Source organism: Ruegeria sp. AF8, assembly GCF_056541825.1.
Window position 1 is genome coordinate 1 of sequence record NZ_JBQFYW010000008.1, and the last position, 114094, is coordinate 114094.

Sequence of the window (114094 nt, forward strand, 5' to 3'; positions counted from 1 at the left end):
AATAAACCAAACCTATACACCAAACAGAGAAAAACAAATGGGATACAGCCAACTCAAAGCATTCCACAACGTCGCCAACCTCAAAAGCTTTGTGTGCGGAGTTGTTGACCGGGCAAACCGGATCGACCATTCTTGATGTCAGTTGTCTGCTCCGGCCGGTTCCGGCCGGCCAAACTATTGCGTTTAAGTCTGGTCTTTCTTGATGCTCTCTGGATCGCGAAAGCGATATCTCGTCGACACTCATCGCCTGCGCGATCCGGCGCAAACGCTGGCCCGGGTCCGCCCCTTTCTTGCTGAAATGGGCATTACCCGCATCGCAAATCTGACCGGACTTGATCGTATCGGCCTTCCGACGGTGATGGTGACCCGCCCAAATTCTCGCTCGGTCGCGGTGGCGTTGGGCAAGGGGTTGTCACTGATTGCCGCCGAAGTGTCAGGTGTGATGGAGGCTATTGAGACATGGCATGCCGAAAGGGTCGACCGGCCCGTTCGTTACGCAAGCTATGCCGATATGGCGGCGACAGTGCCGGTAGCAGATGCGGAGCGCTTGCCGAAAGTGATCGGATGCGAATTCGACCCGCAACGCAAAATTCTGTGGATCGAGGGCACCGATCTGATCGGAGGTGCGCCCTGTTGGCTGCCTGCGGAAATGGTCGATACGGACTATACCGAGTTGCCCAACGGTGGCCACGGAATGTTTCCGCGCACCACCAACGGATTGGCTTCGGGCAATGACCTCGGCGAGGCCACATGCCATGCGATTTGCGAGGTGATCGAAAGAGATGCCACGACGCTTTGGCATTTCCGAGAGTGTCCGGACAGGATCGACCCGGCGACAATCGACGATCCACGCTGTACCGACGCTTTGGGACGGTTTGAAGATGCCGGACTGGATGTGGGGATATGGCAAACCACGTCCGATATCGGTGTCGCCAGTTTTCGATGCGCCATTTGCGAGGCAGGCGAGGCTCCTGGTCACATCGGCCTTGGTGACGGTTGCCACCCGGATCGCAACATTGCGCTGCTCAGGGCGGTGACCGAGGCGGCGCAGACCCGCCTGACCTACATCTCGGGCGCACGCGACGATCTGGAGCCAACGGAATTTACCTCATCCGCCCTTGCGGCCAAGGCTCGATACGTGCGCGACCTGATTGCGGGATCAAACCCTATGGCCCGTTTTCAGGATTGCCCTACACATGTCACGGCCACTTTCGACGAAGACCTGTCCTGGCTGCTTGAACGCCTGGCCGGCGCCGGAGTCGAGCAGGTTGCAACCGTCGACCTGTCGCGTCCCGAGTTTGGAATCGCGGTCGTACGCGTGGTAATTCCGGGTCTAGAAGCCCCGCATGACGATCCCGATTTCATTCCGGGCCCGCGCGTGCGGCGCGTCAAGGCAGCAGTCTGATGCGTGCGGCGATCTTTGTCGGCCCGACCCTGACGGCGGATGAAGTGTGCAACATTCTGGACGCCGAAATACTGCCACCGGTTGGACAAGGCGACGTTTACCGGGTCGCCCGTGGGCGACCCCGGGCCATCGGCATCATAGACGGATATTTCGAAGGCGTCCCATCGGTCTGGCATAAGGAAATTCTTTGGGCATTGGAACAGGGCATCCCGGTCTATGGCAGCGCCAGCATGGGCGCGTTGCGTGCCGCCGAACTGGACGGGTACGGAATGATCGGCGTGGGCCGGATATTCGAGGCTTATCGATCCGGTGTCATCCGGGACGATGACGAGGTGGCGGTGCTGCATGGTCCGGGCGAACTTGGATACGCGCCGCTGAGCGAGCCCATGGTGTCGATCCGGGCGACCGCCGAGCAGGCGCGAACAGAAGGTATTATTACACCGAAGGCAGCGGAGGCTCTAGTCGCGGCGGCAAAGGCGCTGAATTATCGGGACCGGAACTGGCCGGGTATCCTTGACCGGGTGAACGGGGCACTGGTGACTGGATTTGCCGAATGGCTGCCTCATGGGCGTAAAGATGCAAAAGCCGAAGATGCCCGTGAAATGCTGAATGCAATGGCGCTTCATATGACCGAAGATCATGCCCCTCCGAAATCCAAGCCTAAACTGGAGCGTACGCTTGTCTGGCAAAGTCTGACACGCCGGATCGACGCGGAACTTTCGGAGCCGGACACACCGACAGAGCGGCTACTTGATGAACTGCGCCTCGATCCCTTCCGCTTTGCGCTTGTCCGTGACCGTGCCATGCTGAGGATGCTTGCGCAGGAACCTGTGGGCGCAAAACCATCAATCGATCGGCGATGGCTTGTTGACGTGATGTCCCAGCATCGGACCCGCTTGGGGTTGTCGCACAAGGCGCACATGCTTGGCTGGCTGAATGAAAACGATCTGGATGAGGCCGGGTACGAGGCCATGCTGACCGAAACCGTTTTGGTTCGGGCCCTCACCGATGCTGACCCGATGCGGTTGGAACGCTATATTTTGAACGAGTTGCGTTGGTCCGGAGAATATTCCGAGCTGAAAGAGCGCGCCCGTGCGAAGGCTCAAATCGTTCAGCCGAGTGGATCTTTCACCTCGCCCGATCGTACGCGCCTGATGATATGGTATTTCGAAACTCTGCTGGACCAGACGGTTCCCGAAAATCTCGACACCTACATCAAAACAATTGGTGTCGCTGATAGGGCCGCGTTTCATGATATAGTCGAACGGGAGTTTCAGTACCGGGCCAGATGCAATGACCGGGCCGAGGGCGGAGAACAAACCCGGGATTAGACGCAAAGTCATTTGACGCAATGCGGAGGGATTCATGGACAGGCCATTCAATTCGACAGAAGAAGCGCCCGGAACCCGGTTCCTCCTGTATCCTCAATCCCCATTTCTTGACAGCAAAGCCGAGCTTGAGCTGGTCGAAATTTCCGCCCCTCCCGGCACAATTGGTCCAGGGCCGTCCGGGCCTCGAATGTACGCCGTCAACCCGGTGGGAAAGACCACACCATATGGGGCTATCGTTCCCGGCCCGAATGGGCCTGGCATGTATCTGCCGCCCTGGGATGGGTTCATCCAGCCGCCACCGATACCGGACGAGTTCGGGAACTTTATCCATATCACCCCGTCAAACCCGGCGTTCGAGGCGACGCATCTGTTCGGTTCCGCACATTTCACGATGGACGTGTGGGAAGGATATTTCGGGCATCCCATCCCGTGGCATTTCGGACAGGATTTTGACCGGCTCGAACTTTCACTCCTGCCCAGTCTCGACAATGCCCATATCGGCTGGGGTTTCCTGGAAACCGGCGGGACGTTCGAACACGGCGACGAATACCGGCCCTACAGCCTGAATTTCGATGTCGTGGCGCACGAGATCGGACATGCCATTATCTACAGCGTGGTCGGCTTGCCCACTGACGAACATGCGCCCGGCGAATACTATGGGTTCCACGAATCCGCCGCCGACCTCATTGCCCTTTTGGCCTCATTGCATTTTGGTTCGGTGGTCGACGCGCTACTCAAGAACACACATGGCAACCTTTATACGTTCAACCGCCTGAACAGGTTCGCCGAACTGTCCGAAAACGCCCAGATCCGGATGGCGGCGAACGGCTCGGTGCTTTCCGAATTCGCGGATGGATGGTCCAGCGAACACGCCCTGTCGCAACCACTGACAGGAGCCATGTTCGACATTCTGGTTGATATCTTCCACGAGCGGCTGCTGCTCCACGGCCTGATTTCGCCCGAAATCGAGGATCTGTCGGACCGGTTGGAAGGATCACCCGACTACGTGGATGTCATGCAATCCATCTTTGACGAGCGCTACGCCATGAATCCCGAAGGGTTCCGCATTTCATTGCTTGAGGCGCGCGATTTCCTGGGGTCTTACCTTGCCGACGCCTGGAGCATGCTGGACGCCGACATGCTGAGCTATTTCGGGGTCGAAAAAGCGCTGCTCATCGTCGATCAGGAAATCACCGGCGGCGCGTTCCGGCAGATCATCGAGGGCAACTTCCGCATGCGCGATATCGGCCTGGTGAAAGCCGGGCCACGCCTTGCCAACCCCGATGACACCAGCCACGCTGTTTCGGTTCGCACGCGGATCCCGGGTTAAGAAGTGGCAAATGGCTTTGTTTTTCAGTCAATTTATGGCATTTTGGAAACAATCAATTTGTTCAAAATTTTCGACTTGCGCACTCGCATGTCAACACGTGGAGAAGTCGGCGAATCCTTCGTCGCCTCCGGAACAGCCACAGGGGGAAATTGTTGTGACCGAGTCATTGTTAAGTTTTTCGGAAGTGTTGTTGTTTGGGCGTGCTGTCGACGACCTGCAGATTCCAAAGAAGGGAATTGATGAAACGGTTCGCCTCGCCACCACTGAAAAAGTTGTTAATTTCAATGATGTAGACCTAAGTATCGATGGTATTGCCATTGCAGATGATGATTTCGTTCTGGTGCGATGCAACAATGCAAATCAGAATGGGATCTACAAGGTAGCCGACGCCGGTGGGGGAAAGAAAAAACTGGAGAACCGGCAAACCGTGTTAAAGGATGCTAAGGTTGCGGTTCTTGAAGGCGATGAGTTCGGCGATACTTTCTGGACACAAAAGCAAACGCCCCCGAAGCAGATTTTCAAGGAAGGCGCATTGCGTGCGCGGGGCCGCGGTCGGAACAACTTGCTCGACAGCCAGTTCGATCTGGACGCGCAATTTGCACGAATTTATGGTTTCGCTTACGAAGGCACCTATTATGAACTTCCCGAGCCGACTGTTTTTCTAGTGCATGGCGACGGAGTAGCCGTGAATGAGGTAGGGGCAGAGAAAAACGCTCCAGGAAGTCTGGCTTCACGGGCTCCCCAAAATCCTTCGATAAGTGGCGTGGCGTCAGCTGACTACCAAATCTCAAATGACATACGTGTTTGGAACTACGACAAAGCCGATTACACCATCCGCATGGATGTCATGACCGGCATGTTCGAACAGGTTTTGCTTGATATCTATTTCGGCTTCGACAGCCCAGCCATTAGCGGGGCCAAGGTCAGCGGTGCAAAAGTCAGTGGGGCCAAGGTAAGTGGGGCCAAAGTCAGTGGCGCAAAGGTCAGCGGGGCCAAGGTCAGCGGCGCTAAGGCGCGCGGATCGGGTGACTGAGCGACGGTTAATCCACCTTATGCATTGGCAGAACTCTCAGAATCCGGCCTTCTTCAGACCGTCGACGAAATGCTCGGTATCATCGGTCAACTTGTCGGGCTGAACCTTCGCCCAATGACCCAGTGAGAAATTTGGATGCGCCTCTTTGTGCTTCTGGGCGATGGACCGTGCCAGATCCATTTGCCCCAGTTGCGCATAGCTGGCCGCCAACATTCTTTGCCCTTCTGTGGGGTTGTTCATCCGCGTCACTGAATCAATGACCTTGTCATATTGCTTAAGGTTGAAATACGCCCCACCCAAATGCCAAAGGTATTGATCTGGGAAATATGGATTCAGCCGCATCGCGCGTTGCAAATTCTCGATCGCGGCTTCGTTTTCCCCCGAATGGGCCAGCGTGTCAGCGAAATCCGACAATAGATCCGCGTCATTAGGATTCAGCGTCAATGCCCGACGATATGCCCCAATCGCGGCATCATGCTCTTTCCGATAGAGATGAACGAAACCCAGTTCACCAAAGCCGCGCGCATCCGTCGGGTCAAGTTCAACCGCCCTTTGCGCAAATGACAGTGCCGTATCAAGGGCATGGTCCTCGTCTAGGCTCCATGAATAACGCCAATCGATATTGAGGGTTCGCGAAAGCGCGGCCGAAGCCCGGGCATATTTGCTATCCCGCTCCAACGCGCGTTCGTACAGCACCTGAGCTTCGTGATTGTCCCAACGGGTATACTTGAAAATGTGCTGTTGCCCGCGCAGGACAAAGCCATAAGCAGCAAGGTCGGACGGGACGGATTGCACCATTCGCTGCCTCTCTTGCGCCTCGATTAGAACGGCCGTAGCCGCGACGATGGATTCAGTAACCTCATCCTGGATCGCGAATACATCCTCGATCTCCCGGTCATAGCGTTCACCCCAGATCGTCTGGTCGCTGTCCGCGTCGATCAATTCGACTGTAATCCGCAGCCGGCTCCCTGCCCTTCTTACATTGCCGCGCGCAACGTAGCGAACGCCTAGTTCGCGGGCGGCCATCTGAGGCGACATTGCCTGGGCCTTGAAAAAGAAGGTCGAGTTCCGGGCGATGACAAACAGGTTCTTGAATTTTGAAAGGTTCAGGATGATGTCATCGGTCAGCCCCTCCGCGAACCAGCTGTCGGTCTGATCTCCGCCCAAACTGACAAAGGGCAGAACAGCGACGGACGGAATGTTGGGGCGTTCACGATCTGCTTTCTTGATTTTCGGCCGCACCGTGGCGGCAAGGGTGACTCCTTCGACTTCGCTGCGCACGCAATAGGTCTGCACAGGGTCCATGATGTTCTTGAGAGTCTTCGCCCCAAGAAATTCATAGCCGTACCGCAACCGGTTGCGAATTTGCTCGTACACGGCCGAACTGATAAAGACGCGTCCCGGCTCGGCGACCTCCTGCAAACGTGCCGCTATATTGACGTTGTCGCCGTGAATTCCACGATCATCCAATAATATTTCGCCCATGTGAATTCCTGCACGGAACCGGATTTTCCGGTCTTCAAGGGCAGACGAATTCGCGCGTTCTGCGATGCGGTGTAGTTCAATTCCGAACCGAACTGCATTGGTTGCAGTGTCGAACATGGCCAGAATTCCATCGCCACGCACCTCAACCACACGGCCATCATATCTGTTGCATGCGGTTTCAAGCTGTTCCAGCAACGTTCGCAAAGCGCTGTAAGTGTCAATCTCGTTCTTGCCCATCAGCCGGGTATAGCCAACAACATCGGCAAACAGGACAGCACCGAGTTTATGCTGGAAAGTTGGATTATCTTTATGAATAGTCAAACTTTTCTACTCCACTCGCCCCACGGGAAACACTGGCAATCAGGCTATCATCCGGAAAGTATCAACTGGATCGCTTGCATTTTGTTCCCCTATCGCGCTTCACAGTCTTTTGGAGGCCAGCGCCAATTGGACGAATTCGTTCTTCCGAAGGCGACGGTCGTTTCCGGGTCCAGCACCCGGGCCAGTTCTTGACGGCGTGACTCCCAGTCCGTCTTCAAAAGCCCAACAACAATCATATCCGAATATTGCCCGTCGTTGAACCATGCCTGGCGCATCTTGCCTTCAATCTCAAAGCCGGCCCGTGTGATCAATGCCTGGCTTCGCTGGTTGTCGGCGCGATAAAATGATGTGACACGATTTAGTCCAAGCTGGCGAAATGCAAGATCCAGAACCAGTGCCACAGACCGCAATCCGACACCCTTTCTGCGTACCGACCGGTCGATAAACAAAGCGATGACCCCGTCCCGGTTTATCGAAGACACTCCCTCCAGGCCGACGATACCCACGACTTCGGAGTCTTCAGCTTCGACGGCGAACCAACATCTGCCATTTTCGGTCATCGACCCAATGGCCGTCTCCCATTCTTTCTCGGTCGCCGCAACGTTGAGCGGAACTCGACCGGTCCGGTCGAATGCGGCAAGATCTTCGACATCCTGATACCACCTCGCCACAACTGTCAGGTCGCTTTTCTCAATAGGGCGAAGCGAAAACTGAATTGAATGGGAATCTGACATAAACAGGTTCCTTTATTTGTTGTCAGGTTCGGAAAAACACTGTCTCGATTACAGCATGGATGAAAAAATGTGCTTGGACTGTATCATATTTCACAGAGTTGTATCGTTAAAATCAGTGTCGTACATTTTTCCATGGCCACAGTTCCTTCTTCGCCGAAGCTGATTGAACGGCGGCATGTCCGGAGCAGAGTGCTGTTTGACTTTTGCAGCGATCTGGAACCGGGCCACCGAATTCCCTGACAAACAGTTTCGATGGCATAGGCGGCGGGATGCCCACCATCCGTTTCGCCCAGTGCAGGCTATATGAGGAAACATCAACAAATTTACTTTAAGCATGAAAGTTTCATGCTAGAATGAATTGAAACCCATATTGGAAGTGGCTCTACCCGGGTGCACTAAATCGGAGGGGGAAACTGCGATGAAAATCACAATCGTTGGCGGCGGGCCTGGCGGGCTCTACACCGCGCTGTTGACCAAAAAAGCCCGGCCTGATTGGGAAATCGAAGTATTTGAACGCAATCAAGCCGCAGACACATTCGGCTTTGGGGTGGTGTTCTCGGACGAAACGCTGGACGAATTCCTTAGCCGGGACAAGGTGGTTTTCGAGCGTATTCGTGATGAATTCGCCTATTGGGACGATGTGGCAATTCATTTCAAAGGAAATGAAATGCGATGTGGCGGGAACGGATTTTGCGGTACCTCCCGGCACACACTACTGCGCATCCTTCAGGAACGATGCTCTGAACTGGGTGTCGAAATTACCTATGGCGCTGAAATCGACCCGGCCGAATTGAAAGCTCGATTTCCCGACTCTGATGTGATCGTTGCCAGTGACGGCATCAACTCGGCGCTACGTGAACATTACAAAGACAGCTTCGAACCGACGACAACGTGGAAATCCAATCGCTTTTGCTGGATGGGTTCGACCCGGCCAATGGACGAGTTCAACTACTTTTTTCGTGAAACCGAGCACGGACACATGGTTGCTCATTGTTATCAGTATGAAAAAAACCATTCGACCTGGGTGTTCGAAATGGATGAGGCGACATGGCAGGGGCACGGGTTCGAGGAGTTCGACGAGGAAGGTTCCAAAGCCAAATTGGAACGGACCTTCGCCAATGAACTGCAGGGCCACCCTCTGTTGTTGAATCGATCGAATTGGCGCAATTTTCCCCGAATTTTCTGCGAAAACTGGTTTGTAGACAACATCGTCATCCTGGGCGACGCCAAGGCCAGTGCGCATTTCTCGATCGGTTCAGGAACCAAACTGGCGATGGAGTGCGCAATTGCGCTTTCGGATGCGCTGATCGAACATGCCGAAACGGATGTGCAAACGGCATTTAAGGCATATGACGACGCGCGACGCACGCCCTGCCAGATTATCCAACACAACGCCGATGTCTCGCTCGCCTGGTTCGAACACATGGGTCGATCGTGGGATATGGACCCATATCAGTTTGCGATGGTGGTCATGTGCCGTGCCAAATCGATCACCTATGACAATCTGATCGTCCGGGATGCGGAATTCGTTCGCAAGGCTGACGATGAATGGTATGCACGCCATCTGCGCGAAAGCGGAGAAGATCTGAGTAAATCCCGCCCTACCCCCATGTTTTCCAAATTCAAACTTCGCGGCATGGAACTGACAAATCGTGTCGTGATGTCCCCGATGGCTCAGTACTCGGCAGATATGGATGGCAATCCGACGGAATGGCACAAGGTGCACTATTGCAGCCATGCGATGGGGGGAATGGGCCTGCTCTTCACCGAAATGACCTGCCCTTCAGCCGATGCGCGTATCTCCCAGGGGTGTCCGGGTATGTGGACGGACGAACACGAAGCGAACTGGAAAGGTATCGTAGATTTCATCCATGCAAACTCAGCTGCGAAAGTGGCAATGCAGCTTGGTCATGCAGGGCGCAAGGGTTCAACGCAACTGGGCTGGCAAAAGGCGGATCATCCGATTTCGGACCAAGACGCAAATTGGCCATTGGTTTCCGCCTCTCCCCTGCCGTGGTTCGAAGGTGAAAGTCAGATTCCAGCAGAATTGGGCCGTCCACTCATGGACCGGATCAAGGCGGATTTCGTACAGGCCACGGAGCGCGCAGCGCGTGCCGGGTTCGACATGCTGGAACTGCATTGTGCGCACGGCTATCTTTTGGCTTCGTTCCTTTCACCACTGACCAACAGGCGCAATGATGAATATGGTGGATCTCTCGAGAACCGGTTGCGCTATCCGTTGGAGATATTCACTGCGATGAGGGCCGCATGGCCAGGCGACAGGCCGATGTCGGTGCGGGTGTCCGGCAGCGATTGGAAGGACGGAGGACTGACCGAAGCCGATCTTATCGCAATCGCCGAGGCATTCCGCAACGCGGGCTGTGATCTGATCGACGTTTCGGCAGGTCAGACCGTTCCCGACCAACAGCCGGTGTATGGCCGCATGTTCCAGACCCATCTGGCCGAAGCTGTGCGCAACGTGCCTAAGATCGCGACAATGGCAGTCGGAGCCATAACAGAAGCCGCGCAAGTCAATACGATCCTGCACACACGCCGCGCCGATTTGGTCGCTCTGGGTCGGCCTCACCTGTGGAACCCGTACTTCGCACATCAGGCCGCAGCCTGGTACGGGGCGCGGAATGATCACACCTGGTCAAATCAATATCTGAGCGGCGGCGCGCAAGCCTTTCGCGAAGCAGAAAAAAGCCGCGACAAAATGCTGGAATTGCAGCGGAAAGCGGCGCCGGGCCGCCACATTCGCTAGACTTGAAAAGGGTATCCATTCGATCCTTTTTGAGTTGGTAGGAGTTTTCCGACTCCAGCATTGTTCGCGAGGTCGCACGGGTGCTGGGTTTGGGCAACGGTACTCTAAGGGTTGTGCGCAAGCTCTGATCGAATGGAAATCATCGTTGAAAGCTGCCGGGCGGTTCGCGTTACATCAGGGCTGCCGGAATGGCGGGGTATTGAAAACCCGACGCCAATTCGATCGCGCGTTGCAGAATTTTCGCGCCATAGGCGGCGTTCTTGTGCGTATTATCATTGCGCTCGATATGATTGTCCGAAGCGTATTCGGGCAAGGTCAGGCACCCTTCTGTCACTGTGTCATCGGGCTGTGGAAGCAAACAGATATCATCCAGCGCCATGTTTTGCGCCCACAAGTCCCAAATTGCATTCCGCTCCTCGGCTGTGACCGTGTAGGCGCCGGAGAATTCGGCATGATAGGCGGTCTCCATACCAGCCGTATCGAATGAAGTTGGCGCAAAAATAACTCTTGCATGCCCCAAAGCCGCGTATTGACGCGCAAACAGATAAGTCGGTTCACGAAACAGATGATGCCGCACCACCTCCAGCCGCAGTTGGGATGACATGAACTGGTCCGGTTGACGCAACTCATGCAGGAGCTGTGCAAAATGAAACGAAGTCGTCAAACGACATCCTACAAAAAAAAGAACGTCAAAGTCCTTCGACTCCAGACAGGTCCGATTGTTTTCATTGAATTTCGCAAAGCGCCGGGCCGTGTATTCATCGGCGGGTTCGATCCGGTCGTTTTGCCATTTCAGATTTCTGAACCGCCCACCTGTGTGCCCCCAGAATTCCACATCGAATCCGGTCAGATCGACCATGCTCTCGTTGCAAGCCTGACGAACAGCCGCATAATGGCTATCTCCGAAAACGCACAGCCGGATTGGCCCGTCACTTGACGAAGGCATTCAGGATTTCCTCTTCGCATCTCAGTTCTTCCGCAGCTTGGAATGCAACACGCTTCCTGGTTGTCCTGGTCGCGCCATATGCGGAGTGTTGCGCATCAAAGAACTGTTTCATTACGAAATCAACGCCATACGGTTCGACGCTGCGCTGGTCCGGGCCATAAAACATGCCGCGGAAAAATGGATGAGCAATTACTTCATACGAGGGAAAATAGTCGATGCGATCGTCCGAATGGCTGACTTCGCCGGCGACCGTGCGCAATACGGATTTCGAAAGCATGGTTGCGGTCAGAACGTGTTCGCCACCGGCCGTGGCCACCAGCGGGACAGGCGAAACAGTGATCAGGAACTTTAGTTCTGGATTCAGACCGCGCATGAGACATATTGCGGCCTCAAGATCGGCTTTGATGTCGGCGCTGGATGCGTTCACAAACTGATGCTGATCCGTATCGAACTGTCCTGCGACAGTGCCCGGGCAGATTGCAAATTCGACGCCGCTTTCTTTGTGCCGCCAGGCTTCGGTCAGACCCATCGTGAAAACAAAAACATCCGCGTTCGCAAGCGCCCGCCGGATGGCGGCGAGGGTGGCGGCGCGAGAATGATCGACCTCTGTCGTATCTGCAAATCCATTGGGTTCGATACCTGGTCGAAACGGGTCGTAAACCCGCCCGTCTTTTGTCCAGTAGAGTCTCGGAATTGTGCTGGCTTCGGTGGCCCATTCCATCCATTGCCACAACATCCGGCACGTGTAGATGTTGCCGGTTCTGAAGCTGAAGGTCCCAAAGTGATAGTCAGCATGCCGGTTTTCAGGCAGCCCGCCGGGGGCAGGTTCTTCGTTGATCCAGTTATAGTCACGCCGGATCAGCGCTCTGCTAAAGTGCTGCGCAAAACAGGAGCCTGCCGTTGCAATACCGGTAACGGATGAAATCTCGAACTTGGGTGCCCAGAGATCCTTGATCGAAAAGGGCGAATGCTCTGTCACTGCGGTCCGCCAATGGGCCTTGCTCTCAAGGTTCACATAGGGGTGGTTCATGTCGGAACTGCCTCGCCTGCAACAATTCTGCCGGTTGTTCGATACACCATCTCGACGAGGTTCTCCAGTTGGCAGTTCGCACTCGAGATCGGGGAATTTGCCGAGGCGGGACAAGGATGGCAAACAGGCGCCTTCAGAGGGCCGCTGCAGGAACGCCCTTGATCGCATTTCGCCGGATTCAGTGATGCCCGAAATAGGCTTCCAGCAATCTCGGATCGTTTCGTAATTCGTCCGCTGTGCCGGATATTTGCATGCGTCCGGATTCGAGGATGTAGATTCGACTTGCCAGCGATAACGCGAAATTTGCGTTTTGCTCGGTTATGACGACCGTCAACCCGAATTCCCGGTTTAGTCTGCGCAGAACTTCCGCAATTTCGTGACAGATTTTCGGGGCGAGCCCTATTGTCGGCTCGTCAACGAGCAAAAGCTCGGGGCTGGTCATCAGGGCACGACCGAACGACACCATCTGCCGCTCACCGCCTGATTGTGTAGAGGTCTCCTGCCCCTCTCGTTCTTCGAGGCGCGGAAAAAGTTTGTGCACCAATTCGAGGTTGCGTTCCACATCTTCGCGTGCGGTGTAGGCGCCAACCATCAGGTTGTCTCGAACGGACATATAGGGAAACAAATTGAACCGCTCGGGCGCATACCCAACGCCCCGGCGCACAATTTCCGACGAAGACCGCCCAATCAGCGTTTCGCCTTTGAGCCGTATGTCCCCATCGGTCTTGACCAACCCCATGATGCTGTCAAGCAGGGTTGACTTGCCCGCACCGTTCGGCCCGATCACAGCGACAATTTCTCCCGGCTCTACGGCAATCGAAATATCGGTCAGCGCTTGCGCTTTACCGTAGAATGCGGACAGGGCATCGATTTCGAGAAACGACATCAAGCGCCCCCAATATATGAGGCTTGGACCGCCTTGTCGTTCATTACATCCGAAAACGACCCTTCGGCGATCATCGTGCCACGATCGATTGCAATGGCGCGGTCGATCAGCGGCTCCAGCGCGGGCAGGTCATGACTGACTATCAAAAAAGTCATCCCGTCCTTACGCATGGATTGAATAAGGTCCGATATCTGTGCAATCTCGCCAACGGTCAATCCGGCAAAAACCTCGTCCAACAGCATGACTTTCGGGGCAGTTGCCATTGTTCGAGCCATTTCCAGTTTGCGCAGATCACCCATCGCCAGTTCAGATGGCGTTCGCGCTAGGTCATCTTCCGAAAATCCCACACTCAGCGCAATTTCACGTTCGCGCGCCTTATCCGGCGGCGAAAAAATCATGTGCCAGATATCGTCCGGCATCAGACCGACGCGAATGTTCTCGGCCACATTCATTTCACCGAAGGGGCGTGGGATCTGATAGGTGCGGCTGACCCCAGCCCGGATACGGCGCGAAGTCGGAAGGGCGGATATTTCCTGACCGAACAATTTGATTGTACCGCTGTTTTGTCGAAGTTCTCCCATGATCTGGCTGAATACGGTGGTCTTTCCCGCGCCATTCGGTCCGATCAGACCCAGCGACTCTCCCGGCTGCACCGCAAAAGAAAGATCGTTGGTTGCCTTGAGGCCGCCAAAGGTCTTGACCAGACCGGCGATTTCCAAAGCCACGGTCACGGCGCGCTCCTGTTTCTCAGGCCGGAAACAGCGCGCTGGAAGAGCGCCACCAATCCTTTTGGCTGATACATGTAGAGAACCAGCGCGATAGCACCGTAGACAAAATACCGTTCCGCTCCCGGCAGAACAGGTCGCAGATATTCCAGCAGGAATGTCATGAAAAAGGCTCCGATCATGGGACCTATGATCGTCGAGGTTCCGCCAAGCAGGGCAGCAACGATAATTGTGAAGAGGAAGTTGATATCGAACAATGCGCGCGGGGCCAGAGACCCGAGGTAGTGGACGTAAAAGGCCCCGCCCAATCCGGCGACAAATGCGCTGGTAAGAAACGCGAACGCCTTGAGCCTTGTCGTGCTCAGGCCTGACCCCCGCACGCTTTCTTCGTTCATGCCGATCGCGGCCAAGGCAGTTCCCAAACGGGTCTTCATCAACAGCCACATGCTGATCGCAACGGAAAGCATAAGCCCGCTCGATAAAAAATACCCGTTGGCGGCGCCCCGTGTCAGTGTTCTTATTCCCGACATGCCACGTGTGCCGCCGGTGAGATCGGGCCGGATCACCTGTACAAGCTGATACAGCAATTCCATGAACGCCAGCGTCACCAGCGCAAAATAGCTTCCGCGTATCCGCAGCGCCGGGAGCAGAACGATCAGCCCGGCCGCCATCGTTACCAGGACCGCGACCGGGATGGAAATCTCGACCGCCACATCGAAGCGCTTGGTCAGGATTGCCGTTGTATAGGCTCCGATGCCGATCAGGAAAGGATGACCAAAGCTCACATAGCCGGTTCGCCCTGACAGAACGTCCCAGCTGATCGCGAATATCGCCAGATAGTTAGCAAAAATCATAGTTCTGAGGGTGCCGTTGCCGACAACTTGCGGCAGCAACGCCATACCGGCAATCAGGGCCGCCCAAAGCGCAAAGTGATGCCAGCGCAGATCCATCTCAGATCTCCTCGCGCCCGAAAAGCCCCTGTGGCCGCATCACAAGAACTCCGATGATCAGCAACATGGTGAATACGCCTCGCAATTCGGGTGCCAGGGTGGCCACCACGATGACCTCCAGGAAGCCGACGATATGAGCAACGATAAGCGTCCCGATGATCGAGCCGATGCCCCCAACGATGACCACGGCGACCGAAATGATCAGCGGCGCCACCCACATTGACGGTGACAGCTGCGTATAGCTGGCAAAGAATACGCCTCCGATGGCGCCCAATCCGCCCGAAATGCCCCAGGTAATCAGGTTGATACGGTCAGGGTCGATTCCCGAGATAGCGGCGCCCTTGGCATCCATCGACACCGCCTGCATCGCGCGACCTGTATGAGTGAGCCGCACGAACAGATAAAGGCCGATCAGGATCGCCCAACTGATAACAGTGGCCGCCAGAATGTTGTAAGTAACTGACGCCCCGGCAGTTTTGATCACGCCTGGAATGATGGGCAGCAGGATCTTACTGCTGTCGCCAAAGATCAGGACAATCCCGGCCTGTATGACAACGGCGAGGATGAGAGTAGAGATTTCAATCGCCACGTGATTGCCCTTGAGTGTTTTGACGATCAGCCGGAATTTCAGAACACCCATCAAGACGCCCAGTGCAGCCGCCATAAATACGCCGACGATCTTTGGCATTCCCAGGGTTTGGGATATCCAGAAATAGACGTAGCCACCGACCATCAGGTACGCGCCGTAAGCCAGGTTCAGTACGCGGCCGATGCTGAAGATCAGCGTGAACCCCATTGCGATAAGCGCGTAAAGGCCGCTGAGCAAAAGCCCCTGGATCAGTATCTGCAGCATCAAGAAACCTTTGGCTGCCGGCGCGCTTCAAGCAAGCACGCCGGGTTATCCCTGCGGGCCTATTTTATCCAGCTGGGAAGAGTAAACTCGCCCGTCGCATACTTGTCGGGGTAGACAACGGCCGCGGTTCCGTCTTCGTACCACTGCACAACCACCATCGATGGCTGCGCGTCATCGAACGGCTCCGACAGGTCAAAACGCGCGTTGTGCGGATAGGTGCGCTGTGTAACCGGTTCGACTTCGTCATCGCCCCAAAACGCGTAACGCAGCCAAAGCTGACCGTCCATATCGAGCACCAGATCCTGTTTTTTCATCGCTGCGGCCCAGGCGTCGACATCTTCGAAACCTCCGGCTTCTGTCGCGGCGGCCATCGCCTGCTTCAACCCGTGATAGGCATTGAATCCATTGAAATGCGGCAAAAGTGGGCGGCTGTCATATTTCGCTTGGTATTCGTCCACAAATTTCTGACTTACCGGGTCCAGTCTGAAGCCCACAGAGGGTACTGGCGACAGGGTCGAGATACCGCCGCCCGCTCCTCCGGTGTCGTCCCAGTATTCCATGCCAAGTGCCGCCACGTTTACACCGGTCATAGCCATCGGCACCTGCAGTTTCACATATTGCGACGAGATCACCTGAGCATTCACGGACGAGACCTGATAGATGAAGTCAGCGCCCGTATCCTGCGCCCTGCTGAAGATCGGGGCGAAGTCAACGGTAGCAACGTCATAGGTGATGATGTCCTTGACTTCGATGCCGGCAACCGGGGCCAGTGCTTCGGTCACGAGCCCGGTGATGGCCTCGCCAAAAGCGGTGTCTTCGGCCAGAATGACGACCGAGTTCCAGCCCATCTTTTCCTTCAGGACGTCCGCGCCAAAATTGATGTACAATGTCGCCAGCGCCTCGTCCGAGGCAATATTCATGAAATAGGGCGCCATGCCCTCGGGGTCTTCGACCACCATATCAATAATACCGATATACGACGTCCAGGTATCCAGTGTCGGGATGCGATATTCCTGCATTCGGGGCAGCCACCCCAGCGACACGTCATCGATCGAACCCGATATGATGAAATCAACCTCTTCGGTTTCCGCCAGATATTCATAGGCCCGAACTCCCTCGGTCGGGTCTTGGCCGGTATCCGCCGAGACAAGCGTGATCTGTTCCCCGTTGACACCACCATTCGCGTTTAGTTCCTCGATCGCCATCTCTGCGCCACGCAGCGTCGAAAGCCCGGTATCCGAGGAAAGGGACCCGATATATCCCACTTTGATCTCGGCCACGGCTGCCGAAGCCATGAGCGCGATGCATGCCCCGCCAATGAGCGCTGATTTTGTCATCTGAAAAGCTCCCTGTGTCTCTGATTGCCGAGTTTGTATTCTGTATACAGTACACAGAACTTTAGTCCGATCAAATCCTTTCTTGGAAAGTCATCTTCAGAAACCTGCGACTTTCCCGTTTTTGTCGTGAATGAGCGCATCCACATCGATTTCGACCATCAGACCCGGCTGTGTCAGCCCGGCCTCGACGGCGGTCAGAACGGGGTCGATTCCCTTAAAGACTTCTCCGTGTGCGCGCGCGAATTCTCCGGCATTGTTCATATCGGTCAAATAGGCGCGCACCCGCCCTACATGCCGCAATTCGGCCCCGACCTGCTTCAACGCGTCTTCTATCCGGGACAGAATATACAGGGTCTGCGCGCCGACATCTCCTGGCGCGTGAATGCGTCCGGTCGGCTCGATCGCCGTTGTTCCCGCAATCCAGACAAATGGCCCGACCCGTTTGGCCCGGGAATATGACCCGATCTCCTCGAATCTACCGCCGGATTTCCAGATGCGAACCGTCACAATCTCAACCGCTTTCGAATGGCATCGGCTGCGGCGTGAAGAGAGGCATACTCGGATTCCGTCAAACGCATTTCATCGACCGCAACAAGTCCGCAGGCACCGAGATGTGCAGGAACACCAAGTACGACGCCGTCAATTCCGTATTCGCCCCTCAGCATCACCGACACAGGTACCGGCCCGGTTCGCGCACCGCGAATATGGTCGATGAGTTCAAGTGAGGCATGCGCCGGAGCAATCGTCGCTGAACCCGACTTTTTCAATGCCACGACCTGCCCGCCGCCGGTTATGGCATCTCTCACGCACGTGTCGATCTGATCGGGCGTCAGAAAAACATCAAGCGGGCGACCCTTGATCCGGGCCAGGCTGGGAACGGGCGCCATTTCGTCACCATGACTGCCCAGCGTGATTGCGTGAACGTCGGCCGGTGATACGCCAGCAGCAATCGACAGGGCATGGCGGAACCGGCTGCTGTCCAGCGTGCCTGCCATGCCCAGAACCCGCTCGCGCGGGAAACCCGTGGCCCACAGCATATGCACGGTCATTTCGTCCAACGGGTTGGTCACCACAATCACAATGGTCTCGGGTGCGGCAGATCGGATTGCTTCGGCGGCCTGTCGGATGACACGCGCGTTGATGTCAACCAGATCAGACCGGCTCATACCCGGACGGCGCGCACGACCGGCGGTGACCACGACCACATCTGCATCCGCGACCAGTTCGAGCGTTTCTCCACCAGCACACCGCGCCCGAACGCCGGTGATACCGGATGTATGGTTCAGATCCAGTGCCGTCGACGCTGCCAGACCCGGTGTTATGTCGACAAGTACAATCTCGTCCGCGATATCGTTCAACGCTGCCAAATGGGCGACATTGCCGCCAACACCGCCTGCGCCTATCAGCGCCAGTTTCCTCAACCGTCGCGCTTTTCGCGGCGCTCGGGATGGGGCGACCCATTTGGGCGACCTGCGATACAGCACGCGACGCATGGAAACTTTGCCGTCGGTTCGTGGTGGGGCCGGTTTCTCGACCGGACCTTCAACCAGGTCAATGCCCAGACGTTCCGCCGTTTCCCGCGCCAGCGCGGTCACGATGTCGCCCGGCAGGATCTCGAACACGATCCGCCCGCGCCGCCGCGCCTCTTCGACGGCTTCGGTTCCTATGACCCGCGCGCGTGCCATTAGCCGGAAAGCCCATCCACGGCCTCAATGGCCTGTGTGGCCGCCTCGACTGCCGTTTTGACCGAGTTTTCCGAGCCGGAAATAAACAACCTGCCAAACCGTCCCACGGCCCGCACTTCGACAATGTCGATCTCAGCCGCCTTTTCCGCTTCATTGGCGGCAATCGAGATATAGGCGGCTGGTGCGCATTCCACGATCCCCAACGTCTGTCCGGGAACGATCAGGGACCCCTTGCGCCATTTATTCAGCAATTGCGCCTGATAGGGCTCGACACTGGTGATGATCTGGGTAGAGCTGATCGAAGGTTTAAGCCGATCCGACATCGACGCGCCAAGTTCGGCCAGCATGGCGTCGCGCGCCGCCGACACTTCGGCATTGGAGGGCGAACGAAGAATGAAAAAACCAAACTCACGTTCAACCAGTTGCGTCGTCGCCTCGACCGACGACGCCTTGAGCGCCCGGTCGATCAGTGAAAACACCCCATTGCCCGGAGCGAACTCACCAATCAGAACCGTGTCGCCGGACAAGGGCACTGATCCCTGTACGGTTGCCCCGTTGTAAGCAGCGAATTTGGGTTGCAGATTGTCAATCTGCATCAGCGCCCGAATGGTAATATCGGTCATGCGCCATACTCCTCGTAAATGTCGCGCCAGGGCCGACTTTCATATGCAACCCGCTTGATGTTGATGAGATGCAAGGCCGTCACGTTGTCCGAGGTGATCGATCCCGACCATGTTCCGGTTCCAAGCATGAAGGACGGTTCCAGATCGGTGGAATACCCCATTCCGCCCATGATACCGGGTGTGTTGACCAACACCCGTCCGGTCGGAACAGTTGCGAACCTGGCGACGATTTCCGGATCATCTGAATGGATAATCGCCGAATGTCCCCAGCCTTCGAACCTTGCAACGGACTGCGCCAGTTCAATACCGTGATCGGTCGATTTGGCCTCGTAGAATGCCAATATCGGATTGAGCTTTTCCGCCGACAACGGACGTTGCCATCCAACTTCGGTTTCTTCCGAGACCAGACAGCGCGTATGTGGCGGAATCGAAAATCCGGCAGCATCCGCAAGCGCCTGCGGGCTTTGCCCCACACGTTCGGAATCCATTGCCTGCGGTCCCCTGAAGACCACCTTGGCCAGCCGGTCCGCCTCAGCCGGTGTGCAGAAATAGGCACCCTTCAGTTTCAGTTCGTGGCGCAGATCGCGGGCAATCTCGGGATCGGCCACGACAGCTTGCTCGCTGACACAGGCGGTTCCATAGTCGAAGCATTTGGACGTGACGATCATCTCGGCCACTTCAGCCAGATCGCCCTTTTTGGATTTGTGCACGTAGCACGGCACGTTTCCGGCCCCGACCGCAAGCGTCGGCTTGCCGCTGGAATAGGCGGCCTTGACCATCGCCGGGCCGCCGGTCGCCATGACTACCGATGTCCTCCGGTGCCGCATCAACTCTGCCGTGCCCTGGATCGTGACGGCATTAAGACACTGGATCAGCCCTTTGGGAGCGCCCATCTGCTCGGCGACGCGAGCCATGACCTTGACTGTTTCCAACCCGCTACGCACACCGCGGGGATGTGGGGCACAGACGATAGCATTGCCGGCTTTGACGGCCGAAAGCACCTTGTAAATGATGGTCGAAGTCGGATTTGTCACGGGAATAAGCGCTGCGACCACACCCATTGGTTCGCCAAAAGCCGCAACTTTTGTCGCGTCATCGCGCCACAAAAGGCCAAGGGTCGTCACGTCCCGCAGATAATCCGCGACCGACAATGCGTTGAACAGGTTCTTGACCCGCTTGTCCGCGACATTGCCGTATCCTGTTTCCTCGACGGCCAGTTGCCCCAACCGCTCTGCCTCGGGCTCGATGGCCCGGGCCATCGCATCGACGATGGCATCCACATGCACCGGGTCGGTCCCCAAAAAGGTGCGATATGCGTCAAAGGCCGTTTCAGCCGCTCGCCGCGCGGCGGCGATCGATTTCAGATCGGCATCCATCACGTTGCTCCGGTGGCAATGGTATCAAAAATGCGCCGTGCCTGATCGACGTCGTCCGTGGAAATCCCGATGGTTTCCAGTTTGCGGCCTGCGGCGGCCACATCCGCTCCAAGCATCTGATCCGTCAACGCAATCATACTTTCTGTAAGGGGGGTCAGAATGCCTGCAAGCATTGCCGCAGACCTGAGAGGCACAAAAGACCCAAGAACCCCGTCGCGCATCAGATGGCGCGCCGCTTGCCGGTCCGGCACAGGACGCGAGTATTCGCCCCTTTCCGTCCCTGCAAAGCGTGCAACCCAATCATCGGTTTCCGGCAGATCCCTGACCCCGAAGGCGGCGGCAACCCGGCGCCGTTCTTCGGCGAGCCCCGTGATCATCGCTTGCTGATCGTCACCTATCAGCGCTGCAAACGTGGCGTTTTCAGCCAGCGGTTCACCACCCATTGGCACCTTCGGCCCGCCTGTTTCCAGTGCGACACCACCTAGCACTAATGCCGGGATTTCGACAGCCGCGGAAAGATCTCCGAAACTGGAGACAAGGACGGAATCCACGGGGTGCAAATTGGGCAGGAACCGGCGCAGGCTGTTCAGCGCGAAAATCCGCCCGCGCGGCAAAGTTGCCGCAGCCATCGGAGCCGCCATGGACAATGTCAACGCGGCACCTTCCGTGACGAACCAATATGGCAGTCCCTGCACCTCGATCAAGGTCACATCGGCCTTGCAGCCTCCGACACGGAGCATCCACACCGCTTCGACCGCGCCCAGGGACCGACCCGGTGCAAGCACGAGGATTTGCCCGTCACTCAGGTGATCCGCAAGAACCATTGCATAGGTACGTTGCTTGTGAACCGGGCCGGTAAGAAATATCACATCTGCCCCGCGGACGGCTGCGTCAAGTTCGGCCGTGGTGCGGACAGAAGGGCCATCCCGATTTACATGATAGGACCCAACCGGCCCAACGCCGCGCAGCGCGATGCCCGAAGATTTCTCCAACAGGTCCAGTTCACTGCCATAGGCCGAAAAGAGAGTGACTTCAGCCTCTTCCGCCAAACACAAGGCGGCCAACAAGCGCGCATCCGGCCCGCCGCCCAACACGGCGACGCGGTTGAGTTGCCGGGGTGACGCGGCATTCCGGGTTGCACCACGTGTCACGGCGCGGGTGAAATCCTCGAATCCGGCGGACATGATCGCTCCTTAGTCAGCAGTCGCGCAGGGTCAGGCGGTTGTGCCCGCACCAAGCCCGTCGATAATTGCTTCCAACTCGTCGTGGGGGCGCGCGATCACGTGAACCGAAACAACCTCACCCACTTTGTTGGCCGCCGTCGCGCCCGCATCGGCGGCGGCCTTGACGGCACCCACCTCTCCACGGACGAGCGTTGTCACCAGGCCTCCTCCGGCTTTTGTTTGTCCGACAATGGTGACGCTGGCCGCCTTGACCATAGCATCCGCCGCCTCGATCGCTCCGACCAGGCCACGAGTTTCGATCATGCCCAGGGCCATCTGCCCCGCAACTGGTTTCGCCATTTTCGTTCCTCCAAAATAATGCGTCGATACATGTTGATTTCAGCCGACGGTGACGTGATCCACGACGGCAACAATGGCCAGATCCACCGGTACCGTGGACAGATCGGCCGCCATCCGGGCTCCGGAACCGCTGACCACAAGCACGGTATCCCCGGCTCCCGCGCCAGCGGTGTCCACAGCAACACAGGCGGGTTGAAGCACCTTGCCCCGGCTGTCGACAATGTCGGTGATAAGAAGCTTTTGCCCTACCAACCGAGCGTCCTTGGCCGTAGCAGTGACAGTTCCGGTGACTTTGCCAATCTGCATCAGAACGTCCTCAGATACCGGTCCAATTCGACTTGCGTGACCTGCTCGGTGAAAAAGCCCAACTCGCGCTCGGCCTGCTGGAGCACAAGTTCCCACTGCAATTCGCCCAGAACACCCTTTAGCCATTCCGAGTCGCGCGCCAGCCCGATGGCGGTCGGAAGGTCCGTCGGAATTGGATCTCCGATCCCCTCTTCATACGCGTTGCCCATCGTAGGTTCGCTTGGCGTCAACCCTTGCTCGATGCCGTCCAGTCCGGCCGCGATTTCAGCAGCCAGCAGCAGATATGGATTTGCGTCGGCGCCTGCATCCCGCTTTTCGACACGGACGGAACTGTCCGAGCCTTCGATAACTCGGATGCCCACCGTCCGGTTGTCATAGCCCCAGCTCGCGTTGATCGGGCAGAAAGTATAAGGCGCGCGGCGTCGATAACCGTTCACCGTTCCACTGCCGCAGATCGCGGTTTCACACATGCGCGTTTGCAGACCCGCAATGAACGCTTTGGCGGTGTCGTTTATCTTGCCATTTTCCGCAAAGGCATTCTTTCCGTCCTTCCACAGAGAATAATGCGTATGGAAGCCGTTGCCTGATTGTTCAAAAAATGGCTTCGGCATGAACGTCGCCAGATAATCATGGGCAATTCCCAGCTGCCGGATCAGTGACTTGAACAAAACCACCCGATCCGCCGCGGTCAGAGCTTCGCCGTATCGGATGTTCACCTCGATCTGACCGGCGGCATATTCCGGGTTGGATTGCTCGATCGGAATGCCGCATTCATTGATCTGCTGCCGGATCGGGCCAACGATATGTTCCATCCGGGCCGCGCGCCCCAAGCCATAGACTTGAATGCCGCTGTCGCGCGGTTTTTCTGTTTCGGGGTCAAGCAGGTAAAACTCCAGTTCGGTTCCGACATTGACCTCGAACCCCAAATCCCGGGCACGCTCAACCTGGCGCACAAGTGCCTGACGCGGATCGATGGGCACCGGTTCGTGATCCATCCCCTCGGCTCGGCCAAAGCAAACAGCCACGCCCGGCTCCCAGGGCACCGCCACGGGTTTGGTCATCGGGAAAACGTGCATATCGGGATAACCATTGCCGAAATTGACATATGGCGTGTCCCAGACATCGCAGGTCATGTCGATGGCGAAGAGCGCAATCGAAAGCGCATTGCCGCCCCTGCAAATCTGTTCCCAATGGCTCGCCGGAATGCGCTTGCCACGCATAATTCCGTTCAAGTCCCCTACGCCGAGGATGACGGTATGGGTCCCCTCAGGCAGCTCGAAATCCGAACTCATGGGTGCGCTCTCCCTGTCGCCTTTTTTGACTTTGTTCAAACTTGTATTCTGTATACAGTATTCACGAATGCGATCGGGAAACAAGGAAAATCTTCGCCATGCCCAGAAGCTCTGTAATTGTGGTCGGCGGCGGCATCGTCGGGGTCATGACGGCCCTGACCCTGCAACGCCGCGGAGAGCGCGTGACATTGATCGACAGGTGGGAACCCGGACATTCCCGTGCATCATCAACGGATTACAATCGGGTTATCCGCGCGATTTCAGGCCGGGACGAATTCTATACCAAATGGGCGCGAGAAAGCCGCACGCGCTGGCTCGAATTGCAGGCCGAGACCGGGCAAAATCTCATGTACGAGTGCGGCGCCCTGATTCTTGCGACGCGCGGGCATTGCGATTGGGAAGATGCGACGGGTGAAACCTTCGATCGGTTGGGCGTTCCATATTACAAATTCGACCGATCCGATATCGAAGCCCGGTTTCCGCAATTTCGCGTACCCGACATCGAATATGCCCTATTCGAATCCGAGGCGGGAATGCTGATGGCGCACCGTTGCGTGATCACCGCGCTGGATCTATTCCGCCGTGCTGGCGGCGAGGTCAAACGCGCGCGGATCACGACGGATGAGTCCGAACGCCCGATGCTGGAGGGTCAGCCATTGGAGGCCGACCTGATTGTCGTCGCAACCGGCGCCTGGATGGCCGACATGTTTCCGAAAACCGTCAAGCCAATCACGACAGTCGTCGGCGTCAACGTTCTTTATACTTCCACGCCCGATGGGTCCGAGGATTTTGACATGAGCAGAATGCCTTGCTGGATCGACCACGGGCAGGGGTCGTTCGGGCTGCCTTCTTCTGAGGGTTCAGGCGTCAAGGCTGCGGTCGTAATCCCGGACAAGATCGATCTGGACAATGACGAACGGCTGATCCGCCAGGCGACACTGGGCAGAACCCGCAGCTATATCCGCCATCGCTTTCCCGGCCTTGAAGGCCAACGGGTTGTGGATTCGAAATTCAACCAGATTATCCTGACGCCTGACACCCATTTCATTGCTGATTGGCATCCTGCGCATGAGAACATTTTGCTCGCTGGCGGGTGCTCGGGTCATTTGTTCAAGCATGCACCGGTTTTTGCGGAATTCGTGGCTGGCGTCGGGCTGAAAGACTTTGGCACCGCAGAGCGATTCAGGCTTTCCGGAAGACGCAAATTAAGCCCAAAAGAAAGCCCCAGCGGCCGCTAACCGCCGGACAAGGCGCGATAGAGATTGGCGTTCGGGCACTTGTCTTCGGGCAAGTGCTCTCCTTTTCGGATCGCATTCACGCAGGTCCTGGCCTGTTCGCAATGTCCGCATTTTTCGGCGAGTTCCAGGCCAAGTTCCGGATGTGAATCGAGGGCCTTTTCGCTTAATCCAAACTGACTGGCCATCGCAACAATTCTTTCCCGGGCTCCGGGCAGCCCCGAACGCAGCACCTGAAGGTCGGCCCGGCTCAGGCCCAGGTCTGCCAGTTCCCGATCGCTAAGATGCTCGGAACGCCCCAGGCTAGTAATCCGAGAGATTGCCTGAAAGAAATCTTCGAAACCGGGCATTCAATTCACTCCATTGACCTTGTATTCAGTATACAGTTGTGTCGGCGACTGGGATTGATCGAAGTCAACTTGCAGCGTTCTCGCGTTTGGCCGATGCTGATTGAAAAAGTTTTGTCGCCTCGTTGACCGCCAGATCACGCGGTACCACCACATCCTGAATCGACGCGAGTGCCAGGTCTGCCTCGGCAGCAGTGACAAAAATTTCTCTGCCACGCGCGAGTATCTCACGCAGATGATCGGCCGTGTATTCCGGGTGAAATTGAACCGAACTTGCAGGAAAATCATAGGACAGCGCGCCCACCGGGCAATGTGCTGCAGTTCCGGTAACTGTTGCGGCTTCCGGAACATGCGTCACCTGATCCTGATGCCACACGTATGCGGGGAGAACTTCTGAGCCACAATCAAAGTGCCGCGCGCCGATCACATTCCCCGCTGCAGCTTTTCCTGCCTTGCCGCCAAAGGTATCCGCCATGATCTGATGACCAAAGCAGATTCCGAAAATCGGCTTGCCCGCTTTTCTTGTTTGCAGCAGGAATTTCCTGAGCGGTTGCATCCACGGCGTATCGTCATAGACACCAAATTCGGACCCGCCCACAATAACCCCGTCGAACGTGCCCATCCCGGGCAAGTCCTCACCATCCACGACGTTTGCGACTGAAAACTCTGCTCCGGGCATATGCGGCGCCAGCCAGTTTCTGATCTGGCGCGCTGTTCTGGGCAAGCCCTCCAACAGCGGAAGAGGATGCCCGGTCAGTTCGAGGATAGAGATTTTCACCAGTCGAAAGCCCTGTCTATTCCCGCCATTTTGACACCGGTAAAAGCGGAGGCTTCGAAGCTCAATGCGCGCAGGTCTTCAGTTTCGAGGTTGTGGACCGACGATTTTCCGCAAGCCTTGGCAAGTGCGGTGATTTCCATCGTCATGGCCGTCAGATATCGTGCAACCCTTTCTGCTCCCGCTTTGGGATTCATTCGAACCTCCAGTTCCGGGTCCTGTGTTGCAATACCGACTGGACAACGCCCGGTATGGCAGTGATGGCAGGCTCCGGGTGATGTACCCAATGCCTTGAAATCTTCGACATAGCGAGGAGTGTTGCACCCCAGGGCCACCATGGCGGCATTGCCGACCATCACGGCGTCCGCTCCCAGCGCCAGGCATTTCGCGGCATCGACACCGGATCGAATTCCGCCCGCCGCCACCAGCGAGACCTTTCCCGTCATGCCGCATTCATCCAGTGCCTCGCGTGCGGCACGGATTGCGCTCATGGTCGGAATGCCCGTGTGGTTCAACAGCAATTCCGGCGACGCGCCCGTGCCGCCTTCGGCACCGTCTACCACAACGACATCGGCACCGGCTTTGGCCGCAATCGCCACATCGAAACGTGGTCGCGTCGCACCCATCTTGATGAAGATCGGGACCTGGTAGTTCGTTGCAATCCGCAACTCCTCGATTTTGACCGCCAGATCGTCAGCGCCCAGAAAATCCGGATGGCGGATCGTCGACCGCTGATCGACACCTTCGGGCAACGTCCGCATCTGGCTGACACGAGGGCTGACTTTCATGCCCAGCAACAACCCTCCGGTTCCCGGCTTGGCCCCCTGCCCCACGACAAGTTCCAACGCGTCCGCGCGGCGCAGGTGATCTAGGTCGACCCCATAACGGGCCGGTGACATCTGATAGAGAAGAATGCGCGAGGCTTCGCGTTCCTCTTCCAGCATTCCGCCTTCGCCCGTACAGGTCATCGTGCCGACCTTGGAAGCCCCGTAACCCAAGGATGCCTTGGCCGAAGCGGAAAGGGCGCCAAAGGACATCGACGCGATGTAGATCGGAATTTTCAGTTCGACCGGGCGCTCGACAAGCCCCCGGCCGCCGCCCAAAACCGTCGTCGTGTCGCAATTCTCGCGATACCCCTCCAACGGCAGGCGCGTCATTGTCGCGGGCACAAAGGTTAGATCATCGAATGTCGGCAATCGCTTGTTGAAGGTGTTATAGCCGCGTACCTGGTAACGCCCAAGCTGCGCCAGCGCGTGAACTTCCGAAATTGCCTCGGGCGTCCACCGCGTTGACCCGCCTTCATCATAGGATGAGGGAACGCCGGCGGGCCTGCCGTCCACGGCGCCGGCATCGCGGAAACGGATTTCTTCCTCCGACGCCGTCTCAAAAGGATATTCATAGGGTTTACTCAGATCATGAGCCATGCGTTTGCGTCCCTGCTTTCAAAATACCAAAGGCGCTGACCGGAAACCATTTTCCGCCAGTTGCGGGAGCTGTCGGTCAAACCAAGGGGCGCCAGAATAGTCTCTACTTCGGCCACTTCCTCGGCTGTGGGATCGACTATGTTTACATCGACACCAACGCTTTCGATCTCACCCGCGACCCAGACCTCGCCTTCCCAAAGCGCGTCTGCACAAGAAGCGCCTGCGCCGCCCAGCGCGATAATCTTGCCGGCATGCGCCATAAAGCCCGACTGATAGCCGATCTTCCCTTCGACCACGATGTTTCCGCCTTTCATTGCAACACCGACGCGCGGCCCCGCATCTCCTTTCACGTGAATCGTGCCTCCGATCATGGCCGCACCACAGGACATGCCTGCATAGCCGCCTACTGTGATCAGCCCCTTGGCCATACCTTCACCCACGGCCCAGCCACAGTTTCGTTCGATGGCGATATTGGCACCGGTATTCAGACCGCCGCAGTAATAACCCACAGACCCTTCAAAGGTGATGTCGACATTGTCCGGCAGACCCACTCCGAGGTTATGCCGCGACAACGTGTTGACCACACGTATCGACTGCCCGGTTTCGCAGGCGGCCATGATCTCCTGGTTGATCTCGCGGATTGGGCGTTGCCCCACTTCAATGACGATTTCTCCGACTTTTCTTGCCGCGTCACTCATGCCGCAATACTCCGGTTTCCGACACCCCAGATCCCGGTCAATGAGGGGCCGTCATAGTTGATGACCTCGCATTCCTCGGTCACAACCCGGCGTACGGCCTGTTCTTCGGTTGCGGCGGCCAGTTCGCCGTTTTGGTTCACGACCACGAGCGGTTTCATGGCGAACCGGTCCTTTGCAAAACCGATGCCGCTCTGCGTGGCGATCATATAGGTGAAAACGCCGTCGATCGACGTGATCGACCTTTTCAGCGCCTGCTCCATTGTCAAACCGGCTTTCATCTGGTCACTGACCCAAACGGCAATCAGTTCGCTGTCATTTTCTGTCAGAAAACGGTAACCGCTGCGACTCAGGCGATCCCTCCACGTAAAATAGTCGGTGATCTGTCCGTTATGGACGATGGCGACATCCGAAAACGGCCGAGCCCAGAATGGATGAGACGCATTGGGCAACACCGAGCTTTCCGTCGCAAGTCGTGCATGCCCCAATCCGTGCGTTCCGACCATGTCGCGCACACCGTGTTTTTCCGCAACCGCTTCGGCGCCGCCGATATCCTTGACAATTTCAAGACTTCGCCCACAGGACTGAATTTCGATCCGGTCGGTCAACAGATCCGCATCCGAGACCCAAGCCTGGAAATTTGCCGGATCGGAAATCTCCATGCGAAAGCAATAGTGCCGGTTTTCGTCCGTCACGATTTTCGGGTCCGACAGAAATCCAGACCCGTGCGCTTTCAATGCCGCTTCGAACTCGTCCAGATCTGCCCCCTGTCGCGACTTGTCGAACCCCATGCCTCTAAGCACGTATCCGGTGTCTCTCGGCGCCCCATAGACGGCAAATCCTGTGCTGTCGGCACCACGATGTTCTTGCGCATCCATCAAGTCGACAAGATCGGCACCAGCCTTGCCCGGAGCGGCAAGGATTCTGCCAGCGATTCCACACATGAAAGAGCTCCCTGTTCATTCGCGTTTGTATACTGTATACAGTACACGAACAATAGCAACCCCATTCGACTTGGCATTGCCTGCTTTTGTGAATACAGGATTCAAGACCAAAGAAAGTGAGGCTTTGAGTGGCACTGAAGCAAATAAAAACCCAGCGCAGGCGGCTGGCGGATGAAGTTTACGACCAGTTGGTAGAAGCGATCATGAGTCGCGAAATAACCGCCGATGACCGGCTTGTTCAGGAAAAGCTGGCCGCCGAACTGAACATCAGCCGAACTCCGGTGCGCGAGGCGCTGATGCGGCTGGAAACGGAGGGTGTTCTGGAAGTCGCGGCAAGCGGCGGATTTCGCCTGGCACAAATGAATCACGACGAAGTCAAACAGCTTTATCAGGCCCGGGCCGCCATCGAAGGACAGGCTGCGCGCATCCTGGCGGTCAATGCATCCACCGAAACACTGGACAGACTGCGTGCGCTTATCCGCAACGAAGAGGATCTCGACGAGCCTTCCACAAGGGACTACTTCATCGCGAACCGCCGTATCCATCGCGCGTTCATGGTAGAGGCGAACAACAAGTTTCTGCTCGATATGTTCGACATGATCTGGGGCAAAGCGATGGCGTTCCACCTGTTTTCAGCCATCGAGAACGTGGATATCTCCAAGTCTCTCGGCGATCACCTGACTCTTGTGGACACCATCGAGTCCGGCAACCCCACCGAAGCGCTGGAAGCCTTTACCGCGCATATTCAGGCCGGGTTCGAATTGCAGATAGAAGGACTTTCAGAATCGCAATCTGGTTCTTGATGGCATTCAGGCGGCTCCACGGCATAGCTTCGTGATCACCTGCGCGGATCACCTGGGAAATAGGTCACCGAGAAAGGCGTGCAGTGTCGGTCGTATCCGGTTCCCATTGCCTGGCCCTAGGAGCCCCAATTCCAAGGTGATCGATCGCCCGTGCCGCGATCTGATCAACGATTTCTCCAACAGAATCCGGCCGCAGATAGAAAGCCGGGACCGGCGGGAAGATCGTGGCGCCGAGTTCGACCGCAGTGGTCATGTTGCGCAAATGGGTCAGGATCAATGGCGCCTCGCGCGTCAAAAGAACCAGACGCCGCTTTTCCTTGAGCTGCACACTGGCAGAGCGCGTCAGCAGGTTGTCATCCAGTCCATTGGCAATCGCCGACAGAGTACGCATGGAGCACGGGGCAACGATCATGCCAGCCACCGGAACCGAGCCGGAAGCGATACTTGCGCCAATATCTGCGATGTCATGGACCCGTGTCGCGGCATCACAGGCCTCATTCAGAGCTGCCGGGCCACATTCCAGCGTGATCGTCCGTTCAGCGGCGGGGCTGATCACCAGATCGATTTCTGCCCCAAGCTCCGCCAGTTGCCGGGCCACCGACAGCCCCAATGCGGCGCCGGACGCTCCAGAGATACCCAGAACGACACGAGCAGGCATCATGACGTCAACTCCGGCATCATGCGTGTCATCAGGTCGGCGGCAAAGGCCGCATCTTCCGGGTCGGTTTTCATGACCTCTCCCCAATCACGTGTGGTCTCGCTTCCGATTTTCGTCGTGGCGTCGATTCCCATTTTCCCGGCCAGCCCGGGTTCGGGCGAGGCAAAGTCGAGATAGTCCATAGGCGTTTCACTGATCGTCATCACGTCCCTTCCCGGATCCATACGTGTGGCCAGCGCCCACGCGATGTCGTCCCAGTTTGACGGATCGATATCAGCGTCCACGACGACAATGATTTTGGTATAGCTGAACTGTGGCAGCATCCCCCACAGCGCCATCATCACCCGCCGCGCCTGACCCGGATATCGTTTGTCGATACTCACCACCGCCATGCGATAGGAACAGGCCGCTGGCGGAAGCCACAAATCCCGGATCTCAGGGATCTGAGTTCTGATCGTCGGCAAAGCGAGTTTGTTGAAAACCTCACCGATAATTGCCGGCTCATCCGGCGGCCTGCCGGTATAGGTCGACAGATACAACGGCTCTTTTCGGCTGGTCAGCCCAGTGACCTGCATCACCGGGAACGGCTCAGCGGCGTTGTAATATCCGGTGTGATCCCCGAAAGGTCCTTCGGGTGCTGTCTGCGCAGGCGAAATCCAACCCTCCAGAACGATTTCGGCTTCTGCCGGCACCATCAGGGGAACGGTTTTCGCAGCAACCAATCGGGGGCGAACTCCGCCAAGCGCACCTGAAAAACCGATTTCTGATACTGTCTCGGGAAGTGGCAGCGCCGCCGAAAGCAGCAGAGCGGGATCAGCCCCAAGCGCAATGGCAACCGGCATCGGTTCATTTTCCTGCGCCCAGGTCCGGTGATGTGCGGCGCCGCCCCTATGCGGCAGCCAACGCATGATCAGCCGATCCTTTTCCAGAACCTGAACCCGGTAGATACCCGCATTATAGCTGGCTACATCCTCGGTTCTTGTACCAAATGGGCGGGTCAGCACCACCGGCCAGGTAATCAGAGGACCGGCATCGCCCGGCCAATGGGTTTGAACCGGCACCGTCGCCAGATCAACGCTGGCTCCCTCCCGCACGATATCCTGAACGGGGGCAGACTTACAGACTTTGGGGCGGGCCGATAGTGCGGCCTTCAACATCGGCCACCGTGACAGCGCATCTCGTGCACCCGTCGGCGGTGTCGGGGATCGCAATGCCGCCAGAAACGCGCCCAGATTGGGCAGGTTTTCGGGCACCATACCCAAACCTGCGGCGACCCGCGACGTCGTACCAAACAGGTTGGTCACGACCGGCATCCCGGCTTGTGCACCGTTGGCGCACACCGGGTGATCGAATTGCAGTACAGGGCCACCCCGCTCCAGAACTGCCCGGTGAACCGCCGTCATTCGGCGCTGGATCGGAACCGGCTCGGGCACAGGCTGAAACTGACCAGTCTCGGCGCACCAGCCAAGAAATCTTCGCAGGCTCGGGAATGGGGGCAAATCGCGGATGGTCGGACTCCTTCACGAATTATCGCGAGCTATCAGAGGAATTCGAACGATGATTTGACATCCGTCAAATCACACACAGCACAAGCAAACTAGGACGGGGACAACGACGGCAGGAAAGGACCGCTCATTGTCTCAACCCTCCCCGACAATCCCACGGTTTCCGCCAGTATTGAGCCGAGCTCTCGGGATCATGCCATTGGCTCCGTTGTCCCAGTCCCTGACCGCCTATTCCCGGACGATGGCCAGGCGGCATCCCGGTATGTTCCGCCGACTGGGAGAGCACGCGACAGCGCGGTTCATCCTCGATCCAACCGACCTGCCGGTGTGCATTCTTCTGGAGCCACAAGGCGGCAGACCTCGCGTTCGCGTCGTACGCGGCAAGCCGCAGGGGGACGCCAGGATCGCGGGTCCGCTGGCGGCGCTGCTTGGACTTGTTCACGGTGCCTATGACGGCGACGCGCTTTTCTTTTCGCGCGACCTAACGATCGAAGGCGATACGGCCGCGGCTCTGGCCCTGCGCAATGCCGTGGATGAGGAAGAGTTGGATCTGGCGCAGGAATGCGCACGTCTTTCCGGGCCATTCTCGGCGCCGCTGTTACGCCTGATCGCGCTGGCCGAGCGCCGCACCGGCGTTTTTCTTTCACGCCCTGAGGAGACTATACATTGGTGATGGAAATCGTTTGCCCCGCCGGCACACCGGCCGCATTACGCGCTGCTGTCAAGGCCGGTGCGCATACCATCTATTGCGGCTTTGCCGACGAAACCAATGCCCGGAATTTCCCCGGCCTGAATTTCAGCCGCGAAGAAATGCGCGAGGGTGTGTCTTTTGCCCAGGCTCACGGCGCGAAAGTTCTGGTTGCGATCAACACCTATCCCCGCGCCGGATCCGAGACCCTCTGGCACCGCGCCGTGGCCGACGCCGAAACAGCAGGTGCCGATGCCGTGATCCTGGCCGATCCCGGTCTGTTGGACCATGCCGCCGCCAATCATCCCCGATTGCGCCGGCACCTTTCGGTTCAGGCCGCCGCCGCCAACGCCGATATCATCAATTTCTATGCCAGCGAATTCGGAGTGAAACGGGTCGTTCTGCCCCGTGTCCTTTCGGTTCCCGAGATTGCAGCGATAAACGCCGAGATCAACGTCGAAACCGAAGTGTTCGTCTTTGGCGGCCTCTGCGTGATGGCTGAGGGACGATGCTCTCTTTCCTCCTATGTCACCGGCAAGTCCCCCAACATGAACGGGGTGTGTTCGCCGGCCAGCCATGTTGAATACGTCGAGGAAAATGGCGTGTTGAACGCGCGCCTCGGCGGGCACACCATCCACCGGGCAGGAAAGGGTGAACCAGCCCCCTACCCGACGCTGTGCAAGGGATGTTTCAGCGCGGGCGAAAAGCAGGGCCACCTGTTTGAAGATCCGGTCAGCCTGAACGCAGAACAGTTGATCCCGCAACTGCAAAAGGCAGGCGTCACGGCGCTCAAGATCGAAGGGCGGCAACGGTCGCGCTCGTATGTTGCGCAGGTCGTCCGAAATTTCCGCGCCGCGGTCGACGCGCTGGACCAGGGCCGTGCGCTCCCAGCGGGTATGCTGGCCAGCCTTTCGGAAGGTCAGGCCATGACCACCGGTGCCTACAAGAAAACCTGGAGATGACGCCATGGAATTGACAGTTGGTCCAAACCAGTTTTTCTGGTCCGCCGACAGCTGGTCCGGTCTTTACGAAGACCTCGCGGCTACGCCGGTGGATCGGCTTGTCCTGGGAGAGCTTGTGTGTTCCAAGCGCCTTCCCTTTTATCAAGAGCGCATCCCGACGGCGATTGCCACTCTGGTTGAGGCGGGAAAGCAAGTGTCGCTCACCAGTCTGGCGCTGGTAACGCTCAAGCGCGAACGCAAGTTGACGACTGAACTGACCGAAATGGGTGTGGCGGTTGAGGTCAATGACCTGACCGCATTGGCCCATATTCCCCAAAATACTGCCTTCCATGTCGGCCCACTGGTCAATGTCTATAACGAAGGCACGCTCTCGTGGCTTGCCAGACGGGGTGCGACCCGCATCTGCCTGCCACCGGAATTGCCGCTGGATTCTGTGCGCCGATTGACCGACAAGGCACGAGAGCTTGGTGTTGCTATTGAAATCTGGGGACATGGACGTATCCCACTGGCCATCTCCGGGCGGTGCTATCACGCGCGCCTGCACGGGCGGATAAAGGACAATTGCCAATATGCCTGCGAAGATGATCCCGACGGCCTGAAGGTTCGGACGCTGGAAGATCAACCCTTTCTCGCAATGAACGGAGTGCAAACCCTTTCAGAAACATATGCCAGCGCTGCGCATCAGGTTGAATTGCTGACCGACTGCGGCGTGTCCGCTCTGCGCCTGTCTCCGCAATCCAAGGGTTTTGCCGATCTGTGCACCGGCTATCGCCGCTTGTTGGACGCAGAGGTATCGGCCTCCGATTTCGTCCGGGCGTTGATGGCCCGAGACACCGACATGCGGCTGAGCGACGGTTTCCTGACCGGCGAGAGCGGCTTGAGTTGGTCCGGTGCTGCCGCCCACACAGGATGACGCGGCGCCGTGGCGGTTCGAGTGCTTACCTGGCCCAGTTCTGGGCCGCGCCCTATCGCCCGCTTTTTCTTGCGGCGATCCTTTGTGCGCTGGCAACGGTTCTGTGGTGGCCACTTGGCGTCATAGCCGGGTTGCCCGAACCGGCATTCCCGTTCGTTTCTCTATGGCACGCACATGAGATGTTCTTTGGCTTTGCGGGCGCCGCAATGGGTGGCTATCTGCTGACCGCTCTGCCTTCGTGGACCGGGACTGACCCGCTGCACGGATGGCCCCTCAAATTACTGGTTGCTCTTTGGGTATTGGCGCGTGTCACCTCGGCCAGTGCCAGCCAGTTCCCCATTCCCGCCGTTGTCCTTGCTAATTCAGCATATTTCCTTGTGTTGGCTGGCATCCTCTGTCACGGCATGCTTGTCGCCAAAACCTATCGGAAGCTGCTTTTCTGTTTTGCGGTTGCCGCCATGGCATGTCTGGACGGCACCTTTCTGATCGGCTGCCTGTCCGGCCATGTCGAATACAGCTATGCTGTCCTGCATACGATGTTTCTGTTGTTTTCGCTGATGATCCTGACAATCGGCGGCACAGCCATCCCCGCGTTCACACGAAACTGGCTCCTGTCTCAACCCGGCAGGATCGTTGATGTGGTCGAGGATATCCACGGCAGGCACGCTGCGGCGGTATTTCTGATCGCTGCCTTCTTTTGCCACCTGACCAGTCGGCCGCAAGCCGAAGGGATTGCCCTTCTCGCCGCGTCACTCGCCCTCTTGATATCCATGCGCCGCTGGCAGAGTTTTTATGCCTTGGCAAATCCTCTCCTGGCCGCTCTGCACATATCGTACCTTCTATTGCCGATTGGATTGGCGGTGATCGGCTGGACTCAGGCCTTTGGGTTGCCTGCAACCCGCACCGACGCCCTGCACATTGTGACGGTGGGTGCGATGGCAGGACTTGTCATGGCCATCGCCGGCAGAGCAGCATCGCATCGTGGCGCCGACAACCTTCAGGCCGGTCGCCTGTTCATTATCGGGATTTCCCTGATATGGCTTGCCACCTTCCTGCGGGTGTCGGCATTCGCCTTTCCGTCATCCGACGTTCCCACCGCCGGCGCCGCAACCGCGTGGGGCTTGGGCTGGCTTCTGTTCCTTTGCGATTTCCGACGCGCTTTACAAGGTGCTCCACCCCGCCCGGTTCTGAGCAGCAAGCGTCATGACAACCGGACCTAGAAGCCCATCCTCAAATCTGCCGTTCAAAAGGGGATGCGTCGGCTTGACCAGGGACCTCATCGGCAGATTTCCATCAAGGCCAGTGGAAAAGCACACCGCTCAAAGCGGCCTAACTTATGAAAGCAACAGACCGGCGCCACATGACGAATTCAACCCTTGCCAAAGGGAGCGTGCACATGTGTTTCATAAATTCAGGACGGGGGCAAATGATTCAGGTTTTCGGCAGAGCGCCTTAAAGGATGCTACGCCCTGTCAGAACGAGCCGAGGTATTTCTCGGTTTCAATGATCGCAAAGAATAGGACACCAATCCCGATAATCAGCGCTCCATCAATCGATGGCACGGTATGGGTTCCAAGGATGGGTTGTACCACCGGAACGTAAGTCACGGTGAACTGGGCAACCCTGATAACAATGATGCTGATCCAAACCGGTCGTATGCCTTTGAAGGCCGTCCAGTTGACCGAGGCGCCAAAGATATTGCGAATGTAAAACAAGTGGAAGATCTCAAGCACGACCAGCATGTTCATCGACATGGTCTGTGCGAGTGGCAAAGGGTAGGCATTGTCGAGTGCATAGGCATAAAGACCGAACATGATCGCCAGGAAAAGCGCCGTTACGAAGATCACATGCCAGACCAATCCTCCGGTCAAATTCCCTGCACTTAGTGGCCGCCGCGGGCGGAGCATGGTTTCAGCTTCCGGCGCTTCATTGGCCAGCGCCAGTCCGAGAATGACGGCCGTGATTATGTTGACCCAGAGTATCTGAACCGGTGAAACAGGCAGCACGAATCCCAATATGAGAGCTGCCGCAATGATCCCGGCTTCGCCGGCGCTGGTGGCAAAACCCAACTGACGACTTTCCGGATATTCTCCCAGACCGTCCGCCTTTCGCGCGCCGCCGCAACCTATGAGAAATTGTCGTGTGCAAGCACCAGTTCGGCCGCTTCCTTGGCAGCCTCCGACCCGGTGATCCCCATGGTATCGCCCACATCCGCGCGCATCAACGCCGGTGCATCGTTGACACTGTCGCCAGTCATGGCGACGACAAGATCGTGCACCTGAAAAGGGGTCACCAGCCGCAGCTTGTGTTCGGGCAAGAATGTTCGTGCCTGCAACCTGGACGGCAAGAATGCTGTCATCGATCCGATCAGTTTCCGCCCCTGTCAGGACGACATTGGCTTTTTTCAATCCGATCTGTTGTCCTATCGCAGCGGCAGTTCCCGCATGATCGCCGCTAATTTTTTAGTCTATCCCGGCATTGTGACATTCGGGAACGGCAGCAATCGCTTCCGGTCTTGGCGGGTCTATCAGACCAACCAGCCCCACAAAACTGAGATGCCCTTCGAGATGTGCATCCAACGTATCCGGTTGAACATTTGACTGGCGCGCAAAGGCGATAACACGTTGACCTTGTGCCGCGATACGCTCCGCTTCGATCCGCCAGAATTTGCTGAAAATTGAACAAGTTTCTCTGAATATTCTGCGCTAAGGTTCTTGCATGTATCGAGAAGGCAGAGCTCATCTTCGTGTGACAAAAAGACGTTCTCTGGTTAGAAAACTTGTAGGCGGTTATTTCTGGAATTTCTGATGTCAGGCACACACGACGATTTATGGACCTACGAACGATTTGAAGCGGGCGTGGAACTTGGGCGGGTCGAAGTACCGCTGGATGAAAACCGTATCGCATTGTGGTCGAAGGTTTTCGGGAGGACAATTCCGTCGGATGGCCCCCTTCCTCAGAGTATGCTTGTGGCGGCTATGATGGAAGGTTCGCTGAAGGCTTTCGCGCCGCGCCCCAAGGGAAATATCCATGCCATGCAGCGCCTGAACTTCGGCGAGTATGAACCTAAAAAGGGTGATGTAGCCCTGGTGCGGATTTCCGTTTTGCGCAAGGAAATGAAACGCGAAAGACGATGGGTTACACTGGAAGCACTGATCAGCGTTCAAGACCAGGTCGCCATGACCGGTGAAATTATCCTTATCTGGGCAGCATGAATATGAATACGACACGTTTCCCCGAGACTTTGCCCGAAGTGGTACTAAGCATCGATGCCGTGTCGGTGCGTGTCTATGCCGATCTGACGGCGGACCACAACCCGCTTCATCTGGATCCGGAATTTGCCGCGCAAACCCCGTTTGGCAAGCCGATCTCCCATGGCACGCTGGCGCTGAACCTGCTAGTGGATGCCGGTCTGTCGGCGGCCCCGCAATTGAGGGTGAAAACCGTTGATATTCGCTTTGTCGCGCCATGTCCGGTTGGTGAAACCGTGACAACTGGGTTTAATCTTGTCGACGGTCAGACGGGCCTGTACGAAGCCTGGTTGCAACGCTCTGATGGCAAGCGGATTATCGAGGGCACCGTAGAATTTGCCGAACCAAGCTGATGCTGGCATCAATCGGCCTGTAGCATTCCTTGAACCCAACGGTTCACCGGTCCGCGACATTGGCCGACCGATGGCACTTCTGTTTTCAACTGTCAGTAAATTTCGGCGCTCGTTTTTCCTTGAAGGCCAGACGGCCGTCGTGCGCGTCGTTGGACTTCAGCAAGCCAGGTTGTAGCGAACGTTCATAATCCAGTGCCGGATCGGTTTGTGCGCAATAATACGCCTTGATGTATCTAGGCGCCTGAGGGGCAATTGAATCAAGGCTTTCTGCGAGTTGCAAGGCAGTTTGAACGGCTTCTCCGGAACCGCACAATTTATCGACAAGACCGATGTCATGACATTTGCTTGCGCCAACCGGATTGGCGTACATCATGGTCTGACGCGCCCGGTCGAGCCCGACCCGGCAGGCTTTCCAACATTCCGTATTCCGGGATCAGGCCCACCTTTGGGAAACTGGCAACAAATTTTGCGTCTTCTGCCGCGATGATTGTGTCCGATAGCAGGGCCAGAGCAAAACCGGCTCCTGACTCCCAGCCTTCGACAGCAGCAAGACCGGGACCGAAGCACCGGTAATTTGATTGATCAGCCCCTTCTGAAAGTTGAACTGCGCGCGCTTGTCCTCAATAGGTACGTCCATTTCCGACAAATCGCCACCCGCCGAAAAATTGCCCCCTGCTGCAGTCAGAATGATCGCGCGCGCAGTCGGATCTTTTTCCGCTGAATCCAAGGCAGCGGACAGCGCTTTGCGGACGACACCGGAAATCGGATTGCGGCGCTTTGGAAATTCACGCACGATCACCGCATCGTGCTTCAGGAAAAGGCGGCCCCCAATGACGTCGTAAGGATCGAAGTTGCTGCGAACTCCCGACTTCAGGCATTTGTCGGAGCGGTTGGAAGGTGCTACGCGGCGGCATCCGGGCTGCCCGATCAGGAACTGGAAAAAAATACAATGAACTGGTCGAATGAACCTGGCTTTGAAGCCTATCTTTAGGGCGTAAATGCCGCGCGCAAAAATGGCTATTCCGTCGAGCATGGCAATCTCTTTGCCAGCGTCGATCTCGCGGCGTCGACCATCAACAGCCGCGAGCGGAAAGCGCTGTTGGGGCTCAGCGCAATTGCTCTGGGCGGTCACTTCTCGAAACGGGAAATGCAGGGTATTGGAAAGGCTCTTCACGATCGGTGCCGTTATATCGAGAAGATCCTGTTTCCCTGATGCAGGCAGGCACCCCCCACTGTTGTCGGCAGGCGGCACCAGTCAATTGACCGGTTCGCGCGCTGCTGGCTGGTGGCTGCAAGGGCATCCGCCTCTTCGCGGGGAATCTGGTGCTTCCGGGCCAGGTTTTCCGCAGTTTCGATCAGGCCCGAGATATAGCCGAAGCGCTCGCCCGGCTGCGATCTTTCCCGTCCCGACCCAGCCGGTCATAGAGTTTGGCGAGCCGGACCTTGTCCCTCAGCGAACACCGGTCGTGTAGTGTTCGAAATTGCTCATGCTTTCGACACTGCCCGCAACGACGACATCGCAAGCCCTGGCCGCCACCATCATCGCGGCGGTCGCAATCGATTGCAGCCCGGCCCCGCACCGCCTGTCAAGCTGCATGCCGGGTACAGATACGGGCAGACCTGCCTGCAACGCGATCCAGCGGCCAACGCACGGCGTTTCCGAGTTTGCGCAGGACAGGGCAAAGGCAACGTCCTCGACAAGTGCCGGATCACTTCCGGTGCGTTCCAGTGCCTTGTTGACGACCAATGCACCCAGCTTTTCGACCGGCACATCCTTCAGGGCCCCGCCGAAACGCGCGACAGGCGTACGGACCGGGCTGACAATTGCGACGCGTTTCATGCTGAGCATCCTCTCCACTCTGTTACGCAGTGTTTTCGTGGATCAGCGAAATATTTCTCTATACCGAATTTTATTTTGGCTCAGAAGAACAAGAGCGCATTGGCAACGGGCGGGCTACATCGTTCTATTCCAGACGATACAGCCCGAAAAATGGGGAAGTCCGCTTGACGGAACGTTGCGCGGCTGAATCTTTCATCTAGCGAATGTTATTCTCCATAGAGAATTGTGCAATGTGCGAATCAATTGGACGAAATGCTGAAAGATCGCGTCGTTCTCGCCACCTGGGCGGGGCTCCGTATTGGCAAGGCAATCGCAATGGCGGCCGCTGAGGCGGGTGCGGCGGTTGTCGTGAACGACATCGGTGCCAGCCTGACAGGTGCCGGGGCGATACCTCGGTCGCGCTGGCTGTCGTCGACGAAATCGTCGCAGCCGGTGGATCGGCTGCCGCCAGCACAGGCAGTGCAACCGAACCCGACAGCGCTCGCGAGGCGGTCCAGACCGCAGTCTCCGAATTCGGTCGCCTTGACGCTGTGGTCAACAACGCGGGCATTCCGCGGGACGGCTTCTTTCACAAGATGACGATCGAGGATTTCGACGCGGTTCTCAAGGTGCACCAGTACGGCAGCTTCAATATCAGCCGGGCCGCGGCAGACGTATTCAAGGCCCAGGAAACCGGATCGACGATCCACATGACTTCGACCTCGGGGTTGATCGGCAACCTCGCCCAGGCCAACTATTCCGCTACATAGATGGGGCTGGTGGCGTTGTCGAAATCTATCGCCCTCGACATGCAGCGTTGGAACGTGCGCTCCAACTGCATCGCGCCATTTGCCTGAAGGCGGATGATCTCTTCGATCAAGGCGGAAACCCCCGAGCAACAAGCGCGCGTCGCCAAGCTCAAGGAAATGAAGCCTTCCAAGGTTGCACCGCTTAGTGTATCTGGCCAGCGACCGGGCAAAAGACGTGACCGGGCGGTTGTTCAAGGTGCGCAACAACGAAATCTTCCTGATGAATCAGATACGTCCCGTTCGCTCGGTCCGCAATGGAACGGGGTGGTCGCCGGAAGATACCGAAGAGCATGCCATCATGGCCCTCAGGGACAATTCCCACCCGCTGGAAGTGGCTGCGGACGTCTTTGCATGGGACCCCATCTAAGTGAGAAACAACGAAATCCGGGTTTGCGCTTTCGGCAGCGTGAACCCGGAAAAATCGGCCTCGCGCCGGTCCTGAGGGTGGCCAACGCTTCAAAGCGGTTCGTCTGTTATCAACGTAAATAAGACACGCGCGGCCAGTCAGGAATCGTCGCCACCAAGCCCGGCGACTTGCAGTTCCTCTATGAGTGCAAGCGCCGAGCGGGGCAAGGCGCTTCGATCACGGACCAGAATGCTTCGTGTTCTGACAGCCCAGTCGTCGGACATTTCCACCACGCTGATACCGGAGCTTTGTATGTGCCGGCGCACAGCCGAAAACGGCACAATGCCGATTCCGATGCCGGACCCGATCAGGCGACACATGGCCTCAAAACTGGGCACTTGCACACGCAATGCCCGCCGGTGCCCGCTCTTGTCCATCAGATCGCGCAGGAAGGCGAACAGAGTGCTGTCCTCGTGAAGGCCCACATGGTCGAATTGCAGCGTGTCACGGAACCAGACCTGTGGTTGCTTGCTCAGCGGATGGTTCTGCGCGGTTGCCAGAACCAGACGGTCCGTGGAAAACGGCACAACCTCGAGATTTTCGGCATCGACCGGCCCCGATACAATGCCCAGATCCGCCGTCCCCGCCAGAACGGCGCGGATGATTTCGTGCGTCTGCTTTTCCTGCAGATCGACCGACAATCCGGGGCGGTCCGACAGGAAGCGGACAAGAATTTCGGGCATGAACTCGGTAACGGCGGTGGTATTGGCAAAGACCCGGACCTGACCGCCGATACTGCCCTGTTCCGAAAAGTCTTCGCGCAGGTATTCCAGTTGCCGCAATATCACCTGCGCGTGTTGCAAAAACCGTTCACCCGGCGGGGTCAGCGTTACCCCCTTGTTTCCACGATTGAGGAGCCGCGCGTGCAGTTCCTGCTCCAGCGATTTGATCCGCGCACTGGCGGCGGGCGCAGTCAGGAACACCCGGTTTGCCCCACGGGTCAGGTTTCCGGCCTCGGCAATGGCGGCGAACAGGCGCAGATCGGTCAGGTCAATATGCATGGCAAGTATTTTGCGTTCACCCCGGCTGAATGCAAGGTTACAAAATCAAGAATTTTCAAAAGGCAGGTCAATCGGTATCTGTTTTCCGACCAGCAAGGAGAGTTGCAAGATGGACAATCCGGATCTTTCGGCCTGGGTGGGTCAAACGGAAACCCTGCAGGAACGGATCGCCCCGTTTCCGGCCAATGCGCTCGCCGCCACTCTGGATCGGGACGACCCGGAATATGGCGACGGCTCGGCGCTGCCGCCTCTGTGGCACTGGCTGCATTTCCTGCCGATCTTCGGGATGAAGGATACCGGCTATGACGGCCATGCGGCGCTTGGCGGATTTCTGCCTCCGGTGCCGTTGCCGCGCCGGATGTGGGCCGGAAGCCGCCTGAAATTTGCCGCGCCGGTCCGCATCGGACGCGAACAGCGCAAGGTTTCAACCATGCGCTCGGTGACACCCAAGGAAGGCAGGTCGGGCAAGCTGGTTTTTGTCACGGTGGAGCATCAGATTCTAGACGGCGACACGATCTGCATCAGCGAAGAACAGGACATCGTCTATCGCGAGGAACCCTCGCCGGACGCACCGGCACCGGTACCGCCAATGGCACCGGAAACGTCAGCATTCTCTCGTACCATCCACCCCGATCCTGTTTTTCTGTTCCGCTATTCCGCGCTGACCTTCAACGGACACCGCATCCATTACGACCAGCCCTTCTGTACCGGAACCGAAGGCTATAAGGGCCTCGTGGTCCACGGACCGTTGTTGGCCACACTTCTGCTCGACCTGCTGCGGCGCGAGCGGCCGGGCGCCACGGTGCGCAGCTTTGAATTTCGCGCCATCTCTACCGTGTTCGATACCGATGATTTTTCGGTTCATGGCGCGCCAGAAGAAAATGGCAATACCTATCGCCTGTGGGCCCGCCGCCATGATGGCGCGCTGGCCATGCAGGCCACGGCAATCATCGAATGAGGATCGATATGGAAGACCAGTATCAGGATATCCGCGACGGCGTGCGTGCACTCTGCGAACAGTTTCCCGACGAATACCACCGCAAGGTCGACGAAGAGAAAGCGTACCCCGAAGAATTCGTTGACGCTCTGTCGCGCGAGGGCTGGATGGCGGCGCTGATCCCCGAGGAATATGGCGGTTCGGGCCTGGGCCTGACCGAGGCCAGCGTGATCATGGAAGAGATCAACCGCGCAGGTGGCAACTCGGGCGCCTGCCACGGCCAGATGTACAACATGAACACGCTGGTTCGGCACGGTTCGGAAGAACAGCGTCAGAAATATCTGCCGTTGATTGCCGAATGCAAATTGCGCATTCAGTCGATGGGCGTCACCGAGCCCACGACCGGCACCGACACGACCAAGATCAAAACCACTGCCATCAAGAAAGACGGTCGCTATGTCATCAACGGTCAAAAGGTGTGGATCAGCCGCGTTCAGCACTCGGACTACATGATCCTGCTGGCCCGTACCACGCCTCTGGCCGAGGTCAAGAACAAGTCCGAAGGCCTGTCAATCTTTCTGGTCGACATCAAGGAAGCGATGAAGACCGGCATGGAAGTCAAACCCATCGCCAACATGGTCAACCACGAGACCAACGAGCTGTTCTTTGACGATCTGGAGATTCCCGAGGAAAACCTGATCGGCGAAGAAGGCAACGGCTTCAAATACATCCTGACCGGGCTCAACGCGGAGCGGACGCTGATCGCCGCGGAATGCATCGGTGACGGTTACTGGTTCACCGACCGGGTGACCGCCTATGTCAGCGAACGCAAGGTCTTTGGCCGCCCGATCGGGCAGAACCAGGGCGTTCAGTTCCCGATTGCCGAGGCCTTCATCGAAGTCGAGGCGGCCAACCTGATGCGCTATAAGGCGTGCGAGCTTTATGATGCGGGTGCACCCTGTGGAGCCGAAGCAAACATGGCCAAGTACCTGGCCGCCAAGGCCAGCTGGGAGGCGGCGAATGCATGCCTGCAATTCCATGGCGGCTTTGGCTTCGCAAACGAGTATGACGTTGAACGCAAATTCCGCGAAACCCGCCTCTATCAGGTCGCACCGATCTCGACCAACCTGATCCTGTCCTTTGTCGCCGAGCACGTGCTGGGCATGCCGAGGTCTTTCTGATCATGTTGCCTCTGAAAGACATCACCGTCGTCTCCCTGGAACATGCCATTGCCGCACCTTTTGCGACGCGGCAACTGGCTGACCTTGGAGCGCGTGTCATCAAGGTCGAACGCCCCGGAACCGGAGATTTTGCCCGCGGGTACGACACCCGCGTTCAGGGAATGGCCTCGCATTTCGTCTGGACCAACCGGTCCAAGGAAAGCCTGACGCTGGACCTCAAGTCAAAGGCCGGGGCCGAGATCCTGCATAAGCTGGTCGACAAGGCCGACGTGCTGGTGCAGAACCTCGCCCCCGGTGCGGCGGACCGGATGGGATTGGGCTTTGACGATCTGCATGCCGCCAATCCCGGTCTGATCGTCTGTAACATCTCTGGCTACGGCCCGGACGGGCCGGACCGCGACCGAAAGGCCTATGACCTGCTCATTCAGGCCGAGGCCGGGTTCCTTTCGATCACCGGCACGCCGGATGCGCCTTCCAAGGCCGGGGTATCGATCGCGGATATAGCCGCCGGTATGTATGCCTATACAAACATCCTTGCCGCGCTGATGCAGCGCCAGCAAACCGGCATTGGGGTCAGGATCGATGTGTCCATGCTTGAGGCGATGGGCGAATGGATGGGCTATCCGCTGTATTATGCCTTTAATGGCAGTCCGCCGCCTGCACGCGCCGCCGCCTTTCATGCCACGATCTTTCCTTACGGCCCGTTTCCGGCCGGGGACGGGCGCTCGGTCATGCTGGGGTTGCAGAACGACCGCGAATGGCGGGTCTTTTGCGACAAGGTGCTGGGTCATGCGGAACTGGCAGATGATCCGCATTTCAACACCAACCATGCTCGGGCGGCGAACAAGGAGGTTCTGACCGAACTGATCGTCGAGGCCTTTGCAACTCAAACCGCAGATGAGGTCGTGGTGCTGCTGAATTCCGCCGGGATCGCCAATGCGCGGATGAACGAGATGGCCGACCTCTGGTCGCACCCGCAGCTTGAAGCCCGTGATCGCTGGCGCAAGGTGGATACGCCCGGTGGGCCCGTTCCCTCTCTGCTGCCGCCCGGCGGGCTGGGCAATACCGCCCCCCGGATGGACCCGGTTCCGGCGCTGGGGCAGCACAGCCGGGGCATTCTGGCGGAAATGGGCCTAACGGCCAATGAAATTAATAAACTGGCCGAAACCGGTGTAATCTGATGACAGTTTCTTTTCGCGGTGCACTTCTATTCGTGCCAGCCACACGACCGAACCGGATCGAAAAGGCACAGGCCAGCGGTGCGGACGGAGTGATCGTCGATCTGGAAGATGCCGTTGCGGACTCCGACAAGATCGCGGCCCGGGAGGGTCTTTTGACATGGCTCGACGCCCATTCGGGCGCGCCGGTGCTGCTGCGCGTCAATGCCGCTGATACAGATTGGTATGAGAACGATCTGAAAGCCGTGCGGCACCCGAATGTCGGCGCCGTGGTTTTGCCCATGGCGGATACTGCCAGCGTGTCCGACCTGTCGGGTCAGTTGGGCAAGCCAATTTTGCCGCTTGTCGAAACGGCGAAGGGTGTGGATCAGGCAGTGGCCATCGCGGCGCTGCCGTCAGTGGCACAACTACTGATTGGAACCATCGATCTGGCGCTGGATCTTGGTCTGGACGCCGACCACGAAGGCGGGGCGGCAATGTTGGACATGGCACGGTTTAGGGTGGTGATTGCCTCGGCGCGATCGGGTCTGGCGGGACCGTTGGATGGGGTAATCCCGGATTTCCGTGACCTCGAAGGGCTGACACAAAAGGCCGTGGCCAGTAAGGCCAAGGGGATGGCCGGGATGATGTGCATCCACCCGACGCAGGTCGCCCCGGTCACCGGTGCATTTGTTCAATCCGACGCAGAAAAAAGCTGGGCGACACGGGTTCTGGCCGCAGCCAAGGGGCAGCCCGGTGCCTTTTCCTTTGAGGGAGAAATGGTCGACGCACCGATCTTGAAGCGGGCCGAGCGTATTCTGGCAATGGGCTGAGGCGCAACGGCCACCAGTAGTTCTTCTGGTGGCCGTCCGATGCAAATGTTTGGCGAAATGCTCAGGTCGGTCGCTTGCGGATCAGATACCGGTGGGTGCCCTCGAAAACCAGCTTGTCGTGCTGATTGTGAATGCTCGCGCGCATGGTGATGATGCCGGTCGAATTCTGGGGGGTCAGTTCGACGAACTCCAGTTCCGGGTACAGAGTGTCTTTCTGGCACGAGAGGCCTGTACCAATGCCGAAGAAAAGAAACCGCAAAAAGCAAACTGCTCTTTCACCAAAACAGGTGGAATGTGGTACTGAGTTTTGCAGCAAGGTCGAATTCCCTGACGGTTGAATCAGGTCTGAATTTTTTGGATCACAAAACTCGCGACAGAACCCGTTCTTCCGTTCTAAGCCCAGCAGTCCGGGCTTTCAGGGCTCAGTGATCGTTCCGTCAGCGCCGGCTTTCTCGGTGCACTCGGCGGCAAATCAGCCGGATTTGCCGCCGCGGCACTTGCGCTGCACTATTCGAAGGCGCCAAACAATCGATTTCTGTCGCGTCGCGTTGCTGCGCGTTCAACAACGGTGTTGTTGTTGGCGTCTTTCATTTCATACCGTCCGTTCTCGATTTCCTCTTTCCATCCGTCCACATAATTGACCTCTATATTTTGTCCGTGGATCTCGAAACTCGCGACCGTACCTCCGCCTCTTGCGCGACCGGAGTTTCCTCTTGGTGCCGTCGCCTGCGTGCTGCGGGCATTCGCCAGGGTCTCAAAGTCTCGGGGCGTTGCAGGACGTTCTTCCACCGTGCGGCCTGCCGCATTCTTGCGTTCGAACCTGCCATTCTCAATTTCTATCTTCGAGCCGTCCGCAAAAGTCACCTCATGTTCATGATGGTTTGGCTCATCATCCGAACCCCTGCCTTTCCGTCCGCGACGCCCGTCATCGTTGCTTTTATCTGAGCGCGCGCTGTCCCGGTCATCATCACCGCCACCCGGACCGCTGTTGTCACCATCGTTGTCATCACCACCACCGCCTCGCCCGCTGTTACCTCCGTCGCTGTCATCACCATCACCGCCTCGCCCGCTGTTGCCTCCGTCGCTGTCATCACCACCGCCGCCCGGCCCGCTGTTGCCTCCGTCGCTGTCATCACCACCACCGCCCGGCCCGCTGTTGCCTCCGTCGCTGTCGTCGCCACCACCGCCCGGCCCGCTATTGCCTCCGTCGCTGTCGTCGCCGCCGCCGCCTGACCCGCTATTGCCTCCATCGCCGTCGTCGCCACCGCCACCTGGCCCGCTGTTACCGCCGCTTTCACCGTCCTTGGCCCATGCTGTTGGCACTGAAAGGGTCACAAACCCGTGATCGACCGTGGTTATAGTCAGCGGAAATGCCGTCATTGTCAGAGCCAACGCTGTGGTCAGACCAAACTTTGATACCTGTGTCATCAGTCATCCTCCCTTGCCGATGTTCAGATCGACGGACGTTTCCGTCTCGACAACTATCTGAACACAAATGAAATCCCGAAAATTCAGACTTTTGTCCCACGTTTTGAAGGAATTGGTCTGTTTCGGACCTTTACCTTTCCAGTCACCGACCCAAGTCCGGATGGCCGAAGAATCTTTTCAGACCTTGGTCGGTATGGCGGCGAGCCGGATTAGCGCAGGCTCAATTCGATCGGCCCAATGCGGCAGGCCATGGACCCCGGCTCGTATGAGCCCTCCCTCCGACGCCCTGCCCCGGCCCGGTTGCCGAAGTTGCTGTAGCATTTTCTCAAATCGGACTAGGTTTCTAACAATCAAACGACCTGAAAGGCGGAAGACCCATGAAAAGGATATTTTCAGCAATCGTACTTACGGGCATTCTCAGCGCAGGAATTGCCGAAGCTCAAGACTATTCAGCAGCGATCAAAGCGCGACAAGGCCAGATGCGAATGCAAGCTCTGAACATCAGCATTCTCGGAGCGATGGCCAAGGGTGATTTGGAATATGATGCAGATCTCGCCCAGGCGGCCGCAGACAACCTTGTTACAATTGCAAGTTTGAACCAAATGACCAATTGGCCCGAAGGGTCGGAAGCCGGAGCCAACGAAGGGACGACTGCAAAGCCTGAGATTTGGACCAATTTTGCTGGGTTCCAGGACAAGTGGGCCGCATTCGCGCCCGCCGCGGCACAAATGCAAACCGCTGCAGGTCAGGGCGCTGCCGAAATTGGCGGAGCCATCGGAGCCGTCGGAGGCGCATGCAAAGCGTGTCACGACGATTTCCGGGTCCCGCAGAACTGACGCTGAATGCGCCGGACTGTCGTCGTATTGGCCTTGGCGGTCCTGTTGGCCGCCACGGCCTTTTTTTGGCTCACGTCTCCGTCGCGTGTGCACTCTGATGCTTTTGTCACAGCCGGAGGCGACGCAGTGGCAGGGGAAATGGTGTTCCTTGCCGCAGGTTGTTCTTCCTGCCATTTGGCTCCGGGGTCGGAGGACCCTCTGACGCTTGCCGGAGGCCAGCGTTTTCCTTCCGATTTCGGGACTTTTGTGGCACCCAATATCTCGCCCCATCCAACCGCCGGGATCGGCGATTGGACCCTGGAGGATTTCGCCAACGCATTGCGTTACGGAACATCCCCGGATGGCCGGCATTACTATCCGGCTTTTCCCTATACGTCCTATACACGCATGACCGACCAGCAGATTACCGACCTTTGGGCCTATATGCGAACGCTCCCCGAGGCGGACACGCCGAACCAACCGCATGAAATCGCATTCCCATTCTCGGTCCGTAGGGGATTGGGCCTGTGGAAATGGCTCAATTTTTCTGGCGACTGGGTTGTTCCCGAGGCGGCGACGGCCGAGATTGAACGTGGCCGTGTTCTGGTCGAGGCGCTGGGTCATTGCGGCGAATGTCACACACCACGCGACGCTTTGGGCGGCCTCGACAAAAGCGCGTGGCTGGCAGGCGCGCCGAACCCGACCGGTGAAGGGCGCATCCCTGCCCTGACGCCGGACAAGCTGACCTGGAGCGGAGGCGACATCGCCTATTATCTCGAAACCGGGTTTACGCCCGATTTCGACAGCGCGGGCGGACACATGGTGGCGGTGATCAAAAACACCTCGCAACTGACCGCCGAAGATCGCGCCGCCATCGCGGCATATCTCAAATCGCTTGAGTGAAGTTCCATGGCCAGGTTGAGGCCCACGCGATGGCTTTGTACTTTTTTCGGTGCCGTGCAATACGGTCCCTTTCCCTCTGCAACCGCTCTGGCTAAAAAGTTCTTCCAACTCAGTTTCAGGAGACCGCCTTGGACCGGATCGCCCGCACCATTGCCACCGAAATCAGCGCCCGCCCCGAACAGGTGAACGCCGCGGTCAAGTTGCTGGACGAAGGGGCCACAGTGCCGTTTGTCGCCCGCTATCGCAAAGAGGTGACGGGCGGGCTGGACGATTCCCAGTTGCGGGTTCTTTCCGACCGGTTGTCCTATCTGCGGGAACTGGAGGCGCGACGCGAAACGATCCTCAATTCGATCAGGGATCAGGGAAAGCTGACTGACGATCTGTTGAAATCCATCACGCTGGCCGACACCAAGGCGCAGCTTGAAGATATCTATCTGCCCTACAAACCCAAACGTCGCACCAAGGCCATGATTGCAAAGGAAAACGGTCTGGAGCCATTGGCCGATGCGATCCTGTCCGACCGGCAAAACGATCCGGAAAAGCTGGCTGAAACCTATTTGACCGAGGCCGTCCCGACCACCAAAGATGCGCTGAACGGCGCGCGCGATATCATTGCCGAACGGCTGACGGAAAACGCCGCTCTTTTGGGCGAATTGCGCGGCTTCATGCAGAAAGACGCAATTCTGACCGCCAAAGTGATCGAAGGTAAGGAACGGGAAGGTGTGAAGTTCTCCGACTATTTCGACCATTCCGAGCTGTGGGCGAATGTGCCGTCTCACCGGGCGCTGGCGATGCTGCGGGCGTCGAAAGAAGGGGTCGTGACCTTGGATATCGCGCCCGATCCGGAAACCGGCGGGGCACGGGCCGAGGCGATTGTCGCAGCACATCTGGAAACGCGTGGCGACGGTCCCGGCGATCAATGGTTGGGCAAGGTCGCTGGCTGGACCTGGCGGGTCAAACTGTCATTGTCGATGATGGTTGACCTCATGGCCGATCTGCGGACCCGGGCGCAGGAAGAAGCCATTCAGGTTTTTGCCCGTAACCTCAAGGATCTGCTGTTCGCCGCCCCGGCGGGCGCACGCCCCACACTAGGGCTTGACCCGGGTATACGGACCGGCGTCAAGGCCGCTGTCGTTGACGCGACCGGCAAGCTTGTGGGCACTGAGACACTCTATCCGTTTCAGCCCAAGAACGATCTGCGCGGGGCACAAGCCGCAATCTTCAAACTGATTGCCGAGCACAAGATCGAACTTATCGCCATCGGCAACGGAACAGCCAGCCGCGAGACGGAACGGTTGGTGGCTGACACACTGAAACTGCTTCCGAAATCGGTGAAAGCGCCAACCAAGGTCGTGGTGTCCGAAGCCGGAGCGTCGGTCTATTCCGCTTCCGAACTTGCAGCCCGCGAGTTTCCGGACCTAGATGTCAGCCTGCGTGGCGCGGTTTCGATTGCGCGGCGTCTGCAGGACCCGCTGGCCGAACTCGTCAAGATCGAACCGAAATCCATCGGTGTCGGGCAATACCAGCACGACGTGGATCAACACCGCCTGGGTCTATCGCTGGAGGCGGTGATCGAAGATGTCGTGAACGCCGTGGGCGTCGACCTGAACATGGCCTCGGCCCCATTGCTGTCACATGTGTCCGGTCTTGGCCCCGGGCTGGCCGAGGCCATCGTTGCGCATCGCGATATCAACGGGGCGTTCAAGACCCGCAAGGACTTGCTGAAAGTGGCCCGCCTTGGCCCACGCGCATTTGAACAATGCGCCGGTTTCCTGCGCATCCGGGACGGAGACGAACCGCTCGACGCCTCTGCCGTACATCCCGAAGCGTATGATGTTGCCCGCCGTATCGTGCAGGCCTGTGGCCGCGATATCCGGCAGATCATGGGCAGTGGCGACGCTCTCGCGGCTTTGCGGGCAGAACAGTTTGTCGACGGGACTTTCGGCCTGCCCACCGTGCAAGACATCTTTTCCGAGCTGGAAAAACCCGGACGCGACCCGCGCCCGAGTTTTGTCACCGCCTCATTTGCGGATGGTGTCGAGGAAATAACCGACCTCAAACCCGGCATGGTGCTTGAAGGCACTGTGACGAACGTCGCCGCTTTCGGAGCCTTCGTCGATATCGGCGTCCACCAGGACGGTCTGGTTCATGTCAGCCAGTTGGCCGACCGCTTCGTCAAAGACCCTCACGAGGTGGTCAAGACAGGCCAGGTGGTCAGGGTACGGGTGGTCGAAGTGGATGTAGCCCGAAAGCGTATCGGTCTGTCCATGCGCAAGGATGGCGTTTCTGCTCGGGACACCAAGCCCGAGCGTGCTCCGGCACCGAACAAGGGGCGGCGTGCCCCGAACAATCCGCGCAAAACCGCGCCCAGACAAAAAGACTACACCGGCGCACTCGGCGCAGCCCTGATGGACGCTTTCAAGAAAAAGTGATGGATTGCGGCGCTCGTGTTTTACATGAACATGCGCCGCTAACCACCCCGAACTCGGGCCAAAGCGGAAGACCCGGGTGATCGTCAGGCGACCGTCAATTCGAGTTGTCCTTGAATGACTTCGCCTTTCTTCCCCTGTATTTGACGGTCAGGTGCAGCGGAGCTTCGTTCTCGTCATATATCCCGACGACCACCCCGCGCCCACGGCTTTTCGTTCTCATTGCAACCAGTTGCTCGTGCGATCTTGTGGTGCGCTGCGAGGGGCGGCGTGTCCATTCGAACAAATGGTCGTACATCTCGCGGATGATATCTGCGTGCGTTTCGGAATTGCCCAGATCCTCAAGTTCGTCGGGATCGTTTTCGAGGTCAAAAAGGATCGGCCTGTAATCGCCTTCACAGTGGATCAGTTTCCACTTTTTTGTGGCGACCATGAACATCACGGCATCCCGGACATCTGCCTCCAGGATGTCTGCCACCGGCGACGCAGAGTAATCGTATTCGCAGATTACATAGTTTCGCTTTGTACCGCCTCTTTTTCCATGAAGGATCGGCATTAGGCTTTCTCCTTCAAGAATGTGTTCCGCAACTATTCCACCGGCGGTTTCAACGAAGGTCGGGACAAGGTCGATGGATTCCACCAGCGCATCGCAAACAGACCCCCGCGTTGCGTCCGCCGCCTCGGACGGGTCGAACACGATCAGAGGAACTTTGGTCGACGCATCGTGGAAAAAGGTCTTTTCGCCCAGCCAGTGGTCACCTAGAAAATCGCCATGATCCGAAGTCAGCACGATCATCGTGTCTTTCATGCGACCGGTTGCTTCCATCCAGTCGAACAGGCGGCCCATCTGATCGTCGGCCTGCTTGATCAGGCCCATATACGCCGGAATGACGGCGTCACGCACCTCTTGGCGCGAAAACGCCTGTCCCACCTTGGTATCCATGAATGCCTTGAGCACCGGGTGCGCGTTTTGCCGCTCAGTCTTTGACCGGTTCACCGGCAGCACATGCTCCGACCCATACATCGAAGCATAGGGTTCGGGCACGATATAAGGCCAATGCGGTTTGATATAGCTGAGATGACAGCACCACGGCCCTTCCTGGGCTTGCATGAAATCCATGCCGCGTGTCGTCAAATAGGGTGTCTCGCTGTGCTTCTCTTCAATATTGGCCGGCTTGCGGGAATGCTTCAGAAACCACCCCGACAGGACGTTGCCATCCTTGTCCAGGCCCGAATTGGCAAAGTCGTGCCAAGGGTTGTCGCTTTCGTACCCCAAAGCACGCAGGTATTCGTTGTAATTTTTGGCCCCATCCGGGTCGTAATACCCGTCCGGTCCTTCGGGCAACATGCCGTCGTCACGCTCAAAAACATCAAATCCGCATTCGGCCACCCGCGCACCGATCAGGCTGTCGGGTTCCAACCCAAACCGGGCCATCCCTTCGGCATCCGCGCGCATATGTGTCTTGCCGACCAGCCAACATCCCATTCCGGCATCGCGCAGATGATCGCCCATTGTCATTTCGCCGACTTTCAGCGGAATGCCGTTCCAGGATGCTCCATGGGAATGTACATAGCGCCCGGTATATGTGGACATGCGCGAACTGCCGCAGATCGGCGACTGAATATAAGCCCGTGTAAACCGAACCCCCATCGAGGCAAGGCGATCAATATTCGGTGTCTGCAAATGCGGGTGGCCATAGCAGCTCAGATAATCCCAGCGCAGTTGGTCGAACATGATGAACAGAATGTTCTTCGGCTTGGCCATGATCATCACCCGATTTATTTCACTTGCTAAGTTAAATGAAAATCAACGATTTGAGAATGATCCCGCCAGCCTGACGGGCATTGGCGACGGCACCGGCTGTATCAAAAAGCGACGCAGATGTGTCAGACCGACGCTCTGCTCTCCGCTTCTTCCAGCTTCTTTCGCGCACGCGGGCATTGCAGCTTGTCCCTCAACGGACTGTCCGGATCGATATCCTTTTGACAAACCACGCATTTATCGGCCCCGGATATCGCGTTCAGTCCGCCGCAACTGCCCTTGATTGTCTTGCCCATCAACATGACGCCCAACGACATGCCCACCACAATGATCAAAAGCAGGGCAAAGGCCAGTATGAATGTGCTCATTTCAGTTTCTGTCCCGATCAGTTTCGTCCCAGCACATCCTTGAATGCACTGCTTTGCACCGTGATATAGGCTTCGTCGTCCGATGTCACATCACGCGCGATGAAAAATACGGCCAGATCGTTTTTTTCGGCCACTTTCATGCCCTCATCCAGACCCAGCGCGAGCATCGCTGTGGCCCAGGCATCCGCCGTCATTGCGTTCCCGGCCAAAACCGTCACCGAGGTGGTGTGATGGGTGATTGGGCGTCCGGTGGTCGGATCGATGATATGCGAATAGCGAACACCATCCTGCTCAAAAAAGTTTCTGTAATCACCCGATGTCGCCAAGCCCAGATCGCTGACCTGCACGACCAATTGCACGGCCCGCGCGCCGGGTTCCGGTTTTTCTATGCCGATTTGCCACGGCTGCCCCTTGTCGTTCTCGCCTCGCGTGACAAGATCGCCGCCGATTTCGACCATGTAGTCATCAACACCAGCGTCCTGCAGCGTCGCTGCAACGGCATCTATACCATATCCCTTGGCAATGGCCGACAGATTGATGCCCACACCACTATTTGCCTTGGACAAGGTCAATTCTGTCTGATCGAGGCGAAGAAGGGCGCCCTGCCCCACGCGCTCAAGCGCCGTGGCGATATCCGCATCCTCCGGAACCGGGTCTTCGGGTTTGCGCGGACCGAACCCCCAGAGTTCGATCAATGGCCCAAGGGTCACATCAAACTTGCCGTCACTTTTTTCATGCACCTCGTTTGCCGCCGCCATGACCCGAGCAAAGTCGGCGGATACAGTGACAGGCTCGGTGCTTTCGGAAGCAGAAAAGGTCGAGACTTCCGAAGCCGGGTCCCAGTTCGACATTTTCGCGTTGACCGCCGCCAGAGTGTCTTCGACCGACTGCGACAGTGTCCCTGTGTCCAAACCCTCACCAATCGCGATGACATTGTAAGTCGTCCCCATCGTCTCTCCGGACAGACGAACCACCTGGGGTTCTTTGTCGAACAGACAACCGGCGGTCACACAGAGAAGGACCAGAGCGGACCAAAGGCGCATGAGGCAAACTCCAGATACAAACGCATCCGGCGTATGCCAGCGCGCATTTGCAGAGTCAAACGGCGCTTAATGTTTGAAAGGGAGGAACCCCAGCGCAATCAGACCCAGGGCGGCCGGTATTCCGAAAATCCAGGCGCGGCGCTGCCATCCCGGCAATTGCTCCTTCCACGCCAGTCGAAACCGATGACCGCAGACAACCACAAGAAATACAATCAGCACGCCGGTCAGCGGGGTCAGATGGATGGTTTGCAGCATACGGATTTTCCTTGTTTTGCAGCACACTGACACTCTGTGACGCATTTGCACACTATACAGATCGCACACCTGCGGTAAGGTGGTATCAAAACCTCAATCCTGCACAGGAGGCGACCAGCCAATGGCCCCAAGCTCTTACCAGGCCCCCAAACGCGGCGACAAGACCGAGACTGCCACCTACAGCCAAACTGTCGAGTCGAACTTGTCGCATTCTCAATCCACGGTGGCAAAACTTTTGGCAGGCAAAGGCGAAGATGTGTATTCGGTACGCCCCGGAGAGACCATTCACGAAGTGGTCAAACTGCTCAAGGAAAAGCGCATCGGCGCCCTCGTGGTCACGGATCAGAACGGCGCTTTGCAAGGTATCCTTTCCGAACGCGACATCGTGCGGCGCATGGCCGAAACGCCCGGTCAAACGTTGCCGCAATCGGTTTCCGACCTGATGACCACAAACGTTCACAGCTGTTCTCCGGATGATTTTCTGATGGACGTACTGAAACGGATGACCGAAGGGCGTTTCAGACATATGCCGGTTCTGAAGGACGGGAACTTGTGCGGTGTAGTCACAATCGGAGATGTGGTTCAATTCCGCCTCAAGGAACTGGAATATGAAGCGTTGAGAATGAAGCAGATGATCGTCGGGTGAACACCCTGCCTTTCGGTCCGGGGCCGACGCCTGATTTTCGTTTTGCAGAATCGATTTTCTGCCCGGTTTGAAACCGGCAACAAGTTGCTTGAATTTGAAACCGGCGGCGGTTTTCCGCGAAACGGGGAGTTGTGGGGTGTTGAAGAGTCAAATTGAAGATGTATTTAGCTCCCTCATAAACTGTTCCCGAACCTCACGCAGGAATACTGGGATCAGAAAAGCCGGATTCGGAAACGGACGGCCTTTGACAAACCGAAATATCAAACGCGAACTGAAACTGTTAAGCAGCTGAAAATTCAGTTAATGTTTGAAAGAAACGAAACCCGGGATCCACATGCCACAAATGCGCGTCGTGTGCCTGTAAATTCGGACCTTGACCAATGAGACGTCCAAGCCAAATGCCTCAGCCGCGTCACGAGCTTCAGGCGGTACGAAATCATGGGCTTCGCCATCTTGGCGTAGCGTTTCTGTTCAGCATTTTTGTGAATCTTTTGATGCTGACAGGCCCCTTGTTCATGCTTCAGGTTTACGACCGCGTTTTGGGATCGAGATCCGAGGAAACACTGACCGCGCTATTCTTGCTGGTCGCCCTGCTTTATGGGCTGATGGCCCTTCTGGACTACGCCCGGGGCCGGATCGTCGCCCGTTTTGGGGCGCAGTTGCAGTCCGAATTGGATGAAAGGGTGTTTGAAGCGACGCTCAGACAGGCGGTTCACCCGCATGCCCGATCCGCACCGGCAACCGCATTGCGTGACCTCGAGTCATTGCAGACATTGTGCAGTTCGCCCGTTCTTTTGGCCGTTATGGACATCCCCTGGACACCGGTTTTTCTTGCGGCGATTTTCATATTCCATCCATGGCTGGGCTGGCTTGCGGTACTCGGCGGGGTTACGCTGATCGTTATCGCACTCCTGAACCAGATATTGACGCGCAAACGTGTGGCAACAGCTCAAAGCGCCTCGGGTCTGGCGAATGCCTTTTCGGAAAGCGCCCGGCAGGCTTCGGAAGTTGTGCGTTCTCAAGGCATGCAAAATGACGTGACCGCGCGCTGGATGCGGCAACGGTCCGATGCTCTGCGGCAAACAATTGCCGCCAGCGATTGGACCGGAAGCTTTACGTCGTTGACCAAATCCATGCGGTTGTTCCTGCAATCGGCCATGCTGGCGCTTGGCGCCTACCTGGTTTTGCAGAATGAAATGACCGCAGGCGCAATGATTGCCGGCTCGATCCTGTTGGGCCGCGCCCTTGCACCAATCGAACAGTCGATCGGCCAATGGGGGCTCATTGAACGCGCCAGAACTTCGTGGGCATCGCTGAGCAAGTTTCTCGATGCAATCCCGCCCGAGGAAAAGCGGACAAAGTTGCCGGTTCCGAAAGCGCGATTGTCGGTTCAGTCCGTCACCGTCATCCCTCCGGGGGCTTCCGCACCCACTTTGCGCAATGTCAGTATGACCGTCGAACCCGGCGAGGCAATCGGCATCATCGGCAAAAGCGGATCTGGAAAAACGACATTGGCCAAAGCATTGTTGGGTCTTTGGCCTGCAGCGGCCGGTGAGATCCGGTTGGGCGGGGCCACACTGGATCAATACGATGTCAGCGATCTGGGCAAGCATATCGGCTACCTGCCGCAACAGGTCACGCTGTTCAACGGAACGGTCGCCGAAAATATCGCGCGCATGTCGCTGAACCCAGATCCCGAGGCCGTCATTGCCGCCGCCAAGAAAGCCAAGGCGCATGAAATGATCCTGAGCCTGCAAAAGGGGTATGACACGTTCCTCGAAGGCAATGACAGCCAGCTGTCGGGTGGTCAAAAACAGCGGATCGCAATGGCGCGCGCCTTGTACGGTAATCCCGTGCTACTGATACTCGACGAACCGAATTCCGCGTTGGATGCGGAAGGGACAGAGGCTCTCAATGCCGCAGTTCGCGAGTTCAAGTCGGTCGGCAAAACCATAATGATCATGACGCACCGCCCACAGGCCATTTCGGAATGCGACCGTTTGGCAGTGGTCGAAAAGGGCCAGATTGTACGGATTGGCAACCGGGATGAGGTGCTGAGCGCGATGGTGCAGAACGCCGGAGTGATCAAGAGGCAATTCGGAAAGGCGGGCGAATAATGGCTGATATCTCTGCTTCGTCCAGAAAACCGACCTGGCACATCGCCTTTCCCGCAACCGTTGGGTTTGTCGCGCTGGCCATATTAGTTGGTGGCATAGGCATCTGGAGCACACAAACCAAATTGGCCGGTGCAATCGTGTCGCCCGGGATTGTCGAGGTTCAGACGAACCGCCAGGTGGTTCAGCACCCGGATGGCGGGGTCGTCGGGGAAATCTTTGTGCGCGATGGCGACAAGGTTAAAGCGGGTGACCTGCTGATCCGGTTCGACGACACATTTTTGTCCTCTGAACTGGCCATCGTTCAGGGCCAGTTGTTCGAGCTTCTGGCCCGCAAAGCGCGTCTTGAGACGGAACGCGATGCCGATGGCGCCAATGCCCTGAACGCAAAGCTGCAGCAGTTGATCATTCAGGAACAGGCCACTCCGGATCTTGTCGACGGCCAGCACCGCCTGTTCGTTGCCCGCGCAGAAACTCTGGAGAAGCAGACCGAGCAATTGCGGGAGCAGAAAACGCAGATCGAAAGCGAGATCGAAGGCACGAAGGCGCAACTGTCCGCCCTGAAAGAGCAGGTCGCCCTGATCGAGGACGAGTTGGAAGATCAGGAAAGTCTGCTGACGCGGGGACTGACGCAAAACAGCCGCGTTCTGGCTCTGAAACGCGAGAACGCTAATCTCAATGGTGAAATCGGACAGCTCGAAGCGACGATCGCCCGTCTGAAAGGGCAGATCGCTTCCACCGAGATCGAGATCGTCCGCCTGAACGCAACCCGACGGGAAGAGGCCATCACGACCCTGCGCGACCTGCAATTCCGCGAGATCGAATTGGTCGAGCGGCGCCTTTCACTGAAAGAACAACTGTCGCGAATGGACATTCGCGCGCCCGTCTCGGGCGTCGTCTATGGAAGCACGATATTTGCACTGCAGTCTGTCGTTCAACCCGCCGAACCGATGATGTATGTGGTTCCGCAGGACACGCCGCTCAAGGTAACGGCACGTGTGGATGCCATTCACGTCGACCAGCTTCATGTCGGGCAATCGGCGACGCTGAGGTTCACGGCGTTCAACCAGCGGCAAACGCCGGAAATCGATGGCCAGGTCGCGACGGTTTCGGCGGATGTATTCACGGATGAAAAGACCGGGTTCAGCTTCTACCGGGCAGAGCTTTATCTGAGCGAAGGTCAGCTGAGCCGTCTCGATGGTCAGGTTCTGCTTCCGGGTATGCCGGTTGAAACACTGATCAAAACAGATGAGCGGACACCGCTTTCCTATCTGACAAAACCGCTTACGGACTATTTCGTGAAGGCGTTCCGAGAGTGACTTGAATATGGCAGGTCATTGGCCTGCCGTTGTTCATATCAAGCCCTGCCGGGTTTACTGGGATATTTCCAGATCACTGCTCGCATTTTTTTTTGACAGTTGCCGTGATGGTGCTTTGCGCACGCGAACCAACGCCGGGTTCAGTCTTGTCAGCGGATCGTGTTGCTTTTTCAGATCTGCAGCTGTTCCAGATCATTCAGCAAGTCCAGAAGCTGGTCGAGCCGTTCGGTTCCATATTCCGATTCCACAGCGCGGTGGATCGCATTCGCCGCGGCCAAATTGTCCATCAGCAATTGCCGCCCCGCAACCGAGATTGCGACGCGTGTACAGCGCCTGTCATCCGGATCCGGACGGCGGGCAATTTGACCCGCCTCTTCCATCGCGCGCAAAATTCGCGTCAGGCTAGGCAAAAGCAGGCATGTTTCGCGCGCGATCGTCGATTGCTCGACTTCACCCAATTCGTCCAGCGTGCGCAGGATGCGCCATTTCTGCTCGGTCAATCCCGATTGCAAAAGCATCTCGCGGATCGGCAACATGATGCGTTCGCGCGCCCGCAACAAGGCGATGGGAAGCGTGCGCGCGGTATCCCGATAGTCTGGGTTCTCTTCAGAATTCTGCATTTCGGCTTTATCACCCTAAACATTTGAAAAAACAACGACCGGTCTGCACTTCTGACCGTCGCACCCCAGCGTTGACTCGTTGCGGTGCATTTGCCTTCGATGATCTGCCACAGGTGCCTGCGAAACAGGCAACCGGACGGAATTGCACCGACTGGGGCAAAATGCGCGTCTCGGGCCGATTGATCCCGGGCTCATAGCGATGTAAGGGGAGCCTGTCAAAACAGAGTCGCTGCAGGATCGGGTTGCACAACCCGCCCCGCTTTCGACGCCACGCAGGTGGCTTCATACTCTTGGATCCCACGCCCAGAAAGGCAAAAAAGGTAAAGAAATATGGTAGATAAATCAAACTTCGACATATTGTATACCATTGTAGACGAAGCGCCGGAACTGGCGAGCGCCTCATTTCTGCCAATCATTCGCAAGTTTGCTTCGGCCGCTGGCGTGAGTGTCGGCACCAAGGATATTTCGTTGGCTGGCCGGATCATTGCCACCTTCCCCGAGAACCTGACCGAAACACAACGCCAAACAGACGATCTGGCCGCATTGGGCGAATTGGTAAAAACTCCGGACGCGAATGTGATCAAGCTGCCCAATATCTCGGCTTCTGTACCGCAGTTGGTAGCGGCGATCGCCGAACTTCAGGTACAGGGCTACGATATTCCGAATTATCCCGAAGATCCGCAAACCGACGAAGAAAAGGTGGTTCGTGCCCGCTACGACGCCATCAAGGGATCGGCGGTAAACCCGGTTCTGCGCGAAGGCAACAGCGACCGCCGTGCCGCCAAGGCGGTCAAGAACTACGCTCAGAACAACCCGCATTCGATGGGTGAATGGGCTTCGGACAGCAAAACCAAAGTCTCGTCCATGTCCGGCAATGATTTTTACGCGAACGAGAAATCGGCCACTGTCACCGCTGCTCAGGCCGGTAACGCCAAGATCGAATTCGTCGGCAATGACGGCAGCGTGACCGTTCTGAAAGACGGCTGGCCGCTGGCGGCTGGCACCGTGGCCGACGCGACCTTCATGTCGGTTAAGGCGCTGTCCGCGTTCCTGGCCGAGGCTATCGAGGACACCAAAAAAGACGGCACCATGTTCTCGCTGCACATGAAAGCCACGATGATGAAGGTCAGCGACCCGATCATCTTTGGTTATGCGGTCAAGGCATGGCTGGCCCCGGTATTCGAAAAATTCGGCGCGGAACTGGACGCGCTGGGTGTGAACCCGAACTCGGGCCTGGGCGACCTGCTGGAGCGTGTTCAGGGCAATACCGACATCATGGCCGCCATCGACGCGATCAAGGGCGACCGCCCCTCCATGTATATGGTCGACAGCGACAAGGGCATCACCAACCTGCACGTTCCGTCGGACGTGATCATCGACGCCTCGATGCCGGCAGTGATCCGCGCAGGCGGCAAGGGCTGGGACGAAACCGGCGCCAAGGGTGACACCAACTGTGTGATCCCCGACCGTTGCTATGCGGGTGTCTATGACGAGACCATCAATTTCTTCAAGGCCAATGGCGCACTGAACCCGGCCACCGCCGGTGCGGTCGCCAACGTGGGCCTGATGGCGCAAAAGGCCGAGGAATACGGCTCGCACCCGACCACGTTCCAGGCCCCCGCCGACGGCACCATCCGCGTCGTTCTGGCCAATGGTGAGACGCTACTTTCGCATGAGGTTGAACAGGGCGACATCTGGAGGTCCTGCACGGTCAAGCAAGCGCCGATCGAGAACTGGATTCAACTCGCGATAGACCGTCAGCGGCTGACAGGGTCCGAGGCGATCTTCTGGCTGGACACCAACCGCGCTCATGATGCCGAGCTGATCAAATACGTCACCCCGGCGCTCGAAGCCGCGGGCGTGGCCGACAAGTTCCAGATCATGGCCCCGCGTGAGGCGACGCGTCAGTCGCTGGAGACGATAACAGCGGGCAACGACAGCATCGCCATCACCGGCAACGTGCTGCGCGACTATCTGACCGACCTGTTCCCGATCCTCGAGCTGGGCACTTCGGCCAAGATGCTGTCCATCGTCAAGCTGATGAATGGCGGCGGTCTGTTCGAAACCGGTGCGGGCGGTTCGGCCCCGAAACACGTCCAGCAGCTGGTCGAGGAAAACCACCTGCGCTGGGACTCGATGGGTGAGTTCTGCGCCCTGGGGGAATCGCTGAATTTCCTGGCGGATGTGAAGGACAATGCCAAGGCAGGTGTTCTGGGGCGCGCAGCCGAAGACGCAACCCAGGGTATTCTCGACAACAACAAGTCACCCAGCCGCAAGGTCGGTCAGCCGGACAACCGCGACAGCCACTATTGGTTCGCCCGTTACTGGGCCGAAGCTTTGGCGGCGCAGACCAGCGATGCCGAGCTGGCGGCCGAGTTTGCTCCGGTTGCCAAGGAGCTGGCCGACAAAGAAGAGCAGATCCTTGGCGAGTTGGCCGCTGCTCAAGGCGCGCCTGCAGATTTGGGCGGCTACTATCACACCGACGCGGCGAAAACCGCGGCGGTCATGCGCCCTTCCGCTACACTGAACGCCATTATTGGCTGACAATACCGAACCCCCGGAGTTTCTCCGGGGGTTTATTTTGCCTGCGGCCCGATGAGTCCACCGAATTTTTGGGTGATTTCCGCAGCAGCCTCGGCGACCGCCTTGCCGAAGGCATCGACTGAATCGACCGAAAATCGGCTACTGGGGCCTGAAATCGAAATCCCGGCGCAAGGTTGCCCCGTCTCATCAAAAATGGCGCTCCCGATGCAGGATATGCTGTCATAACGCTCTTCCGCGTCAAATGACCAACCGCGCCGTCGTGTTTCGGCCAGGTCCTCAAACAGATCTTCGGGATCCGCGCGAGTGTGCTCGGCGAACGCGGTCTGGCCCGCCCCCTTCAGCAGGTTTTGACTTCGCGGTCTTCAAGCATTGCCAGGATGGCCTTGCCCGTGCCCAACGCATGCATCGCCGTGCGCGGTCCCGGCGGGAAAAATGCCCGCACCGAATTGCGCGTCTCGACCTGATCGATGAAAATCACTTGCGCCCCGTCGGGACTGCCAGGTTGGCCGTTCCCCCGGTCTTTTCCATCAACGCCCGCATGTCCGGTTGCCCGATCTCGGTCATACTCGTGCGATGCAGATAGGCCGATCCTGTGCGGCAAGCTTCAAATCCAATCATCCACTCCTGCATAATCTCGTCGAAGGAAACGAAGTCTTTCTTTTGCAGCGTGGCCAGAATCCGATGAATGGTGGCTGGTGGAATGTCCAGACGAAGCGACAGGTAGGTCAATGTTGCCCGCCCCACGTTTGCTACGGCAACCAGCAACCCAAGCGCGCGGTCCAGGGATGCAACGTGGCTGAACTGCTGTCCGAAAAAGATAACTTTGGCCGCCCGCGTGGGCGTTTCTGAGTCGCCACAAGCAATAGAAGATACCTCCCCTGTCCGACCAGAACCCTGTCTATATTTCCGGCCCGACCAACATCCCGGATCGGCTGCGTCTTGCAATGCAGGCCCAGACCCACGACCACCGCGCGCCGGATTTCGTGGAAACCTTTGCGCCGGTTCTGGAGGATACCAAAAAGGTCTTTGCCACCACCAAAGACCAGGTCATCACATTTCCCGCCAGTGGCACCGGCGGTTGGGCGGCGGTGGTTTCCAACACGCTCAGCCCCGGCGACAAGATTTTGGTCGCACGCTACGGCATGTTCAGCCACCGCTGGATCGACCTGTGCCAGCGGCACGGGCTGGACGTCCAGATCAACGAATGCCCTGGGGCAGCGGCGCGCCCGCCGACAAAGGCCACAAGATCAAGACCGTTCTGACCACCCATAGCGAAACGGCCACCGATCCGCTTTCCAGTTGCGCGCGGCCGCCGAACAGCGCGAATTCGACAAGGTCGTCGCTTGGGATCCTCATCCTGAAATGCTGCTCCGCCTCGGCGTCTTGGCCGAAGACCTGGGCCTCGCGTTCGGGCCCGTCATGCAAGAGGCACTGGGCGCACAGGCCGATGTCATAATCACCATCACCTCGGCCTTCGAACCGTTGCTGATGAAGGACTGAATATAACCGGCACCCATACCGCCTGCGTGGGCACCGACACCAAAGGCAAGCAAGAGGTCGACGCTGCTCTCGACGCCGCGGCCTCTGTCTTCACCGACGAGATCGCCCAATCCATCACCGTAGGCGAGGCGCAGCACGCGACGGCATAAGGGTTGATTGCCGGCAACGACATCACGTCGATCGGCGATCTAATCAACGCCGACAAACCGGGGCGCACCAGTGACAGCCAGATCACACTATTCCACGGAACGGGCGTCGGATTGCAGGATCTCGCCGTAGCATCAGTGGCGGCGCGGCTGGCACAGGAACGCGGCTTGGCGGGAACGGCTGTCTTGTGAACACTCCAAACAGGTCCCATCCAATGGAACGTTCGACAAGATGGCCCGTTCCGAACCCGCGCTTCGGTCCACGGCATTGCGACCGGGACCGAAACCGCTGATGCCCTTTTCAAAGATGCCGGGCAGGATGTTCAAACCCCGGCGGTCAATCGACGGGACGAACCATTGGGCCGGACGTCTAGTGCGACATGAACACCGGCACGTCGGCACCGGCGATCACGTCGGTGGTCGCCCCGCCAAAGAACTCGTGAGAGAACTTGCTGTGCTCGTAAGCGCCCATGACAATCAGCTGCGCTCCGACCTCGTTCGTTGCCCGCAGAATTGTCTGGCCGACAGATCGCTCTCTGGATCGTACTATCAGTTCGGCCCTGATACCATGTCTTTCAAGGTTCCTCAGCAGCAGGTCGGTGCCGTCAGGGGCGGCCTTGGCCACGCAAAGCACGGTGACCTTGGCCTTTTCTTCAAGGATCGGCATGGCATCGCCAAGGGCGCGAGCGGCGGAGCGTTTGCCATCCCATGCAACAATCGCATGATCCGCCAAGCCCTCTTTTTCATATTTGTCGGGAACGATCAGTATCGGGCGCCCGCTTTGCAAGGCTATCATGTCAGGGTTGGCCGCAAGATGGGTTGCGGTCACATCACTCTCTGGGACACCCGTGACAACAAGGTCAAAACTGCGTGCATATTTACTCAGAGCAACGCTTTCCTCATCTTCGATCTCGACAAATTCCGCCCGTTCAGAAAATCCGGCGGCGGCGGTTTCGCGCGCGAACCTCTCTGCAACTCCACGAATTCGGGCCGCATCGTTTTCATGCACGGTCTTGATGATCTCAAGCGGTATCTGCCCGCCGAAACGCGTCTGCAACAGCGGGCGTCCGTGTCGTATGATGCCCGTCAGCCATCCATCATGATGCTTGGCGATCTTGATGGCATAGCGCAGACTGCTGATAGCGGTGTCCTTGCCGTTATAGGTGCAAAGGATGTTTCGGGTGGTCATCGTTTCAATCTCTAGCCGGTGAAAGTTGCAATATCTCCCGTGCCTGCCGCCAGGTAGCCACTGGGCGCTCATGCCGGTCACACAGTTCGACCGTACGCCGAACCAGCGCCGCATTGGAAGGTGCCAGTGTGTCTCGGTCAAGCCGAACGTTGTCTTCTAGACCGGTGCGGGTGTGGCCACCGGCGGCGATGGCCCATTCGTTGACAATAATCTGGTTTGGGCCAATGCCTGCGGCGCACCATTCGGCATCGGGCGCACGGTCTTGCATGGTTTTCACGTAAAAGTCGAACACGTCGCGGTCGGCGGGCATGGCATTCTTTACGCCCATAACGAACTGCACGTACAGCTTCCGGGGCAGAACACCCTCGCCGTGCATTCGAATGGCCTGCAGAATATGGCTGAGGTCAAAAGCTTCCACTTCCGGAGTTACATTGTATTGCCGCATTTCACCCGCCAGCCAGGTCACAAGATCCGGAGGATTTTCGTAAACCCGCGTGGGAAAATTGTTCGAGCCGACCGACAATGAGGCCATGTCAGGTGCAAGCGGCAGCATTCCGCCCCGTGCTCTGCCCGCGCCCGACCGGCCGCCGGTTGAGAACTGAATGATCATCCCGGGGCAATGCGTTTCCACCCCTTCCTTGAGGCGCGCGAATTTCTCGGGGTCCGAGCTTGGTGTCTGGTCGTCATTGCGCACATGAGCGTGGACGATCGACGCCCCGGCCTCAAAAGCTTCATGGGTGCTTTCGATCTGTTCCGTCACGCTGATCGGCACTGCCGGATTGTTGGCCTTGGTCGGCAGTGATCCGGTGATGGCAACGCAGATGATGCAAGGTTTGGTCATTCGCCGGCTCTTGTTGACATGTGCGTCAACCGGGCCATTCCGGATGACGGATCATTTGGCTCAGATATCGAAGAAAACGGTTTCGTCCTCGCCCTGAAGCTTGATGTCAAAACGATAGATCGCCTGCCCGTCCCGTTCGGTGCGTTTCGCAATCAGGGTCGTGCGGCGACGTTCCCACTCGATCAGGTTCAGCACCGGGTCAGCGGCGTTGGCTTGCGCTTCGTCTTCGAAATACAGGCGCGTGTTCAGACCGACATTAATGCCGCGGGCCACAATCCACAGATTGATATGCGGGGCCTGAATGCCGACGTTGCGCCCTTGGGTCGGTCCGGGTTTGATCGTGTCGAACCCCCATTCTCCGGTTTCGAAATCGGTGATGACGCGGCCCCAGCCGCGGAACCCGTCTTCGACCTCGCCTTCGTCTTCCGGGTGCGCATAGTGACCATCGGCATTTGCCTGCCATGCCTCCAGCAGCACGTCCTTGATCGGGCTGCCGGTGCCGTCGATGACAACGCCCTCGACGCGAATGCGCACTCCGCTTGCGTTCGGGCCTGCGATGTCGTGCCCAAGTTCCTGTTTGTAGATGTCAAATCCGGCGGCCCCTGGCGCCAGGCCGATATGAACGTATGGCCCGGCCGTCTGTGACGGAGTTTCCTTGAGATAGTTCAGGTCCTGCGGCATGGTCAGTTCCCTTCCAGACGATTTTCGAAAAGGGTCGAACGGCGCCCTCTGAGCACGATGTCGAATTTATAGGCGATTGAATCGAGCGGGATGGTCGAGTTCAGGTCCAAAGGCGCGATCAGGCGCTCAATCGCGTCCGGGTCGGGTATGGTGTTGATGATCGCGCATTTCGGGATCAGCGGATCGCCTTCGAAATAGCATTGGGTAATCAGGCGTTGCGCGAAAGCGGTGCCGAAAACCGACAGATGGATATGCGCGGGCCGCCAGCTGTTGACCCAGTTGCGCCAGGGATAGGCGCCGGGTTTGACCGTTCGGAAAAAATAATACCCGTTCTCGTCGGTCAAGGTCCGGCCACAACCGCCGAAATTCGGGTCAATAGGGGCGAGATAAGTGTCCTTCTTGTGCCGGTAGCGCCCACCGGCATTTGCCTGCCAGATTTCGACCAGGGTATTGGGAACAGGACGGCCATTTTCATCCAGTACCCGGCCGTGCAGGATGATACGCTCGCCAATGGCGCTTTCGCCGGGTTGGGCGTAGTTATAGATCAGATCATTGTCCTGCGGATCGATGTCATTGTGACCAAAGACCGGGCCGGTGATCTCGCCAATCGAGTTTTGCAGTGAGATCAGTGAGTATTGCGGTGAACGGGATACGCTGGTCTTATAGTTCCGGGTAAGGGCCGGGGGATGCCATTCGCGGTCCCGTTGATAGAACTCGCCTGGTTTCAACATGATCGGGCTCCTCCTCCTTGCATGTCCAGGATTGCGCGCGCGTTTCCGGTCATTTCTCTTCCATCTCGTCATAGGTCTGTTTCGCCAGCTTCAGCGCATGGTTGGCGCGTGGCACTCCGGCATAGATTGCCACATGCTGAAACGATTCCAGCACATCCTGCTTGCTGGCCCCTGTCCGGGCCGTGGCCCGGATGTGCATCGGGATTTCCTCGAAGTTCCCCAGCGCCGCAAGCAGGGCCAGTGTCAGCATCGAGCGTTCTCGGTCGCTGATCCCGTCCGACGCCCAAACTGTGCCCCACGCCCCTTCGGTGATCAGTGTCTGGAACGCTTCGTCCAGTTCCGATTTTGCCGCCTCGGCGCGGCTGACATGTGCATCGCCCAGAATCCTTCTGCGTACGTCCATTCCGTTCCGGTATCGGTCGTTCATCCGGGCATCTCCTTTGGAACTTCGGTCGGATGACCGTCACATTCGGCGGGCCAATGCAACCGAACCCGGTTCTGGCTTTCCATCCGCATCAGTATGGCAACCCCACATAGTTCTGCGCAAAGACCGACTGCGCCTCACGGTTTTCCCGCAAAAAATCTATATCCGCCTGCTGCATCTTGAGGTCGAACTCATTCTGGTACGGGAACCGGTGCAAAAGGTTGGTGGTGGACCAGCTGAAACGTTCGGCTTTCCAGATACGGGCCAATGCCTTCTCCGAATAGCGGTCGATACCTTCAGTGTCCCCCTCCTCGTAGAACTGGATCAATCCATGGTAGAGATAGTGGATATCACTTGCCGCGGTGTTTAACCCCTTGGCGCCGGTCGGGGGTACGATATGGGCGGCATCCCCGCACAGGAACAATCGCCCCCAACGCATCGGTTCGGCAACGAAGGACCTGAGCGGCGCAATGGATTTTTCGATCGACGGGCCGGTCACCAGTTTATTGGCATATTCTTCCGGAATGCGCCGCTTGAGCTCGGCCCAGAATGCCGCGTCAGTCCAGTCGTCGGGGCTGTCGGACAGGGGACACTGGATGTAGTACCGGCTGAGGTTTTCATTGCGCATCGAACACAGGGCAAAACCACGATCCGACCCGGCATAGATCAGTTCGTCATTGACCGGAGGGGTTTCGGATAAAACCCCGAGCCACCCGAAAGGATAGAGTTTTTCGTATTCGCGCCGCACCGTCAGCGGAATGTTCTGACGACTGACCCCATGGAATCCATCGCAGCCGGCGACATAGTCGCAGTCGATGCGATGCTCGGTGCCATCTTCTGTGTAGCTCACACAGGGCGTTTCGGTATCCGCCCCGTGAATTGTAACATTTTCAGCGTTGAAAACGACTTTGCCATCCATTGCCGCGCGGGCATCATAAAGATCACGGGTCAATTCGGTCTGGCCATAGACGACAACGTGACTGCCGGTCAGCTCCTTGAAATTGATGCTGAATTCCGTTCCGCCATAGGAAATCACGGCGCCGTCATGCACAAAGCATTCCCTGTCCATTCGCTCCGACACGCCGGCCTCGCGCATCAGTTCGACAAAGCCGACCTCCAGAATACCGGCGCGAATGCGGCTCAGCACGTAGTCTTTGGTCTTCCGTTCCAGAACGATCGTATCAATACCTTTTCGGTGGAGAAGCTGGGCCAATAACAGCCCCGACGGGCCACCGCCAATGATGGTGACTTGCGTGCGCATTGCAATCCTCCCCAAATCGCTGGACCAGATAATGCTTGCCCCGAACACCAATGTAAAATGATCTTATTATTCCTCCCGAATCCCGCTGTTAGTCAGGCTCTGCCGCTGGTGGCAACAGATCCATTTCGGCGCCGGTCATTTGCGCGATCAGGTTTTCCAGCCTCAGGTCGCCGGGATTGGCCTGACGGGCCGCCGCGATCAGGGACCGCACCCGGTCCTCCTGCCCTGAAATGGCAGCGATCCGGATGCGCATGATCCATGCATCGACAAGCCTGGAATCCAGCTGAACCGCTTTGGAAAAGGCAAGCTCAGCTGCGGGCAGGTTCCGTGTTACCAGGGCAAACCCACCCAATTGCATGTGGGTTTCAGGGAAATCCATCCGTGCACCCATGGCGCTTTGCCATTCTCCGATTGCACTACGAAGCGATGCGACAACTTTGCCGGGCAACTGAGCAATCGGTGCATCGAACAGGTTCCGCGCGGCCGCAATCCTGACGTTGCGCATCGGATCATCCAGTGCCGGCGAAACCTTTTGCACACGCTGATACCCTGAAATCGCGCGCATCGCTTCGACGGTGGCGGCGCGAATGACAGGGTCCGGGGCGTCTATCAATTCCGCGATACCGTTGAATTTTTCGGCATCTCCGGTCTGTCCGATCAGCCAGATCGCCGTGGCCCGCACGAGTGCCGAGGTCTGGTCGCTGCGGGCCAGTTCCATCAGGTCATCCGACGCCAGGACCGGGTTAATTTCCGCACGCGCCAGAACTTGCCCGAAATGCGGTCCGCGCTTGTCGCTATCCGGAAACCATTCGCTTATTCGCGCGGCGGCCCACGCGGGGCTCTGATCGGAATGACAATTGGTGCAAGCGTCCGGCGCCCCTGTTTCCGCCGTCAGGTCCGGGCGCGGAATTCGGAACGAATGATCGGCACGCCAGTCGTTGCCCATATAGACCTGCTGGGTCATATGGCAGACCCGGCAATCGGCGCCGGGGCTGCCCATAGGGTGACGGTGGTGGACGGGGCTGTCGAATTCCGCCAGCGGCAGGCTGGAAAAACGCGGATTTCCATCGGGATTGTGGCATTGGGTGCAAACGGCGTTGCCCGGGGCGATCAGTTCGGCCGTGTGCGCATCGTGGCAGTCGGAACAGGTGACGCCCATTTCGTACATTCTGGACTGCAGGAAGGAGCCATAGACATAAACCTCATCCCGGATTTGCCCGTCTGGATAATACAGCCCGGGCCGCAGAAGCGACAAGTTGTAGGCATCGTGATAGGCCGTGCCGGGTTCGGGACTGGACGCCAAAAAGGCTTCGCGTCGCGAATGGCAACCGGCGCATTGCTGGATCAGGCCTTCGGGTGTGGAAAGATCTGCCGAAAATCCGAAATTGGCGGGGCGTTCCGGTCGCTGGTCGCGTTCAGCCCATTCCGCGTGGCGGGCACCAGGCCCATGACATGCCTCGCATCCCACTCCGATCTCAGCTTGCGTTGTCCGGTAGGTCCCGGTTCCAAGATCAAAGCCCGCGTCATACCCCGTCGAGTGGCAAACGCCGCAGCGCGCGTTCCAGTTTTTGTAAGGTCCCGTCCAATGCAGACCATCTGATGGCGGGACATTCTGATCCGGGTAGAGATGGAACCATTCGGATTTTTCCGTGTCCCACACGACGTCAAAACTCTGCAGCCGACCTGGCCGTGTCTCGAGCAAGTATTGCTGAAGAGGTTCGACGCCGACAACCGAATGCACCGGATAGTCGGTCGTCCGCCCGTCACGCTCCGTCACGGTGATACGGTGGGTGCCATCCTCGTCCACATCAAACCGCGCCAGCATATCTCCCAATCTGAACTCGGTGCCATCGAAATCGGCCAGAATATTGTCCGGCGTTGCCTCGGTCCAGGCCTTGGCGTGATGTGAGTTTTTCCACAGTTCCGCTTCGGCCTTGTGACAGTCGGTGCATTTGTCCGATCCGACGTATCCATCCACTTGGGCATGCGTTGTGGTGGCCATGCCCAGGAGTGCAAATGTGGCGATAGTGATCAGGCGCATCGCGGTCCTTTTGGTGGTAAAATTTCTCTGAAAGGCTTCAGCGAAAAAAGTAACGTGTGTTGAACGGGATGGTGCCACTATGGCGCGCATCCGGCAAAGCTTTTTCTATAGGATTTATATATTTGGGTCCCGGGCTTCGCGTTGTGCGCAAACCCGCCGATCGTCCCCCGCGAAAACGGTCTGCGCCGCATCAGGTGATCAACGGCATCAAAATCGCCAATGAAGCGGGAATACTTACCGCGGCAATCAGTGTCTGAAGCGTCACGATAGCCGCCATCAAAGGCGCGTCGCCGCCCAAATGTTTGGCCAACGTGTACGAGGCAGCACCGGTTGGCACCACCGCATAAACCACCGCAATTTGCAGCACGTTCTGCGGCAGTCCGATCATCAGACCGACAATCAGCACCGTAGCCGGAAAGACTACCATTTTCCCCGCAAATGCCAGGATCAGAGGCAACGCGCTGGCCGCCATCGCGCGCACCCGCAAATTCGCACCCACCGCCAGAAGCGTGATCGGCAAGGCCCCTGCACCCAAAATATCCGTCGCATCATGGACCACGGGAATTCGGTCGCCTATCAGTTGATTGGCACAGATCGCCAGAACAATCGAGATGACATAAGGGTTTCGCGCCAGTTCACTCAGGATCGCAACGGGCAGGCTGGTGGATTTGTTGTTTTTCAATGCGGCGACCAGAATCACTACCATCACGATATTTGTGACGGGCACCAAAATGGCCGTCGCCAAAATGGCAATGTCCAATCCCGCGGGTCCAAACAGATTTGCCGCCAACGCAAGGCCGATGAACGAGTTGTGGCGGGCGCTGCCCTGAAGGATCGACGTGGCCTGAGGCGCGGCAAACCCCATCAGACGCGCGCTGACAACCGCAAAGATCAGCGCACCCACAAACCCGCTCAGAATGGTGATTGAATACAGACCCAGCGCAGATTTATCCAAGGGTGACAACGAAATCTTGGTGAACAGCAGGCAGGGCATCAGCACCCAATAGACCAGCTTGTCGTTCAGGTTCCAGAACTCTGTGCTGGGAATGCCACCCTTTCGCAGCGCCAGCCCCAGAGCGATGATCAGAAAGATCGGCAGGATAGAAGTCAACGTGGTCAGCATGTCAATCCAGCGGCGATTTCGGTCAAACACAACGGGAAACGGTCACCGGATGAAGTACATTGCATTTCATCCCCGGTCTCGCGGCCAGACCCTTAAAGCGACCCCTCAGTGTCGTTGTCAATGACGCCCATTGCATCAATCTCGACCAGCAGGGACGGGTCGGCCAACCCTTGTACGACCACACCGGTGGAACAATGATGCACCCCTTCGAACCATCGGTTGATCGCCGCGTATACGGCAGGCCGATACGAGATATCGGTGACATAGACCGTGAGTTTGCAGATATCCATCAGGCTTCCGCCGGCCTCTTCCATCCAGCGTTTTATGTTGCGGCAGGCCTGATCCGCCTGTGCACCCGGATCGCCTTCGCCAATCAGGGTTCCATCCAGCAAGGTCCCGACCTGGCCTTGCATGAAGACGAAATCCCCACGGGCCCGGATCGCCTTGGAATAGGTCGCCTGCGCGTGATAACGGGTCTGGTATTTGTGGATATGCGTCCGGGCCATTGACACTCTTTTTCTCAGGCGGTGGCGCGGGCCAGATAGTCTGCGACCATATCACCAAAACTCTGTTCGACGGCAAATTCGAATCCGCCCTCGCATCGCATCACCAGCGCCTTGAGACCGAATAATTCGGAAAACGTGACCGCATCCTCGCCAAACACAGTGTCATGCAGATCCAGCGGACAGGCAATGGACATTACCTCGCCTGCCTGTGGTCCGGTTACGCGAAAAAAGGTCAGCGTGTCAGAAACCCGTACCATACTGATGTCAGCAGGGCAGTCGGCGGGCCTGAGCTTTGCCTCCAGATCCTTTTCCAAATTCAGCGAGGATCGAGCAATCCAGTGTTGGCGTCCGATGTGATACAACTCGACGGCATCGCTTTCTGTTCGCGTGTTGGGCTGTTCCGGCAACTTGGGCAGGGCCTCACCGGCCCAACTTTCAATCGCTTCGGGTGTCCCTTTGAGGTCGAACAGCGCGATCAGGCCCTGCCTTGCGATCTGTACGTCATAACTCATTTCAGGACCTCAATAATTTGCCGTCCGGGTCGTGGAAGACCGGTTTGGTAACAGTGACCGGGATCGACCCGTCCTTCAGTCGCACATGCGCGGTTTCTCCATGCCGTGCATGGCCATTTTCCAAAAGCGCCAGACCGACCCAGCGGTCGCAGACAATGCTCCAGACGCAAGCGGTGACCAACCCTTCGGTCGCCTGCTTCCGCCCGCCCGGGGTCAGCGGCGCGCCCTCCGGGATCTGCCGGTTCGGATCCTGCGGCAGAATGCCCACCAATTCACGCCGGATGCCGCCCCGAGCCCGCCGCAGAGCAACGGCGCGCTTGCCCAAATAATCGGATTTCCGCCTGGACAACACCCATCCCATTCCAAGATCATGGGCATCGGCCGTTCCGTCCACCTCGTGGCCCAGCGACAGGAACCCCTTTTCGACCCGCAGCACGTGGTTGGCCTCGGAGCCAACAGGCTCGATGCCAAACGGCGCACCGGCCTCAATAACCTTGTCCCACAATTCGCGCATGTGCCGGGGTGCTACGTTGACCTCAAAGGACAACTCACCCGTGAAACTGACCCGCATCACCCTGGCGGGCATGCCCGCCACGGTGCCTTCGCGGAAACTCATGAACGGAAAGACGTCGGGCGACAGGTCGATATCGGTTCCCATGGCCTGCAGGACCTCGCGCGCATATGGTCCGCAGATCGTGGCGTTGTTCCATTGGCTGGTCACCGTGGTGATCATCACCTTCCAGTCGGGGAATTCCGTTTGCAGCAACTTTTCCATATGCTGGTTCATCGCGTCCGCGTGTCCGGTCGAGGTTGATAGCACCCAGCGATGTTCGTCCAACCGAAAGGTCACCCCATCGTCCAGGATCAGTCCGTCGTCCGACAGCATCAGCCCATAGCGCCCCTGTCCCGGTTTCAGGCTGGACATTACGTTAGTGTAGATGAAATCGAGAAACTTGCCGACATCCTTTCCCTTGAGCTCGAACGTGCCTAGCGGAGAACCGTCATAAACTCCGACCCGTTCGCGCACCGCACGGCATTCGCGGTTCACCGTCTGCTGAAAGCTCTCGTGTCCGCGCGGGAAATAGCCGGGCCGACGCCAACGCGCGCCCGCCTCGTACATGAACGCTCCCTGTTTCAGGTTCCACGCGGTCACCGGCGTATGGCGATAGGGAAACAAAACGCTTCCCTCGCGAACGCCACCGATCGCGCCGAAGGATACCGGCGTATAGGGCGAGCGAAAGGTGGTGGTGCCGACTTCCTGCAGCGGGCGGCCTTGTTGCATCGCAACCGTGCCGATGATGTTGATGTTGCCTGTCTTGCCCTGGTCGATCCCCATGCCGCCCGTGGTATAGCGTTTTACGTGCTCGATATTGTCGTAGCCTTCGCGCAATGCCAGATGCACATCGTCCACCGACACGTCGTTCTGCAAATCCAGAAACGCCTTGCCGCGCTGCCCATCCACATCCACCCGCCAGAGGGGCTCGACCGCGTAATCCAGTTCTGCGCCGCCATCGACTATCCGGTCCAGCGTCATCTCTGCGGCAGCGGCGCCCACGACCCGGCAGACCTGAACGGCCTGATCGGGGGCAAATCCGGCGATGGTATCGTCGAACCGCAACGAACTGCGTGATTGCGACCACAGATGCACGTTCGGGCTCCAGCCTCCGGACAGCGCCAGGATGTCGCAGTCAATCCAACGATCCGCACCGCCGTTCAGCGGTTTCGCCAGGACGGCCCTGACCTGTTTGCGCCCACGCACACCCGCCGCGACAGTGCCGCTATGGACCGGCAAACCCCGTACGGCATCCAGCGCGGCTTGCGGGACGCTCTGGCGGCTGTCGAGAATGGCGGCCACTGTGACGCCCCTGGACACCAGATCAGCGGCGACGCCGTAGGCGCTGTTATTGTTGGTGAAAACTGTCACGCGCCGCCCCGGACGCACCCCGTAACGGTTGACATAGGCCTGCACCGCAGAGGCCAGCATCACGCCAGGACGGTCATTGTCTCCGAATACCAGCAGACGTTCGGTGGCACCGGTGGCGATCACGACCTCACCTGCCCGAACCCGCCAATTGCGTTCGATGACCGAGGGATTCTCGGGCGTGCGTTCGTTCACTATCAGCAGATTGTGCTCGCGATAGCCCCAGACAGTTGCGTTTTGCAGATGGGTGACATTCTCCATCGCGTGCAATTGGGCCACCGCATCCCTCACCCATTCCATCGCCGGCGCGCCATTGATAGTCAGGTCGCGGTTCAGCAGGCTGCCGCCGGCCTCGCCGCCTTCATCCGCCAGAAAGACACGTTTGCCTGCCCGGGCGGCCTCCAGCGCTGCACGCAGGCCCGCTGGTCCGGCCCCGACGACCAGTGTGTCGGCATGGGCATGCCGGGCTTCGAAATGGCCCGATGCGGGCGGGGCGCCGGGTGCCGCGGCAAGCCCTGCAGATTTACGGATCGCAGGTTCGAAAAGATGCCAGTTCGGCCATTTGAAGGTCTTGTAATAGAACCCCGCCGGGATGAACCGCGAGATCAGTTGATTGACACCGCCCAGATCGAAATCAGGCGAGGGCCAGCAATTGACTGAACGGGCACTCAGTCCTTCGCGCAACGGCACCGTTGTGATCGGGTTGTTGCCCGAGGCATCAGCACCGTCGAGTTCCACCAGCGAGGCCGGCTCTTCCGGCCCATGCCCGACGATACCGCGAGGGCGGTGGTATTTGAAACTTCGCGCGGTGATCCGCACACCGTTGGCCAACAGCGCCGAGGCCAGAGTGTCGCCCTCGTACCCTTGATAGGACTTGCCGTTGAAACGGAAACTGACAGGCCTCTGGCGATTGATCCGGCCACCCGAGGGAAAACGGTTCTCATTTCCCATCCGATTCCTCCACGATGTCATGGGTTGCGGTATCGCGCCAGATCTCGAACCAGGTGCCGCAGCCGCGCGCGTGCCACCAGCGTTCTCTTACCGGCCCCAGCGGGTTCGGCACGACAGTCAGGTATTCGACCCATTCGGCATCGCTGGCGGTCTTGGGATCGGGCCGACTAGCGCCGACGGGCCCGCCATGGATAAACTCGCTTTCATTTCGGTGCCCGCAGAAGGGGCAAGGAATTTTCATCATGTTCCTGTCTTTCGCTCAGCGGGCCGTGGTGGTGCCGGATTCCATCACGAAATCCAGGTGCCGGAACCGGTTCAGCGTAAAATTCGCCATCAGCGGGTGCGGCTGGTTTCTGGCGATCAGATGCGCCAGCGTCAGGCCGCCGGCAGGGATGGCCTTGTACCCGCCCCACCAGCCAGCCGTGACAAACAGCCCCTCGATATCCGTCGCGGACATGATCGGCGAGGCATCATGCGCAATGTCCAGGTGCCCGCCCCATTGCCGCATCAGCTTGAGTTTCTTGAAACTGGGGAACAGTGACAGCATTGCTGTCACCGTATCCTCGAAGACGTGCTGCTTGATGTCCCGGCGAAAGCTCTGCCCCATGTCGGGCGCGCCGCCGATGACCATCTCGCCCTTGTCGGACTGGCTGAAATAGAACCCGCTATCGGGGCAGTTGACGATCACGTCGACCAGCGGCTTGACCGGTTCCGAGACAAAGGCCGTCAGGTTCATGGTGCGCAGCGGCAATTTCAGCCCGGCGGTTTCGGTGATTGTCGTCGTGTGTCCCGAGACGGCCACCGCCACTTTGGGCGCGCGCACGGTTCCCCGATTGGTCTCGACCCCTTCGATGCGGCCATCCGCACCACGGATCAGGGACAGAACCGAAGTCTGCTGGTGTATTTCGACCCCCAACGCATCTGCCCCCCGGGCATAACCCCAGGCCACCGCGTCGTGCCGGTTAACGGCGGCATCCGTGTGCACCATCCCGCCAATCACCGGCAGCCGGGCATCGGGACCACCCCCGGTCAAGGCCGGGATGCGGCGGCGCAGCTCCTTGGTTGAAATCTGCTCATAGGTCGATCCGTAGATGTCCATGGTCAGTTGCCGGCGACGCAGTTCGCGCAGTTTGGGATAGGTCTGCACAACATCCACCATGGTGCGCTTGGAGTGCATCATGTTGAAATTCAGCTCTTTTGTAAGCCCGTCATACATCGCCACCGACTTGACGTAGAACGGGATCGATTCGTCCCGCATATAGTTCGACCGGATCGTGACAGTGTTGCGGGCGATGTTGCCGCCCCCCAGCCAGCCCCGCTCCAGTACAGCCACGTTTGTGACGCCGAACTCCTTGGCCAGATAGTAAGCGGTGGCCAGACCGTGGCCACCGGCGCCTATGATGATGATATCATAGTCAGATTTCAGGGCTGGACTCCGCCAGGCACGAGGCCAGTTCCGATGTCCGGTCAGCGCGTTCCTTGCGAGAGAAAAGATGGAGTAGTTTTGCATGATGGTTATATTATTTACTCTTGATAACTTCTCGTCAATATTTTTTAGCGGCTCGGGTACGTTTTCGATCTGGACGACCGGATGATCCGTTGAAGGTTCGGATGTGATCGTTCATTCCAGCGGCCTTGCTTCGAGACAGTTGTGCAATGAAGTGTCCGTTTTGTACGTATTCGACGCGCCCTGTTGTCCAAATTGTGCTATCTCTTGCGAGGAAATCTTTTTCTTGGTAAGAAAATATTTGACCGGCAGTTAATCACCGCACGTCGTGGCGAAACCCAGAATACCCAGCCCCGGAGGTCCTTATGCAAAACGATCTGATTGGCAGTGAAAGTTTCATTCGCAATTGCTGGTATGTCGCCGGGCGCAGCGCGGATTTCGGGCGCGAGTTGACGGCAGCCAAGTTGCTGGGCGAAAGGGTTGTGATTTTTCGCGGCGAACAGGGCGAGCCGATCGCACTGGAGGACGCCTGCCCGCACCGGAAGCTGCCGCTGTCACGCGGACGGATTGAGGGCAGCACCGTGGTCTGCGGCTATCATGGACTGACTTTCGATTGCAGTGGCGCCTGCGTCGCTGCACCAACCCAGGAGGGCGCCATCCCCAAACGCGCCACGGTTCGGTCTTATCCGGTCGTGGACCGCTGGGGGTTTTTGTGGATCTGGATGGGCGACGAAGACAAGGCCGACCCCGCCACCATCATCGACATCCCAAATTTCGACAATCCGCAATGGGGACGCACCCCGCTGGGCGCGATGTCGATGGCCTGCAACTATCTCTATATCACCGACAACCTGCTCGACCCCAGCCATGTGGCCTGGGTGCATGTAACCTCATTTGCCGGGGCGGGAACAGACAACCGCCCGCTTGAGATGGAAGAGGGCGACGACCATGTCACGATTTTCCGCTGGATATCGAATGAGCCGCCGGCTCCCTATTACGCGCCACTGCTGAGCTTTGGCCCCAATTGCGACCGCAAGCAGCACTATGAATGCCGGGTTCCCTCGATCGCGATCAACAAATCGATCTATGCCCCCGCCGGGACCGGAGGTCAGGACAAGGCCCTGCCGCCCGAAACCTTCATGAATATCTCTTACAATTTCATCACGCCGGTAGACGCGGGGAATTCGCTGTATTTCTGGTTCCAGCACCGCAATCAGCATGCCGGGGACGAAAGCATCGACACACATATGTTCGAAGGGGCCGTCATGGCCTTTACCGAGGACAAGGAGGTGCTGGAGGAGGTCCAGACCGGCATGGCCGGGCGGACGACGCCTTATCTCAACCTCGGGCTCGACGCGGGCGCCATGCGGTTTCGCCAAAAGGTCGCCCGCCGCGCCGAAGCGGAGCAGACGGCACTGGCCGCTGCGGTCTGATGCCGCAACATCACCCGGGCGGTGGTCACCGGGCATTCTTGATCCCCGGGATAGGGCGGCCATAATATGCACGCGTTGAATCGTGGGCAAAGGGCACAGGCAGCAACCATGGCGGCAGGATCGGGCATAGACGCGGAAATCGGGCGCACGCTGAACCGACTGCGAAGCGAAAGATCACTGACGGTCACCCAGCTTGCCGCCAAGGCGGGGTTGTCCACCGCGATGATCTCGCGGATCGAAAACGGCCATGTCTCACCATCACTGTCCACCTTGCAGGCGCTGGCAGATGCCCTTTCGGTGTCGCTGATGGCGCTGTTCTCGCACAGCGACAGTGCTGCGGATGTGCATTACGTGAAGACAGGCCAGGGTCTGCCGTCGCGTCGCCTGACCCCCGACCACGCGCATGATTACCTGACGCTGGGCAAACACAGCGGGCCCAGCGGCAATTTTCAGGCCTCGCGCATCCGGATATTGCGGGAAAACTCGGGCACATTGCCCAGCTATCAGCACGAAGGTTACGTCTTTATCTACATGATCGAAGGCAAGGCGACCTATGACTGCGGCGGGGAGTTGTTCGAAATGTCGCCCGGAGACACATTGAGCTTTGACGCCAAACTGCCGCACGGGTTCAAGGAAATCCTTTCGCCAGCAGTCGAATTCATCACCACGTCCACCCGGCCGGCGTAACCGGCATATCGTTCTTTGTTCTTGAGCTTGCCGGTGAGGCACGGCACCCTGATTTGCAGCAAGTAGCTGATGACAATTGCGGGGACGCCATGCGAACGGTGGATGAACAGTACTGGCACGACTATTACCGGGTTCACAACGAGGCGCGCTTTGTCGAACTGGTGGATACCTTCTATGACCCGAACGCGATCTTCGAGAACCCGCACAGATCGTTTCAGGGACGCGACGCGCTGATCGATTATTTTCAGACGGCGGGCGCGGTCGTGAAGCTGACACTCAGCCCGTTGGAGATCTGGATCAAACCCGAAGCGACCGCGACAGAACTGCAATTTTCGGCGGAGGCGCGGCAGGACGTTCCCGATTTTGTCACCGGACCTCTGCGCGCGGGCGAGGTGGCAAAGATACACATGGCGGCGACCTATCGCATGCGGGACGATCTGATCGTTCATGCCTCGGTCTATTGGGGGCGAGAATGGGGATAAGGCATTTGGAGCGACGGACGTCTGCCTGGTACGCCAGGCAGCCGTAGCCGATTGTGGCCAGACCCCAACAGTACTTCGCAAGTTGCTTTAATGACCCAGGAGCTGGCTGAGGAACAGTTGCGCCCTGTCGCTTTGAGGGTTGCTGAAGAAAGCTTCGGGTTCAGCCACTTCGATGATCTCGCCCTCGTCCATGAACACCACCCGGTCCGCCACCTTGCGGGCAAAGCCCATTTCATGGGTCACCACCACCATGGTCATACCCTCTTCGGCCAGCTCAATCATCACGTCGAGCACCCCGGCGATCATCTCGGGGTCCAGTGCCGAGGTCGGCTCATCGAACAGCATCACCTTGGGTTTCATGCATAACGACCGGGCGATGGCCACCCGCTGTTGCTGGCCGCCCGACAGTTGCGACGGATATTTTTCCGCCTGTGCCGCGATATGGACCCGGTCGAGATAGTGCATCGCCAGTTCGGTCGCCTCTTTCCGGGACACGCCACGATTGCGGATCGGGCCCAGGATCAAGTTGTCGAGAATGGTCATATGCGGGAACAGGTTGAAGCTCTGGAACACCATGCCAACCTCGCGGCGGATCTGTTCGATGTTCTTCATGTCCGGCGACACTTCGACACCGTCGACCACGATCGTTCCCTTCTGGTGCGCCTCAAGCTGGTTGATGCAGCGGATCATGGTGGATTTGCCCGACCCCGAGGGGCCGCAGACCACAACCTTTTCGCCTTCGTGCACGGTCAGGTTGATGTCGTACAGCGCACTGAATTCGCCATACCATTTACACATGCCGGTGATTTCAACCAGCGGCTTGCCGGATGTCGTGTGCAACATCGGTGTCTCCTATCGGCGGCTGCGGGCTGCGCGGCGTTCAAGCCAGGCGAACAACACCGCAAAACTGTAACACAGGACGAAATACATGCCGCCGACCAGAATCCAGGTTTCAAACACCTTGGTGGTCGTGGCGGCGACTTCGGTGGCGAGGAAGGTCAGTTCCTGGATCGAGATGAGCGACACGATGGCGCTGTCCTTGATCAGGGTGATGAACTGTCCGGCCAGTGGCGGCAGGATCTTGCGGATCGCCTGCGGCAGGATCACGTCGCGCAGCACACTGGTGCGGGACAGGCCGATGGCGCGCGCGGCCTCCCACTGGCCCTTGGGCACCGACTGGATGCCAGCGCGGACAATCTCGGTGACATAGGCGCCCTCGAACATTGCCAGGCACAGCAGACCGGCAAGGAAGTTGGACAGCAGGCGCGGGTCACCGAACAGGAAACGGAAGACTGGGTTGTCCACGAGACCGCTCTGGGGATTGATATCTTCCAGCCCAAGCGCGGGGAACAGCTGGCTGGAGATGAAGAAGAAGAAGATGAAGATGAACACCACCGGTGGGATGTTCCGGATCAGCTCGACATAGCAGCGGCTGATGATCCGGAGGGTGAGGTTCTCGCTGGTGCGCCAATAGCCCATGACGACCCCGATCACCGTGGCCAGCAGGGTGGCCCAGACCGCCAGCCGCAACGTGGTGAACAGGCCCGTCATCAACAGGTTGGCAACCCAATGGCCCGTTTCCGGGTCATAGCGGACCAGAAATCCCAGAACCCGCGACCAGTCCCAGTTGTAGACCAAGACGTCGTTCACCCGATAACCCGCATAGGCCACCAGCCCGATCACCAGCGCAAAGAGCGCGTAGTCGACCGGCGTCAGGCGTTTGCGCGGCAGAGCCGGAGGCGGCGTGTTTCGATCCATCTTCCTGTCCTGACTGGCCGGAGGCGCGCGGGGCGCCTCCGGGGAGTGGCGTTACTGGCTTTCGGCGACCATGTCCTTCCAGGCCGACTGATCCTTGAACCAATAATCATGGGTTTCCTGCAGCCAGCCGTTCGAGGTGTTCACCACGATCCAGTTCGAGAAGAAGTTCAGCGCATCGGCATCACCTTTGCGCAGGGCAAAAGCCTCGTCACCTTTGCTCAGGTTCTCGCCGTCATTGGCGACGAATACTTTGTCGGAATGCGCCTCGGACCAGAAGCGCGGTTTGGGCGCCGACGAGATCATCGCGTGCGCGTTGCCATTCACGACCTCCTGGAACGCCTGGGCGTCGTCGTCGAAACGGCGCAGGTTGGCTTTTGGAAACTGCTTTTGCGCCAGATTGCAGGGAGTGGCGCCACGGCGGCAGGCAATGGTCACGGAAGCGTCGTTGTAGTCCTCAAGCGTGGTGAATCCGCCCGCCAGCTCCTGGTTGGCGGCCATCTGCTGACCCGAATGCGCGTAGGGCGTGGTGAAGTTCACCGTCAGGTTCCGCTGCGGCGTGATCGACATACCGCCGATAATGATGTCGAATTTCTTGGCGATCAGCGCGGGGATGATGCCGCTCCATGCCGTAGGAACAAACTCGACTTCGACGCCCATGTCCTCGGCCACCTTCTTGGCGACGTCGATTTCAAAGCCCATCAGGTTGCCTTCCTTGTCCCGCATTGCCCACGGCACGAAGGTCGCCATACCAACCTTGAGTTTGCCGCGTTTCTGAATTTCGATCAGAACGCTTTCCTGATCCTGCGCCGCCGCCGAATTGGCCGAGACGCCAAGGCTGGTCGCGGCGATCGCGGCCGCGGCGAGCAGGCTTTTGACTGGTTTCATGAATTTCATTGGGTTTTCCTCCGATGTTGCGGTTGATGTCCTGTTTTCAGGACTTATCGTTTGCTCTTGTTCAGGGATCGCTCAAACAGGCTAACGCCGATCGACAGAGTCAGGGTCACGGCCAGATAGATGCCGGCGACCAGGAACCAGACCTCGAACGCCATGAACGTGTCGGCGATCAGGTTCAGACCCGCCGTGGTCAGTTCGGAAACCGCGATGACGCTTACGATAGCCGAATGCTTGATCAATGAAATGATCAGGCCCGTGAGTGGCGGCAGGATCAGCGGCAGCGATTGCGGTATGATGACAAATCGGTATTTGTCAACGATGTTCAGCCCGATGGCGTCGGCGCCCTCGTACTGGCCCTTGTCGACCCCCAGGATACCGCCGCGAATGATTTCCGCGGCAAAAGAGCCTTCGAAAAAAGCCAGGCACAGGACGCCGGCCCAGAACCGGTCGATACCAAAGATCGGCGCCAGCACGAAATAGAACAGAAACAGCTGAACCAGCAGCGGCGTATTGCGGATCGCCTCGAGATAGGTTGTGGCGATGACCCGGCCGGAAGTCGAGTCGGACAGGCGCGCAAAGGCGGTGACAAAACCGATCAGAACCGCGAACACTCCGGCAATAGAAGCCAGTTTGAGGGTCTGGATCAGACCGCGAACCAGCGGCCCCCAGATGATTTCGCCGTCAATGACACGATAGAAGAATGGCTGAATCCGATACCATTGCCAGTTGTAGTCCATGGCCTGGGCGCCCCGCCAGATCAGGAAGCCAACGACCGCGAACACCAGAACCGCCTGCCCGATCTGCCACAGCGTGCGGGAGAGTTCGGCCAGGTTCAATTCGGTCTTTTCGCGTCGCCGTCTCTCGCGGGGCGTTGCAGCCCATACACGTCCCGCCATACCCACTCCTTGCCTCGCAGCGTTAAAACATGTCTCGCAAGTATCAATTTCAAATTATAGCTTTGTCAACATATTTTGGGAGTTTATTTGCAAAAATACTATGGATAGACTTATTGATTGTACCTGCGCCGGATATTGGAGAAATTGAGACCCTATGAAAATAACGTTCAGACAGGTTGACGCCTTCCGCACCGTCGTTTCGACCGGCACTGTGACCGAGGCGGCATCGATGCTGCGAATATCGCAGCCGGCGGTCAGCCGGCTGATTTCGGATCTGGAGGCCGAAGTGGGCTTTTCGCTGTTCCAGCGATCGGGCCGGGTTTTGGTTCCGACCGAAGAGGCCCGGCTGCTGGTCGAGGAGGTGCGCCAGGCCGTCAGCGGAATGGAGCATATAAAAGAGGCCGCAACCGCCATTGGCAAATTTGGCCACGCGCGGCTGAGCCTGGCGGTGACGCCCGGTGTGTCGTCCCAGCTTGCCCCCGAATTGATCGGGAAATTCGCTGCGGCGCGTCCCGAAGCCATGGCCCGGATGGAAATCGCGTCAAGCGACGACGCGGTCGAATGGATGGTGTCGCAGAACTATGATTTCGGAATCACCACGATGGAGCCCGCCAACCCTTCATTTGAAAGCATGGTGATCAAGGACAACGACGTCTATTGTGTACTGCCCTCCGGTCACCGGCTGGCGGGAAAAACCATCGTGCATGCCCGCGACCTGGCTGGTGAAAGCTTTATATCCTACATGCCGTCCTCGCGGTTCCGGTTCGAGATCGACCGGTTTTTCGAAGCCAAGGGAGTTGAGCGCCGGATGCAGTACGAGACCCGAACGACCGATGTGATCTGCCGTTTGGTCGCCCGGGGGATGGGCGTTTCCGTGGTCGGGTCCGACAGCGAATACCTGAAGAGCTTTACAGATTGTGTGGCGCTGCCCTTTGCGGCGCCGCTCAATTTCCGTGCGGTCCTTTTCTGGTCGAAGAACAAGCCGGTTTCCGCCGTTGGCGAATCTTTTCTGGAGATCGCCCGCGCCGGTCTCAGCGACGACGGTTGAGCGCCTGACGGAAGGTTTCGCGCGCGCCGGCGCTGTGAATATAGGCATAATCGCGCGGATAGGGCTCACCCGCCACGAGATCCAGGGCCACGAATTGCGGGCCGGGCTGGCGCAGGATGTCGGGCAGCGCCCGTTCCAGATGGTCCAGCGAGGCGATGCGGCACGATCCGGCATAGCCTGCGGCCAGCGCCATTGCGTGGAAATCGACCTTGTCGGCCCCGGGCAGCGGATGGGCGCCGTTGACTTCATAGACCCGGTTCACCGACAGGAAGTGATAGAGGTTGCCGACCCCGGCATTGGCGATGGTGACCAGCGATCCGAGGTTCATCAGCAGGCTGCCATCGCCGTCAAGCACGATCACCCGGCGGTCGGGATTGGCCAGCGCCAGCCCCAGCCCGTGCGAGGACGCCTGCCCCATCGCGCCCACCGCCACATAATTCAGGTCGCGCGGATTGAGCGCCAGCCAGTCGAAACAGGTCTGATAGACGGCGACCACGATGTCCTCGTCTCGGACATGCGGGATCAGGGCTTTCAATGCTGTGTCACGTTGTAGGGTCATGATGCTTCCGGGGGGCGGCCAATCAGGAAGATGTGCGGGCGCGACGCGGAATAGGCGGCATCGATCGCCTGCGGTATATGAGCGATGTCCCCGGGCTCCTCGATCAGGGAATGCGACATCTCCATCGCATCCAGCACCGGGCGGATGATCCGGACCCCGTAAGAGCCGGAACGGTCGGGCCGCAGGTGCGGTTCTTTCCCCTGCAGGCCCACCATCATCACGACGGGCAACTGGTAATCGACCCCGATGGCCCGGATCGCGTTCAGCGAATCCATCAGCCCGGTCTGCTGCATCATCAACAGGGCGCGGGTGCCGTTGTAGGACATGGCGCCGCAGATGCTGACCCCCTCGTCTTCCTTGCAAATCCGGGTCAGGCGGAAATCGGGATCACGCGAGATCGGCCACAGCAGACCGTCGCTGGTCACGATATCGGGAAGGGCCACGATCTCGCGCACATCCGACGCCTTGATCGCGGCGATGATCTGCGCGCCCGAAGGATGAGCGACCTTCGGGACGTCCTGAGTGATGGCGGCGCCGGAACCCATCAGCTGTCTCCTTTCAGAAACTGGGCGATTGCATCCCGCACCGCCGCGATTTCATGGGCATGGCCGATGCCGATGCGGATGTGGTCGCGATAGGCGGGCGATGCAAAGCGGCGAACCGCGATGCCCCGCTGCCGCAGGAACCGGTCGCAGGCCTCGGCGGACCGGCCGGCGTCGGGAAACTGCGTCAGAATGAAATTGGCCTGGCTTGGAACCACCGTCAGGCCCAGGCCGGTCAGTTCCGTCGTCAGCCACTCACGCCCGTGCCGGTTGGCGGCGCGGACGAATTCCGTGTGCGCCCGATCCTCCAGCGCGGCCACCGCCGCCGCCGCCGAGGGCGAAGCGACCGGAAATGTCAGCGCGATCCGGCGCACCGTGTCGATCACGTCGTCGGGGGCATAAATCCAACCGACACGCGCGCCTGCCAGCCCGAAAATCTTGGAAAAGGTCCGGCACATGACCACGTTGCCCGCCTCTTCAACCAGCTTGTGCGCGGGTTCGTAGTCGGCGGCGTCGACATATTCTTCGTAAGCGCAGTCGATCACCAGCAGACAGGTTTCAGGCACCGCCGCATGCAACCGCCGCACCTCTGCCCCGTTCAGATAGGTGCCAGCGGGGTTTTCCGGATTGGCGAGATAGACGATACGGGTCCGGTCGGTGATCGCTTCGATCATCGCGTCGACCGAGGGTTTGAAACCCTCATCCGGCACCGAGATCACCTCGGCGTCGTTGGCGTGGGCGTAATTGGGCACCTTAAGGTAACCGTTGGCGCTGCGGATCAGTTCGGTTCCGGGACCGAGATAGGCCCGCGCCAGCCGGGCCAGCAGGTCATCCGAGCCTTGCCCAGTGGTGATTCGGGTCTCGTCCAGCCCAAAATGCGCGGCAATCGCGGGGGCCAGAACCTGGTCCGGACTTTCCAGATAACGCTCGATCCCCGTTACCGCGGCACGCGCCGCCGCCAGCGCGTCGGGGCTTGGGCCGAACGCGCTTTCGTTCGAATTGAGAAGTATCGAGGCCGGCGGCACCGCTTCGGATTGAACGCCGATCATATGCGGCTTGATCCTTTCGATTCCGGCTTTGGCGAGAACAGCGGTCATCAGTTTCTCCGTTCGAATTTTTTCTTTCATCACACGATTACATCATTTTTGCAATTCGCTTGCAAAAAAATTATGATAGAAGGGTGCAAAAGACCGCTATCGGAAGGAGAGGGAATGCGTTTGCCCGATCTGAACAGCAGACTGAAATCGACCATCGACCTGGATGCGCCGGGTTTGCAAACGGGTGATCTGATGCTGCGCTGGTCGGACAATACCAACCCGCTGGGGTATCACCCGATCCCGATTATCAGCCTCAAGGGAAGCCCCGGACCGACCGTCCTGATCCTGAGCGGCACGCATGGCGACGAATTCGAGGGTCCGGCCGCGATCCTGCGCCTGGCAGCATCGCTGAATGTGACACGGCTGACCGGTCAGGTGCTGCTGCTTCCGGCGCTGAATGCCCCGGCGCTGGCAGTTTCGGCGCGGGTGTCGCCGCTGGATGGCGGCAATCTGAACCGCGCCTTTCCCGGCGACCGGGACGGCGGTCCCACCGGCATGATCGCAGATTTTGTCGAGCGTGTCCTGATGCCCCGTTGCGATGCCGTGATCGACCTGCACTCGGGAGGCAAGGCTTCTGTCTTTGCGGCCTGTGCACTGGCGGGACCCTATGACGACCCGGCCCTGACCGCGCGCAGCCGGGCGCTGGCGCAGTGCTTTGGCCTGCCCCTGATCTGGGTACTGGGACGGCATAATGACGACCGTTCAGTCAACGCCGCGGCGGCCCGCGCCGGTGTGCCGATGATCGCGGCAGAGCTGGGCGGCGGCGGCGGTGTCGATCCGTATGTCACCGATCAGGCGGAAACCGGTTTGCGAAACTGCCTGATCCATCTGGGGCTGCTACCAGGCCGGGTACCCGATTTGCCGTTGCCTCGGCTTGTTCAGGTGGCCTCGCCGCTGCATTCGGTCTTTGCCCCGTCGGACGGTCTTTTCGACCGCCGGGTCAGCGCGGGCGATACCGTCCAGGCCGGTCAGGTGGCGGGAACCCTGCGCTTTCCACTGGAGCCGGCACGGGCCGCCGTGACGTTGACTTGTCCCGAATCCGGCTTCGTTCTGGCCCACGGTAATCGAGGAATAGTGCGGCGGGGCGAGTTGCTGGCGCTGGTGACACGGGACTTGCCCTCCGACCCGCCCGCCGGAGCGGGCTGAACACGTATCCACCTCGCCGCTTTTGCCGAGCGGATCCGTATGCGTCATGAACGCAGACGAATGCCGCTTGCGTTTTGGCATTTCGGATCTCGGCCCGCCGGAAGCCGGAAGAGATCGTTTCATCAAGCATCAATTTGATACAACGCAATGTGCGCCGCCATGGTTGAACTTAAACTCCGGAGGCATCGTCAACAGCCGGGCACCCGTCCATGAAAATGACGACCAACTCAATTCTGCTGATTGCCGCTCTCCTGATTGCGGGCGCGGCGGTGTATGTATTCGTCGTCGAAAACGGCGAGGCGCTGCCGCCCGGCTTCGTTCACGGCAACGGGCGGGTCGAGGCCGAACAGGTCGAAATCGCACCGACCATCGCCGGGCGCGTCGCGCGGGTCTTGGCGGCCGAGGGCGACCTTGTCGCGCCCGGCGATGTTCTGGTCGAGATGGATACGGATGAGCTTTCGGCCGCGCTTGACCGGGCCCGGGCCGAAGTTGCCCTGGCGCGTCAGGCCAAAGCCGAAGCCGAGGCGGTGGTTGTGCAGCGCCAGAGCGAGCAGCGCAGGGCGAAGCAGGAATTTGATCGCGCCACAGCGTTGCTGGCCGGCCAGACCATCTCTGAAACCGTCTTTGAGGCGCGCGAAACCGCCAAGGAGGTCGCCGAAGCGGTGCTGGGGGCCGCCAAAGCCCGTGTTGCGACCGCCGAAAGCCAGATCGTGGCGGCCGAGGCCGAGGTTCGGCGGATCGCCGCGCAGATCGACGACAGTTCCCTGTTCGCGCCCACGCCCGGTCGCGTTCTCTATCGGCTGGCGGAACCCGGTGAGGTCGTGGGCGCGGGCGAGCCGATTCTGGTGCTCCTCAGTCTTGAAAACGTCTATATGGAAGTGTTCCTTCCGGCCCGCGAAGCGGGGCTTTTGGCCATCGGAGCCGAGGCCCGCATCGTGCTTGACGCCCTGCCGGACTATGCCATTCCGGCCACCGTCACATTTGTCTCTCCGGAGGCGCAGTTCACGCCGAAGCAGGTCGAGACGATGAGCGAACGCGAGCAGCTGGTCTTTCGCGTCCGCGTTCGCATTCCGCAGGATCTGGTCGCCAGCCGGATCGAACATGTGAAAACCGGTCTGCGGGGGATCGCGGTTATCCGCCTCGCCTCGGGCGGCGCTTGGCCGGAGGCGTTGGAGCGGCGCATTCCACCTGAGTTGTTCGAATGAATGCCCGGGCCGCCGCGATCCGTGTCGAAGGCGTCACGCACCGGTATCGCAAGGTTACCGCGCTGGACGGGCTTTCGCTGGAATTGCCCGCCGGGCGGCTCATAGGGCTCATCGGGCCGGATGGGGTCGGCAAATCGACCCTGTTGGGGCTGATCACCGGCGCGAAAAAGCTGCAGGCGGGATCGATCGACGTTCTCGGGGGGGCCATCGGCGATCCCGCGCATCGCCGCCGCGTGTGTCCCGCAATCGCCTTCATGCCGCAGGGACTGGGCCGCAACCTTTATGCCGAGTTGTCGGTGCGGGAGAACCTGGAGTTCTTTTCGGGCGTCTTCGGACAGAGCCGGGAGGAGCGCGATATTCGGATCGCGGCGCTGTTGTCGGCGACCGGGCTTTCACCCTTTGCCGACCGGTTGATGGGCAAGCTCTCGGGCGGCATGAAACAGAAGCTGGGGTTGTGCTGCGCGCTGATCCATGATCCGAAACTTCTGGTGCTGGATGAACCGACAACCGGCGTCGATCCGTTGTCGCGCCGTCAGTTCTGGACGCTGATCGATGCGATCCGGGCGGACAGCCCCGATCTCTCGATACTGGTTTCGACCGCGTATATGGACGAGGCCCGGCACTTTGACCAGATCGTCGCCATGGATGCGGGGCGCGCGCTTTTTCGGGGCGACCCGGCCGGGATGCAGGGCGACGCCGAGGACCTCGAGACCGCCTACAGGCGGCTCAGGGCGCGGCAGGGGCCACGGCCCGCCAAGGATGAACGGCCCCGCCATCTCGCCGACGGCGAGCCGGTGATCACAGCGCGGGGCCTGACCCGCCGGTTCGGCGATTTCACCGCTGTCGATGGCGTCGATTTCTCGATCCATCGGGGAGAAATCTTTGGCTTTCTCGGATCGAATGGCTGCGGCAAGTCGACGACCATGAAGATGCTGACGGGCCTGTTGCCCGCAAGCGCCGGTGAGGCGCTGCTGTTCGGCAGACCGGTTGACGCGCGGGATCTCGGTTTGCGCCATGAGATCGGCTATATGAGTCAGGCGTTTTCGCTCTATGGCGAACTGACCGTTCGTCAGAACCTGCAACTCCACGCCCGCATTTTCGCCATTGACGACCGGGAAGACCGGATCGGGGAACTATCGGAACGCTTCGGTCTCGACGCGTATGGCGACATGCTGGCGGCGGCGCTGCCTTTGGGCATCAAGCAGCGTCTGTCCCTGGCGGTTGCGGTGATTCATCGACCGCGCATTCTTATTCTGGACGAACCGACATCGGGCGTGGACCCGGAGGCGCGCGACTCGTTCTGGGCGCTGCTGGTCGAGCTTTCACGTCAGGAGGACGTGACCATCTTCGTCTCGACCCACTTCATGGCAGAGGCGGAAAGATGCGACCGGGTTTCGTTCATGCACGCGGGTCGGGTTCTTGTCGAGGGCACACCGAATGACCTGATCGCGGCGCAGGGCGCCGACAGTCTGGACAGCGCGTTTGTCGCCGTGCTGGAGGCCGCCGACCCGCCGGCGCCGGTATCAGTTCCGGAAGTTCCGGCCAAGGCTGCGCGGGCCGCGCGCGGGGGCGGGTTCGGCCGCATGCTGGCCTATGCCCGGCGTGAAACGGTCGAGGTGTTGCGCGACCGCGTGCGCCTCGCCTTTGCGTTCCTGGGATCGGCCCTGCTGATGCTGGTTTTCGGATTCGGGATCACGCTGGATATCGAAGAATTGGATTTCGCGGTTTTTGACCTGTCGCAGAGCCCGGAAAGCCGGGCCTATATCGCCGAATTCGAGGGGTCACGGTATTTCCGGCCCACGCCCCCGCTGACCTCTGCCGAGGAAGGCCGCCGTCGGCTAATTGCGGGCGATGTCTCGCTGGTCGTGGAACTGCCGCCAGATTTCGGACGCAAGCTGCGGGCGGGCGAACCGACCCAGGTGATGGCAATTGTGGACGGGGCAATCCCTTTCAAGGGCGAGACCGTGGAGGGTTATGTCTCGGGGCTGCATCAGACCTTTCTCGACGGCCCGGCCATCGGCAGCGGTGCCCGCGAAGCTGGAATTGCCCGGATCGAGCCGCGTTTTCGCTACAATCCGAGCTTCGAGAGCATCGCCGCGATGGCCCCCGCCATGCCCGCGATCCTGCTTATCATGTTGCCTGCCGTGCTGATGGCGGTCAGCGTGGCGCGGGAACGGGAACTGGGCTCGGTCATCAATTTCTATGTGACCCCGACCACGCGGCTTGAGTTTCTGGTCGGCAAGCAGATCCCCTATATCGCAATTGCTTTCGCGAACTTTCTGCTGCTGACCGGAATGACGATCCTGATTTTCGGGGTGCCCCTGAAAGGTAATCCCGCGCCGCTGGTGATCGGCGCATTCCTGTATGTCTGGGCAACCACGTCCTATGGCTTGTTGATCGCGACCATGACATCGAGCCAGGTGGCCGCGACCTTTGCCACGGTCATCGCCTCGGTTGTGCCCACCATTCAGTTTTCCGGCCTGTTGCAACCGGTTTCGACGCTGGAGCCCGGCGCACAGGTGATCGGCTCGCTCTGGCCGTCATCCTATTTCCTGCATCTGAACGTCGGAGCATTCACCAAGGGGCTGAGTTGGGAGGCGCTTGCCCCCGATATTCTGGCGCTGGCCTGTTTCGGGCCGGTATTCACCGTAATTGCGGCCTTGTCGCTGCGGGCACAGGAGAAGTGAATGCGGCGGCTGAACTGCATCTTCTGGCTTGGTTTGAAAGAGATGATGAGCCTGCGCCGCGACTGGGTGATGATGGCGCTGCTGGTCTGGTCATTCACTCTGTCCCCGATCATGGAGGCGACTGGAATCGCGACCTCGGTCAACAACGCCTCGATCGCGTTTTCGGACGAGGACAATTCCCCGCTGTCGCGCGCGCTGGCCGCGGCCTTTTTTCCGCCCGAGTTCCAGCCTGTCGTGCAGATCGAGCCGGGGACCGGCGCGGCCGAGATGGATGCAGGGCGTTTCCTTTTCGTTGTGGCGGTTCCTCCGGGCTTCGAAAAGGATCTTCGCGCCCGCCGCACGCCGGAAATTCAGGTTCTCATCGACGCAACCGCGATGGAACAGGCGGGGATCGGTTCAAGCTATATTTCCAACATACTGGGCACCGAGATCCGCCGCTTTGCCATCGGCGCTGACCTGCTGACCGCAACGCCGGCCGGCATCGTCGTGCACAGCGCGTTCAATCCGAACCGCGATACGGTCCGTTTTGCCGGCGTCGTCGCGCTGATCGGTCAGATCATGTGGCTGACCACGATCCTGACGGGTGCCGCCATGATCCGCGAGCGCGAGCACGGGACAATCGAACACCTGCTGGCGATGCCGGTCACACCCTTCGACATTGCGGCGGCCAAAATCTGGGCGAATGCCGCGGTGATCCTGGTCGCGGCGGCGCTGTCGCTGACCTTTGTGTTGCAGGGTTCGCTTGGAGTGGACGTTGCCGGTTCCAAGGTTCTTTTTCTGCTCGGCACGGCGCTTTTTCTGTTCACCGCGACTGCGCTGGGGGTGTTCCTGGCGACGCTCGCACGCTCCATGGCGCAGTTTGCGCTTCTGGTGATTCTGACGGTCTTGCCGATGCTGATGCTGTCGGGCGGCGAAACGCCGGTCGAGGGCCAGCCCGGTTGGTTGCAGGCTGGAACGCTGTTCCTCCCGTCCCGCCATTACATGTCGGCCAGCCAGGCGATCGTTTTCAAGGGGGCCGGGATCGAGACAGTCTGGCCAGAATTCTTGTGGATGGCGCTTCTGGGCACCGCGCTGCTGGCCACCAGCCTGATGCTGTTCAGGCGGTCGCTTGCGCAGGACAGTTAGCGCAGGCACCAAAGTTGAGTGTTTTACTCGGGCTGACAAGATATACGGTTTCTATCAGGTCTCTGACTCAACCACCCGGCCCTTCCGCGTCAGCGCATCGTTCGTTTGCTATCGGCCGGGCAAGCCATTGAAACCGAATGCCGAGGCTGAAATGGCGCCTGAAACGAGCGACGATGAAATCTGTGAAATTATCTGCCGTATGTTCGACGGGCAGGAACAATCCGGCATTCAGCTTGAATGGCTTCTGGGTGCCCACGGGCCTAATGCGCGCGATCCGATAGGTATGGCCCCGCCAACGGAGTTCACGTGGATAAAGTACATTAAAAAAGGAATGAAACCATATGAAATTCCATGATTTCCGCGCCATTCCATTGGCGCTTGGCATAGTCCTCGCCGCCTCGTCGGTACAGAGTGGGAACGCAGGCAAGGCCGGCGTCCTTGACACCTATGCCGACATCGCCGCCGCAAAATACCTCGACAGCCTGATCACCGCAAAGGAGTTGCAGGTGGCGGTCGACAAACTGGTAACCGCCCCCTCGGCCGAAGCGCTGGAAGCGGCGCGCGACGCCTGGCTGGCGGCGCGGATACCATATCAGCAGACCGAGGTTTACCGCTTTGGCATTGCGACCGTTGACGACTGGGAAGGCAAGGTGAATGCTTGGCCGCTGGACGAAGGGCTAATCGACTATGCGAGCGATGCCTTTGGATGACGCGACGGCGGTGTTTCAGTAACAGGAATAACCGCGTCGCGCCCTTGTGTGGGCGCGGCGATTGCCGCGCGACCGGGGGCAGAGCCTGGGTGCAATGGCCCTGTCATGTATCGGCTCTATATAACCGACAAGATTGGGTTTCAGAAAATGCGCGCAGCCGGGGTTCAGAAAATTACCAAGCCGTTTACCCTTTTGATAATATTTAGGATTGTCAGCGCTATAGCGCAGGCGGTGCCTTTGGACGAGCCGCATCTTAAGATCGTTCCGCGCACCGCCGAAGAACAGGCGCGGATCGACAAGGCGACGGCGCTTCCCGGCAGCTTTGCCGCGCCGCAACAGTTCGAGGAACTGTCCGCAGGGGCCGCCACCGTCCGGGCGCGCGCCGACCGGGATGCATTTTCATTGCCTTCGGGCAATATGGCCTTTGCGGATGAGCTGGATTTTCGTCTGGGCAATGGTCTGTTCCGCAAGATCTGGGTGTCATCACCATCCTCGACCAAAGCCTCGGACGGGTTGGGACCATTGTTCAATGCGCGCTCGTGCCAGCGCTGCCACCTCAAGGACGGTCGCGGTCACCCGCCCGAAGGCCCTGAAGACAAGGCCATTTCGATGTTCCTGCGCGTCTCGGTCCCCGGTGGAGAGGCCGGGACGACGACCGAGATCGAGGGTTATATCGGCACCACCCCCGATCCCAATTATGGCAGCCAACTGCAGGATTTCAGCCTGCCCGGGCTTCCGGCGGAATACCGGTTACAGATCGACTATGAAGAGGTCGAGGTTGCGCTGTCCGGTGGCGAGACAGCCAATTTGCGCCATCCGACCTATACCGCCGCCGATCTCGGCTATGGCCCGCTGCACCCCGAGGCGATGCTCAGCCCCCGTGTCGCGCCGCAAATGATCGGTCTGGGCCTGCTCGAAGCGATTCCGGCTGCCGATATTCTGGCCAATGCGGACCCCGACGATGCCGATGGGGATGGCATCTCGGGCCGCCCGAATGTTGTCTGGTCAATAGAGTATGAGAGGCCCATGCTGGGGCGGTTCGGGCTCAAAGCCGGCACGCCAACCATACGTCACCAATCAGCGGGCGCTTTTTCCGGCGACATGGGCATTTCCAATCCCCTGTTTCCCAATCCCTGGGGCGAATGCGCCGAGCGTCAGACCGATTGCCGCGCCGCGCCGCATGGGGATGGCGACGAACGGGTTTATGAGATTGACGAAGAAGGGATGGAACTGATCACGTTTTACAGCCGCAACCTGGCTGTGCCCGCCCGCCGTGATGTCGGTGACCCACAGGTACTGCGCGGCAAAGAGGTGTTCTTTGCCACCGGCTGCGGCTCCTGCCACGTGCCCTCTTATGTCACGCACCGTCTTGAGGGCCAGCCCGAACAGAGCTTTCAGTTGATATGGCCCTATACCGACATGCTGTTGCATGACATGGGCGAGGGGCTGGCCGATAACCGGCCCGAAGGCCGCGCCACAGGCCACGAATGGCGCACGCCGCCGCTTTGGGGCATCGGGCTGACGCAGCAGGTGTCGGGCCATACCTATTTTCTGCACGATGGCCGGGCGCGCTCGCTGCTGGAGGCGGTGTTGTGGCATGGCGGCGAAGCGGAAGCACAGCGCGATGCGGTAATCAACATGGCCCCCAAAGACCGCGCCGCGCTGATCCGCTTTCTGGAAAGCCTGTGACGAAACCCCTGATACCCGTTTGTCCGGCATTGTCATCTGCTGGTGGCGGCGACATGCGCGCCATCCGCCCAAGATGCCCGCTCCTAACCAAGATAATCGCGCAGGCTGGGAGGCGGGTTCTCAAAAAGCTGTGTGGTTGCGACCGGAGGATATGCCGTTTCATCCGCGACCAATACCGTCTGGCTGGCGATGCGGCGCGCATCCTGAGGGTCATGGCTGACCATCAACAGGGTGGTGTCGGTCTCGGCCACCAGATCGGCGACCAGATCCAGCATTTCCGCCTTCAGCGCGGGTCCAAGGGCGGCAAATGGTTCATCCAGCAACAGCAGTTGCCGCCGTTGCACCAGCACCCTGGCCAGTGCAACCCGGCTTTGCTGGCCGCCCGACAGTTCCGAAGGTTTGCGCCCCCCCATCTCGGTCAATCCGACACGGGCCAGGGCTGCCTGCACCTGTATCTGCTCGTCCCGGGAAAGACGCCCGCTCGGGCGCAGCCCCAAGGCAATATTCTGCGCGGCGCTCAGATGCGGGAAAAGATTGCCGTCCTGAAAGAGCATCGCCAGAGGGCGTTTGCCCGGAGGCAGATCGGTCAGATTCCGGTTTTTCCACAATATTTGCCCGCCTTTGAGTTCCCGAAACCCGGCAATGGTCTCGAGCAGCGTGGATTTTCCCGCTCCCGACGGGCCGACTATCGCAACGCTTGCCCCGGCCGCGATCTCCAGGTCGGCGCGAAGGATGAACCGGCCGTTTCCAAGAACGCATTTGTCAAGCTTCAGCATGCCAGCGCCCTCCGCGATCCAGGGTCCAGAACGCGCCCATGGACAGGATCAGCAGCAGCAGCGCGCCGCCTGCCGCCGCCTGCATCTGGTAAGCCCCCATCAGGCGGTAGATCTGAAGCGGGAGGGTGGCAATCTGCGCGTCCGCGAACAATGCGATCACACCGAGGTCACCCATCGAAAGCGCGGCGGCAAGACCTGCGGCAAAGCCGATCTGCGGACGTATGCGGGGCAGCAGGACGCGGGTGAAAAACACCCGCCCCCCCATATCAAGCGAAAGCGCAAGCCGCCCGTGCCGCGACACCGTATCGCGTGCGGCCGGCACAAGGATTCGCAACGCAAAAGGCAGCGCCATGACCGCATTCACCAGCGCCGTGACCGGCAGCGCCAATGTCGCGGGGTTTGCCACAGGCCGGATCAGGATGAAAAGGCCGGTGCCGATCACCAGAGGTGACGCGGCAAGACCCAGAATGCCGCTCAACTCGACGATCCCGAGGCGTCCGGTGGCCACGGCGGTGGCCATGGGCAGCGCCAGGGCCAGCAGGATGATCGTGCTGGCGGCTGCAACCAGCAGCGAAACCAGCGCCGCGCGAAAGACCGGAACAGGCAGTTCGGCCAGCCCTGAAAGCCCCGAAAGCACCACCGAGGCAAGCGGCAAGATCAGGAACACTGCCGCCAGCGCGATCCACAACGTATCGGCAACCGGTGCGCCGCCGTCCCAGCGGCGGATGGCACGGTCCAGACCCGCGCCAAACCCTTCGCCGCGCGAAAGTTTCAGGGCAGCCAGGGCAGCGGCGGCGGTCAACGCCAATTGCAGCGCCGATAAAAGCGCCGCGCGGCCAAGGTCGAAATCATATGTGAAGGCCTGATAGATCGCCAGTTCGATCGTGGTCGCGCGCGGCCCACCGCCCAGCGTCAGTGCGACCGCGAAACTGCTCAGGCAGATGGCAAAGATCACCGCCAGCACGCCGGGCAGGATACGCGCCAGCATCGGTGCCTCGATCAGCCGGAACATGGCCCACCCATCACAACCCAGTTGCGCGGCCAGCCTAAAGCGTTCGGCGGGGATTTCCTGCCAACCCTGAAGGATAAGCCGGGTCGCCAGCGGCAGATTGAAAAAGACATGCGCCAAAACCACCCCGTGCAGGCCGTAGATGCGAATGGGCGACAAGCCGAAAACGCCCAAAATGTCCGAAATCCAACCGGCGCGGCCAAAGACCTGCAAAAGCCCGAGGGTGGCGACGATGACCGGCAGGATGAACGGCGCGCCCAGCAAGGTGATCAGTGCGCGCCGGCCCCAAAACCGTCGCCGCGCCAGCGCGCGGGCGACCGGGACGGCCACCGCGGTGCTGATCACTGCCGACAGGACCGCCTGTGTCAGGGTAAACTGCAGCGCGGCCCAGTCGGCCGGACCAAAACCGCGCCCGGCCTCGGCCCGCAATGCCACCGCGGCCAGAGTACCCAGAATAAGCGCGGCCACCAAAGCCGCCGCGCCGATACCCGGGTACGGGTTTATTGGCTGAGCGCGCCCAGCCATTCCGTCAAAGCCTCATCACGTGCGGCACCCGCTTCTCCGGGCTGGAAAAACAATGCCTTCTCAGGTGTGTGCAGGGTTTCGAACCCTTCGGGCAACCCGGCAGACGGGGTCACGGCGGGATACATCCAGTTGGTGGTCGGAATGATCTGCTGAAACGCGTCGGACACCATGAAGTTCAGGAACTGGTCGGCCAGCTCCGACTGGTCGCTGTGTGCCAGTTTCGCGGCCACTTCGATCTGCATATAGTGGCCTTCGTCAAACGCGGCAGCGGCTTTGGAAGCGTCTTCCTCGACAATCAGGTGATAGGCGGGCGAGGTGGTGTAGCTGAGCACCATGTCGGCTTCGCCCTCAAGAAACAGCCCGTATGCCTCGGACCAGCCTTTGGTCACGGTCACGATATTGTCCGAAAGTTCCGCCCAGATCGCCGGTGCCTCGTCGCCATAGGCCGCCTTGACCCACAAAAGCAGGCCCAGGCCCGGCGTGGACGAGCGCGGGTCCTGAATGATGATCTTGGTCTCGCTGTCCGCCAGGTCACGGAAATTGGCGGGCGCCGGGGCATCCGCGTTGTGGACAAAGGCGAAATAGCCCCAGTCATAGGGCGCGAAAACCGGATCGTTCCAGTCGATGGGCAACGCATAGTCGGCGCTCGCCGCATGAGGTGCGAACAGTCCGGTTGCGCTGGCCGCCGAAATCAGGTTGGTGTCGAGGCCCAGCACGACATCGGCTTCGGATTTTTCTCCCTCCAGGCGGATGCGCGACAGAAGTGCCGCGCCATCCTCGACGCCGACAAGGTTCAGATCGCAGTTGCACACTGCTTCGAACGCTTCTTCGACCTGAGGGCCGGGACCCCAGTCGGAAACAAAGCTGTCATAGGTGTAGACGGTCAACTGGGGTTTGTCTTCGGCAATGGCCGACGTTGCACTCAGTAGTCCCGCAGCAATAATCAGATGTCTCATCTCATCCTCCATTGCGGCGACAGGGCAAGGATGGATGAAACCGCGACCTTTCCCTCCGCCGGTTCTAGCCGGTTCAGGTTCAACGGGTTTGCCGGTTGGCATCTCAGCGCGGCAAGCCACGCACCCCGAGGTGACGCCGTGATTAGGAGGAATCGGGAGCAAACACAACTGATTTCCCACCATGATCGGAATGCACCACGAATTCCTGGAAACGCTGGGAGGCGCCTTGGTTCCGACACGGCGCTGCCGGGGCCGGTTTTCCGGCCGGTTGCACTTGGAACCAGAGCACGGATGATCCCCTGCCCCGCACCCCGATCACGGCTCGCCGCTGCCGATCTCTTCCTTGCGTTTCGCGATATAGGCGTCCAGTTCCTCTCGCACGCCCGGGTCCATTGCCGGCGTCTCATAGTCGCGTAGCGCCTGCTGCCAGATCTCGGTGGCGCGCTGCAAGGCATCCCTGGCCCCGGCAGCTTCCCAGTTTTCATAGTTCTGCCAGTCGGACAGCATTGGCTTGTAGAACGCTGTCTCGTACCGTTGCATGGTGTGATCGACGCCAAAGAAATGCCCACCGGTGGGAACCGACTTGATGGTGTCCAAACCGAGTTCATCCTCGTCGAACTTCATTGGCTTGAGGAATTCCATCATGTTCTGAATGATTTCCACGTCCATGATGAATTTCTCATACGACGCGGTCAGCCCGCCTTCGAGCCAGCCCGCAGCGTGATAGACGATATTGGCCCCGCCCAGAACCGCGCCCCAGGTGGCCATCATCGTCTCGTATGCCGCCTGCAGATCCACTGCGTTTGACGCATTGGCGTTCGAGGTCCGATAGGGGATTCCGTATCGGCGCGCCAGTTGCCCGCCGACAATACTCGCCTTGGCGTTTTCGGGTGTACCGAATGCGGGGGCACCGGATTTCATGTCGACATTCGAGGTGAACGAGCCATACATGACCGGTGCGCCGGGATTGACCAGCTGGGTCAGCACCACACCGAACAGCGCCTCGGCATTCTGTTGCGCCAGCGCGGCGGGCAGAGTCACCGGCGTCATCGCCCCCATCAGCGTAAACGGCGTCACCGTGACCGGCTGGCCGTATTCGGCCATCGCGATCAGACCGTCGCCCATGGCGTCATCGAACAGACGCGGAGAGTTTACCGAGATGATGGTGATCACACCCGGATCGCCGCGCATTTCTTCGGGTTTCTGCCCGCGCGAGATCGCCATCATGTTGATGCCGTCCATCGCCCGCCCACGCCCGATGGCGGTGCAGTGAAAGCTCAGGTCGCTATAGGTCAGGTTGGCGTTGTAAGTATCCAGATGGCGGTTATTGGCGGGCATCTCGACCGGCGCCATCACCTGATTACCGATCAGGTGGATGGCGTTGAAATGATGCGCCAGACGGATGAAGTTGCAATAATCCCGATAATTGCCGGGTCTGCGGCCATTGATGCAGTCATGCACATTCGGCGGCCCGGCGACCAGGCCGAAATTCACGTGGTTGCCGCCAAGCGTGATCTGCCTGGCCCGGTTGCGTGAGGTCAGCGTGAATTCGGAGGGCACCGTTTTCAGCGCCTCGGCGACGATGGTCTCGTCCATGCGGATGATCTTGGTGTCGCGGTCGACGATGGCCCCGGCGCGGGCGAAAATATCGAGGACATTTTCGCCCATCACCCGGATACCGGCCTCGGACAGGATGCGCATCGAGGTCGAGTGCAACTGATCCATCTGTTCGGGGTTCAGAAGTTCGAACGGCGGATAGGTGTTGCGTACCCCCTGCCAGGGTAGTTGTTCGATCCCCGCCGCCGCCCGCCCGGATTTGCCGCGCCGTCCGCCGCTGCGCCTGTCTCGTGCCATTGGATCAGTATCCCCGTTGCGGATTGACGATATTGCCCAGCATCTCACCCTTTCGATACCGCTTCAGGTTTTCGGAAAACATCCGCACCGATTTCAAGTCCCAGCCGTCATAGACCGAACTGCAATGAGGGGTGACGATGACGTTTTCCAGTTCCCAGAATGGGTGTCCCTGAGGCAGCGGCTCGGTGACAAAAACGTCCAGCGCCGCGCCCCTGATCCGGTTCTCGTCCAGCGCGGCCAGCAGCGGCGCTTCGTCGATCACACCGCCGCGCGAGACATCGACAATCACCGCCGTCGGTTTCATCGCACCAAAGGCATCCGCACCGACCAGACCCTGCGTGGTTTCCAGCAACGGCACGCAAACGACAATGAAATCGGCGCGCGGCCAAAGATCGGACAGTGCCTCTATCCCGTGAACCTCATCGACGTTGGGTGTCGGTTTCGGACGGGCACGGACGCCAATGGTGGTCAGGCCCATTGCCTTGGTGCGCGCTGCGACCGCCTCGCCGGTCTTGCCAAGGCCGATGATCAGGACGGTCTTGCCGTCGATGGGCTCGACCTTGCCGCCGATCCATTCCTGCCGCGATTGCGCGGCACGGAAGCCGGGGAAATCCAGTGTGAAATGCAGCATTGCCCCCAAAGCGTATTGCGCCATCATGTCGGCGGCGACACCGGCGGCATTGGTGACGGTGACTTCATTGGGGTCCCACGGGGTCAGGTGATCGGTGCCTGAACCTCCGACCGAGGCCCATTTGACCTGAGGGTTTTCAACCAGCGCCGCGCGCGGGAAACCGGGGGTACCGGCGAACCGGACGGAAAAGACAACCTCGGCCCCGGTTTCGGCAATCATGTCCGGTAGCGCGTCATAGCTGTCGCAGGTGTGAATTTGCAGGTCCGGGTGCTCTTCGGCCAGAACCGCGCGGGCAGCGTCGGGGTTGTCGGTATGCAGGATCACGGCTGGGGATTTCATACGGGCACCTCGGGGTTGAATTCAGCGCTGGCGGTCGCCACCGCATTGGCGAAAAAGGCGGTGGCGGCGATGTCGAACAGCACGTCGAAACCCATCCCATCGCGGTCGTTGCGCCATGTGATCGCCTCGACATATCCAACGCGTGTCTGGGCGACCCGCCCGGTCGCAAAGGCGCCGGGCGACAGATCGACCGGGCAGATCTTGGCCAGCAGATCGAACAGGCGCGGGCCGCTCAGGTGCATCATGGCCCAGGTTTCCTCGCGCCAGGAATAATAGCCTTTGGGTGCGCTCGCGGCCTCCCACCGGGGGTACAGATCGCCGGGGGCGTCCAGCAACACCGCCTCTTCCCGGCCCAGCCGCAGGATGCCGCCCACGATTTCGTTGACTTCGGGCACCGTCAGCCCCTGCGATTGCAGAAACGCCACCGTACCACGCCCCTTGAGGCCGAAGCGCGGCGTGTGGGTGAAATCCCGCAGGACGACCGGCCCGGAAACCAGCGGCGTGCCTTCTGCGGCGCCCTTGGGGTCGAGCGGATAGATGCGCATGATCACAGCTCCTGCCGCTTGTTTTCGGGGTCAAAAAAGGCGTGGCCGCGCACCTGAGTGGTGACGCGATTGCCATTGCGGCATTTCACCGTGACCTGCGCGCCCTCATTCGCGTCTTCGCCATGCACATAGGCCAGCGCGATATGGGTGTTCATGGTTGGCGACCACAGGACCGAGGTCACATGCCCCACCGGCACCTCGCCCTTCAGCACCAGACAGCTTTCGCCCGGCACGTTGGGGTCACCGGGCGGCCCGTCGAATGTCAGCCCGACCAGCTTGCGGGGCAGGCCCTTGTTGCGCCGCATCTCGATGGAGCGTTTGCCGACGAAGAACGGCTTGGTCTTCGAGATCGCCCATTCGAACCCCAGCTCATCCGGCGAGGTCAGCGCGTCGGTGTCCTGACCGATCAGGATATGCCCCTTCTCCAGCCGCAGGATCCGGCTCGCCTCAAGCCCATAGGGGCGCATCCCGTGCGGCTCACCTGCAGCCATCACCGCATTCCAAAGGGTGTGGGCATAGCTGGTGGGGCAGTGCAGTTCGTAACTCAACTCGCCGGTGAAGCCGATCCGCATGGCGCGCACCGGCACCCCGGCCACCGTGCCGTTGCGCCCGTCGAGATAGGCAAAGCCATCCCGTGAAAAATCAATGTCACTGTCCAGCGCTTCGACCACGGCACGCGCCTTGGGGCCGGTGATGTTGAAGCCGGAAAAGGCCGAGGTGACGTTCAGCACATCCACATCCAGCCGCCATTGGGCATTCCAGAACAGCATGTCCGAGTAAACCCGCGCCACGGCCCCGGTGGTGGCGGTGACATAGTACAGGTCATCGGCCAGCCGATAGGCCACGCCGTCGTCGATCACCGTGCCCATCTCGTTGGTCATCAGGCAATAGCGGCAACGGCCCACGGGCTGTTTCTTGTAGGCCATGGTATAGATGCGATTGAGGAATTCACCCGCATCCGGCCCACGAACCTCGAGCCCGCCAAGGGTCGAAACATCCAGTATGCCCACCCCGTTGCGGACCGTGTGCACCTCTTCCTCGATCAGGCGTTTGGCGTCCTGTTTCGGGCCGTAGAAATAAGGCCGCCGCCAGGCCCCGACCGGACGCATGTCGGCACCCAGCCGGATATGTTCGTGATGCAGCGCCGTGCGCCGGTCCGCCGGGTGGTGATGCCCGGACAAAACGCCCAGCGTTTCGGGGCCAAAAGGCGGGCGGGCCGTGGTCACGCCGATCTGCCCGATGCTGCGGTCTGTCGCCTTGGCCACAACCCGCGCCGTGGCCAGCGCCGAGTGCCGTCCCTGTGACGGTCCCATGCCGACGGTGGTGAACCGCTTGATCAGCTCCAGCTCGCGATAGCCTTCCTTGACCGCGTTCTGCAGGTCCTTGACCTGAATATCCTCGTCCCGGTCGACAAAATCCTTGCCCCTGGCATGGGCGGCAATGGCGGGTTCGAAATTGGTCAGCGCCCCCTCGCTGTCCTCAACCGGCGCGATGTCGCGGGTTTGCAGTCCCAGCCGGTTCAGCGCCACCTGCGCCGCCCGCTGCGCATCGGCCACGACGGCGTCGGCTGCGAATACTCCGGCGACACCGCCAGCAATACCCAGCGGTGCATCGGGCAGCGTCAACGAGAACCGCGCCGTGACCTCGTCATAGCCCAACTTCGCCCCGGCATGGCAGGGCAGTTGCCACATCGGCGCATAGCCGACCGAGATTACCACCAGATCGCAGGCCAGCCATTCACCGTCCGCGCGCACACCGGAGACATGGGACTTGCCCCGCGCCTCGTCCACGCTGCCGTGAATGACGCGCGTTCCGGTCGCGGCCAGTTCAGCGATCAGCGCGCCACCGCTTCCGCCCGGGCGTGGATCAACGACTGCCGCCAATTCCACCCCCGCGTCCAGCAGATCCAGCGCCACCCGATAGCCATCGAGATTGGCGGCCAGAACGACCGCACGTTGCCCCGGCCTGACCCCGTAGTGCCGCATCAGCCGTTGCGCGCCGGTACCCAGCAGAATTCCCGGCAGGTCGTTGTTGCGGAAAATCGCGGGCTGTTCGATGCATCCGGTGGCCAGAAGAACCTCGCGCGCGCGGGTCTTGAACAGCTTGTTGCCCCGGATCAGCGGCAGCCAGTTATCCTCGAACCAGCCGTTCACCACGGTTCCGGTCATGACGCGCAGGTTCGGCAGTCCCTGTGCCTTGGCCAGCAGGCCAGGCAGCCGGTCCGCACCCTCGCGGCCATAGGTCAGCGCGCCGCCCGGAACCGGCTCCTGCTCGGCCAGAAGAACGTCGGCCCCCTCCTCGGCGGCCTCGATGGCGGCCGTCAGCCCGGCCAGACCGGACCCCACTACCAGCAGGTCGCAGAACAGGTTGGCTTTTTCGTAATCCTCATGCGGGGCAGCAATGTCCAGCACGCCCAGCCCGGCCTTTTTGCGGATCAGCGGCTCCCACATGTTCAGCCAGCTTTTGCGCGTCGGTCCCATGAAGGTGCGGTAATAGAACCCCACCGGCATGAACCGCCCCAGCTTGTCCATGAACGCATCGCGGTCCCGCGCCAGCGAGCCGTTGACGTTCTGTGCGGTGACCTTCAGCCCTTCCGAGATCGGGTGCCGGTCGGCCTGTACGTTGGGGTCTGAGGGCAGTTGCACCAGCGTATCCGCCTCGGCCCCTGCCATCGACATCGGCCCGCGCGGACGGTGGTATTTGAACGAGCGCGACAGCATCCACTGCCCCTGCCCGGCCAGGGCCGAGGCGATCACGTCGCCCTCATACCCCTGAAACGCTTGCCCTTCGAAGGTGAATGACACCGGCGCGTCCCGGTTGATCCTGTTGCCCCAGGGTGCGGGAAGCCGTGCCATCACTTCTGTTCCAGCTCTGAGGGGTCAAAGGTGCGGATCACCTCGTTCGTGGTGGCGTTGCGCTCGGCCAGAAAGAAGTAGTTCGAGGGCACGTGCCGCCACCATTCCACCAACGTACCGCGCGTATTGTCGGCGCGGAACAAGTGGCGGGCCCAGTCGCGGTCGCTGACGGCGTCCGGGTCGGGATTGGCGCGCAGGGGGCCAAAGCTATGGAATTCGTTGATGTTGCGGGGTCCGTTCATCGGGCAGGTCAGGATCTTCATGTCAGTGGCTCGCGGCAGTTGCGCCCATTTCGTTGAGCAGATCGAAGGTGGCGAAACGTTCCATGGTGAAGGGTTCGAGGATCGGCGCGACCTTCTGGTTGACGATGGTCTGCGCCATGTATTTGCCCGCCACCGGCGTGGCCTTGAACCCCCAGGTGCCCCAGCCGCAATCCAGCCACAGGTTGGACAGCGGGCTGGCCCCCATGATCGGCGAATAATCCGGCGTCATATCGGTGATCCCGGCCCATTGCCGCAGCAGGCGCACACCGTGCAGGAACGGGAACAGGTGCACCGCGCCCTCTGCCAGATGTTCCTTCATGTCCAGTGTCGAGCGGGTGGAATAGAGCTGATACGGGTCCGAGCCGCCGCCGATCACGATTTCGCCGCGCGAGGACTGCACCAGATAGGTATGCAGGCTGACCGAGCTGACCAGTGTGTGCAGCCAGGGTTTCAGCGGCTGTGTGACCATCGCCTGCAACGGGTAGCAGCGGATCGGCAATTCCACTCCGGCTTTCAACGCCATGTCATAGTTCATGCCGCCCACGGCAATCATCACCTGACCTGCGGATACCGTGCCGCGATTCGTGCGTATCCGGGTAATCCTGCCGCCCGCGACATCGAAACCTTCGACCTCGGTGCGCTGGTGGATTTCCACGCCGCGCCGGCCAGCCTGCGCGGCATAGCCCCAGGCCACCGCATCATGCCGCGCGGTGCCGCCGTCGGCGTGCCAGAGACCCCCGATAATTTCGAGCGACCCGCCCTCGTCCATGTTCAGATGCGGTGAAAGTTCCTTGACGGTCTGCGCATCGACCACCTCGATATTGGTGCCCGCATGCTTACCCATCTCGGCCCTCAGGTGAAAGGATCGCAGCGTCGCCTCGGTATGGGCCAGCGTCAGTTGCCCGCGCTGGCTGAACATCACGTTGAAGTCCAGCTCTTCGCTCATCTCCTCGTACAGCCGCACGCCTTCCTTGTAAAACGCGATGCCTTCCTTGGTGATGTAGTTCGAGCGGATGGTGGTGGTGTTGCGCGCGGTGTTGCCACCGGCCAGATAGCCCTTTTCCAGCACCGCGACGTTGGTGATGCCGTGATATTTCGACAGGTAGTGGGCGCAGGCCAGACCATGGCCGCCGCCGCCCACGATCACCACGTCATAGCTGGATTTCAGGTCCGGAGTGGCGGGAATGTCCCCGGTGACCGGATATTCGGAGGATAGCCCGTATTTCAACAGCCTCAGCGGCATAAAACCTGTCCTGATATTAGGCCTCGTCGGCGGCGTCGTAGATCAGTGCGCCAAGGTCCGAGAATTTCGAGCCCGGGTCGCGCAGGCCCAGAACCGCGTCGCGGATGGCGGCCGCGCGGGATGCGCCCAGAGGCGGGGTGGCGAATTCCATGAACTTTTGCACCACTTCTTCCCGGTCTATCGGTGCCTCGGGTCCGCCGCGCGCATGGACGTCGCCGGATGCCAGTTCCCGCCCGTCGGTCAGGGTCATGACGACATCGGCAAACCGGCTTTGCGGGAAGCGGTCGGAATGACGCGCGGTCTCGGCCACCGAGATACGCTCGACAATCGAGGCGACCAGCGGATCGGACAGACCGGCCCCCGTGATATGTTCGACCCCGATGTGCCCGTGCACGACCATTGTAGCGACCGCGAAGGGCAGCGAGTATTGCGCCTTGGAGGTATCGTCCGGCATCCCCTGAAACAGGCAGGCACTTTCGCGAAAGGTGTTCACCCGGATCGCCGCAATATCCTGATGGGTCAGGCCATGGTCGCGCATCAGCGCCCGCGTCGCGTCGATCGCCGCATGGGCCCAGCGGCAGATCGGATAGGGCTTCACATATTGGTGTTCCATCTGCCAGAAACTGCCCAGATCCTGCCAGTACGGCGCGACCTCGTCGGCCTCGATGGTGATGGCTGGCGCGCCGGTAAAGCCCTTTTCGGCCAGCACTGCCGAGGACACGCCCACCAGTGCGCCCCAACCCGAGCCGTCATGCAGCATGGTGGGATTGGCGATCTCGCGCATCATCTGGCTGCGTGGACCGTGATATTCGGCGATACCCATGGCCTGCCGCATCTGTTCGGCGCTCAGCCCGCGCAGGCGGGCCGCCAAAGCCACAACCCCAAGCGCGTTCCAGGCTCCGGATGTGTGATAATCGTTGACCGTGCTGTGCAGGGAAATTCCCGCGCGCCCCGCGACCTCGTACCCGATTGCCACCGCCGCCAGCGCCTCGGGGCCGGAGAAATCACCGACGGTTTCCGCAAGCGCCGCCAGCGCCGGAACGATGACGACGCCGATATGGCCCTTGGTCGGGTTATAACCATCATGGCCGTCCAGATTGTCGGTCTGGGTGGCAGCGGCATAGGCAGCGCCCGCGACGCTGACCCGGCGGCCGTCGAACAGCATCCGAGCACTTAGCCCCGGCTCGCCCGCGCCGTAAAGCGCGACCGCGCTGTCGCGGGCGATGCGCCCGGCCAGCATCGGACCCGCGCCGATGGTGATTCCCAGCGTATCCAGCAGCATCAACGCCGCTGCATCAAGCGTACTGTCGGGAAAATCCTGCGCCCGGCGCGCAAGCGCAAAATCTGCGACGGTTTGAAAAGTCTCTGTCACGATACCCTACGGATGCGGTTGGAGGGGTTGTGGTTGGACACTAGGCGGGTTCGTCCATCGCAGCACGAAAACAATCAGGGGGCAATGGCCCCGGAAAATTTGTGGCTTTGGCCCGGTACCAATGTCGCGTAAGAAACGGACAACCGACCAGCCCGAGAATTGCCATGATGAACCTGCCCCACCTGACTTTTCTGCGCTCTTTCGAGGCCGCCGCGCGCCATCTGAGCTTTACCAGCGCCGCGGTCGAGCTGAATTGCACCCAATCCGCCGTCAGCAATCACGTGCGTTCGCTCGAAGAGTTCATCCAGAGGCCGCTTTTCGTGCGCCATGCCCGGTCATTGTCGCTGACCGACGTGGGCGAGGCCTATCTGCCTTCGGTCCGCCATGCGTTGCAGGAGATTAACGTGGCCACGCAATCGGTCATCCAGCGCTCGCACGCGCGCAAGGTGGTGGTGTCCTGCCCGGTCAGCCTTGCCGAAAACTGGCTGCCCGAGGTTATCCGGAGCTTTAATGCGCAACATCCGGGCATCGACCTGACGGTGCATGGCACGGTCTGGACCGATGTGGAGCCGAATGTTTCCGACATTTCGGTGACAATCAATCATGTCGATGATGTCACTGCAGATGCCAGACGTCTGTGGGTCGAAAAGCTGGCTCTGGTCTGCGCCCCCGGGTTCAGCGTCAACGGCGTACCGCTGACCGATCCGGCGCAGTTGCAGGACGCACCGCTGATCCACATTCTGGGCCGCTCCGCCTATTGGGAGCGGGTGGCGCTTCATTTCGAGCTTATGGACCTGCATCAGAAGGGCGGGCCGCGAACCAACGTGTCGAATCTGGCGATGGAGATGGCGGCCAAATCGCTGGGCTGCGTCGCCCTGCCCCGCTCGCTGGCGCAATCTTATGTGGATCGGGGGCTGTTGATCGAACCTTTCGAATTCGATCTGGACAGCCCCTGGGCCTATTTTGTGCGGCTCAAGGAAAAGCCGGTACCGCCGCCGGTCAAGCTGTTTCAGGACTGGCTGTTGCAAGCAGCCGCTGACATGAACGCCTGACCGGAGCGACAAGGCTGCTCAGGAAGCCCCTTCCAGTGCCGGTTTGACGTCGCGCAGACGATTTCCGGCGGGATCGAAGGGTGGCTCGGCCAGGATTTTGGCCTTGTGCGGTTTGCCGAGGATAAACACCTCGACCGCATCGCCGGGCTGCGCCACCTGCGGGTTGGCATAGCCGATGGCCAGCGACTTGCCCACCGAATAGCCATAGGCGCCCGAGGTCACACGGCCCACCGGCTGACCGTCCGGGGTAAAGATCGGCTCACCACCTGTGGCGTCGGCATCTTCCGTCACTTCGACCTCGAAGATCGACAGCACCTCGCGCGGGGCGTTGTCCTTGATGGCCAGATAGGCGTCCTTGTGCAGGAAATCCTTGTCCAGCTTGATCAGGCCCGCCAGCCCGACCTCCTGCGGCCAGTATTCCTGGCTATACTCGCGACCCCAGGAGCCATAGCCCTTTTCGATCCGCAGCGACCCCAGCGCACGGCCGCCCACCGGGCCGCCCTCCAGCGGTTTGGCCGCATCCAGCAGCGCGGTGTAGAGCCGCACCTGATCTTCTTCGGCGCAGTGCAGTTCCCAGCCCAGATCGCCGGTAAAGCTGACGCGGATGGCCAGACAAGTCACGCCCGCAACCTCGATGGTCTGTGACCGCATGAAGCGGAACGCCTCGTTCGACAGATCGGCATTGGTCAGGCGCTGCAACAGGTCGCGCGCCTTGGGACCGGCAACGTTGAAGCCTGCGATACGGTTGGTCGCGACCTCGAATGTGGTGCCTTCGGGCAGGTCAACCATGTTGAAGAACCGCTGATGATATCGTTCGGCCATGCCCGAGCCCACCATCATGTATTCGTCTTCCGCCACCTTGGTGATGGTGAAATCGCCCGCCACTCCACCGCGCACCGAGATCAGCGGCGTCAGGCACGAGCGGCCGATCTCGGTCGGCACCCGGTTGGCGACCAAATTATCCAGCCAGTCATGGGCGCCCGGCCCCTTGATGACGTAATTGGCGAAATTCGAGATATCGATGACGCCGACGTTCTCGCGCAGCATCCGCACCTCGCGGCCCACCGGTTCCCACCAGTTCTGGCGGGTGAAACCGTTGGTCTCGACCGTGCCGGGCTGGTCGGCGAACCATAAGGGATGTTCCCAGCCGCAGTTCAGGCCAAAGACGCAGCCCATGTCGGTTTGCATCTGGTATGCGGGGCGGACGCGAGCCGGCCGGCCCGCGCCGCGTTCCTCGTTCGGGAAGTGGATCTTGAAACGGTGGGTATAGGAATCCTCGACCCGCGCTTTGGTGAACTTCTTGTCGGCCCAGTCGCCAAACCGGGCCAGATCCCAGGCGAACATGTCATATTGCGGCTCGCCCTCGATCATCCATTGCGCGGCCAGCAGGCCCAGACCGCCCGATTGCGAGAATCCGGGGATCAGACCGCCGCAGAGGAAATAGTTCTTCAACTCCGGAACCGGCCCCCACAGGGCCGAACTGTCCGGCGACCAGATCATCGGGCCGTTGATCACCCGCTTGACGCCAGCCGTCGCTGCCGCGGGCACCCGTTCGGTGGCGCGGATGACGTTTTCCATGATCCGGTCCAGATCGTCGGGGAACAGGTCGTGGGCAAAATCCAGCGGCGTGCCCTCTTCGGCCCAGAACTTCATGTCTTTCTCATAAGCGCCGATCAGCAGGCCGTTGCCTTCCTGCCGAAAGTAATACTCGCCGTCGCGGTCCGCGATCGAGGGCAGACGGCGGCCCAGATTGGCGACCTCGTCGATGCTCTCGGTGACGAAATACTGATGCTCGGTCGGTTGCAGCGGCAGCGTCAGGCCTGCAAGCGCCGCCACCTCGCGACCCCAGAGCCCTGCGGCGTTCACCACCCACTGGGTATGAATGTCCCCTTTTTCGGTGCGCACGATCCACGACCCGTCCGGTTGCTGTTCGGTACCGATAACCGGGCAAAACCGTTCGATGGTGGCCCCCATGGCCCGCGCCCCGGCAGCATAGGCATGCGGCACGCCCGAAGGGTCCACATTGCCGCCATCGGGTTCGTACATGATGCAGCGGATGTCGTCGAACTGCGCCAGCGGATGCAGTTCCTTGGCCTGTTCGCGGCTGACCTCATAGAAGTTCAGACCGTAGAACTTTGCCTTGGCCTCTTGTAGGCGCAGCTGATGCTCGCGCTCTTCTGTCTGCGCCAGATAGAGCGATCCGGGCTGGAACACACCGCAGCTCTGACCGGTCTCCTGCTCCAGCTCCTTGTACAGGTTCATCGTATAGTGCTGGATGCGGGTGATGTTGTTGTTGTCGTGCAGCCCGTGAATGTTGGCTGCCGCATGCCAAGTCGACCCGCTGGTCAGCTCATCACGCTCAAGCAGGACAACATCGGTCCAGCCCAGCTTGGCCAGGTGATACAGGATCGAACAACCGGCAAGACCCCCTCCGATCACTACGGCCTGTGCGTGCGTTTTCATGGGGTTTCCTTCCCTCAAAATGCCTCAGGCGGCGATGGTTTTCATGGCGCCCAGAAACTGGGCAACTTCGGCGACGTTGTTGTAGTGACACATCGAAACACGCACGCAGCTGTCCAGCCCGAGGGGCGTCAGGATGTTGCCGGAATAGTGATCGGCCTTGCGCAGATGGGTCCGGATGCCTTGTTCGTTCAGCAAACGTACAACGTCGACCGAGGGCACGCCTTCGACGCGCAGTGACACCAGCCCCTCGCGGGCCGGGTTGTCGGTACCGCCCAGAATGGTCACCTTTTCCATTTCGGCCAGACCGGACAAGTTGCCAGTGCCGTGGATCATCGCGTCTGTCAGCGCCTTTTCCTGGGCATGAATCGCATCGCCTGCCGCCAGGAATTTGCCGCGCCGATCGGTGGCATCGCTCACTTGGCTGCCGAGCCATTCAAAATAGGACACGACATCAGACATGGTGGCATAAGCTCCTGTGTCGCGAGTGCCCATTTCCCAGTTATCTGCGGGGCCATCCAGCAAGGAGTTGTGTTCAAGATGGGTCAGACGGTCGGAAATCCACGCCACCCCGTAGCCATGGCGCGAGAAGACCTTGTAGGGCGAGATCACATAGCCATCGACATCATATGCGGTCAGGTCGATCCGCCCGTGCGCGGCGTGCTGTATACCATCGACGATGATGTAACAATCCGGCGCCACAGCGCGGATGGCAGCGGCAACGGCGGCCACATCCACGCCCATGCCGGTCACCGGCGAGGTGTGCACGATGGTTGCAACCTTGGTATCTGGCGTAACCTGTGCGGCATAGGCCTCGGCATTGACTGAACCGGTGGCGCCGTCATGGTCAACCAGTACATGGCTCTGCCCTGCGACCCCGGCCCAGCGGGCGCAGGCGCTGCGGGTGGCAGGGTGTTCCAGTGTGGTGCCCAGCACCTGACCAGCGCCGGCGCCCAGACAGGCGTTCATGATCAGGCGGAACAGCAATTCAGTGCCGCTTTCGCCAACAAAGAACTGGCCGCCGGGGGCATTCATGAATACCGCCATGTCCTCTTTGGCCTTGCTTATTACACGCACCAGTTCATGGCTGCCGGGATTGTCGCGGCCCTGATTGTCGGGAATGGCGGCATAAGCCTGCGAGGTGTCCACCACCGAATTCAGCGTCAGCGCCCCGCCGGCGTTTTCAAAAAAGATGCGTGGCCCCTGCTGCGGACAGTGGTCGACTTGCGCAAACCGGTCGCGGATTTGTTCAAGCAGTTGGGGGGTGATCTCGGCCATCGGGCACCACTCTTGCAAATGTGTCAGTCCGGCAAGATATATGCGCCCTTCCGCAAAACTACCCACAAAAAAAACGGGGGCATTGCAGTAGAATTTGACGTTTCCTGCACGGAATGGATGGCTGAGGAGCTTTTTCTATTCAACCGGCCCAATATTGGCTGCGAAAATCACGGTGGCACTTCGAAATCATAGAGGGTCGCCGCTTCGATAGTATCCGATCCGGACTCTGAAAACACAGGCGCTGGTTGCATCACGGATGTGCCGCGAATTCCGGAACCGAATTGACCGGAAATCGTGTTCCTGTCCCTCGCATTCGTGACAGTGCCTTCCTGAACTTTAACTCAAAACTGCCGTGGCTTCGATTTCCAAAAGAGCGCCGGTTTCGATCAGTGCGCTTACGACAACCAGCGTCATCGCCGGGAAATGACCGCCGAATATCCGTCGGTAGACCTCGCCCACCTCAGCCTGACGAGCGAGGTACTCCTGTGTTTCGGTCACGTACCACGTCAACCGGACAACATCCGTGACATCACCGCCAGCGGACCGAACAATGGCCCGAATGTTGATCAAGGCCTGCTCCATCTGGCCGATAAAACTATCCGACTGAAACACCTCATTTTCATCCCAGCCGACTTGGCCCGCAACATATAGCGTTCCGTTTCTGGCCAAGATGCCGTTCGCATATCCCTTTGGTTTGAGCCAACCGTCAGGTTGAATTATCCTGGTTGTGGTCATTGTAACCCTTTCGGTTGTTGAAGGTGATTGAAACTCGATGAAAATTTCCTCGGATTACCTTCGCCATTAGGGCACCACACCTACCCATGCGG

Annotated in this window: 110 protein-coding genes, 4 pseudogenes and 1 riboswitch; of the genes and pseudogenes, 40 read left to right on the top strand and 74 right to left on the bottom strand. The window is 59.2% G+C overall.

Going from position 1 to position 114094, the window contains the following annotated elements:
* Positions 1-202 precede the first annotated feature (202 nt).
* From ACR0AO_RS14100 to ACR0AO_RS14115, 4 genes are read left to right on the top strand one after another with little or no spacing between them, the layout of a single operon-like run.
* Positions 203-1405 (top strand): YcaO-like family protein, encoded by a 1203-nt coding sequence (locus ACR0AO_RS14100; RefSeq protein ID WP_480604600.1) that lies wholly within the window; start codon positions 203-205, stop codon positions 1403-1405.
* Positions 1405-2736 (top strand): TfuA-like protein, encoded by a 1332-nt coding sequence (locus tag ACR0AO_RS14105; RefSeq protein WP_480604602.1) that lies wholly within the window; start codon positions 1405-1407, stop codon positions 2734-2736. Before ACR0AO_RS14100 ends, ACR0AO_RS14105 begins: the two co-directional genes overlap by 1 nt.
* 34 nt (positions 2737-2770) lie before the next feature.
* Positions 2771-4066: a gluzincin family metallopeptidase gene (locus ACR0AO_RS14110; RefSeq protein WP_480604604.1), complete on the top strand. Its 1296-nt coding sequence runs from the start codon at positions 2771-2773 to the stop codon at positions 4064-4066.
* Between the two features lie 10 nt (positions 4067-4076).
* A complete protein-coding gene (locus ACR0AO_RS14115) occupies positions 4077-5099 on the top strand; it encodes a hypothetical protein (RefSeq protein WP_480604606.1) in 1023 nt (340 codons plus the stop codon).
* 36 nt (positions 5100-5135) lie between these two features.
* Here the strand turns inward: ACR0AO_RS14115 and ACR0AO_RS14120 are convergent, their stop codons facing one another.
* Positions 5136-6905, bottom strand: coding sequence for an adenylate/guanylate cyclase domain-containing protein (locus ACR0AO_RS14120; RefSeq protein WP_480604608.1), 1770 nt, complete (start codon positions 6903-6905; stop codon positions 5136-5138).
* Between the two features lie 89 nt (positions 6906-6994).
* Complete coding sequence (locus ACR0AO_RS14125; protein ID WP_480604610.1) at positions 6995-7639, bottom strand: GNAT family N-acetyltransferase; 645 nt, start codon at positions 7637-7639, stop codon at positions 6995-6997.
* Between the two features lie 418 nt (positions 7640-8057).
* Between ACR0AO_RS14125 and ACR0AO_RS14130 the strand changes: the two genes are divergently transcribed.
* A complete protein-coding gene (locus ACR0AO_RS14130; protein WP_480604612.1) occupies positions 8058-10403 on the top strand; it encodes an oxidoreductase in 2346 nt (781 codons plus the stop codon).
* 169 nt (positions 10404-10572) lie between these two features.
* On the opposite strand, the gene ACR0AO_RS14135 is transcribed toward ACR0AO_RS14130, so the two are convergent.
* The 15 genes from ACR0AO_RS14135 to ACR0AO_RS14205 all read right to left on the bottom strand — a co-directional run bounded on the left by ACR0AO_RS14135 (position 10573) and on the right by ACR0AO_RS14205 (position 23935).
* Positions 10573-11262, bottom strand: a complete 690-nt coding sequence (locus tag ACR0AO_RS14135; protein ID WP_480604614.1) for a hypothetical protein — start codon at positions 11260-11262, stop codon at positions 10573-10575.
* Positions 11263-11332: 70 nt separating this feature from the next.
* Positions 11333-12379, bottom strand: coding sequence for a GSCFA domain-containing protein (locus tag ACR0AO_RS14140; RefSeq protein ID WP_480604616.1), 1047 nt, complete (start codon positions 12377-12379; stop codon positions 11333-11335).
* Between the two features lie 178 nt (positions 12380-12557).
* Positions 12558-13265 carry an ABC transporter ATP-binding protein gene (locus ACR0AO_RS14145; protein WP_480604618.1) on the bottom strand — a complete coding sequence of 236 codons (708 nt, stop codon included), beginning with the start codon at positions 13263-13265 and terminating at the stop codon, positions 12558-12560.
* Complete coding sequence (locus ACR0AO_RS14150; RefSeq protein WP_480604621.1) at positions 13265-13996, bottom strand: ABC transporter ATP-binding protein; 732 nt, start codon at positions 13994-13996, stop codon at positions 13265-13267. Before ACR0AO_RS14150 ends, ACR0AO_RS14145 begins: the two co-directional genes overlap by 1 nt.
* The gene (locus ACR0AO_RS14155) at positions 13993-14940 is read right to left on the bottom strand and encodes a branched-chain amino acid ABC transporter permease (protein WP_480604623.1); all 948 of its coding nucleotides are present in this window, start codon (positions 14938-14940) and stop codon (positions 13993-13995) included. The genes ACR0AO_RS14150 and ACR0AO_RS14155 overlap by 4 nt, the downstream gene beginning before the upstream one ends.
* A 1-nt stretch (position 14941) precedes the next feature.
* On the bottom strand, positions 14942-15793 hold the full coding sequence (locus tag ACR0AO_RS14160) for a branched-chain amino acid ABC transporter permease (protein WP_480604625.1): 852 nt from the start codon (positions 15791-15793) through the stop codon (positions 14942-14944).
* A 59-nt stretch (positions 15794-15852) separates the two neighbouring features.
* The gene (locus tag ACR0AO_RS14165) at positions 15853-17130 is read right to left on the bottom strand and encodes an ABC transporter substrate-binding protein (protein WP_480604627.1); all 1278 of its coding nucleotides are present in this window, start codon (positions 17128-17130) and stop codon (positions 15853-15855) included.
* Between the two features lie 96 nt (positions 17131-17226).
* On the bottom strand, positions 17227-17637 hold the full coding sequence (locus ACR0AO_RS14170) for a Rid family hydrolase (protein WP_480604629.1): 411 nt from the start codon (positions 17635-17637) through the stop codon (positions 17227-17229).
* Entirely contained in the window at positions 17634-18815 is a 1182-nt protein-coding gene (locus ACR0AO_RS14175; RefSeq protein WP_480604631.1) for a malate dehydrogenase, read from the bottom strand. The genes ACR0AO_RS14170 and ACR0AO_RS14175 overlap by 4 nt, the downstream gene beginning before the upstream one ends.
* Entirely contained in the window at positions 18815-19438 is a 624-nt protein-coding gene (locus ACR0AO_RS14180) for a BMC domain-containing protein (protein ID WP_480604633.1), read from the bottom strand. The genes ACR0AO_RS14175 and ACR0AO_RS14180 overlap by 1 nt, the downstream gene beginning before the upstream one ends.
* Complete coding sequence (locus ACR0AO_RS14185; protein WP_480604635.1) at positions 19435-20814, bottom strand: aldehyde dehydrogenase family protein; 1380 nt, start codon at positions 20812-20814, stop codon at positions 19435-19437. Before ACR0AO_RS14185 ends, ACR0AO_RS14180 begins: the two co-directional genes overlap by 4 nt.
* Positions 20814-21998 (bottom strand): hypothetical protein, encoded by a 1185-nt coding sequence (locus ACR0AO_RS14190; protein WP_480604638.1) that lies wholly within the window; start codon positions 21996-21998, stop codon positions 20814-20816. Before ACR0AO_RS14190 ends, ACR0AO_RS14185 begins: the two co-directional genes overlap by 1 nt.
* A gap of 30 nt (positions 21999-22028) precedes the next feature.
* A complete protein-coding gene (locus tag ACR0AO_RS14195; RefSeq protein ID WP_480604640.1) occupies positions 22029-22337 on the bottom strand; it encodes a BMC domain-containing protein in 309 nt (102 codons plus the stop codon).
* A gap of 39 nt (positions 22338-22376) precedes the next feature.
* Positions 22377-22643 carry a EutN/CcmL family microcompartment protein gene (locus ACR0AO_RS14200; protein ID WP_480604642.1) on the bottom strand — a complete coding sequence of 89 codons (267 nt, stop codon included), beginning with the start codon at positions 22641-22643 and terminating at the stop codon, positions 22377-22379.
* Positions 22643-23935 (bottom strand): glutamine synthetase family protein, encoded by a 1293-nt coding sequence (locus ACR0AO_RS14205; RefSeq protein WP_480604644.1) that lies wholly within the window; start codon positions 23933-23935, stop codon positions 22643-22645. Before ACR0AO_RS14205 ends, ACR0AO_RS14200 begins: the two co-directional genes overlap by 1 nt.
* Positions 23936-24033: 98 nt before the next feature.
* Here ACR0AO_RS14205 and ACR0AO_RS14210 point away from each other — a divergent pair, with 98 nt between their 5' ends.
* Positions 24034-25173 carry an FAD-dependent oxidoreductase gene (locus ACR0AO_RS14210; protein ID WP_480604648.1) on the top strand — a complete coding sequence of 380 codons (1140 nt, stop codon included), beginning with the start codon at positions 24034-24036 and terminating at the stop codon, positions 25171-25173.
* Here the strand turns inward: ACR0AO_RS14210 and ACR0AO_RS14215 are convergent.
* The 5 genes from ACR0AO_RS14215 to ACR0AO_RS14235 form a co-directional block, all read right to left on the bottom strand.
* On the bottom strand, positions 25170-25520 hold the full coding sequence (locus tag ACR0AO_RS14215) for a YjiS-like domain-containing protein (protein ID WP_480604652.1): 351 nt from the start codon (positions 25518-25520) through the stop codon (positions 25170-25172). The genes ACR0AO_RS14210 and ACR0AO_RS14215 overlap by 4 nt on opposite strands.
* A gap of 64 nt (positions 25521-25584) precedes the next feature.
* On the bottom strand, positions 25585-26295 hold the full coding sequence (locus ACR0AO_RS14220) for a type 1 glutamine amidotransferase (RefSeq protein WP_480604656.1): 711 nt from the start codon (positions 26293-26295) through the stop codon (positions 25585-25587).
* Positions 26292-27716 (bottom strand): FMN-binding glutamate synthase family protein, encoded by a 1425-nt coding sequence (locus ACR0AO_RS14225; RefSeq protein WP_480604658.1) that lies wholly within the window; start codon positions 27714-27716, stop codon positions 26292-26294. The genes ACR0AO_RS14220 and ACR0AO_RS14225 overlap by 4 nt, the downstream gene beginning before the upstream one ends.
* On the bottom strand, positions 27701-28414 hold the full coding sequence (locus ACR0AO_RS14230; protein WP_480604660.1) for a GltB/FmdC/FwdC-like GXGXG domain-containing protein: 714 nt from the start codon (positions 28412-28414) through the stop codon (positions 27701-27703). Before ACR0AO_RS14230 ends, ACR0AO_RS14225 begins: the two co-directional genes overlap by 16 nt.
* Positions 28411-29355 (bottom strand): class II glutamine amidotransferase domain-containing protein, encoded by a 945-nt coding sequence (locus ACR0AO_RS14235; RefSeq protein ID WP_480604662.1) that lies wholly within the window; start codon positions 29353-29355, stop codon positions 28411-28413. Before ACR0AO_RS14235 ends, ACR0AO_RS14230 begins: the two co-directional genes overlap by 4 nt.
* Before the next feature lie 128 nt (positions 29356-29483).
* Between ACR0AO_RS14235 and ACR0AO_RS14240 the strand changes: the two genes are divergently transcribed.
* The gene (locus ACR0AO_RS14240) at positions 29484-30158 is read left to right on the top strand and encodes a GntR family transcriptional regulator (protein ID WP_480604664.1); all 675 of its coding nucleotides are present in this window, start codon (positions 29484-29486) and stop codon (positions 30156-30158) included.
* 64 nt (positions 30159-30222) lie between these two features.
* Here the strand turns inward: ACR0AO_RS14240 and ACR0AO_RS14245 are convergent, their stop codons facing one another.
* Both ACR0AO_RS14245 and ACR0AO_RS14250 read right to left on the bottom strand, forming a co-directional pair.
* A complete protein-coding gene (locus ACR0AO_RS14245) occupies positions 30223-30816 on the bottom strand; it encodes a UbiX family flavin prenyltransferase (protein ID WP_480604943.1) in 594 nt (197 codons plus the stop codon).
* Positions 30816-32324, bottom strand: coding sequence for a UbiD family decarboxylase (locus ACR0AO_RS14250; RefSeq protein ID WP_480604945.1), 1509 nt, complete (start codon positions 32322-32324; stop codon positions 30816-30818). The genes ACR0AO_RS14245 and ACR0AO_RS14250 overlap by 1 nt, the downstream gene beginning before the upstream one ends.
* Before the next feature lie 190 nt (positions 32325-32514).
* Between ACR0AO_RS14250 and ubiT the strand changes: the two genes are divergently transcribed.
* The 4 genes from ubiT to ACR0AO_RS14270 are packed head-to-tail and all read left to right on the top strand — an operon-like array spanning position 32515 to position 36104.
* The gene (gene ubiT / locus ACR0AO_RS14255; RefSeq protein WP_480604665.1) at positions 32515-32994 is read left to right on the top strand and encodes a ubiquinone anaerobic biosynthesis accessory factor UbiT; all 480 of its coding nucleotides are present in this window, start codon (positions 32515-32517) and stop codon (positions 32992-32994) included.
* Positions 32994-33971, top strand: coding sequence for a ubiquinone anaerobic biosynthesis protein UbiU (gene ubiU, locus ACR0AO_RS14260; RefSeq protein WP_480604947.1), 978 nt, complete (start codon positions 32994-32996; stop codon positions 33969-33971). The genes ubiT and ubiU overlap by 1 nt, the downstream gene beginning before the upstream one ends.
* Positions 33972-33975: 4 nt before the next feature.
* Positions 33976-34884 carry a ubiquinone anaerobic biosynthesis protein UbiV gene (gene ubiV, locus ACR0AO_RS14265; protein WP_480604667.1) on the top strand — a complete coding sequence of 303 codons (909 nt, stop codon included), beginning with the start codon at positions 33976-33978 and terminating at the stop codon, positions 34882-34884.
* Positions 34881-36104, top strand: a complete 1224-nt coding sequence (locus ACR0AO_RS14270; protein ID WP_480604669.1) for an NnrS family protein — start codon at positions 34881-34883, stop codon at positions 36102-36104. The genes ubiV and ACR0AO_RS14270 overlap by 4 nt, the downstream gene beginning before the upstream one ends.
* 252 nt (positions 36105-36356) lie before the next feature.
* On the opposite strand, the gene ACR0AO_RS14275 is transcribed toward ACR0AO_RS14270, so the two are convergent.
* The 3 genes from ACR0AO_RS14275 to ACR0AO_RS14285 form a co-directional block, all read right to left on the bottom strand.
* Positions 36357-36953 (bottom strand): cation transporting ATPase C-terminal domain-containing protein, encoded by a 597-nt coding sequence (locus tag ACR0AO_RS14275; protein ID WP_480604671.1) that lies wholly within the window; start codon positions 36951-36953, stop codon positions 36357-36359.
* A 56-nt stretch (positions 36954-37009) separates the two neighbouring features.
* On the bottom strand, positions 37010-37243 hold the full coding sequence (locus tag ACR0AO_RS14280) for a hypothetical protein (protein WP_480604673.1): 234 nt from the start codon (positions 37241-37243) through the stop codon (positions 37010-37012).
* 103 nt (positions 37244-37346) lie between these two features.
* Complete coding sequence (locus tag ACR0AO_RS14285; RefSeq protein ID WP_480604949.1) at positions 37347-37583, bottom strand: hypothetical protein; 237 nt, start codon at positions 37581-37583, stop codon at positions 37347-37349.
* Positions 37584-37691: 108 nt separating this feature from the next.
* Between ACR0AO_RS14285 and ACR0AO_RS14290 the strand changes: the two genes are divergently transcribed.
* A complete protein-coding gene (locus ACR0AO_RS14290; RefSeq protein ID WP_480604675.1) occupies positions 37692-38099 on the top strand; it encodes a hypothetical protein in 408 nt (135 codons plus the stop codon).
* Positions 38100-38101: 2 nt separating this feature from the next.
* Entirely contained in the window at positions 38102-38488 is a 387-nt protein-coding gene (locus tag ACR0AO_RS14295; protein WP_480604677.1) for a MaoC family dehydratase, read from the top strand.
* Positions 38489-38573: 85 nt separating this feature from the next.
* Here ACR0AO_RS14295 and ACR0AO_RS14300 read toward each other — a convergent pair.
* From ACR0AO_RS14300 to ACR0AO_RS14310, 3 genes and pseudogenes are all read right to left on the bottom strand, one after another.
* A pseudogene (locus tag ACR0AO_RS14300) lies at positions 38574-38997 on the bottom strand (enoyl-CoA hydratase/isomerase family protein).
* Positions 38922-39740 carry an enoyl-CoA hydratase/isomerase family protein gene (locus tag ACR0AO_RS14305; RefSeq protein ID WP_480604679.1) on the bottom strand — a complete coding sequence of 273 codons (819 nt, stop codon included), beginning with the start codon at positions 39738-39740 and terminating at the stop codon, positions 38922-38924. Before ACR0AO_RS14305 ends, ACR0AO_RS14300 begins: the two are co-directional and overlap by 76 nt.
* Positions 39741-39938: 198 nt before the next feature.
* Positions 39939-40328, bottom strand: coding sequence for a thiolase family protein (locus ACR0AO_RS14310; protein WP_480604681.1), 390 nt, complete (start codon positions 40326-40328; stop codon positions 39939-39941).
* Between the two features lie 419 nt (positions 40329-40747).
* On the opposite strand from ACR0AO_RS14310, the gene ACR0AO_RS14315 reads away from it, so the two are divergent.
* On the top strand, positions 40748-41077 hold the full coding sequence (locus ACR0AO_RS14315) for an SDR family NAD(P)-dependent oxidoreductase (RefSeq protein WP_480604951.1): 330 nt from the start codon (positions 40748-40750) through the stop codon (positions 41075-41077).
* 184 nt (positions 41078-41261) lie between these two features.
* The gene (locus ACR0AO_RS14320) at positions 41262-41483 is read left to right on the top strand and encodes a hypothetical protein (protein WP_480604683.1); all 222 of its coding nucleotides are present in this window, start codon (positions 41262-41264) and stop codon (positions 41481-41483) included.
* A 137-nt stretch (positions 41484-41620) separates the two neighbouring features.
* On the opposite strand, the gene ACR0AO_RS14325 is transcribed toward ACR0AO_RS14320, so the two are convergent.
* Positions 41621-42523, bottom strand: a complete 903-nt coding sequence (locus tag ACR0AO_RS14325; RefSeq protein ID WP_480604685.1) for a LysR family transcriptional regulator — start codon at positions 42521-42523, stop codon at positions 41621-41623.
* Between the two features lie 109 nt (positions 42524-42632).
* On the opposite strand from ACR0AO_RS14325, the gene ACR0AO_RS14330 reads away from it, so the two are divergent.
* From ACR0AO_RS14330 to ACR0AO_RS14345, 4 genes are read left to right on the top strand one after another with little or no spacing between them, the layout of a single operon-like run.
* A complete protein-coding gene (locus ACR0AO_RS14330; protein WP_480604687.1) occupies positions 42633-43481 on the top strand; it encodes an HTD2 family dehydratase in 849 nt (282 codons plus the stop codon).
* A gap of 8 nt (positions 43482-43489) precedes the next feature.
* Positions 43490-44641 (top strand): acyl-CoA dehydrogenase family protein, encoded by a 1152-nt coding sequence (locus ACR0AO_RS14335; protein ID WP_480604689.1) that lies wholly within the window; start codon positions 43490-43492, stop codon positions 44639-44641.
* A gap of 2 nt (positions 44642-44643) precedes the next feature.
* Complete coding sequence (locus ACR0AO_RS14340) at positions 44644-45822, top strand: CaiB/BaiF CoA transferase family protein (protein WP_480604690.1); 1179 nt, start codon at positions 44644-44646, stop codon at positions 45820-45822.
* Positions 45822-46631, top strand: coding sequence for an HpcH/HpaI aldolase/citrate lyase family protein (locus ACR0AO_RS14345; protein ID WP_480604691.1), 810 nt, complete (start codon positions 45822-45824; stop codon positions 46629-46631). The genes ACR0AO_RS14340 and ACR0AO_RS14345 overlap by 1 nt, the downstream gene beginning before the upstream one ends.
* Before the next feature lie 61 nt (positions 46632-46692).
* On the opposite strand, the gene ACR0AO_RS14350 is transcribed toward ACR0AO_RS14345, so the two are convergent.
* From ACR0AO_RS14350 to ACR0AO_RS14360, 3 genes are all read right to left on the bottom strand, one after another.
* Positions 46693-46890 carry a hypothetical protein gene (locus tag ACR0AO_RS14350; RefSeq protein WP_480604693.1) on the bottom strand — a complete coding sequence of 66 codons (198 nt, stop codon included), beginning with the start codon at positions 46888-46890 and terminating at the stop codon, positions 46693-46695.
* Between the two features lie 248 nt (positions 46891-47138).
* Positions 47139-47495, bottom strand: a complete 357-nt coding sequence (locus ACR0AO_RS14355) for a hypothetical protein (RefSeq protein ID WP_480604695.1) — start codon at positions 47493-47495, stop codon at positions 47139-47141.
* Positions 47492-47929 carry a hypothetical protein gene (locus ACR0AO_RS14360; RefSeq protein ID WP_480604697.1) on the bottom strand — a complete coding sequence of 146 codons (438 nt, stop codon included), beginning with the start codon at positions 47927-47929 and terminating at the stop codon, positions 47492-47494. The genes ACR0AO_RS14355 and ACR0AO_RS14360 overlap by 4 nt, the downstream gene beginning before the upstream one ends.
* A 507-nt stretch (positions 47930-48436) precedes the next feature.
* On the opposite strand from ACR0AO_RS14360, the gene ACR0AO_RS14365 reads away from it, so the two are divergent.
* The 3 genes from ACR0AO_RS14365 to ACR0AO_RS14375 all read left to right on the top strand — a co-directional run bounded on the left by ACR0AO_RS14365 (position 48437) and on the right by ACR0AO_RS14375 (position 52209).
* Positions 48437-48895: a c-type cytochrome gene (locus tag ACR0AO_RS14365; protein ID WP_480604699.1), complete on the top strand. Its 459-nt coding sequence runs from the start codon at positions 48437-48439 to the stop codon at positions 48893-48895.
* 126 nt (positions 48896-49021) lie between these two features.
* A complete protein-coding gene (locus ACR0AO_RS14370; protein WP_480604701.1) occupies positions 49022-49777 on the top strand; it encodes a c-type cytochrome in 756 nt (251 codons plus the stop codon).
* A gap of 128 nt (positions 49778-49905) precedes the next feature.
* Positions 49906-52209 carry a Tex family protein gene (locus tag ACR0AO_RS14375; RefSeq protein WP_480604703.1) on the top strand — a complete coding sequence of 768 codons (2304 nt, stop codon included), beginning with the start codon at positions 49906-49908 and terminating at the stop codon, positions 52207-52209.
* Positions 52210-52303: 94 nt separating this feature from the next.
* Here ACR0AO_RS14375 and ACR0AO_RS14380 read toward each other — a convergent pair whose 3' ends face one another.
* The 4 genes from ACR0AO_RS14380 to ACR0AO_RS14395 form a co-directional block, all read right to left on the bottom strand.
* Positions 52304-53971, bottom strand: a complete 1668-nt coding sequence (locus ACR0AO_RS14380) for a sulfatase-like hydrolase/transferase (protein ID WP_480604704.1) — start codon at positions 53969-53971, stop codon at positions 52304-52306.
* A 122-nt stretch (positions 53972-54093) separates the two neighbouring features.
* Positions 54094-54336, bottom strand: coding sequence for a (Na+)-NQR maturation NqrM (gene nqrM, locus ACR0AO_RS14385; protein ID WP_480604706.1), 243 nt, complete (start codon positions 54334-54336; stop codon positions 54094-54096).
* Positions 54337-54353: 17 nt separating this feature from the next.
* Positions 54354-55379, bottom strand: coding sequence for an FAD:protein FMN transferase (locus ACR0AO_RS14390; protein WP_480604708.1), 1026 nt, complete (start codon positions 55377-55379; stop codon positions 54354-54356).
* Positions 55380-55445: 66 nt separating this feature from the next.
* Positions 55446-55634: a hypothetical protein gene (locus ACR0AO_RS14395; protein WP_480604710.1), complete on the bottom strand. Its 189-nt coding sequence runs from the start codon at positions 55632-55634 to the stop codon at positions 55446-55448.
* Positions 55635-55755: 121 nt separating this feature from the next.
* Here ACR0AO_RS14395 and ACR0AO_RS14400 point away from each other — a divergent pair, with 121 nt between their 5' ends.
* The 3 genes from ACR0AO_RS14400 to ACR0AO_RS14410 all read left to right on the top strand — a co-directional run bounded on the left by ACR0AO_RS14400 (position 55756) and on the right by ACR0AO_RS14410 (position 59713).
* On the top strand, positions 55756-56280 hold the full coding sequence (locus tag ACR0AO_RS14400; RefSeq protein ID WP_480604712.1) for a CBS domain-containing protein: 525 nt from the start codon (positions 55756-55758) through the stop codon (positions 56278-56280).
* 398 nt (positions 56281-56678) lie between these two features.
* A complete protein-coding gene (locus ACR0AO_RS14405; RefSeq protein ID WP_480604714.1) occupies positions 56679-58397 on the top strand; it encodes a type I secretion system permease/ATPase in 1719 nt (572 codons plus the stop codon).
* On the top strand, positions 58397-59713 hold the full coding sequence (locus ACR0AO_RS14410; RefSeq protein ID WP_480604716.1) for an HlyD family type I secretion periplasmic adaptor subunit: 1317 nt from the start codon (positions 58397-58399) through the stop codon (positions 59711-59713). Before ACR0AO_RS14405 ends, ACR0AO_RS14410 begins: the two co-directional genes overlap by 1 nt.
* Before the next feature lie 170 nt (positions 59714-59883).
* Here ACR0AO_RS14410 and ACR0AO_RS14415 read toward each other — a convergent pair whose 3' ends face one another.
* Positions 59884-60333 (bottom strand): MarR family transcriptional regulator, encoded by a 450-nt coding sequence (locus tag ACR0AO_RS14415; RefSeq protein WP_480604718.1) that lies wholly within the window; start codon positions 60331-60333, stop codon positions 59884-59886.
* A gap of 330 nt (positions 60334-60663) precedes the next feature.
* Here ACR0AO_RS14415 and ACR0AO_RS14420 point away from each other — a divergent pair, with 330 nt between their 5' ends.
* Entirely contained in the window at positions 60664-62877 is a 2214-nt protein-coding gene (locus ACR0AO_RS14420; RefSeq protein WP_480604720.1) for an NADP-dependent isocitrate dehydrogenase, read from the top strand.
* A 32-nt stretch (positions 62878-62909) separates the two neighbouring features.
* Here the strand turns inward: ACR0AO_RS14420 and ACR0AO_RS14425 are convergent.
* A pseudogene (locus ACR0AO_RS14425) lies at positions 62910-63355 on the bottom strand (IclR family transcriptional regulator).
* The gene (locus tag ACR0AO_RS14430) at positions 63352-63606 is read right to left on the bottom strand and encodes a helix-turn-helix domain-containing protein (RefSeq protein ID WP_480604722.1); all 255 of its coding nucleotides are present in this window, start codon (positions 63604-63606) and stop codon (positions 63352-63354) included. Before ACR0AO_RS14430 ends, ACR0AO_RS14425 begins: the two are co-directional and overlap by 4 nt.
* A 215-nt stretch (positions 63607-63821) precedes the next feature.
* Here ACR0AO_RS14430 and ACR0AO_RS14435 point away from each other — a divergent pair, with 215 nt between their 5' ends.
* Positions 63822-64139 (top strand): hypothetical protein, encoded by a 318-nt coding sequence (locus tag ACR0AO_RS14435; RefSeq protein ID WP_480604724.1) that lies wholly within the window; start codon positions 63822-63824, stop codon positions 64137-64139.
* A 16-nt stretch (positions 64140-64155) separates the two neighbouring features.
* A pseudogene (locus ACR0AO_RS14440) lies at positions 64156-64715 on the top strand (ornithine cyclodeaminase family protein); the annotation flags it as partial.
* Between the two features lie 178 nt (positions 64716-64893).
* Here ACR0AO_RS14440 and ACR0AO_RS14445 read toward each other — a convergent pair.
* The 13 genes from ACR0AO_RS14445 to ACR0AO_RS14505 all read right to left on the bottom strand — a co-directional run bounded on the left by ACR0AO_RS14445 (position 64894) and on the right by ACR0AO_RS14505 (position 78214).
* Positions 64894-65712: a universal stress protein gene (locus ACR0AO_RS14445; RefSeq protein ID WP_480604726.1), complete on the bottom strand. Its 819-nt coding sequence runs from the start codon at positions 65710-65712 to the stop codon at positions 64894-64896.
* A gap of 4 nt (positions 65713-65716) precedes the next feature.
* Positions 65717-66553, bottom strand: a complete 837-nt coding sequence (locus ACR0AO_RS14450; protein WP_480604728.1) for a 3-oxoadipate:acetyl-CoA acetyltransferase — start codon at positions 66551-66553, stop codon at positions 65717-65719.
* A 60-nt stretch (positions 66554-66613) separates the two neighbouring features.
* Positions 66614-67234: a protocatechuate 3,4-dioxygenase subunit alpha gene (gene pcaG, locus ACR0AO_RS14455; RefSeq protein WP_480604730.1), complete on the bottom strand. Its 621-nt coding sequence runs from the start codon at positions 67232-67234 to the stop codon at positions 66614-66616.
* Positions 67235-67236: 2 nt separating this feature from the next.
* Positions 67237-67965: a protocatechuate 3,4-dioxygenase subunit beta gene (gene pcaH / locus ACR0AO_RS14460; protein ID WP_480604732.1), complete on the bottom strand. Its 729-nt coding sequence runs from the start codon at positions 67963-67965 to the stop codon at positions 67237-67239.
* Positions 67966-68014: 49 nt separating this feature from the next.
* Positions 68015-68392 carry a 4-carboxymuconolactone decarboxylase gene (pcaC, locus tag ACR0AO_RS14465; RefSeq protein ID WP_480604734.1) on the bottom strand — a complete coding sequence of 126 codons (378 nt, stop codon included), beginning with the start codon at positions 68390-68392 and terminating at the stop codon, positions 68015-68017.
* 88 nt (positions 68393-68480) lie between these two features.
* Positions 68481-69650, bottom strand: a complete 1170-nt coding sequence (pobA, locus tag ACR0AO_RS14470) for a 4-hydroxybenzoate 3-monooxygenase (protein WP_480604736.1) — start codon at positions 69648-69650, stop codon at positions 68481-68483.
* An 88-nt stretch (positions 69651-69738) separates the two neighbouring features.
* Positions 69739-71691 (bottom strand): multiheme c-type cytochrome, encoded by a 1953-nt coding sequence (locus ACR0AO_RS14475; RefSeq protein ID WP_480604738.1) that lies wholly within the window; start codon positions 71689-71691, stop codon positions 69739-69741.
* Positions 71692-71881: 190 nt separating this feature from the next.
* Positions 71882-72814: an AEC family transporter gene (locus ACR0AO_RS14480; RefSeq protein ID WP_480604741.1), complete on the bottom strand. Its 933-nt coding sequence runs from the start codon at positions 72812-72814 to the stop codon at positions 71882-71884.
* Between the two features lie 92 nt (positions 72815-72906).
* The gene (locus ACR0AO_RS14485; protein ID WP_480604743.1) at positions 72907-73320 is read right to left on the bottom strand and encodes a RidA family protein; all 414 of its coding nucleotides are present in this window, start codon (positions 73318-73320) and stop codon (positions 72907-72909) included.
* A gap of 14 nt (positions 73321-73334) precedes the next feature.
* On the bottom strand, positions 73335-73832 hold the full coding sequence (locus ACR0AO_RS14490) for a sarcosine oxidase subunit gamma (RefSeq protein WP_480604745.1): 498 nt from the start codon (positions 73830-73832) through the stop codon (positions 73335-73337).
* Between the two features lies 1 nt (position 73833).
* Positions 73834-76704 (bottom strand): 2Fe-2S iron-sulfur cluster-binding protein, encoded by a 2871-nt coding sequence (locus ACR0AO_RS14495; RefSeq protein ID WP_480604747.1) that lies wholly within the window; start codon positions 76702-76704, stop codon positions 73834-73836.
* Complete coding sequence (locus ACR0AO_RS14500; protein WP_480604749.1) at positions 76694-76948, bottom strand: sarcosine oxidase subunit delta; 255 nt, start codon at positions 76946-76948, stop codon at positions 76694-76696. Before ACR0AO_RS14500 ends, ACR0AO_RS14495 begins: the two co-directional genes overlap by 11 nt.
* A 15-nt stretch (positions 76949-76963) precedes the next feature.
* Positions 76964-78214 (bottom strand): FAD-dependent oxidoreductase, encoded by a 1251-nt coding sequence (locus ACR0AO_RS14505; RefSeq protein ID WP_480604751.1) that lies wholly within the window; start codon positions 78212-78214, stop codon positions 76964-76966.
* A 302-nt stretch (positions 78215-78516) separates the two neighbouring features.
* Between ACR0AO_RS14505 and ACR0AO_RS14510 the strand changes: the two genes are divergently transcribed.
* The 3 genes from ACR0AO_RS14510 to ACR0AO_RS14520 all read left to right on the top strand — a co-directional run bounded on the left by ACR0AO_RS14510 (position 78517) and on the right by ACR0AO_RS14520 (position 80753).
* Positions 78517-79584, top strand: a complete 1068-nt coding sequence (locus ACR0AO_RS14510; protein ID WP_480604753.1) for an aromatic ring-hydroxylating dioxygenase subunit alpha — start codon at positions 78517-78519, stop codon at positions 79582-79584.
* A gap of 108 nt (positions 79585-79692) precedes the next feature.
* Positions 79693-80271 carry a helix-turn-helix domain-containing protein gene (locus tag ACR0AO_RS14515; RefSeq protein WP_480604756.1) on the top strand — a complete coding sequence of 193 codons (579 nt, stop codon included), beginning with the start codon at positions 79693-79695 and terminating at the stop codon, positions 80269-80271.
* An 89-nt stretch (positions 80272-80360) separates the two neighbouring features.
* A complete protein-coding gene (locus ACR0AO_RS14520; protein WP_480604760.1) occupies positions 80361-80753 on the top strand; it encodes a nuclear transport factor 2 family protein in 393 nt (130 codons plus the stop codon).
* Positions 80754-80840: 87 nt separating this feature from the next.
* Here ACR0AO_RS14520 and ACR0AO_RS14525 read toward each other — a convergent pair whose 3' ends face one another.
* From ACR0AO_RS14525 to ACR0AO_RS14540, 4 genes are read right to left on the bottom strand one after another with little or no spacing between them, the layout of a single operon-like run.
* Positions 80841-81596, bottom strand: a complete 756-nt coding sequence (locus ACR0AO_RS14525; RefSeq protein WP_480604761.1) for an amino acid ABC transporter ATP-binding protein — start codon at positions 81594-81596, stop codon at positions 80841-80843.
* Positions 81597-81605: 9 nt separating this feature from the next.
* Positions 81606-82511, bottom strand: a complete 906-nt coding sequence (locus ACR0AO_RS14530; protein ID WP_480604763.1) for an amino acid ABC transporter permease — start codon at positions 82509-82511, stop codon at positions 81606-81608.
* 51 nt (positions 82512-82562) lie between these two features.
* Positions 82563-83405, bottom strand: a complete 843-nt coding sequence (locus ACR0AO_RS14535; RefSeq protein WP_480604764.1) for a transporter substrate-binding domain-containing protein — start codon at positions 83403-83405, stop codon at positions 82563-82565.
* A gap of 44 nt (positions 83406-83449) precedes the next feature.
* A complete protein-coding gene (locus ACR0AO_RS14540) occupies positions 83450-84301 on the bottom strand; it encodes an amino acid ABC transporter permease (RefSeq protein WP_480604766.1) in 852 nt (283 codons plus the stop codon).
* 154 nt (positions 84302-84455) lie between these two features.
* Between ACR0AO_RS14540 and ACR0AO_RS14545 the strand changes: the two genes are divergently transcribed.
* On the top strand, positions 84456-85349 hold the full coding sequence (locus ACR0AO_RS14545) for a LysR substrate-binding domain-containing protein (protein WP_480604768.1): 894 nt from the start codon (positions 84456-84458) through the stop codon (positions 85347-85349).
* Here ACR0AO_RS14545 and ACR0AO_RS14550 read toward each other — a convergent pair.
* From ACR0AO_RS14550 to ACR0AO_RS14560, 3 genes are read right to left on the bottom strand one after another with little or no spacing between them, the layout of a single operon-like run.
* Positions 85333-85908, bottom strand: coding sequence for a thiamine pyrophosphate-dependent enzyme (locus ACR0AO_RS14550; protein ID WP_480604769.1), 576 nt, complete (start codon positions 85906-85908; stop codon positions 85333-85335). The two genes, ACR0AO_RS14545 and ACR0AO_RS14550, sit on opposite strands and share 17 nt — an antisense overlap.
* On the bottom strand, positions 85905-86453 hold the full coding sequence (locus ACR0AO_RS14555; RefSeq protein ID WP_480604771.1) for a decarboxylase: 549 nt from the start codon (positions 86451-86453) through the stop codon (positions 85905-85907). Before ACR0AO_RS14555 ends, ACR0AO_RS14550 begins: the two co-directional genes overlap by 4 nt.
* Positions 86453-87547 carry a pyridoxal phosphate-dependent aminotransferase gene (locus ACR0AO_RS14560; RefSeq protein ID WP_480604775.1) on the bottom strand — a complete coding sequence of 365 codons (1095 nt, stop codon included), beginning with the start codon at positions 87545-87547 and terminating at the stop codon, positions 86453-86455. The genes ACR0AO_RS14555 and ACR0AO_RS14560 overlap by 1 nt, the downstream gene beginning before the upstream one ends.
* Positions 87548-87661: 114 nt before the next feature.
* Between ACR0AO_RS14560 and ACR0AO_RS14565 the strand changes: the two genes are divergently transcribed.
* From ACR0AO_RS14565 to ACR0AO_RS14595, 7 genes and pseudogenes are all read left to right on the top strand, one after another.
* Positions 87662-88693: a succinylglutamate desuccinylase/aspartoacylase family protein gene (locus tag ACR0AO_RS14565; RefSeq protein ID WP_480604777.1), complete on the top strand. Its 1032-nt coding sequence runs from the start codon at positions 87662-87664 to the stop codon at positions 88691-88693.
* A 209-nt stretch (positions 88694-88902) separates the two neighbouring features.
* Positions 88903-89898 (top strand): HlyD family secretion protein, encoded by a 996-nt coding sequence (locus ACR0AO_RS14570; protein WP_480604779.1) that lies wholly within the window; start codon positions 88903-88905, stop codon positions 89896-89898.
* Complete coding sequence (rbbA, locus tag ACR0AO_RS14575; protein WP_480604780.1) at positions 89895-92585, top strand: ribosome-associated ATPase/putative transporter RbbA; 2691 nt, start codon at positions 89895-89897, stop codon at positions 92583-92585. The genes ACR0AO_RS14570 and rbbA overlap by 4 nt, the downstream gene beginning before the upstream one ends.
* The gene (locus ACR0AO_RS14580; RefSeq protein ID WP_480604782.1) at positions 92586-93710 is read left to right on the top strand and encodes an ABC transporter permease; all 1125 of its coding nucleotides are present in this window, start codon (positions 92586-92588) and stop codon (positions 93708-93710) included.
* The gene (locus ACR0AO_RS14585) at positions 93694-94065 is read left to right on the top strand and encodes a hypothetical protein (protein ID WP_480604783.1); all 372 of its coding nucleotides are present in this window, start codon (positions 93694-93696) and stop codon (positions 94063-94065) included. Before ACR0AO_RS14580 ends, ACR0AO_RS14585 begins: the two co-directional genes overlap by 17 nt.
* Positions 94052-94417: pseudogene (locus ACR0AO_RS14590) on the top strand (imelysin family protein); the annotation flags it as partial. The gene ACR0AO_RS14585 and the pseudogene ACR0AO_RS14590, both read left to right, overlap by 14 nt.
* Before the next feature lie 150 nt (positions 94418-94567).
* Positions 94568-96109 carry a di-heme oxidoreductase family protein gene (locus ACR0AO_RS14595; RefSeq protein ID WP_480604952.1) on the top strand — a complete coding sequence of 514 codons (1542 nt, stop codon included), beginning with the start codon at positions 94568-94570 and terminating at the stop codon, positions 96107-96109.
* 83 nt (positions 96110-96192) lie between these two features.
* Here ACR0AO_RS14595 and ACR0AO_RS14600 read toward each other — a convergent pair whose 3' ends face one another.
* From ACR0AO_RS14600 to ACR0AO_RS14645, 10 genes are all read right to left on the bottom strand, one after another.
* Positions 96193-96885 carry a thiamine ABC transporter ATP-binding protein gene (locus ACR0AO_RS14600; protein ID WP_480604785.1) on the bottom strand — a complete coding sequence of 231 codons (693 nt, stop codon included), beginning with the start codon at positions 96883-96885 and terminating at the stop codon, positions 96193-96195.
* Positions 96872-98419, bottom strand: a complete 1548-nt coding sequence (locus ACR0AO_RS14605) for a thiamine/thiamine pyrophosphate ABC transporter permease ThiP (RefSeq protein ID WP_480604787.1) — start codon at positions 98417-98419, stop codon at positions 96872-96874. The genes ACR0AO_RS14600 and ACR0AO_RS14605 overlap by 14 nt, the downstream gene beginning before the upstream one ends.
* Positions 98395-99375 carry a thiamine ABC transporter substrate binding subunit gene (gene thiB / locus ACR0AO_RS14610; RefSeq protein ID WP_480604792.1) on the bottom strand — a complete coding sequence of 327 codons (981 nt, stop codon included), beginning with the start codon at positions 99373-99375 and terminating at the stop codon, positions 98395-98397. Before thiB ends, ACR0AO_RS14605 begins: the two co-directional genes overlap by 25 nt.
* Before the next feature lie 32 nt (positions 99376-99407).
* A riboswitch (TPP riboswitch) is annotated at positions 99408-99513 on the bottom strand.
* A 177-nt stretch (positions 99514-99690) separates the two neighbouring features.
* Positions 99691-101229: a trimethylamine methyltransferase family protein gene (locus tag ACR0AO_RS14615; RefSeq protein WP_480604796.1), complete on the bottom strand. Its 1539-nt coding sequence runs from the start codon at positions 101227-101229 to the stop codon at positions 99691-99693.
* A gap of 4 nt (positions 101230-101233) precedes the next feature.
* On the bottom strand, positions 101234-102199 hold the full coding sequence (locus ACR0AO_RS14620; protein ID WP_480604798.1) for a D-2-hydroxyacid dehydrogenase: 966 nt from the start codon (positions 102197-102199) through the stop codon (positions 101234-101236).
* The gene (locus tag ACR0AO_RS14625; protein WP_480604800.1) at positions 102196-102744 is read right to left on the bottom strand and encodes a hypothetical protein; all 549 of its coding nucleotides are present in this window, start codon (positions 102742-102744) and stop codon (positions 102196-102198) included. The genes ACR0AO_RS14620 and ACR0AO_RS14625 overlap by 4 nt, the downstream gene beginning before the upstream one ends.
* 2 nt (positions 102745-102746) lie before the next feature.
* The gene (locus tag ACR0AO_RS14630; RefSeq protein ID WP_480604803.1) at positions 102747-105599 is read right to left on the bottom strand and encodes a 2Fe-2S iron-sulfur cluster-binding protein; all 2853 of its coding nucleotides are present in this window, start codon (positions 105597-105599) and stop codon (positions 102747-102749) included.
* Entirely contained in the window at positions 105599-105862 is a 264-nt protein-coding gene (locus ACR0AO_RS14635; protein ID WP_480604805.1) for a sarcosine oxidase subunit delta, read from the bottom strand. Before ACR0AO_RS14635 ends, ACR0AO_RS14630 begins: the two co-directional genes overlap by 1 nt.
* A gap of 1 nt (position 105863) precedes the next feature.
* On the bottom strand, positions 105864-107105 hold the full coding sequence (locus ACR0AO_RS14640; protein WP_480604806.1) for an FAD-dependent oxidoreductase: 1242 nt from the start codon (positions 107103-107105) through the stop codon (positions 105864-105866).
* 16 nt (positions 107106-107121) lie between these two features.
* A complete protein-coding gene (locus ACR0AO_RS14645) occupies positions 107122-108477 on the bottom strand; it encodes an MmgE/PrpD family protein (protein ID WP_480604808.1) in 1356 nt (451 codons plus the stop codon).
* Between the two features lie 164 nt (positions 108478-108641).
* On the opposite strand from ACR0AO_RS14645, the gene ACR0AO_RS14650 reads away from it, so the two are divergent.
* Positions 108642-109529 (top strand): LysR substrate-binding domain-containing protein, encoded by an 888-nt coding sequence (locus ACR0AO_RS14650; RefSeq protein WP_480604810.1) that lies wholly within the window; start codon positions 108642-108644, stop codon positions 109527-109529.
* A gap of 18 nt (positions 109530-109547) precedes the next feature.
* Here the strand turns inward: ACR0AO_RS14650 and ACR0AO_RS14655 are convergent, their stop codons facing one another.
* The 3 genes from ACR0AO_RS14655 to ACR0AO_RS14665 all read right to left on the bottom strand — a co-directional run bounded on the left by ACR0AO_RS14655 (position 109548) and on the right by ACR0AO_RS14665 (position 114002).
* The gene (locus ACR0AO_RS14655; RefSeq protein ID WP_480604812.1) at positions 109548-111992 is read right to left on the bottom strand and encodes a GcvT family protein; all 2445 of its coding nucleotides are present in this window, start codon (positions 111990-111992) and stop codon (positions 109548-109550) included.
* Positions 111993-112016: 24 nt separating this feature from the next.
* Positions 112017-113267 carry an aminotransferase class V-fold PLP-dependent enzyme gene (locus tag ACR0AO_RS14660; protein ID WP_480604815.1) on the bottom strand — a complete coding sequence of 417 codons (1251 nt, stop codon included), beginning with the start codon at positions 113265-113267 and terminating at the stop codon, positions 112017-112019.
* Positions 113268-113603: 336 nt separating this feature from the next.
* Positions 113604-114002, bottom strand: coding sequence for a RidA family protein (locus ACR0AO_RS14665; RefSeq protein WP_480604817.1), 399 nt, complete (start codon positions 114000-114002; stop codon positions 113604-113606).
* Positions 114003-114094 lie beyond the last annotated feature (92 nt).

Coding starts and splice junctions, on each gene's coding strand:
- ACR0AO_RS14100 (WP_480604600.1), top strand. CDS start 203: ATGCTCTCTGGATCGCGAAAGCGATATCTCGTCGACACTCATCGCCTG.
- ACR0AO_RS14105 (WP_480604602.1), top strand. CDS start 1,405: ATGCGTGCGGCGATCTTTGTCGGCCCGACCCTGACGGCGGATGAAGTG.
- ACR0AO_RS14110 (WP_480604604.1), top strand. CDS start 2,771: ATGGACAGGCCATTCAATTCGACAGAAGAAGCGCCCGGAACCCGGTTC.
- ACR0AO_RS14115 (WP_480604606.1), top strand. CDS start 4,077: ATGGCTTTGTTTTTCAGTCAATTTATGGCATTTTGGAAACAATCAATT.
- ACR0AO_RS14125 (WP_480604610.1), bottom strand. CDS start 7,639: ATGTCAGATTCCCATTCAATTCAGTTTTCGCTTCGCCCTATTGAGAAA.
- ACR0AO_RS14130 (WP_480604612.1), top strand. CDS start 8,058: ATGAAAATCACAATCGTTGGCGGCGGGCCTGGCGGGCTCTACACCGCG.
- ACR0AO_RS14135 (WP_480604614.1), bottom strand. CDS start 11,262: ATGGTCGATCTGACCGGATTCGATGTGGAATTCTGGGGGCACACAGGT.
- ACR0AO_RS14140 (WP_480604616.1), bottom strand. CDS start 12,379: ATGAACCACCCCTATGTGAACCTTGAGAGCAAGGCCCATTGGCGGACC.
- ACR0AO_RS14145 (WP_480604618.1), bottom strand. CDS start 13,265: ATGTCGTTTCTCGAAATCGATGCCCTGTCCGCATTCTACGGTAAAGCG.
- ACR0AO_RS14155 (WP_480604623.1), bottom strand. CDS start 14,940: ATGGATCTGCGCTGGCATCACTTTGCGCTTTGGGCGGCCCTGATTGCC.
- ACR0AO_RS14160 (WP_480604625.1), bottom strand. CDS start 15,793: ATGCTGCAGATACTGATCCAGGGGCTTTTGCTCAGCGGCCTTTACGCG.
- ACR0AO_RS14165 (WP_480604627.1), bottom strand. CDS start 17,130: ATGACAAAATCAGCGCTCATTGGCGGGGCATGCATCGCGCTCATGGCT.
- ACR0AO_RS14175 (WP_480604631.1), bottom strand. CDS start 18,815: ATGGCACGCGCGCGGGTCATAGGAACCGAAGCCGTCGAAGAGGCGCGG.
- ACR0AO_RS14180 (WP_480604633.1), bottom strand. CDS start 19,438: ATGACCGATATTACCATTCGGGCGCTGATGCAGATTGACAATCTGCAA.
- ACR0AO_RS14185 (WP_480604635.1), bottom strand. CDS start 20,814: ATGGATGCCGATCTGAAATCGATCGCCGCCGCGCGGCGAGCGGCTGAA.
- ACR0AO_RS14190 (WP_480604638.1), bottom strand. CDS start 21,998: ATGTCCGCCGGATTCGAGGATTTCACCCGCGCCGTGACACGTGGTGCA.
- ACR0AO_RS14195 (WP_480604640.1), bottom strand. CDS start 22,337: ATGGCGAAACCAGTTGCGGGGCAGATGGCCCTGGGCATGATCGAAACT.
- ACR0AO_RS14200 (WP_480604642.1), bottom strand. CDS start 22,643: ATGCAGATTGGCAAAGTCACCGGAACTGTCACTGCTACGGCCAAGGAC.
- ACR0AO_RS14205 (WP_480604644.1), bottom strand. CDS start 23,935: ATGAGTTCGGATTTCGAGCTGCCTGAGGGGACCCATACCGTCATCCTC.
- ACR0AO_RS14210 (WP_480604648.1), top strand. CDS start 24,034: ATGCCCAGAAGCTCTGTAATTGTGGTCGGCGGCGGCATCGTCGGGGTC.
- ACR0AO_RS14215 (WP_480604652.1), bottom strand. CDS start 25,520: ATGCCCGGTTTCGAAGATTTCTTTCAGGCAATCTCTCGGATTACTAGC.
- ACR0AO_RS14225 (WP_480604658.1), bottom strand. CDS start 27,716: ATGGCTCATGATCTGAGTAAACCCTATGAATATCCTTTTGAGACGGCG.
- ACR0AO_RS14230 (WP_480604660.1), bottom strand. CDS start 28,414: ATGAGTGACGCGGCAAGAAAAGTCGGAGAAATCGTCATTGAAGTGGGG.
- ACR0AO_RS14235 (WP_480604662.1), bottom strand. CDS start 29,355: ATGTGTGGAATCGCTGGCAGAATCCTTGCCGCTCCGGGCAAGGCTGGT.
- ACR0AO_RS14245 (WP_480604943.1), bottom strand. CDS start 30,816: ATGCCTGCTCGTGTCGTTCTGGGTATCTCTGGAGCGTCCGGCGCCGCA.
- ubiT (WP_480604665.1), top strand. CDS start 32,515: ATGCCATTGGCTCCGTTGTCCCAGTCCCTGACCGCCTATTCCCGGACG.
- ubiU (WP_480604947.1), top strand. CDS start 32,994: ATGGAAATCGTTTGCCCCGCCGGCACACCGGCCGCATTACGCGCTGCT.
- ubiV (WP_480604667.1), top strand. CDS start 33,976: ATGGAATTGACAGTTGGTCCAAACCAGTTTTTCTGGTCCGCCGACAGC.
- ACR0AO_RS14270 (WP_480604669.1), top strand. CDS start 34,881: ATGACGCGGCGCCGTGGCGGTTCGAGTGCTTACCTGGCCCAGTTCTGG.
- ACR0AO_RS14280 (WP_480604673.1), bottom strand. CDS start 37,243: ATGACAGCATTCTTGCCGTCCAGGTTGCAGGCACGAACATTCTTGCCC.
- ACR0AO_RS14290 (WP_480604675.1), top strand. CDS start 37,692: ATGTCAGGCACACACGACGATTTATGGACCTACGAACGATTTGAAGCG.
- ACR0AO_RS14295 (WP_480604677.1), top strand. CDS start 38,102: ATGAATACGACACGTTTCCCCGAGACTTTGCCCGAAGTGGTACTAAGC.
- ACR0AO_RS14310 (WP_480604681.1), bottom strand. CDS start 40,328: ATGAAACGCGTCGCAATTGTCAGCCCGGTCCGTACGCCTGTCGCGCGT.
- ACR0AO_RS14325 (WP_480604685.1), bottom strand. CDS start 42,523: ATGCATATTGACCTGACCGATCTGCGCCTGTTCGCCGCCATTGCCGAG.
- ACR0AO_RS14330 (WP_480604687.1), top strand. CDS start 42,633: ATGGACAATCCGGATCTTTCGGCCTGGGTGGGTCAAACGGAAACCCTG.
- ACR0AO_RS14335 (WP_480604689.1), top strand. CDS start 43,490: ATGGAAGACCAGTATCAGGATATCCGCGACGGCGTGCGTGCACTCTGC.
- ACR0AO_RS14340 (WP_480604690.1), top strand. CDS start 44,644: ATGTTGCCTCTGAAAGACATCACCGTCGTCTCCCTGGAACATGCCATT.
- ACR0AO_RS14345 (WP_480604691.1), top strand. CDS start 45,822: ATGACAGTTTCTTTTCGCGGTGCACTTCTATTCGTGCCAGCCACACGA.
- ACR0AO_RS14365 (WP_480604699.1), top strand. CDS start 48,437: ATGAAAAGGATATTTTCAGCAATCGTACTTACGGGCATTCTCAGCGCA.
- ACR0AO_RS14380 (WP_480604704.1), bottom strand. CDS start 53,971: ATGGCCAAGCCGAAGAACATTCTGTTCATCATGTTCGACCAACTGCGC.
- nqrM (WP_480604706.1), bottom strand. CDS start 54,336: ATGAGCACATTCATACTGGCCTTTGCCCTGCTTTTGATCATTGTGGTG.
- ACR0AO_RS14390 (WP_480604708.1), bottom strand. CDS start 55,379: ATGCGCCTTTGGTCCGCTCTGGTCCTTCTCTGTGTGACCGCCGGTTGT.
- ACR0AO_RS14395 (WP_480604710.1), bottom strand. CDS start 55,634: ATGCTGCAAACCATCCATCTGACCCCGCTGACCGGCGTGCTGATTGTA.
- ACR0AO_RS14400 (WP_480604712.1), top strand. CDS start 55,756: ATGGCCCCAAGCTCTTACCAGGCCCCCAAACGCGGCGACAAGACCGAG.
- ACR0AO_RS14405 (WP_480604714.1), top strand. CDS start 56,679: ATGCCTCAGCCGCGTCACGAGCTTCAGGCGGTACGAAATCATGGGCTT.
- ACR0AO_RS14410 (WP_480604716.1), top strand. CDS start 58,397: ATGGCTGATATCTCTGCTTCGTCCAGAAAACCGACCTGGCACATCGCC.
- ACR0AO_RS14415 (WP_480604718.1), bottom strand. CDS start 60,333: ATGCAGAATTCTGAAGAGAACCCAGACTATCGGGATACCGCGCGCACG.
- ACR0AO_RS14420 (WP_480604720.1), top strand. CDS start 60,664: ATGGTAGATAAATCAAACTTCGACATATTGTATACCATTGTAGACGAA.
- ACR0AO_RS14435 (WP_480604724.1), top strand. CDS start 63,822: ATGCAGGCCCAGACCCACGACCACCGCGCGCCGGATTTCGTGGAAACC.
- ACR0AO_RS14445 (WP_480604726.1), bottom strand. CDS start 65,712: ATGACCACCCGAAACATCCTTTGCACCTATAACGGCAAGGACACCGCT.
- ACR0AO_RS14450 (WP_480604728.1), bottom strand. CDS start 66,553: ATGACCAAACCTTGCATCATCTGCGTTGCCATCACCGGATCACTGCCG.
- pcaG (WP_480604730.1), bottom strand. CDS start 67,234: ATGCCGCAGGACCTGAACTATCTCAAGGAAACTCCGTCACAGACGGCC.
- pcaH (WP_480604732.1), bottom strand. CDS start 67,965: ATGTTGAAACCAGGCGAGTTCTATCAACGGGACCGCGAATGGCATCCC.
- pcaC (WP_480604734.1), bottom strand. CDS start 68,392: ATGAACGACCGATACCGGAACGGAATGGACGTACGCAGAAGGATTCTG.
- pobA (WP_480604736.1), bottom strand. CDS start 69,650: ATGCGCACGCAAGTCACCATCATTGGCGGTGGCCCGTCGGGGCTGTTA.
- ACR0AO_RS14475 (WP_480604738.1), bottom strand. CDS start 71,691: ATGCGCCTGATCACTATCGCCACATTTGCACTCCTGGGCATGGCCACC.
- ACR0AO_RS14480 (WP_480604741.1), bottom strand. CDS start 72,814: ATGCTGACCACGTTGACTTCTATCCTGCCGATCTTTCTGATCATCGCT.
- ACR0AO_RS14485 (WP_480604743.1), bottom strand. CDS start 73,320: ATGGCCCGGACGCATATCCACAAATACCAGACCCGTTATCACGCGCAG.
- ACR0AO_RS14490 (WP_480604745.1), bottom strand. CDS start 73,832: ATGAGTTATGACGTACAGATCGCAAGGCAGGGCCTGATCGCGCTGTTC.
- ACR0AO_RS14495 (WP_480604747.1), bottom strand. CDS start 76,704: ATGGGAAATGAGAACCGTTTTCCCTCGGGTGGCCGGATCAATCGCCAG.
- ACR0AO_RS14500 (WP_480604749.1), bottom strand. CDS start 76,948: ATGATGAAAATTCCTTGCCCCTTCTGCGGGCACCGAAATGAAAGCGAG.
- ACR0AO_RS14505 (WP_480604751.1), bottom strand. CDS start 78,214: ATGCAAAACTACTCCATCTTTTCTCTCGCAAGGAACGCGCTGACCGGA.
- ACR0AO_RS14510 (WP_480604753.1), top strand. CDS start 78,517: ATGCAAAACGATCTGATTGGCAGTGAAAGTTTCATTCGCAATTGCTGG.
- ACR0AO_RS14515 (WP_480604756.1), top strand. CDS start 79,693: ATGGCGGCAGGATCGGGCATAGACGCGGAAATCGGGCGCACGCTGAAC.
- ACR0AO_RS14520 (WP_480604760.1), top strand. CDS start 80,361: ATGCGAACGGTGGATGAACAGTACTGGCACGACTATTACCGGGTTCAC.
- ACR0AO_RS14525 (WP_480604761.1), bottom strand. CDS start 81,596: ATGTTGCACACGACATCCGGCAAGCCGCTGGTTGAAATCACCGGCATG.
- ACR0AO_RS14530 (WP_480604763.1), bottom strand. CDS start 82,511: ATGGATCGAAACACGCCGCCTCCGGCTCTGCCGCGCAAACGCCTGACG.
- ACR0AO_RS14535 (WP_480604764.1), bottom strand. CDS start 83,405: ATGAAATTCATGAAACCAGTCAAAAGCCTGCTCGCCGCGGCCGCGATC.
- ACR0AO_RS14540 (WP_480604766.1), bottom strand. CDS start 84,301: ATGGCGGGACGTGTATGGGCTGCAACGCCCCGCGAGAGACGGCGACGC.
- ACR0AO_RS14545 (WP_480604768.1), top strand. CDS start 84,456: ATGAAAATAACGTTCAGACAGGTTGACGCCTTCCGCACCGTCGTTTCG.
- ACR0AO_RS14550 (WP_480604769.1), bottom strand. CDS start 85,908: ATGACCCTACAACGTGACACAGCATTGAAAGCCCTGATCCCGCATGTC.
- ACR0AO_RS14555 (WP_480604771.1), bottom strand. CDS start 86,453: ATGGGTTCCGGCGCCGCCATCACTCAGGACGTCCCGAAGGTCGCTCAT.
- ACR0AO_RS14560 (WP_480604775.1), bottom strand. CDS start 87,547: ATGACCGCTGTTCTCGCCAAAGCCGGAATCGAAAGGATCAAGCCGCAT.
- ACR0AO_RS14565 (WP_480604777.1), top strand. CDS start 87,662: ATGCGTTTGCCCGATCTGAACAGCAGACTGAAATCGACCATCGACCTG.
- ACR0AO_RS14570 (WP_480604779.1), top strand. CDS start 88,903: ATGAAAATGACGACCAACTCAATTCTGCTGATTGCCGCTCTCCTGATT.
- rbbA (WP_480604780.1), top strand. CDS start 89,895: ATGAATGCCCGGGCCGCCGCGATCCGTGTCGAAGGCGTCACGCACCGG.
- ACR0AO_RS14580 (WP_480604782.1), top strand. CDS start 92,586: ATGCGGCGGCTGAACTGCATCTTCTGGCTTGGTTTGAAAGAGATGATG.
- ACR0AO_RS14595 (WP_480604952.1), top strand. CDS start 94,568: ATGCGCGCAGCCGGGGTTCAGAAAATTACCAAGCCGTTTACCCTTTTG.
- ACR0AO_RS14600 (WP_480604785.1), bottom strand. CDS start 96,885: ATGCTGAAGCTTGACAAATGCGTTCTTGGAAACGGCCGGTTCATCCTT.
- ACR0AO_RS14605 (WP_480604787.1), bottom strand. CDS start 98,419: ATGGCTGGGCGCGCTCAGCCAATAAACCCGTACCCGGGTATCGGCGCG.
- thiB (WP_480604792.1), bottom strand. CDS start 99,375: ATGAGACATCTGATTATTGCTGCGGGACTACTGAGTGCAACGTCGGCC.
- ACR0AO_RS14615 (WP_480604796.1), bottom strand. CDS start 101,229: ATGGCACGAGACAGGCGCAGCGGCGGACGGCGCGGCAAATCCGGGCGG.
- ACR0AO_RS14620 (WP_480604798.1), bottom strand. CDS start 102,199: ATGAAATCCCCAGCCGTGATCCTGCATACCGACAACCCCGACGCTGCC.
- ACR0AO_RS14625 (WP_480604800.1), bottom strand. CDS start 102,744: ATGCGCATCTATCCGCTCGACCCCAAGGGCGCCGCAGAAGGCACGCCG.
- ACR0AO_RS14630 (WP_480604803.1), bottom strand. CDS start 105,599: ATGGCACGGCTTCCCGCACCCTGGGGCAACAGGATCAACCGGGACGCG.
- ACR0AO_RS14635 (WP_480604805.1), bottom strand. CDS start 105,862: ATGAAGATCCTGACCTGCCCGATGAACGGACCCCGCAACATCAACGAA.
- ACR0AO_RS14640 (WP_480604806.1), bottom strand. CDS start 107,105: ATGCCGCTGAGGCTGTTGAAATACGGGCTATCCTCCGAATATCCGGTC.
- ACR0AO_RS14650 (WP_480604810.1), top strand. CDS start 108,642: ATGATGAACCTGCCCCACCTGACTTTTCTGCGCTCTTTCGAGGCCGCC.
- ACR0AO_RS14655 (WP_480604812.1), bottom strand. CDS start 111,992: ATGAAAACGCACGCACAGGCCGTAGTGATCGGAGGGGGTCTTGCCGGT.
- ACR0AO_RS14660 (WP_480604815.1), bottom strand. CDS start 113,267: ATGGCCGAGATCACCCCCCAACTGCTTGAACAAATCCGCGACCGGTTT.
- ACR0AO_RS14665 (WP_480604817.1), bottom strand. CDS start 114,002: ATGACCACAACCAGGATAATTCAACCTGACGGTTGGCTCAAACCAAAG.